The sequence below is a fragment of the Caniella muris genome (assembly GCF_943193035.1).
Classification (GTDB): Bacteria; Actinomycetota; Coriobacteriia; order Coriobacteriales; family Atopobiaceae; genus Granulimonas; species Granulimonas faecalis.
The window spans coordinates 1,088,528-1,201,950 of sequence record NZ_CALPCK010000001.1 but is presented as its reverse complement, the minus strand read 5'-3'; the positions used below and the strand labels follow the sequence as shown (position 1 = coordinate 1,201,950).

104 protein-coding genes (2 of these 104 running past the window's edge) are annotated in these 113,423 nt (G+C 68.8%); 75 read left to right on the top strand and 29 right to left on the bottom strand.

Annotated features, from left to right (window positions below; all coding sequences use genetic code 11):
* The 4 genes from NFR49_RS05270 to NFR49_RS05255 all read left to right on the top strand — a co-directional run.
* Positions 1 to 1,183, top strand: the 3' portion of a protein-coding gene (locus tag NFR49_RS05270) for a cation diffusion facilitator family transporter (protein WP_251158594.1). It extends 50 nt beyond the left edge of the window; the window shows 1,183 of its 1,233 coding nt (coding positions 51-1,233); the start codon falls outside the window, past its left edge; the stop codon is at positions 1,181 to 1,183.
* A 22-nt stretch (positions 1,184 to 1,205) separates the two neighbouring features.
* Entirely contained in the window at positions 1,206 to 1,634 is a 429-nt protein-coding gene (gene pth2 / locus NFR49_RS05265; protein WP_251158593.1) for an aminoacyl-tRNA hydrolase, read from the top strand.
* A 10-nt stretch (positions 1,635 to 1,644) separates the two neighbouring features.
* Positions 1,645 to 2,415 carry a YaaA family protein gene (locus NFR49_RS05260; RefSeq protein WP_251158592.1) on the top strand — a complete coding sequence of 257 codons (771 nt, stop codon included), beginning with the start codon at positions 1,645 to 1,647 and terminating at the stop codon, positions 2,413 to 2,415.
* A gap of 428 nt (positions 2,416 to 2,843) precedes the next feature.
* Positions 2,844 to 3,137, top strand: coding sequence for a DUF2087 domain-containing protein (locus tag NFR49_RS05255; protein WP_251158591.1), 294 nt, complete (start codon positions 2,844 to 2,846; stop codon positions 3,135 to 3,137).
* Between the two features lie 3 nt (positions 3,138 to 3,140).
* Here NFR49_RS05255 and NFR49_RS05250 read toward each other — a convergent pair whose 3' ends face one another.
* Positions 3,141 to 4,433 (bottom strand): MFS transporter, encoded by a 1,293-nt coding sequence (locus NFR49_RS05250; protein ID WP_251158590.1) that lies wholly within the window; start codon positions 4,431 to 4,433, stop codon positions 3,141 to 3,143.
* A 108-nt stretch (positions 4,434 to 4,541) separates the two neighbouring features.
* On the opposite strand from NFR49_RS05250, the gene NFR49_RS05245 reads away from it, so the two are divergent.
* A complete protein-coding gene (locus NFR49_RS05245; RefSeq protein ID WP_251158589.1) occupies positions 4,542 to 5,402 on the top strand; it encodes a LysR family transcriptional regulator in 861 nt (286 codons plus the stop codon).
* A 256-nt stretch (positions 5,403 to 5,658) separates the two neighbouring features.
* On the opposite strand, the gene NFR49_RS05240 is transcribed toward NFR49_RS05245, so the two are convergent.
* On the bottom strand, positions 5,659 to 6,933 hold the full coding sequence (locus NFR49_RS05240; RefSeq protein WP_251158588.1) for an MFS transporter: 1,275 nt from the start codon (positions 6,931 to 6,933) through the stop codon (positions 5,659 to 5,661).
* A gap of 440 nt (positions 6,934 to 7,373) precedes the next feature.
* On the opposite strand from NFR49_RS05240, the gene NFR49_RS05235 reads away from it, so the two are divergent.
* From NFR49_RS05235 to NFR49_RS05140, 20 genes are all read left to right on the top strand, one after another.
* Complete coding sequence (locus tag NFR49_RS05235) at positions 7,374 to 8,357, top strand: hypothetical protein (protein ID WP_251158587.1); 984 nt, start codon at positions 7,374 to 7,376, stop codon at positions 8,355 to 8,357.
* Positions 8,354 to 8,629: a hypothetical protein gene (locus NFR49_RS05230; protein WP_251158586.1), complete on the top strand. Its 276-nt coding sequence runs from the start codon at positions 8,354 to 8,356 to the stop codon at positions 8,627 to 8,629. Before NFR49_RS05235 ends, NFR49_RS05230 begins: the two co-directional genes overlap by 4 nt.
* Positions 8,630 to 8,641: 12 nt before the next feature.
* Positions 8,642 to 8,938: a BMC domain-containing protein gene (locus NFR49_RS05225; protein ID WP_251158585.1), complete on the top strand. Its 297-nt coding sequence runs from the start codon at positions 8,642 to 8,644 to the stop codon at positions 8,936 to 8,938.
* A gap of 8 nt (positions 8,939 to 8,946) precedes the next feature.
* A complete protein-coding gene (locus tag NFR49_RS05220) occupies positions 8,947 to 9,258 on the top strand; it encodes a BMC domain-containing protein (RefSeq protein ID WP_251158584.1) in 312 nt (103 codons plus the stop codon).
* 40 nt (positions 9,259 to 9,298) lie between these two features.
* Positions 9,299 to 10,732: an aldehyde dehydrogenase family protein gene (locus NFR49_RS05215; RefSeq protein WP_251158583.1), complete on the top strand. Its 1,434-nt coding sequence runs from the start codon at positions 9,299 to 9,301 to the stop codon at positions 10,730 to 10,732.
* Positions 10,732 to 13,263 carry a choline trimethylamine-lyase gene (gene cutC / locus NFR49_RS05210; protein WP_251158582.1) on the top strand — a complete coding sequence of 844 codons (2,532 nt, stop codon included), beginning with the start codon at positions 10,732 to 10,734 and terminating at the stop codon, positions 13,261 to 13,263. Before NFR49_RS05215 ends, cutC begins: the two co-directional genes overlap by 1 nt.
* A 57-nt stretch (positions 13,264 to 13,320) precedes the next feature.
* Complete coding sequence (gene cutD / locus NFR49_RS05205) at positions 13,321 to 14,262, top strand: choline TMA-lyase-activating enzyme (protein ID WP_251158581.1); 942 nt, start codon at positions 13,321 to 13,323, stop codon at positions 14,260 to 14,262.
* Positions 14,263 to 14,273: 11 nt separating this feature from the next.
* On the top strand, positions 14,274 to 14,612 hold the full coding sequence (locus NFR49_RS05200; protein ID WP_251158580.1) for a BMC domain-containing protein: 339 nt from the start codon (positions 14,274 to 14,276) through the stop codon (positions 14,610 to 14,612).
* Between the two features lie 17 nt (positions 14,613 to 14,629).
* Complete coding sequence (locus NFR49_RS05195) at positions 14,630 to 15,109, top strand: EutP/PduV family microcompartment system protein (protein ID WP_251158579.1); 480 nt, start codon at positions 14,630 to 14,632, stop codon at positions 15,107 to 15,109.
* Positions 15,097 to 15,666, top strand: coding sequence for a hypothetical protein (locus tag NFR49_RS05190; RefSeq protein WP_251158578.1), 570 nt, complete (start codon positions 15,097 to 15,099; stop codon positions 15,664 to 15,666). Before NFR49_RS05195 ends, NFR49_RS05190 begins: the two co-directional genes overlap by 13 nt.
* Positions 15,659 to 16,516, top strand: a complete 858-nt coding sequence (gene eutJ / locus NFR49_RS05185) for an ethanolamine utilization protein EutJ (protein ID WP_251158577.1) — start codon at positions 15,659 to 15,661, stop codon at positions 16,514 to 16,516. Before NFR49_RS05190 ends, eutJ begins: the two co-directional genes overlap by 8 nt.
* Entirely contained in the window at positions 16,506 to 16,793 is a 288-nt protein-coding gene (locus NFR49_RS05180) for a BMC domain-containing protein (protein ID WP_251158576.1), read from the top strand. Before eutJ ends, NFR49_RS05180 begins: the two co-directional genes overlap by 11 nt.
* On the top strand, positions 16,790 to 17,071 hold the full coding sequence (locus NFR49_RS05175; RefSeq protein ID WP_251158575.1) for a EutN/CcmL family microcompartment protein: 282 nt from the start codon (positions 16,790 to 16,792) through the stop codon (positions 17,069 to 17,071). Before NFR49_RS05180 ends, NFR49_RS05175 begins: the two co-directional genes overlap by 4 nt.
* Positions 17,072 to 17,073: 2 nt before the next feature.
* Positions 17,074 to 17,418, top strand: a complete 345-nt coding sequence (locus tag NFR49_RS05170; protein WP_251158574.1) for a hypothetical protein — start codon at positions 17,074 to 17,076, stop codon at positions 17,416 to 17,418.
* Positions 17,415 to 18,080: a phosphate propanoyltransferase gene (locus NFR49_RS05165; RefSeq protein ID WP_251158573.1), complete on the top strand. Its 666-nt coding sequence runs from the start codon at positions 17,415 to 17,417 to the stop codon at positions 18,078 to 18,080. Before NFR49_RS05170 ends, NFR49_RS05165 begins: the two co-directional genes overlap by 4 nt.
* Positions 18,081 to 18,137: 57 nt before the next feature.
* The gene (locus NFR49_RS05160; RefSeq protein ID WP_251158572.1) at positions 18,138 to 18,425 is read left to right on the top strand and encodes a BMC domain-containing protein; all 288 of its coding nucleotides are present in this window, start codon (positions 18,138 to 18,140) and stop codon (positions 18,423 to 18,425) included.
* A 177-nt stretch (positions 18,426 to 18,602) separates the two neighbouring features.
* The gene (locus NFR49_RS05155) at positions 18,603 to 18,890 is read left to right on the top strand and encodes a BMC domain-containing protein (RefSeq protein ID WP_251158571.1); all 288 of its coding nucleotides are present in this window, start codon (positions 18,603 to 18,605) and stop codon (positions 18,888 to 18,890) included.
* A gap of 29 nt (positions 18,891 to 18,919) precedes the next feature.
* Positions 18,920 to 20,530 (top strand): acetaldehyde dehydrogenase (acetylating), encoded by a 1,611-nt coding sequence (locus NFR49_RS05150; protein WP_251158570.1) that lies wholly within the window; start codon positions 18,920 to 18,922, stop codon positions 20,528 to 20,530.
* Between the two features lie 49 nt (positions 20,531 to 20,579).
* Positions 20,580 to 21,479 carry a MerR family transcriptional regulator gene (locus tag NFR49_RS05145; protein ID WP_251158569.1) on the top strand — a complete coding sequence of 300 codons (900 nt, stop codon included), beginning with the start codon at positions 20,580 to 20,582 and terminating at the stop codon, positions 21,477 to 21,479.
* Positions 21,476 to 22,576 carry a 1-propanol dehydrogenase PduQ gene (locus NFR49_RS05140; protein WP_251158568.1) on the top strand — a complete coding sequence of 367 codons (1,101 nt, stop codon included), beginning with the start codon at positions 21,476 to 21,478 and terminating at the stop codon, positions 22,574 to 22,576. Before NFR49_RS05145 ends, NFR49_RS05140 begins: the two co-directional genes overlap by 4 nt.
* Positions 22,577 to 22,667: 91 nt before the next feature.
* Here the strand turns inward: NFR49_RS05140 and NFR49_RS05135 are convergent, their stop codons facing one another.
* The 3 genes from NFR49_RS05135 to NFR49_RS05125 form a co-directional block, all read right to left on the bottom strand.
* Positions 22,668 to 23,849 carry an iron-containing alcohol dehydrogenase gene (locus NFR49_RS05135; protein WP_251158567.1) on the bottom strand — a complete coding sequence of 394 codons (1,182 nt, stop codon included), beginning with the start codon at positions 23,847 to 23,849 and terminating at the stop codon, positions 22,668 to 22,670.
* A gap of 124 nt (positions 23,850 to 23,973) precedes the next feature.
* Complete coding sequence (locus tag NFR49_RS05130) at positions 23,974 to 24,627, bottom strand: GPP34 family phosphoprotein (protein ID WP_251158566.1); 654 nt, start codon at positions 24,625 to 24,627, stop codon at positions 23,974 to 23,976.
* Between the two features lie 113 nt (positions 24,628 to 24,740).
* Positions 24,741 to 25,262 (bottom strand): hypothetical protein, encoded by a 522-nt coding sequence (locus NFR49_RS05125; protein WP_251158565.1) that lies wholly within the window; start codon positions 25,260 to 25,262, stop codon positions 24,741 to 24,743.
* A 111-nt stretch (positions 25,263 to 25,373) separates the two neighbouring features.
* On the opposite strand from NFR49_RS05125, the gene NFR49_RS05120 reads away from it, so the two are divergent.
* The gene (locus NFR49_RS05120; RefSeq protein ID WP_251158564.1) at positions 25,374 to 26,732 is read left to right on the top strand and encodes a 2-hydroxyacyl-CoA dehydratase subunit D; all 1,359 of its coding nucleotides are present in this window, start codon (positions 25,374 to 25,376) and stop codon (positions 26,730 to 26,732) included.
* On the opposite strand, the gene NFR49_RS05115 is transcribed toward NFR49_RS05120, so the two are convergent.
* Positions 26,729 to 27,280 (bottom strand): NADPH-dependent FMN reductase, encoded by a 552-nt coding sequence (locus NFR49_RS05115; RefSeq protein WP_251158563.1) that lies wholly within the window; start codon positions 27,278 to 27,280, stop codon positions 26,729 to 26,731. The genes NFR49_RS05120 and NFR49_RS05115 overlap by 4 nt on opposite strands.
* A 359-nt stretch (positions 27,281 to 27,639) precedes the next feature.
* On the opposite strand from NFR49_RS05115, the gene NFR49_RS05110 reads away from it, so the two are divergent.
* Both NFR49_RS05110 and NFR49_RS05105 read left to right on the top strand, forming a co-directional pair.
* On the top strand, positions 27,640 to 28,134 hold the full coding sequence (locus NFR49_RS05110; protein ID WP_251158562.1) for a MarR family transcriptional regulator: 495 nt from the start codon (positions 27,640 to 27,642) through the stop codon (positions 28,132 to 28,134).
* A gap of 93 nt (positions 28,135 to 28,227) precedes the next feature.
* Positions 28,228 to 29,727 carry a putative ABC transporter permease gene (locus NFR49_RS05105; RefSeq protein ID WP_251158561.1) on the top strand — a complete coding sequence of 500 codons (1,500 nt, stop codon included), beginning with the start codon at positions 28,228 to 28,230 and terminating at the stop codon, positions 29,725 to 29,727.
* 91 nt (positions 29,728 to 29,818) lie between these two features.
* Here NFR49_RS05105 and NFR49_RS05100 read toward each other — a convergent pair whose 3' ends face one another.
* Positions 29,819 to 31,174: an Mbeg1-like protein gene (locus tag NFR49_RS05100; protein ID WP_251158560.1), complete on the bottom strand. Its 1,356-nt coding sequence runs from the start codon at positions 31,172 to 31,174 to the stop codon at positions 29,819 to 29,821.
* Positions 31,175 to 31,294: 120 nt separating this feature from the next.
* Between NFR49_RS05100 and NFR49_RS05095 the strand changes: the two genes are divergently transcribed.
* From NFR49_RS05095 to NFR49_RS05085, 3 genes are all read left to right on the top strand, one after another.
* Positions 31,295 to 31,864: a hypothetical protein gene (locus NFR49_RS05095; RefSeq protein WP_251158559.1), complete on the top strand. Its 570-nt coding sequence runs from the start codon at positions 31,295 to 31,297 to the stop codon at positions 31,862 to 31,864.
* Between the two features lie 644 nt (positions 31,865 to 32,508).
* Positions 32,509 to 32,907, top strand: a complete 399-nt coding sequence (locus NFR49_RS05090; RefSeq protein ID WP_251158558.1) for an ArsR/SmtB family transcription factor — start codon at positions 32,509 to 32,511, stop codon at positions 32,905 to 32,907.
* 99 nt (positions 32,908 to 33,006) lie between these two features.
* Positions 33,007 to 36,435, top strand: coding sequence for an ATP-binding cassette domain-containing protein (locus NFR49_RS05085; RefSeq protein ID WP_251158557.1), 3,429 nt, complete (start codon positions 33,007 to 33,009; stop codon positions 36,433 to 36,435).
* Between the two features lie 137 nt (positions 36,436 to 36,572).
* On the opposite strand, the gene frc is transcribed toward NFR49_RS05085, so the two are convergent.
* The gene (frc, locus tag NFR49_RS05080; RefSeq protein WP_251158556.1) at positions 36,573 to 37,904 is read right to left on the bottom strand and encodes a formyl-CoA transferase; all 1,332 of its coding nucleotides are present in this window, start codon (positions 37,902 to 37,904) and stop codon (positions 36,573 to 36,575) included.
* A 308-nt stretch (positions 37,905 to 38,212) separates the two neighbouring features.
* Between frc and oxc the strand changes: the two genes are divergently transcribed.
* Positions 38,213 to 40,000 carry an oxalyl-CoA decarboxylase gene (gene oxc / locus NFR49_RS05075; RefSeq protein ID WP_251158555.1) on the top strand — a complete coding sequence of 596 codons (1,788 nt, stop codon included), beginning with the start codon at positions 38,213 to 38,215 and terminating at the stop codon, positions 39,998 to 40,000.
* Positions 40,001 to 40,066: 66 nt separating this feature from the next.
* The gene (locus tag NFR49_RS05070) at positions 40,067 to 41,317 is read left to right on the top strand and encodes an AEC family transporter (protein ID WP_251158554.1); all 1,251 of its coding nucleotides are present in this window, start codon (positions 40,067 to 40,069) and stop codon (positions 41,315 to 41,317) included.
* Between the two features lie 322 nt (positions 41,318 to 41,639).
* On the opposite strand, the gene NFR49_RS05065 is transcribed toward NFR49_RS05070, so the two are convergent.
* Together NFR49_RS05065 and NFR49_RS05060 are read right to left on the bottom strand one after the other, a co-directional pair.
* A complete protein-coding gene (locus tag NFR49_RS05065; RefSeq protein WP_251158553.1) occupies positions 41,640 to 42,659 on the bottom strand; it encodes a hypothetical protein in 1,020 nt (339 codons plus the stop codon).
* A gap of 405 nt (positions 42,660 to 43,064) precedes the next feature.
* Positions 43,065 to 44,324 carry a chloride channel protein gene (locus NFR49_RS05060; RefSeq protein ID WP_251158552.1) on the bottom strand — a complete coding sequence of 420 codons (1,260 nt, stop codon included), beginning with the start codon at positions 44,322 to 44,324 and terminating at the stop codon, positions 43,065 to 43,067.
* Between the two features lie 124 nt (positions 44,325 to 44,448).
* Between NFR49_RS05060 and nifJ the strand changes: the two genes are divergently transcribed.
* The 7 genes from nifJ to NFR49_RS05025 all read left to right on the top strand — a co-directional run bounded on the left by nifJ (position 44,449) and on the right by NFR49_RS05025 (position 55,651).
* On the top strand, positions 44,449 to 48,048 hold the full coding sequence (nifJ, locus tag NFR49_RS05055) for a pyruvate:ferredoxin (flavodoxin) oxidoreductase (RefSeq protein WP_251158551.1): 3,600 nt from the start codon (positions 44,449 to 44,451) through the stop codon (positions 48,046 to 48,048).
* Positions 48,049 to 48,380: 332 nt separating this feature from the next.
* Entirely contained in the window at positions 48,381 to 48,767 is a 387-nt protein-coding gene (locus NFR49_RS05050) for a hypothetical protein (protein ID WP_251158550.1), read from the top strand.
* An 829-nt stretch (positions 48,768 to 49,596) separates the two neighbouring features.
* Positions 49,597 to 49,812, top strand: a complete 216-nt coding sequence (locus NFR49_RS05045; protein ID WP_251158549.1) for a helix-turn-helix domain-containing protein — start codon at positions 49,597 to 49,599, stop codon at positions 49,810 to 49,812.
* A gap of 434 nt (positions 49,813 to 50,246) precedes the next feature.
* On the top strand, positions 50,247 to 50,969 hold the full coding sequence (locus NFR49_RS05040) for a hypothetical protein (RefSeq protein WP_251158548.1): 723 nt from the start codon (positions 50,247 to 50,249) through the stop codon (positions 50,967 to 50,969).
* 737 nt (positions 50,970 to 51,706) lie between these two features.
* Entirely contained in the window at positions 51,707 to 52,432 is a 726-nt protein-coding gene (locus NFR49_RS05035; RefSeq protein WP_251158547.1) for a hypothetical protein, read from the top strand.
* 468 nt (positions 52,433 to 52,900) lie between these two features.
* A complete protein-coding gene (locus tag NFR49_RS05030) occupies positions 52,901 to 53,119 on the top strand; it encodes a hypothetical protein (RefSeq protein ID WP_251158546.1) in 219 nt (72 codons plus the stop codon).
* A 132-nt stretch (positions 53,120 to 53,251) separates the two neighbouring features.
* A complete protein-coding gene (locus NFR49_RS05025; RefSeq protein WP_251158545.1) occupies positions 53,252 to 55,651 on the top strand; it encodes a glycoside hydrolase domain-containing protein in 2,400 nt (799 codons plus the stop codon).
* 103 nt (positions 55,652 to 55,754) lie between these two features.
* Here NFR49_RS05025 and NFR49_RS05020 read toward each other — a convergent pair whose 3' ends face one another.
* Positions 55,755 to 56,411 (bottom strand): hypothetical protein, encoded by a 657-nt coding sequence (locus tag NFR49_RS05020; protein ID WP_251158544.1) that lies wholly within the window; start codon positions 56,409 to 56,411, stop codon positions 55,755 to 55,757.
* A gap of 75 nt (positions 56,412 to 56,486) precedes the next feature.
* Here NFR49_RS05020 and NFR49_RS05015 point away from each other — a divergent pair, with 75 nt between their 5' ends.
* On the top strand, positions 56,487 to 56,705 hold the full coding sequence (locus tag NFR49_RS05015) for a hypothetical protein (RefSeq protein WP_251158543.1): 219 nt from the start codon (positions 56,487 to 56,489) through the stop codon (positions 56,703 to 56,705).
* Positions 56,702 to 56,920: a hypothetical protein gene (locus NFR49_RS05010; RefSeq protein WP_251158542.1), complete on the top strand. Its 219-nt coding sequence runs from the start codon at positions 56,702 to 56,704 to the stop codon at positions 56,918 to 56,920. The genes NFR49_RS05015 and NFR49_RS05010 overlap by 4 nt, the downstream gene beginning before the upstream one ends.
* Before the next feature lie 172 nt (positions 56,921 to 57,092).
* On the opposite strand, the gene mscL is transcribed toward NFR49_RS05010, so the two are convergent.
* From mscL to NFR49_RS04995, 3 genes are all read right to left on the bottom strand, one after another.
* Positions 57,093 to 57,557, bottom strand: a complete 465-nt coding sequence (gene mscL, locus NFR49_RS05005) for a large-conductance mechanosensitive channel protein MscL (protein WP_251158541.1) — start codon at positions 57,555 to 57,557, stop codon at positions 57,093 to 57,095.
* Positions 57,558 to 57,677: 120 nt separating this feature from the next.
* On the bottom strand, positions 57,678 to 60,173 hold the full coding sequence (locus tag NFR49_RS05000; protein ID WP_251158540.1) for a tetratricopeptide repeat protein: 2,496 nt from the start codon (positions 60,171 to 60,173) through the stop codon (positions 57,678 to 57,680).
* Positions 60,174 to 60,320: 147 nt separating this feature from the next.
* On the bottom strand, positions 60,321 to 61,976 hold the full coding sequence (locus tag NFR49_RS04995) for a putative manganese-dependent inorganic diphosphatase (protein WP_251158539.1): 1,656 nt from the start codon (positions 61,974 to 61,976) through the stop codon (positions 60,321 to 60,323).
* Between the two features lie 201 nt (positions 61,977 to 62,177).
* Between NFR49_RS04995 and NFR49_RS04990 the strand changes: the two genes are divergently transcribed.
* The 3 genes from NFR49_RS04990 to NFR49_RS04980 all read left to right on the top strand — a co-directional run bounded on the left by NFR49_RS04990 (position 62,178) and on the right by NFR49_RS04980 (position 67,691).
* Positions 62,178 to 63,332, top strand: a complete 1,155-nt coding sequence (locus NFR49_RS04990) for an exonuclease SbcCD subunit D (RefSeq protein WP_251158538.1) — start codon at positions 62,178 to 62,180, stop codon at positions 63,330 to 63,332.
* Entirely contained in the window at positions 63,333 to 66,128 is a 2,796-nt protein-coding gene (locus NFR49_RS04985; protein WP_251158537.1) for an AAA family ATPase, read from the top strand.
* Positions 66,129 to 66,455: 327 nt separating this feature from the next.
* On the top strand, positions 66,456 to 67,691 hold the full coding sequence (locus tag NFR49_RS04980; RefSeq protein ID WP_251158536.1) for a MalY/PatB family protein: 1,236 nt from the start codon (positions 66,456 to 66,458) through the stop codon (positions 67,689 to 67,691).
* 115 nt (positions 67,692 to 67,806) lie between these two features.
* Here NFR49_RS04980 and NFR49_RS04975 read toward each other — a convergent pair whose 3' ends face one another.
* On the bottom strand, positions 67,807 to 68,700 hold the full coding sequence (locus NFR49_RS04975) for an SGNH/GDSL hydrolase family protein (protein WP_251158535.1): 894 nt from the start codon (positions 68,698 to 68,700) through the stop codon (positions 67,807 to 67,809).
* Positions 68,701 to 68,949: 249 nt separating this feature from the next.
* Between NFR49_RS04975 and NFR49_RS04970 the strand changes: the two genes are divergently transcribed.
* From NFR49_RS04970 to NFR49_RS04955, 4 genes are all read left to right on the top strand, one after another.
* Positions 68,950 to 70,116, top strand: a complete 1,167-nt coding sequence (locus NFR49_RS04970) for a pyridoxal phosphate-dependent aminotransferase (RefSeq protein ID WP_251158534.1) — start codon at positions 68,950 to 68,952, stop codon at positions 70,114 to 70,116.
* Between the two features lie 84 nt (positions 70,117 to 70,200).
* A complete protein-coding gene (locus NFR49_RS04965; protein WP_251158533.1) occupies positions 70,201 to 71,055 on the top strand; it encodes a Cof-type HAD-IIB family hydrolase in 855 nt (284 codons plus the stop codon).
* Between the two features lie 21 nt (positions 71,056 to 71,076).
* Entirely contained in the window at positions 71,077 to 71,697 is a 621-nt protein-coding gene (locus NFR49_RS04960) for a nitroreductase family protein (protein WP_251158532.1), read from the top strand.
* 92 nt (positions 71,698 to 71,789) lie between these two features.
* Complete coding sequence (locus NFR49_RS04955; RefSeq protein ID WP_135979016.1) at positions 71,790 to 72,764, top strand: 3-hydroxyacyl-CoA dehydrogenase; 975 nt, start codon at positions 71,790 to 71,792, stop codon at positions 72,762 to 72,764.
* Between the two features lie 174 nt (positions 72,765 to 72,938).
* Here NFR49_RS04955 and NFR49_RS04950 read toward each other — a convergent pair whose 3' ends face one another.
* Both NFR49_RS04950 and NFR49_RS04945 read right to left on the bottom strand, forming a co-directional pair.
* Positions 72,939 to 73,967, bottom strand: coding sequence for a sensor histidine kinase (locus NFR49_RS04950; protein ID WP_251158531.1), 1,029 nt, complete (start codon positions 73,965 to 73,967; stop codon positions 72,939 to 72,941).
* 79 nt (positions 73,968 to 74,046) lie between these two features.
* Positions 74,047 to 74,745 (bottom strand): response regulator transcription factor, encoded by a 699-nt coding sequence (locus tag NFR49_RS04945; RefSeq protein WP_251158530.1) that lies wholly within the window; start codon positions 74,743 to 74,745, stop codon positions 74,047 to 74,049.
* 52 nt (positions 74,746 to 74,797) lie between these two features.
* Between NFR49_RS04945 and NFR49_RS04940 the strand changes: the two genes are divergently transcribed.
* The gene (locus NFR49_RS04940; protein WP_251158529.1) at positions 74,798 to 75,064 is read left to right on the top strand and encodes a hypothetical protein; all 267 of its coding nucleotides are present in this window, start codon (positions 74,798 to 74,800) and stop codon (positions 75,062 to 75,064) included.
* 193 nt (positions 75,065 to 75,257) lie between these two features.
* Positions 75,258 to 75,554 (top strand): hypothetical protein, encoded by a 297-nt coding sequence (locus NFR49_RS04935; protein ID WP_251158528.1) that lies wholly within the window; start codon positions 75,258 to 75,260, stop codon positions 75,552 to 75,554.
* Between the two features lie 313 nt (positions 75,555 to 75,867).
* Here the strand turns inward: NFR49_RS04935 and dtd are convergent, their stop codons facing one another.
* The gene (gene dtd / locus NFR49_RS04930) at positions 75,868 to 76,314 is read right to left on the bottom strand and encodes a D-aminoacyl-tRNA deacylase (RefSeq protein WP_251158527.1); all 447 of its coding nucleotides are present in this window, start codon (positions 76,312 to 76,314) and stop codon (positions 75,868 to 75,870) included.
* 34 nt (positions 76,315 to 76,348) lie between these two features.
* On the bottom strand, positions 76,349 to 77,872 hold the full coding sequence (locus NFR49_RS04925; RefSeq protein ID WP_251158526.1) for a carboxypeptidase M32: 1,524 nt from the start codon (positions 77,870 to 77,872) through the stop codon (positions 76,349 to 76,351).
* 106 nt (positions 77,873 to 77,978) lie between these two features.
* Here NFR49_RS04925 and NFR49_RS04920 point away from each other — a divergent pair, with 106 nt between their 5' ends.
* The 3 genes from NFR49_RS04920 (at position 77,979) to NFR49_RS04910 (ending at position 81,287) form a co-directional block, all read left to right on the top strand.
* Entirely contained in the window at positions 77,979 to 79,250 is a 1,272-nt protein-coding gene (locus NFR49_RS04920; protein ID WP_251158525.1) for an aminotransferase-like domain-containing protein, read from the top strand.
* A 3-nt stretch (positions 79,251 to 79,253) separates the two neighbouring features.
* The gene (locus NFR49_RS04915) at positions 79,254 to 80,246 is read left to right on the top strand and encodes a D-alanine--D-alanine ligase family protein (RefSeq protein ID WP_251158524.1); all 993 of its coding nucleotides are present in this window, start codon (positions 79,254 to 79,256) and stop codon (positions 80,244 to 80,246) included.
* A gap of 87 nt (positions 80,247 to 80,333) precedes the next feature.
* The gene (locus NFR49_RS04910; protein ID WP_251158523.1) at positions 80,334 to 81,287 is read left to right on the top strand and encodes an ROK family protein; all 954 of its coding nucleotides are present in this window, start codon (positions 80,334 to 80,336) and stop codon (positions 81,285 to 81,287) included.
* A gap of 262 nt (positions 81,288 to 81,549) precedes the next feature.
* Here the strand turns inward: NFR49_RS04910 and NFR49_RS04905 are convergent, their stop codons facing one another.
* Positions 81,550 to 82,566 (bottom strand): hypothetical protein, encoded by a 1,017-nt coding sequence (locus NFR49_RS04905; RefSeq protein ID WP_251158522.1) that lies wholly within the window; start codon positions 82,564 to 82,566, stop codon positions 81,550 to 81,552.
* A gap of 357 nt (positions 82,567 to 82,923) precedes the next feature.
* Between NFR49_RS04905 and mihF the strand changes: the two genes are divergently transcribed.
* The 5 genes from mihF to NFR49_RS04880 all read left to right on the top strand — a co-directional run bounded on the left by mihF (position 82,924) and on the right by NFR49_RS04880 (position 88,062).
* Positions 82,924 to 85,296, top strand: coding sequence for an integration host factor, actinobacterial type (gene mihF, locus NFR49_RS04900; RefSeq protein WP_251158521.1), 2,373 nt, complete (start codon positions 82,924 to 82,926; stop codon positions 85,294 to 85,296).
* Between the two features lie 65 nt (positions 85,297 to 85,361).
* Positions 85,362 to 85,553 carry a hypothetical protein gene (locus NFR49_RS04895; RefSeq protein WP_251158520.1) on the top strand — a complete coding sequence of 64 codons (192 nt, stop codon included), beginning with the start codon at positions 85,362 to 85,364 and terminating at the stop codon, positions 85,551 to 85,553.
* A 126-nt stretch (positions 85,554 to 85,679) separates the two neighbouring features.
* Positions 85,680 to 86,000, top strand: a complete 321-nt coding sequence (locus NFR49_RS04890; protein ID WP_251158519.1) for a DMT family transporter — start codon at positions 85,680 to 85,682, stop codon at positions 85,998 to 86,000.
* A gap of 423 nt (positions 86,001 to 86,423) precedes the next feature.
* On the top strand, positions 86,424 to 86,930 hold the full coding sequence (locus tag NFR49_RS04885; protein WP_251158935.1) for a methylated-DNA--[protein]-cysteine S-methyltransferase: 507 nt from the start codon (positions 86,424 to 86,426) through the stop codon (positions 86,928 to 86,930).
* 73 nt (positions 86,931 to 87,003) lie between these two features.
* A complete protein-coding gene (locus NFR49_RS04880; RefSeq protein ID WP_251158518.1) occupies positions 87,004 to 88,062 on the top strand; it encodes an HNH endonuclease in 1,059 nt (352 codons plus the stop codon).
* Between the two features lie 3 nt (positions 88,063 to 88,065).
* Here NFR49_RS04880 and NFR49_RS10150 read toward each other — a convergent pair whose 3' ends face one another.
* Positions 88,066 to 88,197, bottom strand: a complete 132-nt coding sequence (locus NFR49_RS10150; protein ID WP_275557136.1) for a hypothetical protein — start codon at positions 88,195 to 88,197, stop codon at positions 88,066 to 88,068.
* Positions 88,198 to 88,508: 311 nt separating this feature from the next.
* Here NFR49_RS10150 and glsA point away from each other — a divergent pair, with 311 nt between their 5' ends.
* The 5 genes from glsA to NFR49_RS04855 all read left to right on the top strand — a co-directional run bounded on the left by glsA (position 88,509) and on the right by NFR49_RS04855 (position 93,353).
* Complete coding sequence (glsA, locus tag NFR49_RS04875; RefSeq protein WP_251158517.1) at positions 88,509 to 89,456, top strand: glutaminase A; 948 nt, start codon at positions 88,509 to 88,511, stop codon at positions 89,454 to 89,456.
* An 89-nt stretch (positions 89,457 to 89,545) separates the two neighbouring features.
* On the top strand, positions 89,546 to 90,703 hold the full coding sequence (locus tag NFR49_RS04870; RefSeq protein WP_251158516.1) for a hypothetical protein: 1,158 nt from the start codon (positions 89,546 to 89,548) through the stop codon (positions 90,701 to 90,703).
* 61 nt (positions 90,704 to 90,764) lie between these two features.
* Positions 90,765 to 91,913: an N-acetylglucosamine-6-phosphate deacetylase gene (gene nagA / locus NFR49_RS04865; protein WP_251158515.1), complete on the top strand. Its 1,149-nt coding sequence runs from the start codon at positions 90,765 to 90,767 to the stop codon at positions 91,911 to 91,913.
* A gap of 182 nt (positions 91,914 to 92,095) precedes the next feature.
* Entirely contained in the window at positions 92,096 to 92,320 is a 225-nt protein-coding gene (locus NFR49_RS04860; protein WP_420840259.1) for a hypothetical protein, read from the top strand.
* A gap of 166 nt (positions 92,321 to 92,486) precedes the next feature.
* Positions 92,487 to 93,353 carry a lipase family alpha/beta hydrolase gene (locus NFR49_RS04855; RefSeq protein WP_251158514.1) on the top strand — a complete coding sequence of 289 codons (867 nt, stop codon included), beginning with the start codon at positions 92,487 to 92,489 and terminating at the stop codon, positions 93,351 to 93,353.
* Positions 93,354 to 93,423: 70 nt separating this feature from the next.
* Here NFR49_RS04855 and NFR49_RS04850 read toward each other — a convergent pair whose 3' ends face one another.
* Positions 93,424 to 95,238: an elongator complex protein 3 gene (locus NFR49_RS04850; RefSeq protein WP_251158513.1), complete on the bottom strand. Its 1,815-nt coding sequence runs from the start codon at positions 95,236 to 95,238 to the stop codon at positions 93,424 to 93,426.
* A gap of 154 nt (positions 95,239 to 95,392) precedes the next feature.
* Here NFR49_RS04850 and NFR49_RS04845 point away from each other — a divergent pair, with 154 nt between their 5' ends.
* On the top strand, positions 95,393 to 96,223 hold the full coding sequence (locus tag NFR49_RS04845; RefSeq protein ID WP_251158512.1) for a class I SAM-dependent methyltransferase: 831 nt from the start codon (positions 95,393 to 95,395) through the stop codon (positions 96,221 to 96,223).
* 336 nt (positions 96,224 to 96,559) lie between these two features.
* Here the strand turns inward: NFR49_RS04845 and NFR49_RS04840 are convergent, their stop codons facing one another.
* From NFR49_RS04840 to NFR49_RS04825, 4 genes are all read right to left on the bottom strand, one after another.
* On the bottom strand, positions 96,560 to 97,228 hold the full coding sequence (locus NFR49_RS04840; RefSeq protein ID WP_251158511.1) for a flavodoxin: 669 nt from the start codon (positions 97,226 to 97,228) through the stop codon (positions 96,560 to 96,562).
* A gap of 81 nt (positions 97,229 to 97,309) precedes the next feature.
* Positions 97,310 to 98,473, bottom strand: coding sequence for an iron-containing alcohol dehydrogenase (locus tag NFR49_RS04835; RefSeq protein WP_251158510.1), 1,164 nt, complete (start codon positions 98,471 to 98,473; stop codon positions 97,310 to 97,312).
* Positions 98,474 to 98,492: 19 nt separating this feature from the next.
* Positions 98,493 to 99,344, bottom strand: coding sequence for an aldo/keto reductase (locus tag NFR49_RS04830; RefSeq protein WP_251158509.1), 852 nt, complete (start codon positions 99,342 to 99,344; stop codon positions 98,493 to 98,495).
* A gap of 182 nt (positions 99,345 to 99,526) precedes the next feature.
* A complete protein-coding gene (locus tag NFR49_RS04825; protein ID WP_251158508.1) occupies positions 99,527 to 100,387 on the bottom strand; it encodes a LysR family transcriptional regulator in 861 nt (286 codons plus the stop codon).
* 264 nt (positions 100,388 to 100,651) lie between these two features.
* Here NFR49_RS04825 and NFR49_RS04820 point away from each other — a divergent pair, with 264 nt between their 5' ends.
* The 5 genes from NFR49_RS04820 (at position 100,652) to NFR49_RS04800 (ending at position 105,841) form a co-directional block, all read left to right on the top strand.
* Positions 100,652 to 102,520, top strand: a complete 1,869-nt coding sequence (locus NFR49_RS04820) for a beta-glucoside-specific PTS transporter subunit IIABC (protein ID WP_251158507.1) — start codon at positions 100,652 to 100,654, stop codon at positions 102,518 to 102,520.
* A 1-nt stretch (position 102,521) separates the two neighbouring features.
* The gene (locus NFR49_RS04815) at positions 102,522 to 103,970 is read left to right on the top strand and encodes a glycoside hydrolase family 1 protein (protein WP_251158506.1); all 1,449 of its coding nucleotides are present in this window, start codon (positions 102,522 to 102,524) and stop codon (positions 103,968 to 103,970) included.
* 177 nt (positions 103,971 to 104,147) lie between these two features.
* Positions 104,148 to 104,297, top strand: coding sequence for a hypothetical protein (locus tag NFR49_RS04810; RefSeq protein ID WP_251158505.1), 150 nt, complete (start codon positions 104,148 to 104,150; stop codon positions 104,295 to 104,297).
* Positions 104,290 to 104,874: a TMEM175 family protein gene (locus NFR49_RS04805; RefSeq protein ID WP_251158504.1), complete on the top strand. Its 585-nt coding sequence runs from the start codon at positions 104,290 to 104,292 to the stop codon at positions 104,872 to 104,874. Before NFR49_RS04810 ends, NFR49_RS04805 begins: the two co-directional genes overlap by 8 nt.
* A gap of 85 nt (positions 104,875 to 104,959) precedes the next feature.
* Positions 104,960 to 105,841, top strand: coding sequence for a LysR family transcriptional regulator (locus NFR49_RS04800; protein WP_251158503.1), 882 nt, complete (start codon positions 104,960 to 104,962; stop codon positions 105,839 to 105,841).
* 16 nt (positions 105,842 to 105,857) lie between these two features.
* On the opposite strand, the gene NFR49_RS04795 is transcribed toward NFR49_RS04800, so the two are convergent.
* Together NFR49_RS04795 and NFR49_RS04790 are read right to left on the bottom strand one after the other, a co-directional pair.
* The gene (locus NFR49_RS04795; protein WP_251158502.1) at positions 105,858 to 107,258 is read right to left on the bottom strand and encodes an ATP-dependent DNA helicase; all 1,401 of its coding nucleotides are present in this window, start codon (positions 107,256 to 107,258) and stop codon (positions 105,858 to 105,860) included.
* Between the two features lie 583 nt (positions 107,259 to 107,841).
* Positions 107,842 to 108,246 carry a MerR family transcriptional regulator gene (locus NFR49_RS04790; protein WP_251158501.1) on the bottom strand — a complete coding sequence of 135 codons (405 nt, stop codon included), beginning with the start codon at positions 108,244 to 108,246 and terminating at the stop codon, positions 107,842 to 107,844.
* A 178-nt stretch (positions 108,247 to 108,424) separates the two neighbouring features.
* Between NFR49_RS04790 and NFR49_RS04785 the strand changes: the two genes are divergently transcribed.
* The 5 genes from NFR49_RS04785 (at position 108,425) to NFR49_RS04765 (ending at position 113,105) form a co-directional block, all read left to right on the top strand.
* Positions 108,425 to 109,444: an alpha/beta hydrolase gene (locus NFR49_RS04785; protein ID WP_251158500.1), complete on the top strand. Its 1,020-nt coding sequence runs from the start codon at positions 108,425 to 108,427 to the stop codon at positions 109,442 to 109,444.
* A gap of 9 nt (positions 109,445 to 109,453) precedes the next feature.
* Entirely contained in the window at positions 109,454 to 109,903 is a 450-nt protein-coding gene (locus NFR49_RS04780; protein WP_251158499.1) for a flavodoxin family protein, read from the top strand.
* Positions 109,904 to 109,972: 69 nt separating this feature from the next.
* Positions 109,973 to 110,920 (top strand): alpha/beta hydrolase, encoded by a 948-nt coding sequence (locus NFR49_RS04775; protein ID WP_251158498.1) that lies wholly within the window; start codon positions 109,973 to 109,975, stop codon positions 110,918 to 110,920.
* 705 nt (positions 110,921 to 111,625) lie between these two features.
* The gene (locus NFR49_RS04770) at positions 111,626 to 112,267 is read left to right on the top strand and encodes a helix-turn-helix domain-containing protein (protein ID WP_251158497.1); all 642 of its coding nucleotides are present in this window, start codon (positions 111,626 to 111,628) and stop codon (positions 112,265 to 112,267) included.
* On the top strand, positions 112,251 to 113,105 hold the full coding sequence (locus tag NFR49_RS04765) for a hypothetical protein (RefSeq protein ID WP_251158496.1): 855 nt from the start codon (positions 112,251 to 112,253) through the stop codon (positions 113,103 to 113,105). The genes NFR49_RS04770 and NFR49_RS04765 overlap by 17 nt, the downstream gene beginning before the upstream one ends.
* Before the next feature lie 78 nt (positions 113,106 to 113,183).
* Here NFR49_RS04765 and NFR49_RS04760 read toward each other — a convergent pair whose 3' ends face one another.
* Positions 113,184 to 113,423, bottom strand: the end of a protein-coding gene (locus tag NFR49_RS04760; RefSeq protein WP_251158495.1) for a class II fructose-bisphosphate aldolase. The gene runs 612 nt beyond the window's last position; only the last 240 of its 852 coding nucleotides appear in the window; its start codon lies beyond the right edge, outside the window — the gene reads right to left on this strand; the stop codon is at positions 113,184 to 113,186.

Genomic DNA, 113,423 nt, shown 5'->3' with positions numbered 1-113,423 from the left:
CAAGACCGGCCGCGTCCCGGTGTCCGGTGCCTCCCGGGGCCCCTCCGGCGAGAATATCCCCTACGCGCCCTCCGACGAGCGCGATCGCAACGCCGTCGTCGTGCGCTGCGGCGCCGTGGGCATCGTGGCCAACGTGGCGCTCGCCGCGGCCAAGGCGGCCATCGGCTTCGCGTCCAACTCCCTCGCCATCGTGCTCGACGCCGTGAACAGCCTCACCGACGCCGTCTCCTCGGTGGTCACCATCGTCGGCGTGAAGCTCGCCGCCCGCCCGGCCGACAGGGAGCACCCCATGGGCTACGGCCGCGTGGAGTACCTCTCGGCGCTCCTCGTGGCGGCGGCCGTGTTCGCCACGGGCGTCATTACCCTGCGCGACTCCATCCTCAAGATCCTGCACCCCACCCTGTCCACCTACGACTGGGTGGCCGTCGTGGTCATCGTCCTGTCCATCGCCGTCAAGGTGTGGCTGGGCCTCTACACACGCGGCAAGGCCCGGGAGACCCGCTCCGACGCCCTGGACGCCTCGGGCGTGGACGCCCTGTTCGACGCCCTCGTCACCGGGGCCACCCTCGTCGGCATCGCCGTGACCATGCTCTGGCACGTCACCATCGACGGCTGGATCTCTGCGCTCATCTCCGTCGTGGTGGCCAAGAGCGGCTGGGACATGCTGCGGGACATCGTGAGCGAGATCCTCGGCGAGCGCATCGACCCCAAGCTCGCCAAGGGCCTGCGCGCCGAGATCGCGTCGTTCCCGCCGGTCATCGGCGCCCACGACCTGTTCCTGGACTCCTTCGGCCCCAACGAGATGATCGGCTCCGTGCACCTGGAGGTGCCGGCCAACATGACGGCCATGGAGATCGACACGCTCTCGCGCAAGATCTCGGACCGCGTGTACCGCGAGCACAACATCATCCTCACCTGCGGCGTCTACGGCGCCGACCCCGAGGACCCGGAGTGGAAGAAGTTCAACGACTCCATCCGTGCCGAGGTCATGGCCCACGAGGGGGTGCTGTCCATGCACGGGCTCTATGTGGACCACGACCACAACCGCGTGGTCTTCGACGTGGTGCGCGACTTCTCGGTCACCGACGTCGCGGCGTTCAAGGGGCGCATCATCGACGACCTCGAGAAGCGCCACCCCGACTACACCTTCACGGTCCATGTGGACGTAGACTACGCGGAGTGACCGTTTCGTCCCGGGAGGTGCCATGGCCGCCTACAAGGCCAAGCAGATGATCGTGATGCGCCGCGACCTCAAGATGCGCAAGGGAAAGATCGCGGCCCAGGCGGGCCACGCCTGCGTGGACGCCGTGCTCAAGGCCCTTGCGGCCCACAGGTCCCAGGGTCTGGCGGCAGCGCTGGCAGACGACGGCGAGCCGGTCTTCGCCGCCGGTGACGACTCCGCCCTGGCGGCGTGGTTCTCGGCCGGCGTGGCCAAGGTGTGCGTCTACGTGGACGGCGAGGAGGCCCTGCTCGACGTGGCCGAGCAGGGCATGGACCGGGGCTTCGTCGTCTCCCTCGTGAGGGACGCCGGCATCACCGAGTTCCACGGCGAGCCCACCTACACCTGCCTCGCCTTTGAGCCGCTCTTCCCCGAGCAGGTGGACCCCATCACCGGCGACCTGCCGCTCTACTAGGAGGGGCGCCGTGCTGCGGCTGATCGTCTCGCCGGCCAAGGGGATGGCCGTGTGCGAGGGACCGCTGCCATTGGCAGAGCCGGCGTTCCTGCCCGAGGCCGAGCGGCTCACGGGGGACCTGCGGGCCATGGGCCGCGGGGAGCTCCAGCGGCTCTGGAAGACCTCGGACGCCCTCACCGGGAAGGCCCTGGACACCCTCGAAGCGTGGGGGCCGGACGGTCGTGCCCCGGCGGTCCTGGCCTATCGCGGCATCCAGTACACGCGCATGGCCCCGTCGGTCATGACCGACGGGGAGCTCGCGTACCTCCAGGGGCACCTGCGCATACTCTCCGGCCTGTACGGGGTGCTGCGTCCCTTTGACGCCGTGGCGCCCTATCGGCTGGAGATGGGGGCGCGCCTTGCCGCGGGGGCCGGCTGGGGCGGTTCCGGCTGCCGGGACCTCTACGGCTTCTGGGGCCCGCGGCTGGCCCGGTCCCTCTTTCCGGAGGGGGAGGGGCTGCTCGTGAACGTGGCCTCCAAGGAGTACGCCCGGGCCGTGCTGCCGTGGCTGGCGGCAGGCGTACGCTGTGTGACCTGCCTCTTTGGCACCGTGGCCGATGACGGCCGGTGGGTGCAGCGGGCCACGGCCGCCAAGGAGGCCCGGGGTACCTTCGTGCGGTGGTGCGCCGAGCAGGGCGTGGGGTCGGAGGAGGGCCTTGCGGCCTTCGACCGCGGCGGGTACGCGCTGGACGCCGACCGGAGCGCAGACGACGGCACGACGCTGGTGTTCACGCGGCGGTAGGCGGGGGGCCGGTCGGCGGGTAGGCGCGAGCGGCGAGGCATGGCGCCTCTCGGCACCCGTAAAACCTTCTGTGGGCGGCCCCGGCGCCTCTCGGCACCCGTAGAACGTTCTGCGGGTACTTTTCCACCCGTAGAAGCTTCTGCGGGTGGTCCCGGCGCCCCTCGGCACCCGTAAAACCTTCTGTGGGTACTTTCGGCGCCTCTCGGCACCCGTAGAACGTTCTGCGGGCATTTCTTCGCCCGGTCCGGACGGGACGGCAATGGGCCCGACCGGCGGCCTGCTCCGCGGCCCTGGGGCGACGGCCCGTCCCCACCCCAGGGCCCCTCCTTTCCTCGGGTCTTACGCGAGGGCCGCTCAGGATCGCGACCCATCGGCAAATGGATGGTATTATTAGACAAGAAATGTTTCCCCGGCAGGAAGGCATGCCCATGGGCGAGGACAGGGTCTCTGACTTTGCTAGGCGCTACCTTGATTCTCAAGGACGGGTGACGTCCATTCCCGCAAAGCGGGCGATGAAGGAGGCCCTTGTCGCTTGGGCGGCGAGGAGGTTCGAGCCGGGCCGCCCTTATTCCGAATCCCAGGTCAACGAGGTGCTCGCCCCAGTGATGGAAGACTACGTGTGGCTTCGCCGCATGCTGGTCGACGGGGGCTATCTGATTCGCGACGACCGCGGGACGGCATACCGCCTCGCCGGGCCCCGGAGCGAGGCGGCGAATCGCTAGGGCCTACACCAGCTGCTTGCGGTGCAGCCCCTCAAAGAGCGCCACGCCCGCCGCCGCAACGAGCACCAACCCGCAGAACAGGCCGCGGTAGCCCACCATGGGCACGATGAGGCCGAAGATGACCGGCGCCACGCCGCAGGCGAGGTCGCCCATCATGTAGAAGGTGGCGTTGGCCACGGTGTAGCGGCTGCGGTCCAGGTGCTGGGTGGCCATGGCGAGCCCCGTGGGCTGGATGGCGCCCATGCCGTAGCCGATGAGGGCCGCGGCCACCAGCAGGGCCGCGCCGTTGGCCGCCATGCCCATGACGACGATGCCGGCGCCCATGGCCACGAAGCCGGGCACGAGCAGCGGGGCCGGGCCGCGGGTGTCGAGGAGCTTGGCCGTCATGGGCCTGGTGGCAAGCATGGTGAGGGCGTAGACCACGAAGAAGACGCTGGCCGCCCCCATGAGGCCTGCCTGGCTCGCAAAGGGGTCGAGGTAGGTGGAGACGGCCCCGTAGATCAGGTAGCCCACAAAGGCCACGGCGCCCACGGGCAGGGCCGAGCACTCCAGGAACCGGGCCAGGGGCCGGGGCGTGGCCAGGAGACGGACCCCTGCGGGATCGAAGTCCACGGAGGGCGCCCCCGGCTCGAGGGAGTCCACATCCTCCAGGGCCGTGGCCTCCCGGGCCTTGTCGGCGGGGAGGGGGCCGGTCAGGGCCGTGGCGGCCATGGCCACGGCGGCCAGCCCCGCGGCCACCATGAACAGCAGGTCGCTGGCGGGGCCGGCGGAGAGCACCATGCCCAGGAGCGGTCCCACGGCCGAGGCCAGGGTTACCGACAGCATGAAGTAGCCCATGCCCTCCCCGTGGCGCCTCTCGGGCAGGTCGGCCGACGCGATGGAGGTCACCGTGGTGGAGGCCACGCCGTAGCACAGGCCGTGGACCAGCCGGATCGCCAGGATCGCGTCGAGGGTGCCGGCGGCTAGGTAGAGCAGGCTCGAGGCGCAGGTGAGGCCCAGGCCCACCAGGGTCGTCGCCCGGAGGCCCAGGCGGTCGGTGACGGGGCCGCCGAGGAACCGCGCGGCCAGGCAGCCGATGGTGAAGATGCCGCAGGCGGCCGAGGCGGACGCCACGTCGGCTCCGTACCGGTCCATGCAGTAGGCGCACATGACCACCGAGAGCACGAAGAGGTTCGCGCGCAGGGCGAACGACGCCACGAACCCGAGGGCGAAGGAGCGGGTGAGGATGGGCTCCTGCTGGGTGGCGGCGTTCTGGAGGCGGGGGAGGGCAAGGACGTGGGAAACGCTGGGCAACACGGACGAACTCCTTCTGGGTCGATGGGAGCCCCATGGTGAACGGTCCTTGCATATGATGGAATAGATGGTATATAGAAGTAGTATTTACAAAACGTAAAAGGAGGCGGGATGGACGAGACCCGGGTCGAGGCGTTCTTGCAGGCGGTGTCCACGGGGAGCTTCTCGGCGGCCGCCCGGGCCATGGGCTACACCCCCGCCGGGGTCCTACGCCTGGTCGACGCCCTGGAGTCGGAGCTGGGGGTCACCCTCCTGGAGCGCACGAGCCGCGGCGTGGTACCCACCAGGGCCGGCGAGGCCCTGGTGCCCGACCTGCGGGAGCTCACGGTGCTCTCCGGCCGCGTGAAGGGCCTCGCGGCAGAGATAGCCTCCCCCGACCGCGGCACCGTGCGCCTGGGCAGCGCCCGCTCCCTGGCGGCCCACTGGCTCGCCCCCGCCATCGCGCGGTTCGGCGACCGCCATCCCGGCGTCACCGTGCAGCTCAGGGAGGGCGCCACGCCGGAGCTCGCCCGATGGCTCACGGCCCGCGAGGTCGACGTGTGCGTGGGTGGCCCCCAGCAGGGCAGGAGCTGGACCTACCTGGGGGAGAGCCGCTATGTGGCCCTCGTGCCCCGCGAGCACCCCTTCGCCCGCCGGCCGTTCCTGCACCTCTCGGACTTCGACCGCGAGCCCCTGGTGCAGATTCGCCCCGGCCGCGGCACCGACACGGCCCGCCTCATGGCCGAGGAGGGGGTGGAGCCGGACGTCCGCTTCTCCACCGCCGACATCGAGACGGCCAAGGCCATGGTGGGGGCGGGCATAGGCATCTGCCTCACCATCGACCTCGCCGGTCCCGTGGAGGCCTTCGGGGCCGTGATGGTGCCCATGGCGGCCATCGACCCGTTCCGGTTCGGGGTGGTGCACCGCGGGGAGGGGAGCCTCTCCGCCGCCACCACGGCCTTTGTGGAGGAGCTCGTCTCCCTCGGTGCCTGACCCCGGGGCCTTTTGGGTCGCCGCCGGGTGCTGTCGGGCCCCTTTCCGCACCTGAACGCGGTTGGGGGCGACCCCCGGCACGCCCGTGTGCCAGAAGTCGCCCCCAACCGCGTTCAGGGATGCCGAATCCGCCCTCGATCGCATTCAGGTGCGGAGAGGGTCGCCCTCAGATGCGTTCAGGTGCCGAGGATGTGCCGGGGATGTGCCGGGAGGGTGCCAGGAAGGTGCCGTGGCCCCCGACCCCCGGCACCCGCCGTCAGATCCGCCTCGCCCGGTGGAGCGCCTCGAAGGCGCCCAGCCCCGCGGCGGCCACGGCCACGAGGCCCAGGAAGAGGCCTCGGTAGCCCACGGCGGGCACGATGAGGCCGAAGACGATGGGTGCCACCCCCACCGCGAGGTCGCTCATCATGTAGAACGTCGCGTTTGCCACGGTGTAGCGGCTTCGTTCCAGGTGCTGCGTGGCCAGGGCCAGGCCCGTGGGCTGGATGGCGCCCAGGCCGTAGCCGATGAGCGCGGCCGCCACCAGGAGCTCGACGCCGTTGGTCGAGAGGCCCATGAGACCGATGCCCGCGCCCAGGGCCACGAAGCCGGGCACCATCAGGGGCACGGGGCCGTGGCGGTCGAGGATCTTGGCCGTGAAGGGCCGCGAGGCGAGCATCGACGCCGCGTAGGCGAGGAAGAAGAAGCCGGCGGCGCCCATGAGGTGGGTCTGCTGGGCGAAGGGGTCGAGATAGGCGGACACCGCGCCGTACACTAGGTAGCTGATGAAGATGACGGCGCCCACGGGCAGCACGGAGAGCTCGAGGAACCGTGCGAGGCCCGGGGGCGTTGGCAGCAGGCGCACGCCGTCGGGGGAGAAGTCCACCTCGGGGGTGTCGGGCTCCAGCGACGCGAGGTCCTCAAGCTCGCGGCCCAGCTCCTCCTGACCGGCGGTGGGGTCGCAGAGCAGCGTGGCCACGAACCCGGCCACGGCGAGACCGGCGGCGAGCAGGAGCAGCGCCGTGTAGTTGGCGCTGCCCATGAGGGCGATGCCCACGAGCGGGCCCACGGCCGACGCCAGGGTCACGGAGAGCATGAAATAGCCCATACCCTCGCCGTGGCGCTCCTCGGGCACCTGCGCCGACGCCATGGACGTCACCGTGGTGGAGGCCACGCCGTAGAAGAGCCCGTGGCAGAGGCGGATGGCGATGACGGTGTAGATGTCGCCCGCCACGAGGTAGAGGAGGGACGAGCCCGCCGTGAGGGCGAAGCCCAGGAGGGTGGTGGGGACAAGGCCGAGGCGGTCCGTGACGGGGCCGCCGAGGAACCGCGCCCCCAGGCAGCCGATGGTGAAGATGCCGGTGGCGAGCGACGCCGTGGCGATGTCGGCGCCGTAGCGCTCCATGCAGTAGGCCGTCATGATGACCGACAGCACGTAGAGGTTGCAGCGCAGCGCGAACGATGCCGCGAACCCCCATCCGAAGCTGCGGGTGAGGATGGGGCGGCGGGCGTCCTGCTCGGCGGGCAGGGCGATGGATGTGTGGTGTGCCAAGGGGACCAGACCTAACGACGCGGCGATGACGGCGAGGTAGGTACCCCATTTTTTGGTATGAGCGTTCGTACGGAATATTGGAGGGGCTTTCACGGACCGTGAAAGCCCCTCCATGCGCCTGAAAGCCGTCAAGGACTTTCAGGCGCAGTCCCTTTCCTCCCTCTGCGCCTCTCCGTTCGCCCCTTGAAACCGACCGTTCGCGAGCGGCCGCCCTGGCGGGTGTCGACTCTTACGTAAGGGCAATTTTTAACGTTTTCCTTACTTCATAAAGTGAGCGCCGCCGCCCTTTGCGCCGTTGGGCCCAGCGCCCGGTCCCGCTGTAGGGAGGAGCATCGATGGAGCAGGCGACTGCTGAGGTCCCCAGCGTCATTCGAGCGAAAAAGAAAGCCCTAGACCGGCAATTCTTTAAGAAGGGCCTGGTTCTGGGCCTGGCCTCCGGCATGACCTACGGCTTGTACAGCGCGTTTATCACCGTGGCCCAGAACCAGCCCCAGTGGCCGGCCATGGGCGCCGGCATCGTGGCCACCAGCTTCTTGGCTATGTTCATTCTTCCCACCATAGCATCGGCCGTCAACGACACAGCGAGTGCCCTCTGGGCCCTGGCCGTCACCGCCAGGCAGGGCAAGCTCTCCGACTTTGCCAAGACGGTGCGTTCCAGGCCCGGCCTCATCATGGTCGCCGCGGCCCTCGTGGGCGGTCCCTTGGCCACCACGGCCTACATCATCGCGCTCTCCCAGGCCGGTCCCATGGCCACTCCCGTGGCGGCTCTGAACGTTGCGGCCGGCGCCGTTCTCGGGCGAGTCTTGCTCAAACAGAAGATGGGTCCGCGGGTGGTGCTCGGCGTCCTGGTCTGCCTGGCCGCGTCCGTCATGATCGGAAGCACGGCCCTCACCGGCGACGTGGCGCCTGGTCTGGTCACAGGTCTCGTCTTTGCCCTCGTCGCTGCGGTGGGCTGGGGTCTCGAGGGCTGCATCGCGGGGTTTGGCACCGCCATGATCGACTCCCAGATCGGCATCACCATTCGCCAGTGCACCTCGGGTCTTGCGAACCTGATGGTGCTCCTCCCCGTCCTCTCGCTGGTGGGCGGCAAGAGCCTGGGGGCCACCTTCGGGTACGTGGGCCAGGTCGTCGCCTCTCCGCCCATTCTGGTCCTCTTCTTGGTCTCCGGTTTCTTTGCCTATGTCTCCTTTGCCAGCTGGTACATCTCGAACTCCATGTGCGGCGCCGCGCTCGGTATGGCTCTCAACGGCACCTACACCTTCTTCGGCCCGCTGTTCACCTGGGTCATCCTCGGCGTCGTCATGGGCTTGGCCGGCTACGAGATGTCCCCCGTCGCCTGGGTGGCGGCCCTCGTCATGATGGCCGGCATCTTCATCATCGCCGTGAACCCCCTGGACTTTTTCAAGAAAGGCAAGGAGCAATGAGCAGCCCCCGGCGTCCCTTGAACTACGCCCTCCTCAAGTACTTCACCACGGTCGAGAGTGCCGACGTCGACGCCGTCATGGCCGCCCTGGGCGACGAGTACGGCGAGTTGGCCGCCTTTCGCCGCGACCGCCTCATCGAGAGCCTTATGACGGCCGAGAAGAACGGCCTCATCCAGGAGGCCGGGGCCCGCCTGGACGCCAACGGCGACGTGTGCGTGAGCTACCGTGCCGACGAGGGTCAGCGCAAAACTATCAACTTCTATATCAATTAGGGGGAGGGTGCCATGCGCTATCACGGCGAACAGGCCCTTGGTCTCATCGAGACCCTGGGCATGGTTCCGGCTCTGCTCGCCGCCGACGCCATGCTCAAGTCGGGCGACACCGAGCTGGTCTCTTACGAGAACATCGGCTCAACCTTGGTGACGGTCGTCGTTACCGGCGACGTTGCCGCCTGCGAGGCCGCCGTGGCGGCGGGGGCGGAGGCGGCGGCATCCATCGGCAAGCTCACGGCGCGGAACGTGATGAAGCGACCCGTCCGCGAGCTGGGCGATGTGGTATCGGTCCACGACGTCGATTACTAGGGGGCCCCATGGCAGAGAAGACCCGCGCCGCCCTCGGTGCCATCGAGACCTTTGGCCTCGTGTTCGTCCTGGAGGCCGCCGACGCCATGTGCAAGGCCGGGGACGTAGAGCTTGTCGGCTATGAGAACACGGCCTCGGGCTACATCTCCATCCTTGTGGAGGGCGACGTTGCCGCCTGCGAGGCAGCCGTGGCCGCAGGGGTTGCCGCAGTGGGCGACCTGGGTGCCGAGGTGTACAGCTCCGTCGTCATTCCGCGGCCACACTCCGACCTCGCCAAGATAGTCGACCGCTACCAGGTCGAGAAGCTGCTGCCGTACTGAACGGTCCCACTCGAGGAGCCGCCGTAAGGGGGTGAGTGCCATGGGTCTTGTGGATGCCGACCTGCTCTCCGTGCAAGAGGCGCGCGTGCTGATGGAGCGGGCCGCCCAGGCGCGGGGCCTGCTGGAATGGATGGGGGCGGCCGTCGAGGACCGGGCGCTCCGTGGGTTCCGGGACTGCCTGGACGCCCAGGGTGCCCTGTGGGCCTCCAGGGCGGTGGCGGAGTCGGACTACGGCGACTCCGCCGACGGGGCCGAGCTCTTGGCCTGGGTGGCCCGCGATCTCGTGGGCCAGGCCCTCGAAGCGGACCCCATCCACACCCTCCGCAGCGAGCTCGACGGCACGACGACCGCGCTCATGCCCAGGGGCGTGTGCGTCTCGCTGCTGCCGCCCCTCCAAACGTTGCCGGTGCTGGCCTCCCACATCGTGTGGGCCGTCAAAAGCCGCTGTCCCCTCGTCGTGAGCTGCCCCGCCCGTGTCGCCTCCAGCGCCAAGGAGCTCTTTGATGCCTTTGCCGGCGTGCTTGCGGGTCTCGGTTTTCCCGACGGCGCCGTGGCCTGGCTGGAACGGGTCACTCCCGAGGGGGAGGCGTGCCTCGTCTCCTCGTCGCAGGCCGACTTCGTCATCGACGGTCGCGGGGCCGCACCCCCCGGCATCGGTGCCGTGGTGGAGACCGGCCGGGGCAACAACCCGGTGTTCGTGGAGCGCACGGCCAACGTGGTCAACGCGGCCCGCCAGATCGTGGCCAGCGCCTCGTTCGACTGCGGTGCCCTGCCCGGCGCCGACGGGTCGCTCGTGGTCGACCGCGCCGTGGACGCCGCATTTCGCTCTGCGCTTCAGGCGGAGGGCTGCCGCTTCCTCGACGGGGACGAGGCCCGGCGTGTGGCTGCCGTGCTCTTTGACAGCGCCGGCAATCCACGCCCCGAGGCCCTGGCCAAGCCGGCCGCCGAGCTGGCCCGCCGGGCCGGTGTGGCCTGCGCCGGCGGGTGCCGCCTCCTTGTGGCGGAGCACCCCTACGTGTCGTCGGCGGGCGCGCACGTAGGGGCCTGCGCCGCCCCCTTTGTCACCTATTACGTGGAGGACGACTGGCGCGAGGCCTGCCAGAAGTGCATCGAGCTCATTTTGGCCCATGGCCGTGGAAGCTGCCTGGCCGTCTTCACCGGGGACGAGGCGGTGGCCCGGGAGTTCGTCCTGCGCAAGCCCGTCTCCCGCGTGTTGGTGAACAGCGCCTGCGGCCTCGGATCCTGCGGGCGCACCGCACGGCTCCCCGCCTCCCTCACGCTCGGCCGCTGGCGTTCGGGCGCCTCGACGCGGCCGGCCGTGACCCGCGAGGACTTCCTGAGCCCGCGCTCGGTGGGCTTTGCCTGTCCGGTGGCCCCACGGCCTCTTGGCAACCCTCGGAATCAGGCGACGGGCGACCCCTTTGGCCAGCTGCTTTGTGACCTACAACCCCTGCGGGGAGAAGAGGAGCGTTGATGGATATCAAAGAGTTTTCCCAGGAGCTCTCGGACGCCACCAAGACCATGGACCCCGAGCAGCGCGCCCAGGTACGCCGGCTCTTCCAGGGTGTCATGGACCAGCTCGACCGGCCGGAGCCCGCGCCGTCTGCGTCCCAAGGCGACGGCGTCCCCGACGGCCCCACCCGCCGTCACGTGCTGCTCAAGGAGAACTTCCTCAAGCAGGTGCCCAGCATCACCACTTACCGCGCCCGTGCCGTCACGGAGCTCACCAAGAAACACCCTGGCATGCCCAAGATCGAGCTGCGTGCCAAGTGCTTCAGGCGTTGCTGCGAGACGGCGCCCCTGGTGATTCAGGACCATGAGCTCGTGGTGGGCAACCCCTGCGGCGCCCCTCGCGCCGGCGCCTTCTCGCCCGACATCGCGTGGCGCTGGCTCCGCGACGAGATCGACACCATCGGCGACCGCCCCCAAGACCCCTTCTACATCTCGGAGGAGGACAAGCGCTACATGCGCGAGGAGCTCTTCCCCTACTGGGAGGGCAGGTCGTTGGACGAGGTGTGCGAGGACCAGTACCGCGAGGCCGGCGTCTGGGAGCTTTCCGGCGAGTCCTTTGTCTCCGACTGCTCCTATCACCAGGTCAACGGCGGAGGGGACTCCAACCCGGGCTACGACGTCATCCTTATGAGGAAGGGGATGCAGGACATCCAGGACGAGGCCCTGGCGCGTTTGGAGGAGCTCGACTACGCCAACCCCGACGATATCGAGAAGATCTACTTCTACAAGTCGGTGGTGGACACCACCGAGGGAGTCATGATCTATGCGAGGCGCCTGTCGGAGTGCGCCCTGCAAAAGGCCGGGGCGGAGCACGACCCCGTCCGCAAGGCCGAGCTGGAGCAGATCGCCCGTAACCTGCAGAACGTCCCGGCCCACAGGCCCCGCACGTTCTGGGAGGCCGTACAGTCGGTCTGGGTCATCGAGAGCCTGCTGCCGGTGGAGGAGAACCAGACCGGCATGTCCATCGGCCGCGTCGACCAGTACCTCTACCCCTTCTACAAGGCCGACCTCGCGGCGGGCCGCCTCACGCCCTACCAGGCGTTTGACATCGCCGGCTGCATGCTCATCAAGATGAGCGAGATGATGTGGGTCACCAGCGAGGCCTCGTCCAAGTTCTTTGCCGGCTACCAACCCTTTGTCAACATGACGGTGGGCGGGGTGGACCGTGCCGGCGCCGACGCCACCAACGAGCTCACCTACCTGCTCATGGACGCCGTGCGTCACGTCCGTGTCTACCAGCCCTCCCTGGCCTGTCGCATCCACAACAAGTCGCCCGAGCCGTACCTGCGCAAGATCGTGGACGTCGTGCGCTCGGGCATGGGCTTCCCCGCGTGCCACTTTGACGACGCCCACATCAAGATGATGCTCGCCAAGGGGGTCTCGCTCGAGGACGCCCGCGACTACTGCATGATGGGCTGCGTGGAGCCTCAGAAGTCGGGGCGCCTGTACCAGTGGACGAGCACGTCCTACACCCAGTGGCCCATCTGCATCGAGCTCACCCTCAACCACGGCGTGCCCCTGTGGTACGGCCATCAGGTGACGCCCGACCTGGGCGACCCCGACCAGTACGAGACGTTCGAGGACTTCGACCGCGCCGTGAAGAAGACCATCTACTTCGTCACCAAGTGGACCGACGTCGCCACGGTCATCTCCCAGCGCGTGCACCGGGAGCTCGCGCCCAAGCCGCTCATGTCCATCATGTTCGAGGGGTGCATGGAGAGCGGCCGCGACGTCTCGGCGGGAGGTGCCCTGTACAACTACGGTCCCGGCGTGGTCTGGTCGGGCCTGGCGACGTACGCCGACTCCATGGCCGCCATCAAGAGGCTGGTCTTCGACGAGCGCAAATACACGCTGACCGAGCTCAACAACGGTCTCAAGGCCGACTTCGAGGGCTATGAGCAGATGCGCCGCGACTGTCTGGACGCCCCCAAGTACGGCAACGACGACGACTACGCCGACACCATCTGCGCCGACATCATCTACTACACCGAGCACATCCACGTGCAGTTCGAGACGCTCTTCTCGCACATGTCCCACGGCACGCTGTCCATCTCCAACAACACTCCCTTTGGCCAGCTCACAGGGGCCACGGCCAACGGCCGCAAGGCATGGACGCCCCTCTCCGACGGCATCAGCCCCACCCAGGGCGCCGACCACAAGGGGCCCACGGCCATCATCAAGTCGGTTTCCAAGATGGCCAACGACAACATGAACATCGGTCTGGTCCACAACTTCAAGCTCATGAGCGGCCTGCTGGAGACGCCCGAGGGCCAGCAGGGCCTCGTCACGCTCCTGCGTACCGCCTGCCTCTACGGCAACGGCGAGATGCAGTTCAACTACTTGGACAACCAGACCCTGCTGGACGCCCAGAGGCATCCGGAGGAGCACCGCGACCTCGTGGTGCGCGTGGCCGGCTACAGCGCCTTCTTCGTCGAGCTGTGCAAGGACGTTCAGGACGAGATCATCAGCCGCACCATGCTCACCAGTTTCTAGGCGCTTTGCGGGCGGCCCGTCGAAGCGCGCCGAGCCGATAGGGGAGAGGAGGGACCCATGGGGGCCAGCGAGGGGGCCAGGCGCCACGTTCGCATCTTCAACCTGCAGAAATACAACATGTACGACGGTCCGGGCGTGCGGTCCATGGCCTTCTTCAAAGGTTGTCCCCTGCGGTGTCGCTGGTGCTCCAACCCCGAGAGCCAGAGCCATGGCTTTGAGGTCATGTTCAAGCGCTCCGCTTGCACCCGGTGCGGGCGCTGCGCGGAGGTGTGCCCCGTGGGGATCCATGTCCTGGAGGGCGGCTCCCACCGGGTGGACCGGTCTTTGGCCTGCACCGGGTGCCGCCGGTGCGAGGGGGTCTGCCCCCAGCGGGCCCTCGAGGTCATGGGCCGCGACCTGGCCGTGGAGGAGGTCGTCGAGTTCTTTGACCAAGACGCCGACTTCTACCGCATGAGCGGCGGGGGTGTCACGCTCTCCGGCGGGGAGGTGCTCGCCCAGCCCGAGGCCGCCTGCGCGTTGCTGGCGGCGGCCAAAGGGCGGGGCTATCACACCGCTGTAGAAACCTGCGGCTATGGGCCCACCGAGACCCTGTTGGCCTTGGCCGCCCACGTGGACCTGTTCCTGTTCGACATCAAGCACATGGACCCGGTGAGGCACCGGCACTGGGTGGGGGCCGACAACGAGCTCATCCTCACCAACGTGCGTGCCCTTTTGGACGGGGGCCACAACGTGCGGGTGCGCATGCCACTGCTCAAGGGCGTCAACGAATCGGAGGACGAGATCCGCTCCATCGTCGAGTTCTTTGAGCCCTACCGGTTTCAGCGCAACTTCGACGGCGTCGACCTGCTCCCCTACCACCGGCTCGGGGTAGGCAAGTACGCCCAGCTGGGTCGCGAGTACGCCATGGAGGGCGACTTCGCCCTGGGCGACGACGACCTCGACCGCATCGGCCGGTGGATCCAGGGGGCCGGCTTCGCCGTGTCCATCGTGAAGCACTGAGGGGAGGGGTCGTGGAGGCTTTGGAACGTATCGTCCAGGAATCGGTGCCGGGCAAACAGGTGACCATCGCCCATGTCATCGCCCGGCCCGGCCCCGACATCCATGAGCGCATCGGTGTGCCGGTCGGCTCCGCCTTGGGCATCCTGACCCTCTCTCCCTGCGAGACCGCCATCATCGCCGCCGACGTCTGCGCCAAGGCCGGCGATGTGGAGATCGGGTTCTTGGATCGATTTACCGGGTCGGTGGTGGTGTTGGGGGATGTGGGCGCCGTGGAGACGGCCATAGCGGAGGCGTGCCGGATGCTCCGGGACGTCATGGGGTTCTGCGTGACCCCGGTGACCCGCTCATGAGCGGCGCGAGGATCCTGGTGGCCGGTGCCGACCCGCGCTCGGCCGCTTGGGTGGCCGACCTCGTGGAGGGCTCCCCCACCCTGCGCCCGGAACGCCAGGATTGCCTGTTCAGGGACCGGACCATCCTCGTGCCCGGCCGCTATGTGGAGAGCCATTGGATGCACGGCACCCTGCTCATGCTCGCCCAAAACCAGGCGGGTGCGATGGTGCTCGTGGAGAACGCCCGGAACCCTTGGGGGCGGTGGTCGGCGGGGTTGGCTCGGGCCACCACCGTCCCCTCTCTGGGGGTGGTGGCCGCGGCCGGCTCCGACGTGGCGGGGACGGCCCGGGCGGAGCGGTCCCTTTGGGAGGCGGGCTGCGACGCCGTCGTGCAGCTCCCGGTCGATGACGCCGACGCCGCGGGGCTGCTCGGGGATTGGGCCGCGTCCCAGGGCCTTCGGCCCCGACACCCGTGGGACGGCATGCGAGAGGAGGGAGGTGTGCCGTGCACTATGTGACCGAGGAGGAGCTCCGCCGCGCTTGGGGCGCTGCGCCCTTTGAGTGCTATGCCCTCAAGCCCCAGGACAGGCTCACGCCGAGCGCCCGGCAGTTCCTCGCCGACTTCCGCGTGGAGCTTCAGGACGCCGCCCACGGTCCCTCGGGCGGCGGCCCTTCTCCGGACCGTGGGGTCGGGGAGGGGGCATGCGGCACAGGCCTTGACGACCCGGAGGCCGCGGTCCCCGTGGCCGGCGCCCGCTGCCGCGTGCTGGCCCGACGGGCCTTGGGGGTGGACAACGGCTGCGCTCGTCTCTTGGACGAGGTGGGGTCCGCGTGGCTTGCGGACGCGGTCCCCGCCGTGCCCCCGTGCGACGGGACCGCGGCGGCACCGTTGCCCCTCGACGGGGCGGTGCACCCCCTGTTCTTCGAGCTCGACCTGCTCTGTCGCCAGCTGGAGGTCTGGGGCCGCCTTTGGGAGCGGGCCGGGCTCGTCAGCCGTGCACGCGAGGCCCGGGCCCTGGCGGCCCGGCTCGGCCAGGCGTGCGCCCGGGTGGGGGAGGAGGCGGCCCATGTCTGACCTCTCCCGTGCCAACGAGCTCCTGGACGCCGCGGCACGCGTCGTCGAGAGCCCCCGGCCCATGGCCGAGGGCGAGCCGGTCTATTGCGGCTTGGACGTGGGCACCGCATTCATGGTCCTTGCGGCCGTGGACGGCGCCGGCGAGCCGGTCGGCTGCGCGTTCGAGTTTGCCGACGTCGTGCGCGACGGCATGGTGGTGGACTACGTGGGGGCCTGCGACATCGCCCGGCGCCTCCACGACCGGCTCTCGTCTCAGCTGGGGGTCGAGCTGGGGCCCTGTGCCGTGGCCCTTCCGCCGGGCACCGGGGCCCTGGACGGCGGCGCCGTCAAGAACGTCGCCCAGTCCTGCGGCCTCGATGTGGTGGCCGTCCTCGACGAGCCCACAGCCGCCAACCTGGTGGTGGGCGCCACGGACGCCGCCGTGGTGGACATCGGCGGCGGCACCACGGGGGTCTCGGTCTTCTCCGGAGGCGCGGTGGTCGCCGTGGCCGACGAGTCTACCGGCGGCACCCACTTCTCCCTGGTGCTCGCGGGGGCCCGGCACATCTCCTTCGAGGAGGCCGAGCGCTACAAGCGCGACCCCCGGCATCACGGCGAGCTCCTCCCTGTGGTCCGTCCCGTCATCGACAAGGTGGCATCCATTGTGTCCCGGGCCATCGCGGGCCATCCGGTGGAGGAGGTGGTGCTCGTGGGCGGCACGTCGGAGCTTGCAGGCATCGAGGGCGTGCTGGAGAAGGACCTGGGGCTGCCCTGCGCGAAGCCGGTGCACCCCATGTTCGCGACTCCCCTGGGCCTGGCCTTGGGGTGCCTCGAGACGGCAGGGCAGGAGGTGCCGGGTCATGGACGTTAGGCTCGTCAAAGCCCCTTCGGCCGGGACCATGGCCATCGTGAGCGGCCGGAGCGGGGCTCGGTGGAGCAGGGACTTCAGGCCGGCGGCCCTCGGCCTGGTTCAGGGCAAGCTCATCGACATGGTCGTGGCTTCGGACATCGCCGAGAAGAGCGCCGGCGTGACGGTCACCGACGTGCGGGGCAGCTGCCCCCAGAACATGGTCATGCTCGCCATCGCCGGCGGCATGGCCGAAGTGGAGGAGTGTCTGAGGCGCATACGGGGGGAGGCGGGCCTGTGATCGTCTGCAAACCCTTGGGGAGCCTATGGGCCACCAAGAAGTACGGGGAGCTTGAAGGACTCAAGCTCATGCGCTGCGAGGTCGTGGGCGGCATGGACGCAGGCCGCGAGATCGTATGCGCCGACACGGTGGGGGCAGGCATCGGCGAGCTTGTCGTTGTGGCCCAGGGGAGCACGGCAGCCCGTTTCCTAGGCTCCCAGCTGGGGCGGAACGTGCCGGTGGACGCCCTCATCGTGGGCATCGTCGACGCCGACTGCGACGTGGAACAGGGAGGGTGATCATGAAGACTCTTATTAGCGAGCGGCGGGTGATGGAGGCCGCCGAGACGGGCGAGGCCATTGCGGTGGGCCCGTGCGCCATCGTCACGGCCCAGGCCCGGGACACCGCCAAGCGTCTGGGCGTGGCCTTGGTGCCCCAGGGGGAGTGCGGCGGGGACAGGCGCGGCGGTGCGCCGATTCCCGCTCCGGCTGCCGTGGCCCCTTCGGCGCCGTGTGCGGCCTCCCCGGCCGAGCCTGCCCTGACGGCGGGCGAAGTGGAGAGGGTGTGCCGCCTGGCCCTGGAAAACGGCGTCTGGAGCGTCCAAGACATCGAGGCCATGGCCGAGAGCCTGCAGGTGGCCCCATGAGTGGCGAGGCGTTGCGGGACCTCGCGGGCCTTCTCGCCGCGCTGGCCCGCGGCCCGGCCCAGGCTTCACCCCCGACCGCGACCCTGCCGCCTGCGGCCTCTGTGCCGGTGGGGGTCTCCGGCCGCCACGTGCACCTGAGCCAAGCCGACCTCGAGGCCCTGTTTGGCCCCGGTGCCCGCCTCACCCCGCTCAGGGAGCTCTCCCAGCCGGGCCAGTTCGCGGCCGAGGAGCGTGTGACCTTGGTGGGCCCCAAGGGCGTCATCCAGCACGTTCGCGTTTTGGGGCCGGTGCGTGCCAGGACCCAGGTGGAAGTGCTTCGCGGCGACACGTACCGGCTTGGCATCAAGCCCTGCGTGCGCCTCTCGGGGCACATCGACGGCACGCCGGGTGTCACGCTGGTCGGACCCGCCGGCGCCGTGACGCTTACCGAGGGTGTCATCGTGGCGGCCCGGCACCTGCACCTCTCTCCCGAGGAAGCCGTCGGCCTGGGTCTTCGCGACGGCCAGGTCGTCTCGCTTCTCTGCGAGGGGGAGCGGCCCGGGCGCTTGGACGGCGTGGTGGTGCGGGCGAGCGGCCGGGGCGCCCTCGACTGCCACATAGACACAGAGGAGGCCAACGCCTTCGGCCTGGTCAACGGCTCCCGGCTCCGCCTGGTCGTCTAATTCCATAGTTCATCGGAAAGCTGGCCGTTCAGGCCCTGTCACAAGGAGGAACATCCCATGGCAAACGCAACTGAGGCCCTCGGCATGATCGAGACCCGCGGCCTGGTGGGCTCGGTGGAGGCCGCCGACTCCATGGTCAAGGCCGCCAACGTCGCCCTCGTGGGCAAGGAGCAGGTGGGCGGCGGCCTGGTGACCGTCTTCGTGCGCGGGGACGTGGGGGCCGTCAAGGCCGCCACCGACGCCGGCGCCGCCGCGGCCGAGCGCGTGGGCGAGCTCGTGAGCGTCCACGTGATCCCGCGCCCGGACGCCTCGGTGGAGGCCATCCTGCCGCACGGAGGGGAGTAGCCCATGGCTGCCCGCCGCACTGCTCGGCGCCCCGCAGACGGAGAGGGGCCTCGCGAGGCCCCAGCGGCCCCCTCCCCGGAGGCGGGGGTCGAACCCTGACCCGAGGCCGCCGTCATGTCCTTGGAGGCGCCCCCTACCAAGGGGCGCCCCGCCCAACCGGTCAAGGAGGAACATCCCATGGCAAACGCAACTGAGGCCCTCGGCATGATCGAGACCCGCGGCCTGGTGGGCTCGGTGGAGGCCGCCGACTCCATGGTCAAGGCCGCCAACGTCGCCCTCGTGGGCAAGGAGCAGGTGGGCGGCGGCCTGGTGACCGTCTTCGTGCGCGGGGACGTGGGGGCCGTCAAGGCCGCCACCGACGCCGGCGCCGCCGCGGCCGAGCGCGTGGGCGAGCTCGTGAGCGTCCACGTGATCCCGCGCCCGGACGCCTCGGTGGAGGCCATCCTGCCCGGCGGTGCCAAGTAGCGGCCCAAGTCCACGGAGGGTTCCGAGAGATGGCAGACATGGATTTCGACCTCAAGAGCATTCAGGCCGCCAGGGAGCTGGCACGGCGGGGCAAGGAGGCCGCCGAGGCCATCGCCGGCTACGACGGGCGGCAGATAGACCGCATCCTCAGGGCCATGGTCGAGGCCGCCGAGGCCCACGGCGAGGAGCTGGGCGCCATGGCGGTCGAGGAGACCGGCTTCGGCGTCGCCGAGGACAAGGCCTACAAGAACCATATGGCCTCGGGGTTGCTGTACGAACAGATCAAAGACAAGAGGACCATCGGCGTCGTGGACGTCGACGAGGACGAGCAGGTCATCACCATCGCCGAGCCGGTGGGCCTCGTCCTAGGCATCGTCCCGTCCACCAACCCCACGTCCACGGTCATGTACAAGGCCTTGATCGCCCTCAAGGCGCGCAACGCCATCGTCTTCAGCCCCCATCCCGCCGCCGCCAAGTGCACGGGTCTCGCCATCAAGATCCTCAACGACGCGGCCGTGGCCGCCGGCGCCCCTCCCAACGTCATCCAGGGTGCCGAGCTCCTTTCCATGGCCGCGACCAACGAGCTCATGCACGCCCCGGAGGTCTCCCTCATCATCGCCACGGGCGGCCCCGGCATGGTCAAGGCCGCCTACAGCTCCGGGAAGCCGGCCTTGGGAGTGGGGGCCGGCAACTCCCCGGCCTACATCGAGCGCACCGCCTCCGTGCCCGATGCGGTGCGACGCATCATCGCCTCCAAGACCTTCGACAACGGCATCATCTGCGCCTCGGAGCAGTCGGTGATCTGCGAGGACTGCAACCGTGACGCCGTCGTGGCCGAGTTTGGGCGTCAGGGCGGCTACTTCATGACGCCCGAGGAGTGCGCCGCGGTGTGCTCCCTGCTCTTCCGAGACGGCCATGCCATGAACCCGCGCTTTGTGGGCCGTTCGGCCCATTTCATCGCCCAAGCCGCCGGCGTCTCTGTGCCGCCGGGGACCAAGGTGCTTATCGGGGAACAGAAGGGGGTGGGGGAGGGGTGGCCCCTGTCCTACGAGAAGCTCACCTGCGTCTTGGGCTTCTACACCGTCTCCGACTGGAAGGAGGCCTGCGATCTCTCGATCGGCCTGCTCCAAAACGGCATCGGCCACACCATGAGCCTCCACACCCGGGACAAGGACGTCGTGAGGCGCTTCTCCGTGAAGCCCGCCTCCCGCATCCTGGTGAACACCGGCGGCTCCCAAGGGGGCACGGGCCTTGTGACCGGTCTGGACCTCTCGTTCACCTTGGGCTGCGGCACCCGGGGAGGCAGCTCCGTCTCCGAGAACGTGGGGCCCCAGCACCTGGTGAACCTCAAGCGAGTGGTCAACGGCCTTGTGGAGCCCGACGAGGCCGTGGCAGCCGACGAGCTCTTTGCCCGCTATCACCCCGAGCTTGCGGCGAGGGCTGCGGCTGTCGGTGCCGGGGGGCGGCCCGCAGGGGAACCTGCGGTGAGCGGCGCTGCTGTGACCCCCGGCACCCCTCGCTCCGCCTGCGGTGCGGGGTCCCGCGGGGCGGCCGTCTACGCCACGGACGACGGGGGCCTCAGTGCCGCCGACCTTCAGGGGATGGCGGCGGGCCTCTCCAATGCGTTCAAGGGCCTGTGAGCCCGGCATGCACCGCAAGAAGCCGGTCCCGTTGGAAGGGGGTACTGCCATGCAAGACGCAGCCGGACGCGGGGAGGACCTGGCCCACGGGGGCCTCCATGCCATAGGCGACGCAAGTCGCCTCGGGGGCGTCTCCCAGCGGACGCTGCGCCACTACGACAAGCTCGGCCTCATCAAACCAGATCGTATCGCCCGGAGTGGCTACCGCTACTACTCCGAGGAGACGCTGCTCAAGGTGCCTGTCATCAGCTATCTCAAGTCCATGGGTTTTTCCCTGGAGGAGGTGGCCACGGTCCTCTCCTCCAGGGACTTCCAGGTCATCGAGGACCTTTTTCACCGGCAGCTCGACGTCGTGGGGGAGCACCAGGCCGAGCTGGAGGCCCAGCGGCGGATCATCGCCGACTGGACCGAGCTCATAGACGAGGCCACCTGCGTTCTGTCCATGCGCCCCCAAGAGGTGGGCGTGGCCTACCTGCCCGCGCGGTCGCTCCTGTCCATGGAGTACGAATTCTCGGGCAATTACGCGGAGGCCCTTATCAACCTGGACTTCACGGCCTTTGTGCGCGACAGGGGCAACGTCGTCACCGGCCCGGTCATGCTGTGGCACGAGTCCTTTGAGCGCTGCCGAGAGCCACGGCGCTTTCCCGAGGCGGTCCGGGTGCTCCAGGCCTCGCTGCGCCCGCCCGGCCGGGCCGACGCCTTCATGGTGCCGGGCGGCGTCTATCTGCGGGCCTACCACACCGGCCCCTTCGAGGCGCTGCCCGCCACCTACGAGCGCATGGTCGCTCACGGCGACGCCCATGGTTATCGGCTGGAGGGCCCCAGCATAGAGCGCTTCGTCACCGATTTCTGGACCACCGCCAACCCCGAGTCCTTTGTCTGCGAGGTGCTCATGCCGCTTGTGGTGGACGGGTCGGACGTCGAGGGGGTAGAGAGGAGAACGCTATGAGTCGATTTGCAATCAAGACGGAGCTGCATTTTGGGCCGCGGGCCGTGGATTCGCTGCAGGGTCTGCCCTTTCGCCGGGTCCTGGTGGTGACCGACGGGTTCCTGGCCGACTCGGGGGCCGTTTCTCAGCTGACCTGTCACCTGCCGTCCCAGGCCACCTGCGAGGTCTACTCCGACGTGCGGCCCGACCCCACCCAGGAGCTCGTGGAAGCGGGGGTGGGCGTCTTGGAGCGGGTGCGGCCCGACCTTGTCATTGCCTTCGGGGGCGGCTCCAGCATCGACGCCACCAAGGCCATGCTGTACTTCGCTCGCGAGCGGGCCATGGACCGGCCGTGTTTTCTGGCCGTGCCCACAACGGCCGGCACGGGTTCCGAGGTGACCAACTTCGCGATCGTCACCCGCGGTGAGGACAAGGTCGCCCTCATCGACGACTTCCTGGCGCCGGACGGCGCCTTGCTGAATGCCCGTTTCACCCGCACCGTCCCGCCCCGGGTGACGGCCGACACGGGTCTGGACGTGCTGACCCACGCCCTCGAGGCCTTTGTGGCCCGGGGCGCCGGGTCCTTCACCGACGCGCTTTGCGTCAAGGCGGTGTCGACCGTGTTCGCGGAGCTGCCCAGGGTCTTCAAAGACGGCGGGGCCATGAAGGGGCGCGAGGCCATGCTCGAGGCCTCCTGTGCCGCCGGCATCGCCTTCACGAACGCCGGGTTGGGTATCAACCACTCCATCGCCCACGCCCTCGGCGGGCGCTTCCATGTGGCCCACGGCCGTCTCAACGCCGTGCTGCTTCCCTACGTGCTGGCCTTTCACGAGCAGGACGGCGCAGTACGGACACGGTTTGACGGCTTGGCCCGCCAAGTGGGCCTCGTCGATTGCGATGGGCTTGTCGGGCGCGTGAAGGGGCTGCTGGATGAGCTGGGGGTCGAGCGCCGTCTGGGGGAGCTCGAGGGCATCGAGGAGACCCCGTTCATGGAGGCGCTCGACGGCATCGTCGATGCGGCGCGCAACGACCGTTGCACCCCTATGGACCCCTGCGTCCTCTCGCGTCAGGACTTTGTGAACCTGTGCCGGGACGCGTTCTGGGGAACCGGCCGCTAGGCGCTTTGCGCCCGCTGTCGGCCGCCCGCCGCACCCGCCTGCGCCCGAAGGCCCTCAACGGCTTTCAGGCGCAGGCGGGAGGCGGTGCCCCCTACAGGCAGGCCCGGTAGATCTCCACCACGTCGGCGGGGGTGAGCTCAACGAAGCCCTTGATGGCGGGGCCGTGGCAGGCCTTCTCGGCCATGGCCTCGAAGTGCTCCTCGTCGATGCCGATGGCCGAGAGGCTCCCGGCCAGCTCCAGCTCGTCGCAGAAGAAGTCCTGGAGCGCCTGGATACCGGCCTCGGCCCGCTCCATGTCGCCGAGGGAGGGGTCGCAGATGCCGAAGACGTTCTCGGCGAACTGGCAGAACTTGGGCAGGGTGCCCTCGGGGTCCTTGGCCAGCACGTGGCGCATCCACGCCGGGGTGAGGATGGCGAGCCCCAGGCCGTGGGTGATGTCGTAGAACGCGGAGAGCTCGTGCTCCATGGGGTGCACGCTCCAGGCCTGGGTCTTGCCGCCGTCGGCGAACCCGTTGATGGCCCAGCTGCTGGCCCACATGAGGTTGGCCCTGGCCTCGTAGTCGTCGCCGTGCTCCATGGCCCTGGGGGCGAAGCGGATGACCGTGCGCAGCAGGCCCTCCATGAAGGTGTCGAGGAAGTAGAGGTCGTCGTCCTGGGAGAAGTAGACCTCGCAGGTGTGGCTGATGATGTCGGCGGAGCCGGCGGCCGTCTGGAACGGCGGCACCGTGAAGGTGTTCACCGGGTCGAGGAAGCTCGCCTTGGGGAGCAGGCACGGCGCGCTCCTGCCCTCCTTCTGGTTGGTGTCGGGGTTGGAGATGACGCCGCCGTCGTCCATCTCGGAGCCGGTGGCGGCCAGGGTGAGCACGGTTACCAGCGGCAGCGCGTCGTCGATGGGCGTGGTCTTGTCGGCGAACCAGTCCCAGGGTTCGCGGTCGCTCACGGCCGCGGCGCAGATGAACTTGGAGCAGTCGATGGTGGAGCCGCCGCCCACGGCGAGCACCACGTCCACGCCGGCCTCGCGGCAGAGCTCGGCGCCGCGGCGCACGGAGGCGATGCGCGGGTTGGGGTCGATGCCGCCCAGCTCCACCACGGTCATCCCCTGCCCGCGCAGCTGGGAAAGCACGCGGTCGTACAGCCCGGTGCGCTTGACGGACCCGCCGCCGTAGGTGAGCAGCACGGTGCTGCCGTGGGAGGCCACCTCCTCGCCCAGGTGGCCGAACTCGTCGTCGCCGAAGTAGATCTTGGTGGGGATGTGAAAGGTGAAACCGTTCATGGGACTCCTCTCGAGGGCGGGTTGTCTTCAGTGTAGCGCGGTCCGCTCCCGCCATGAGAAGGCCCCGCGCGGCCGACAGGGTCGCACGGGGCCTTAAGGGCAAGGGGCCTTGACGGGGCGCCGGCTAGTGCTCTGCCACGTACTCGCGGACGATGGGGGCGTAGACCTTCTCGACGTCGTTCCAGGCGGAGACGAAGGTGTCCTTGCCCTCGGGGGTCGTGGCGAACTTGAAGGAGTCCCACTTCTGGTCCTTGAGGAGCTCCTTGACGTTGCGGCGCTCCTCGCGGCCGAACACGTCGTCGGCCAGGCCGGCGCCGTCGATGAAGGCGAGCAGGGCGGCGTCGTCGCGCTTCATGGGCTCGTCGCCGTCGAGGGCGCGCACGATGTGGTCCACGATCTCCTTGCGGGCGTCGGGGGAGGGCACGAAGGTGGTCTCGCTCTTGTCGGTCACGAGCAGGCCGGCCTCGCGCAGGGGGTCGCAGAGGGAGGCCATGAAGGGGGAGAACTCCTCGCCGAGCATGTGCTCGAGGAGCTTGTCGGCGTCCACCACGCGGTGCTGCTCGACGTAGTCGTAAAGGGGGAGCAGGTCGCGCTGGCTCACGGGGAGCTGGGCCTCGCAGCGGACCTTGTCGTCGTCGCGGGCGACCTTGACGAAGCCGTCGCTGGCCAGCTCGTACAGGGCGCAGGCCACGGAGCAGGCCTTGGCCTCCTTGGTGGCGAAGTTGCCGTCGCCGTCGAGGGCGCAGACGATGAAGCGCTGGGTGAGGGAGGTGTTCATGGGGTTCTCCTTGCTTTGGCAGGCCTTCGGTTTATATCAGGGTTCCTACCCACGGCCCCTGTGTCCCTTATCAGCGCGCGACGCCTGCGGGCCCCCGACGGCCCTCCCGCGGCCTAGCGGTCGGCGCGGTCCTTGGCCATGAGGCGCGGGCCGAAGGTGCCCATGAGGCCGAGGCCCATGGCCACCAGGACGCCGAAGAACCCGACCTTGAGGATGAAGGCGATCTGGGTCATGGCCGCGAAGGCCTCGGTGTAGAAGTCGGCGCCGAAGCGGATGGCCTCGGGGGTGCCCATGGCCAGCATGGTGATGCCGAGGGCCACGGCGAAGACGCCGCCGATGAACCCGAGCCAGTCGTAGACCTTGGCGGCGCGGCGGTAGCCCGCCTCCCCGGTCCTCTTGCCGTCGTCGGCGTCCAGGTGGGGCAGGGCGGTGGCCGCGGTGGCTGCGGGGGCCGCGGACTCGGCGGGCCCGGGGGCCGCCTTCTCGGGCTGGGGGCCGCCGTCTCCGGCGAACGCGGGCTCCTCGTCCAGTACGCCCTCGGTCTCGGCGGCCACGGCGGCCGGCTGGGCGTCGAATCTCTCCTCGGCCTCCTCGTAGGCGGTCCGGTCGGTCTTGGCCTCGTCGGTGTCGCTCATGGTTCCTCCGGTTTCTTCTCTTTGTGCGGTTTCGGACCTCTCCTACCCTCGAAGGGTCCCTCTCACAATGGGCTACCATGGCCCTGGACCATTCTCCCTGAAAGGAGCGCCATGGACCCCGTCACGTTGCTCGGATCTTGGGTGGACAGGGCCGCGGTGGACGACCCGGCCCGGGCGCGGGGGCTGCTCTGCCTCGCCTACTCGGCCGTGGCCCTCAAGGGGCGCCTCACCGGCGGCCGCGGGGTCGTCGCGGCGCAGGACCGCTGCAACGGGGCCATCGCCTCCGGGGTGGTGGGCTCTCTCAGGCATCCCGAGACGTCGTGCGTCGTCAACATCTTCCTGCCCTGCGAGCTGCTCCACGCGGCCGGGGTGGCGCCGATGATCCCCGAGGTCGTCTCGGTCTACGTGGCCTGCACCCGCTGCGCCGAGGGTTTCTGCGAGCATGCCGAGGCCGCCGGCGTCCCCGAGAGCTTCTGCAGCTACCACAAGCTCATGCTCGGCATGGAGGACGCGGGCGTCCTGGGCCCGCCGGCGCTCGTGGCCAACACCACGCTGGCCTGCGACGCCAACCAGGTGAGCTTCCGCGCCATGGCCGAGGCCGCCGGCGCCCCGCACTTCGTGGTGGACGTCCCCCAGGGCACCTCCGAGGAGGACGTGGCCTATGTGGCCGACCAGCTCCGCGACCTCGCCGCGACCCTCGGCGACGTCCTCGGCGCCGAGGTCGACGAGGACCGCCTGCGCGAGGTGTGCCGCCGGTCGCGCCGCACGCTGGAGGGGGTGCGGCGCTACTGCGCCCTGAGGTCGCGGTGCAGCCTGCCCACCACGCTCACCTCCGAGCTCTGCCTGCTCGTGTGCACCCACGTGCTCCTGGGCGCCGAGGCCGCGGAGGACTTCGTGGCCGAGATGGTGGCCGCCGCCGAGGCCGCTGGGGCCGCCGAGGGCGCGGGCGGCCGGGGCGTGCCCCGCGTGTTCTGGTTGCACACCCTGCCCAACTGGCAGGGGGCCATGGGCCGCATCTTCGACGGTGCCGCCGAGGCCGAGCTCGTGGGCAACGACATGGCCTGCGACTCCCTCGACGTGCTCGACGCCCTGGACCCGGAGCGGCCCTTCGACTTCATGGCGCGCCGCCTGGTCTTCTCGACGTCCAACGGCCCGGCCGGGCGCCGGGTGGACGCCGCGCTCGCCCGGGCGCGCGAGGCCGGGGCGGACGGCGCCGTGCTCTTCGGCCACTGGGGGTGCAAGCAGACCCTCGGCCTCGCCGGCGTGGCCGAGAAGGCCTTCGCCGATGCCGGCATACCGCTGCTCGTGCTGTCCGGGGACGGCTGCGACCCGAGGAACGCCCCCTCGGGTCAGATGGTCACCCGGGTGGGGGCGTTCCTCGAGTCGCTCTCGCGCACCCCCGCCCCCGCGGGGGCCGCGGGCCCCGCGGCGGACGGCCCTGCGGCCGGCGGTCCTGCGGCAGGGGTCTAGTCCCCGGCACCCTCCATGGCGGCGAGCAGGGCGTCGGCCTGGGCGGCCAGGCGGGCGCGGTCGTCGTCCGACACCTCGAGGACGCCGGTGCCGTAGCCCTTGCCGATGGCCACGCCCACGGGGTCGGCCGCGACGTCCATCTTGATGAACTCGCAGAGCCGCCTGCACTCCGCCAGGGAGCCGGCCGCCGCCTGACGGCCGCCGGCACCGCTCATGACCACGGGCTTTTCGGCCACGGCCGTGGCGGCGGAGCCCTCCAGCATGGGCCGGCTCATCCAGTCGAGCAGGTTCTTCACCAGGGCCGGCATGAGGCCGTTGTACTCGGGGGTCACGATCCAGATGCCGTCGCTGGCGGCCAGCTCGCCGCGCACGCGGGCCACGGCGTCGGGGGTGGGCCACTCGATGTCCTGGTTCATGAAGGGCACGTCCGTGTAGTCGAGCTGGGCCACGGCGGCGCGGTTGCCCACCGTCTCGCGGACGACGTCCGCCAGCTGCTGGTTGAACGAGCCCGTGCGCGTGGAGCCCACGACGAGGGTGATCTTGTCCATGTCTCTCCTCCTTCGGCGGGGTTTTCACCGGTTTGTGCCCACTCGCTTGAGGAGGTATCGTCCGTGGCCCATCTGTGGCCCGGGTCGGTTCCATTGGCGCTCTTATCTGAAACGGTCCTGTAATAATGGGAGAACGGGGAAGAAAATGCATATTTTCGACACTCTGACCGTACCTGAATAATATATCTATCACGAAACCCTAGGTTTTCCGATATCCCCTCTTTTCCCGCTTAAAAGAACCCTTTCAGCTGGGCGACACCGCGGGTACTATGGTGCATAAGATAACCGGTTGCATATTCCCCGCACCGCCTGCGGCGCGGGGGCCGGTATCGAGGCCAGCGTGCGAACCGGGAGCATCCATGGACAAGGACAGGCAGGACAAAGAGCGTATGCTCGCAGCGTGGCTGCGGGTCACCACGAGCGTCTCCCAGGTGCACCAGCTGCGGGACCTCCGCTACAACGAGGCCCTCATCTGCAACATCCTGATGAAGAACGAGATCGAGCACCCCGGGCGGCGCCTGACCGCCACCGACCTCTGCCGCGAGTCCCACATCCTCAAGAGCCAGATGAACCGCACCCTCCAGTGCATGGAGGAGAAGGGCATCATCGAGCGCCAGCGTTCCACCGAGGACCGCCGCCGCGTCTACACGCGCCTGCGCCCCGACTCCGTGATCTACGAGCGCCAGCACGACCAGGTGCTCGACACCGTGGGCGCCATCGCCGCCCGCGTGGGCACCGACAACGTCGACCAGATCGTGGACATGCTCAACGCCATCAGCGAGGCGGCCGAGGAGGTCTCCCGTCAGGCCGCCGGAGCCGACGGCGCGGGACGGGCCGCCGCGGTCAACGCCTGACACGTCGCCGCAGGGCATCGCTTGGTTGCCGAGGGGACCGATGGGGAATAGAACCCCATCGGTCCCTTTCATTTACCGCGAGATTGGCTTTCCATGATCCTCAGGCAGGCGAAGGCGAAAGACCCGGCCAAGGGGGCCGGCGACGAGTCCGGCGTGGACGCCCTCACGAGCCGCTCCCAGCTCCTCGCCCGCCGCGGGCAGGTGGAACGCCGCATCAAGGACCTCGGCCGCGAGCAGGCGTCCCTGGTGAGGGAGCGCCGGGCGCTCGACCGCCGCATCGCCCTGTGCGAGCGCGACCGTCTCGCCGACGCCGTCTACGGGCCCGTGGCCCCGGAGCCCCCCGACGAGGTCACCCCCACGCCCGCCGAGGTCGACGCCGCCGGCGAGGGCATCCTCAAGCGCGACGGCACCCGCAGGGCGCCCCGCTTCGTGACGCTGCTCGGCCACACCATGTCGGTCACGGCCGCCAGCTACGCCGTGCTGCTCCTCGTGGCCGGCATCTTCCTCATCCCGCTGTTCGGCACCCTCGCCTCGGAGGCCATCTTCGACGTGGCCCGCGGCGGCGTGCGCGGCAACCTCGACGTCACCGTCGTGGTGTTCGTCGTGGAGTCGGTGCTCATGCTCGCCCTCGCGGCGGGGCTCTTCGTCATGGCGCTGCGCATCCTCCAGGGCGACAGCGCCCACCGCCTGGCCCTCTGCGAGGGCTGCATCCTCCTGCTCACGGGTGTCATCCTCTGCCACGTGATGGTGTTCGGCATGACGAGCGTGCTCATCGTCTACGGCCTTCTCGCCGCCCTGCTCGTGGCCCTGCACTCCTACTGGGACCCGGAGCTCGCCCTCGAGCGCGCCAACCGCCGCACCGACACCGAGTCGCTCAAGGCCATGGTCTTCTCCAAGGACGAGCGCACCACCATCCCCGGCAAGCGTTCGGGCACCGGCTACATCACGCTGAACTTCTTCAACCTGTTCTGGATCTTCACCATCGCGTCGGTCCTCGGCCTCATCGTCGAGACGGTCTACTTCTTCATCGGGAACCACTGGTGGATGGACCGCGCCGGCATGCTGTGGGGCCCGTTCTCGCCCATCTACGGCTTCGGCGCGTGCCTCATGACCATCGCCCTCAACCACTTCCACAACAAGCCCGTGCCGGTGATCTTCCTCGTGAGCGCCGTCATCGGCGGCGCCTTCGAGTTCTTCACCAGCTGGTTCATGCAGTACGCCTTCGGCGTGACGGCGTGGGACTACAGCGGCACCTTCCTCAACATCGACGGCCGCACCAACTTCTTCTACATGTGCTGCTGGGGCCTGCTCGGCCTCGTGTGGGTGAAGCTGCTGCTGCCCGTCATGCTGTACTTCATCAAGCGCATCCCCTGGGGCTGGCGCTACACCCTCACCACCATCTGCGCCATCTTCATCATCTTCGACGGCGTGGCCACCCTCACCACGCTCGACTGCTGGTACCTCCGGGAGGCCGGCGTGCCGCAGACCAACCCCATCGAGCGGTTCTGCGCCGTGCACTACGACGACGAGTACATGGCCGACCGCTTCCAGACCATGACGATGAAGGTGTCGTCGAGCGCGAGGACCCAGTAGGGGAGGCGTTCCGGCCGGGGCTCCCGCGACGTGGGGCCCGGCCTTTGGGGCCCCGGCTTTGTGCGGGCGGCTCCTCGGCGGCGGGCGCCCCTCAGCGCCTCCGCAGGGCCTTGAACAGCAGCACCCCCGCCGCCGTCCCCGCAGCCGCCCCCAGGGCCGCCCGCACCGCGGGGCGGTCCAGCCCCAGCCAGCGCCGCGCATTGTCGATGGTGCGCTTGCGCCCGATGTAGCGCTGGTACCGCCTCATCTCTGCGGGGTCCAGCGGTCCGGTCTCGTCGAAGACGGGCCCGCCGCCCAGCGTGGCGCCCCCGTCCAGCAGCTGATGGACGGTCTCCGTCGTGGCCTGGGCCGCCTGGGAGACACGCGTCTGCATGTAGCCGCTGGCCAGGACGCCGAGCAGGTCCATGATGTAGTCGCGCACCTCGGGCTCGGCCCCGGCGATTCGGGCCGTGACGCCGGCCACGATCTCCGGGTCGCCGCTCATGAGGTCCGAGAGGCCCCTCACGCCCACATCCTGCAGCGAGTCGAAGAACGCCGTGAACACGTGGCGGCGCTTCTCGCGGTCGGCGGAGTCGAGCCACGAGTCGAAGGCACGGTTCACCGCCCTGGCCTCCGGCAGGATGCCCGGCGCCTCCACGAACGACGGCCCCAGTACCTGCCAGCTCAACGCGGAGTGCTGCATCACGCCGCGCTCGTCCGAGGCCACCACCTTGGTGGGCTCGCCCACCGAGAGGAGCTGGCCCACCACGTCGAACTCCGGCACGTAGGTGCGGATGCGGTCACGCACCGGGGCGAGGCTCTCCTCGGGCAGGACCTCGGGGTCGAAGCCCGGGCCGTCGTTGTTCCAGATGACCGAGACCTTCCCGCGCACGGCCTCGCCGCACATGGCGGCGCCGTAGACTGCCAGGTTGCCTCCCTTGGAGTGGCCGCCCACCATGATGGGGGCCGGCACGTCCGCGCAGGTGACGTCGAGGTAGGTGGCCGCGTCGGTCTGCGACGGCACCACGTCGTAGGTCATCTCGAAGTCCTCGCGCCATCCCACGACCGTGTCGTCGGTGCCCCGGAAGGTCACGTAGGTGGACCCGTCCGACAGCCCCACGTGGAAGACGCAGAGCTGCTCGCCGCTGCGCGCGTCGAGCCGGGCGTGGAGGCGCCCCAGACGGGCGTCACGGAACCGCCGGCCGGCCGCCAGCTTCTGCGGGAGCAGGACCGTGTAGGGCGAGACCACGCCCGCCCAGCCGTAGATCTGCTCCTTGCCGTTGACCTCGAGGAAGCGCTCGGCCGCCTCGGCCATGGTCACGGTCCCGCCCTCGGCGACGGTGGGCACCGCGCCCTCCAGGGCGCAGTAGGACAACTGTGCCAGCACGACGTTGTCCACCTCGTTGAAGGGCACGGCCTCCAGGGGCACGTCCCCGTACCAGTCGAGATAGTCGAGAATGTCTGCCACGCGGCCTCCTTGGCTCTCCTTGTGGTTCTGATGATGTGTACCCCTGCCCACACCCTGAAACCCCCTGCGGTAACTACCATGGCATGAACCACAAAACGAATGTTCGCAGGGAGGGACACTTTGAATCGATCCGTGGGCACCCGCGCCCTCTGCGCCGTCCTGGCGGGGACCCTGACCGTGGGCGCCGGGGCCGCTCTCGTGGGGTGCGACGCCTCGGCGCCTGCGGCGGCGACCCAGGGCCAGGGGGTCCAGGGGCGCCGCTTCACCGTACCCCAGGCGTACTTCGGCTCCAAGGACGAGGGTGCCAGCAAGCGGGCCCTCGAGGAGGCCGGCGGCACCGACGTCGTGCGCGACTCCGACGGCAACTACACCGTCACCATGGGCGACGCCTCCTTCGACGCCTTCTGCAAGGCGGACCTCGACCGCACGCGCCAGCTGCTGGACGCCATCCCCAACTCGCCGGACTTCCCGCAGGTGAGCGCCATCACCTACAACGACGGCCTCACCGAGGTCGCCCTCACCTGCACCAAGGCCGACATGGGCAGCCAGGGGGAGAACGCCGCCAGCACGGTCATCTACGCCGCCTGCCTGCACCAGGTCATCGCCGGCGACGACCTCGCCTGCACCGTCCAGCTGGTGGACGGCCAGGGGCAGGTCCTGGACACCTACAGCGCCCCCGCCGACGCCTAGGGGCGCCCCCGGCCGCCATCTTCCGCCATCAAGGCCCGTCCTTTGCGACGGGCCTTTCTTTATGCACAAATCACTCAGAAATATGCATATATAATTGCGGGATGCATCGATACCTTAAAACATGTTGAAGTCTAGCTGACAGCTCAACGGGCCGGGAGAACCTACGCATATCTATCAATATAAGAATCTGTCCCTCTGGGGAATCTCTCCGCCCCATGGAAGCGCCTTGTATCGAAATAAACGAAAACATAGGAAGACAACTGGACCGTTTTTATCACTCATCGAATCTAATGGCCTGGGGCGGCTCGGCGTTTAGCTCCTCGCGGTCTTTCTCGAATCCTGTCATCGCCAACGGTCGAAGCGTCATGGTCGGTGGGAGGGGGACCGAGATGCTTGCAGATTATTCAGTCGATTAGACAATGCGTGCAGCGCCGTTCAGGGATGCGGGATAAGGGGTGCATCGACAGACGTCGTACTCTCATCGGAGGCACCGGATCGAGTGCTGTTGATACGACCATAACGCGGGGTCATGGAAAAGTTTGGCGCATATCAGACTAATTAGGTTTTGTTTCTAGACAAGAACGCCGAGAAGTAACAGAATATGCATGACCATTCTCACCTTGAGTGCCGGGAGGAGTTTCCCAATGAAGAGCATGGACGGCGCCGCTGTGTTCAAGGCGCTGGCAGATGAGAACCGCGTCGACATCGTCCGGTTCATCGCAAGGCATCCCGGCGTGACCGCCAGTGCTCTGCTCGACCGCCTCGACATCGCCCAGTCCACCCTCTCCCATCACATGAAGGTGCTGCTGAGTGCCGGCATCGTCGTGTGCAAGCGCAAGGGCAAGTGGACCCACTACTCCATCAACATCGAGACGGTGGACCGCATCGAGCGCTTCGTCGGTGCCCTGAGGCCCGCCCGCCCGGCCAAGTCCCACCGCGCGCGCCCCATGGGCGAGGTCGCCGAGACCGAGACCACGGTCATCCGCATGAACGAGCAGGACATCGAGGCGGAGGACCTCGAGGGGGTCGCGGCCGAGGAGTAGGCGCTCCCGCATCGGTTATACTTCCAGTGAAAAGTAATTTTCCCCGGTTCTGACCACGGTCGGGAACCGGGGGTTTCTTTTTGCGGCGGGAGGACCCCCATGCTGGAGCTCAAGGACGTCGTCAAGACCTACCCCGTGGGAGACGGCGAGGTGGCGGCCCTGCGCGGGGTGTCCCTGGCGTTTCGCACGAGCGAGTTCGTGGCCGTTCTCGGCCAGTCGGGCTGCGGCAAGACCACGCTCCTCAACATCGTGGGCGGCCTCGACCAGTACACGTCGGGCGACCTGCTCGTGAACGGCCGGTCCACCAAGGGCTACTCCGACGCCGACTGGGACGCCTACCGCAACCACTCCGTGGGCTTCGTGTTCCAGAGCTACAACCTGATCCCGCACCAGACGGTGCTGGCCAACGTGGAGCTCGCGCTCACCCTCGACGGCGTCTCGGCGGCCGAGCGCACGCGCCGCGCCACTGAGGCCTTGGAGCGGGTGGGGCTGGGCGACCAGCTCGCCAAGAAGCCGGCCATGATGAGCGGCGGCCAGATGCAGCGTGTGGCCATCGCCCGCGCCATCGTCAACGACCCCGACATCATCCTGGCCGACGAGCCCACGGGCGCCCTCGACTCCAAGACGTCGGTGCAGATCATGGACCTGCTCAAGGAGATCTCCAAGGACCGCCTCGTGGTCATGGTCACCCACAACCCCGAGCTCGCCGAGGACTACGCCACCCGCATCGTGCGCCTCTCCGACGGCCAGGTGCTGTCCGACTCCAACCCGCCCACGGCCGCCGAGCTCGCCGCCGAGCCCGCGGACCCCAAGCCCCGCCACACGCACCTGCCGTTCCTCACGGCCCTGGCCCTCTCGGCCAACAACCTGCGCACCAAGAAGGGCCGCACTGTCCTCACGGCGTTCGCCGGCGCCATCGGCATCATCGGCATCGCGCTCATCCTGTCGCTCTCCAACGGCATGAACGACTACATCGCCGGCATCGAGTCGGACACCATGGGCGCCTACCCCATCACGATCAGCCGGCAGACGGTGGACATGATGGGGGCCATGAGCGAGGACTCCATCAACGAGCGCATGGAGATCACGGGTCACGGCACGGGCGGCGACGGCGACGGCCAGGAGGACGCCATCGTCTCCAACAACGTCGTGGCAAAGACCGTCGAGCAGATCGACACGCTGGTGAAGACCAACAACCTCGGCGCCTTCCGCACCTATATAGAGGGGCACCGCGCGGACATCGACCCCTACGTCACCGCGGTCTCCTACGACTACGAGGTGTCGCCCCAGGTATGGCGTGAGGACGGGGGCGGCGCCGTGAGCCGGGTGTCTCCCCGCACGCTGATCGACGGGGCCGGCACCATGGCGCAGTCCATGATGGCGTCCAACGCCACGACCTCCTCCCAGTGGAGCCAGCTCGTCGACGACGAGGCGCTCCGCGAGGGGCAGTACGACCTGAGGTCCGGTCGCTGGCCTGAAGGGGAGGGCGAGGTGGCCCTCGTGGTGGACGAGAGCGGCCGCGTGAGCGACTTCGTGCTCTACACCCTCGGCCTTCTCGACGAGGGTTCCATGGACGAGCTCGTCTCCTCGGTCGAGAAGGGCGAGGAGGTCGACGACCCGGTGCACACCGTGGCCTTCGACGACGCCATCGGCAGGACCTACACGGTGTTCTCGCCCTCGCAGCTCTACCAGGAGCGGGACGGCGTGTATGTGGACAAGGGCGATGACGCCCAGTACGTGGCGTCCCGGATGGGCGACGGCGTGCCCGTGGAGGTCGTGGGCGTGCTCCAGGCCAAGGACGGCGCCCCGATGACCGGCGGTGTGGTCTACACAGGGGCGCTCACCCGCAGGCTCATGGCCGTGGCGGCCGAGCAGCCGGTGGTGAGGGCGCAGCTTGCCGACCCCGACAGGAACGTGCTCACGGGCGAGGCCTTCGAGGACGACGGCGACTCCGCGGCGGCCGGCGTCGATGCGGCCATGAGCACCATGACCTCGATGTTCTCCCGCACGGGCTTTGGCGGCGGGGCCCGTGCCTCCGGTGGCCCGTGGCGCGGCGGGGCCGTGGTGACGGCCGGTGTCTGGCGTGCGCCCGAGACCGTGACGCTGCACCTCGTGGACGCCGAGGCGCCCGCGCCCGGGGACGGCGCGGGCGGCGATGCGGCTGGGGGCGGCGGCGCCGAGGCACCCGGGGGCGCCGGTGGCGACGCGCCGGTGCCGGGAGGCGACACCGTCACGGTGGACCTCTCCAAGCTGAGCCCGGAGCAGCGCGCCCTCGTGGAGGCGCTCCTCTCGGGCGACGTCTCGGCCGACGAGCTGCAGGAGCGCATCCGCGAGATGGTGCTCGGCAGCATCACGCCGGAGGAGATCCTCTCGCGGCTCACCCCCGAGCAGAAGCATCAGGTCGTGCAGGCGATTCTCGCCGACGTCACGCCCGAGCAGATGATGGCCATGCTCACCGACGACCAGCGCGCCCAGCTCATGGCCGACGTCGTGAAGGGCCTCTCCGACGAGGAGCGGCAGCAGCTGGCCCAGCAGCTCGGCGTGCAGGTGGACCCGGCCCAGATCCTGGCCGCCATGACGCCCGAGCAGCGCGACGCCATGGCGCGCGAGTTCATGGCCTCCGACGCCGGCAAGGCCCTCATGGAGCAGTACCTGGGCTCCATCGACAAGGACGCGCTGCTCGCCGAGTACATGGGGACCGTGGACACCGACGCCCTCATGCGGCAGTACATGGAGGGCATGGACACGTCGGCGCTCATGGCGCAGTACCTGCAGGGTATGGACACCAAGGCCCTCATGGAGCAGTACCTGTCGTCGCTCACGCCCGAGCAGCTGGCCGAGATGGCGGGCATGACGGCGCCCACCCAGGAGCAGATCGACGCCCTCATGGCCCGCTACTCCGGCGACACGCCGCGCACCTACGACGACGTGCTGGTGAAGCTGGGGTACGCCACCGAGGACCGGCCTGAGCAGATCGTCATCTACCCCCGCGACTTCGAGGCCAAGAAGGGTGTGGAGGACTTCATCGCCGGCTACAACGCCCAGGCCAAGACCGACGCCGACAAGGTCACCTACAACGACCTCGTGGGCATGATGACGAGCTCCATCACCGACATCATCAACATGATCACCATGGCCCTGCTGGCGTTCGTGGCCATCTCGCTGGTGGTGAGCTCCATCATGATCGCCATCATCACCTACATATCGGTGCTCGAGCGCACCAAGGAGATCGGCGTGCTGCGGGCCATCGGCTCCTCCAAGGGCGACGTCACGCGCATCTTCACGGCCGAGACCTTCATCGAGGGGCTGCTGGCCGGCCTCATCGGCGTGGCCGTGGCCGTGCTCGTCGACATCCCCATCTGCATCGCGGTGGAGCAGGGCTACGGCGTCGCGGGTATCGCGGTGCTGCCCCCGGTGGACGGCCTGGTGCTCGTGGCCATCTCGGTGGCGCTCACGCTGGTGGCGGGCTTCATCCCGTCGCGCATGGCTGCGAGGAAGGACCCGGTGGAGGCGCTGCGCAGCGAGTAGGGCGGGACAAAAGTGCCCGACCATTGGGACAAAAGTGTCCGGGTGTTGGGACATCGGGACAAGAAGGGCCCCCTGCGTCCTCAGATGCAGGGGGCCCTTTGGGTCGCTTCCCGTCGGGTCGTTCCCGGTGGTGCGGGTTACTTTGCGGCGGGGGCCACGAGGTCGGCCTTCACGCCGTTGTTGGAGCCGATGACGCCGGCCTGCTCCATCTGGGCGATCTGGTCGTCGGTGTAGCCCAGGCCCTTGAGGATCTCGACGTTGTTCTCGCCGAGGTTGGGGGCGCGCTTGTAGTCGGGCTTGTAGTTGGCCAGGCTGAAGGGCAGGCCGATGGTCTTGAAGGAGCCGCGGGCCTCGTCCTGGTCGATGGTGACGATGGTGCCGTCGCTGTTGAGGTCGGGGTCGTTCTCCAGCTCGTTCCAGTCGAGGACCGGGCCCACGGGCACGCCCTTCTCACCGAGCATGGTGGTGAGGGTGTCCTTGTCGTACTGCATGGTGAACTGCTCCACGCGGGCGTAGACCTCGGCCTTGTGCTCGTCGCGGGCGTTGGCGGTGGAGAACTTGGGGTCGGTCAGCCAGTCCTGGAAGCCCATGGCGTTGCAGAAGTTCTCAAAGCCCTTGGGCGACTGCTGGATGACGATGTAGACGTAGGCGTTGGGGTCGGTCTCCCAGCCCTTGGCGCGGTAGCACCAGCCGAGCACGAGGCCGCCCTCGGCGTTCTCGGCGCGCGGCACGGCCTTGCCCCACTTGTAGCCGGGGTAGCAGGCGTAGTAGCTGAGCTCGTGCAGGTGGTCGAGGATCAGCTGGTCGCGGAGCTTGATGCGGCAGAGGTTGAGCACGGCGTTCTGCATGGACTGGTACACGTAGGTGCCCTCGCCGGTGCGCTCGCGCTGCATGAGGGCGGCGAGGATGCCGATGCACAGGTGCATGCCGGTGTTGGAGTCGCCCAGGGCGGCGCCGGACTGGGTGGGCACGTTGAAGTCGCCGGTGTTCCAGCCGGTGGTGGAGGCGGCGCCGCCGGCGCACTGGGCCACGGGCTCGAAGGCCTTCACATGGGCGTAGCGGCTGCCCTGGTTGAAGCCCTTGAGGGAGGCCATGATGCACTTGGGGTTGATGGCGTGCACCTGCTCCCAGCCAAAGCCCAGCTTCTCCACGTCGCCCGGGCCGATGTTCTCCACGAAGACGTCGGCGTCCTTGAGGAGGTCGGTGAGGACCTTCTTGGCGGCGTCGTCCTTCATGTCGAGGGTGAGGGACTTCTTGTTGGCGTTGAGCTGCAGGTAGTACAGGGAGTACGACCCGTCCACGTCGTTCATCTCGTTGCGGGTGGGGTCGCCGCCGTGGACCTTCTCGAGCTTGATGACCTCGGCGCCGAGCCAGGCGAGGAGCTGGGTGCAGGAGGGGCCGGACTGGACCTGGGTCCAGTCGATGACCTTGATGCCGGCGAGGGGTGCCGTGCTGGTGGTGTCTGCCATGGGATTCCTTCCTTCGAACCGTGGAGGTCGCCTTCGGGCGGCCTGGGCGATGATGGCTCTCGTGGTCGTGGGTACCCGCGGCCCCCGAGGTCCCCACGGGGTGTCCCCAAGTCCACAATCACTCTACACAAATATAATTTAATAAACCTGATAGAAAAAAACAGTGGACACGACCTCATGTAATAAAGGGACTTGAGATGTATTACGTCCGCTTTTTTCGGGTTCGGGCGCCAGGGCGACGCGGTTCGGGGGAAGAGACCCCGTGCGATGAAGCGGCTCTGCCACCGCATATGACATTGGAGGTACACGTGAGCAACCAAACCGCCGCCCCGAACCAGGGACTCACCGACGGCATGCATTTCCTCGCCGACACCTTGATCGCCAACGGCGTCAAGAACATGTACGGCGTGGTGGGCATCCCCGTCACCGACTTCGCCCGTATCGCCCAGGCCAAGGGCATCAAGTACGTGGGCATGCGCCACGAGGCCGACGCCGGCAACGCCGCCGCGGCCGAGGGTTTCCTCACCGGCCGTCCCGGCGTCTTCCTCACGGTCTCTGCCCCCGGCTTCCTCAACGGCCTCGCCTCCCTCAAGGAGGCCACCGAGAACGGCTGGCCCTGCATCCAGCTGGCCGGCTCCTCGGTCCGCCACACCGTCGACCTCCACGAGGGCGAGTACGAGGGCCTCGACCAGCGCGCCTACGCCGTGCCCTTTGCCAAGGACTCGTTCCGCATCGACCGCATCGAGGACATCCCCCTGGGCATCGAGCGCGCCATCCGCACCGCCACCACCGGCCGCCCCGGCGGCGTGTACGTGGACATGCCGGACGACCTCATGGGCCAGACCATGGACGAGGACGCCGCCCAGAAGATCCTGTTCACGGCCGAGAACCTGAACCCGGCGCAGCCCGCCGACCAGGCCATGGTCGAGAAGGCCCTGACGCTGCTCGAGAACGCCAAGAACCCCATGATCGTCGTGGGCAAGGGCGCCGCCTACGCCCGCGCCGAGAAGGAGGTCGCCGAGTTCGTCGACAAGACGAACATCCCCTTCCAGCCCATGTCCATGGCCAAGGGCCTCATCCCCGACGACGACCCCCACTCCACCGCCTCCTGCCGCGGCCTCGCCCTGCGCACGGCCGACGTCATCCTGCTCATCGGCGCCCGCCTCAACTGGATGCTCGGCTACGGTGAGGGCAAGAAGTACAACCCCGACGTCAAGTTCATCCAGATCGACATCGACGGCGCCGAGTTCGGCAACGCCCGCCACATCGACTGCCCGCTCCTCGGCGACATCAAGACCGTCATGGGCCAGCTCGTGGACGGCCTGTCCTCCCACAAGATCCAGGCCAGCCAGGAGTGGATCGACCTCCTCGCCGCGGACACCAAGAAGAACGACGAGCGCTTCGGCGGCGCCGAGACGGCCGACACCGTGCCGATGACCCACCAGAACGCCCTGGGTGCCATCAAGCGCGTGCTCGACAAGAACCACGACGTCTACGTGACCAACGACGGCGCCAACACCCTGGACGACTGCCGCGACATCGTCGACATGTACCTGCCCCGCCACCGCCTCGACTGCGGCACTTGGGGCGTCATGGGCGTGGCCATGCCCTACGCCATCGCCGCCGCCGTCACCACCGGCAAGCCCGTGGTCTCCATCTCCGGCGACTCCGCCTACGGCTTCGCGCCCCTCGAGGTCGAGACGGCCTGCCGCTTCGACCTGCCCATCGTCACCATCGTCCTTAACAACGGCGGCATCTACCGCGGCGACTTCGAGGACCTCGGCGACTCCGGCGACCCGAGCCCGCTGACGCTGGACGCCTGCGCCCACTACGAGAAGGTGGGCGAGGCCTTCGGCGCCACCGGCTACTTCGCCACCACGCCCGCCGAGCTCGAGGCCGACCTCACCGAGGCCCTGGCCTCCGGCAAGCCCGCCTTCATCAACGTGCAGCTCTCCGTCCACGCCGGCGTCGAGTCGGGCCACATCGGCGACCTCAACCCCAAGCCCGTCGTCGGCCCCCTCGCCACGAGCGAGTGCGAGGACCTGAACGAGGAGGTCGTGGACGGCAAGCTCGTCCAGGAGAAGCCGGCCCGGTAAGCCGCGAGGCCATCGTGCGGGGCCGTCTTGGCGGGCGGCCCCGCACTCGAGGAGAAAAGCGCATTCATGATCAAGATCATCGTCAACGACATCGTGCCGATCCTTGTGATCATGGCCCTTGGCTACATCTGCGGTCGCGTCCATTACTTCGACGACGACCAGCGCCAGGGCCTCAACAAGGTCGTGCTCGACATCGCCCTGCCCGCCGCCCTGTTCGTCTCCATCGTCAAGGCCACCCGCGAGATGCTCGCGAGCGACCTGGTGCTCACGATCCTGTCCCTCGTGGGTGTGACGGGCATGTTCATGCTCAGCTACCTGCTGTGCAAGAAGCTGTTCCACCACACCACCCAGGAGGCCGCCGTCTGCGCCCTCATCGCTGGCTCGCCCACCATCGGGTTCCTCGGCTTCGCCGTCCTCGACCCGATCTACGGCAACGACGTGACCACCAACCTGGTCATCGGCATCGTGTCCATCGTGGTCAACGCCGTGACCATCCCGCTCGGCTTCTACCTCATCAACAAGGGCCAGAGCGAGATGCGCGCCAAGGCTGCCAAGGGCACCAAGGCCGTGCCCGCCGCCTCTACCGCCGCCTCCGCCGCCGTCCCGGCCGCCGGCTCGGCTGCCGCCGCCTCCGCCGCTGCCTCCGCCGCCGTCCCGGCCGCCGGCTCGGCTGCCGTCGACGACGCCAAGGCCCCCAGCGCCCCCGCCACCCCGGCCCGCGCCCCCGTCACCGACCAGGAGGCCCGCGCCGCCGAGAAGGAGCACGGCATCCGCAAGGAGATCGACGTCATCCGCGCCGAGGAGCGCGGCCACGCCAAGAAGCACGCCATCAAGAACCCCAATGTGGCCGCCATCGTCAACGCGGTGAAGAAGCCCGTTGCGGCCGCCCCGCTCATCGCCGTGTTGCTCGTGCTCATCGGCGTCCGGTTCCCCTCCGAGCTCGACCCCTGCTTCGAGCTCATCGCCAAGGCCAACTCCGGCGTGGCCGTGCTGGCTGCCGGCCTCGCCCTGTCCACGGTCTCCCTGGGCGTGAACAAGGAGGTCATCTGGAACACGTTCTACCGCCTGATCCTCATGCCCGCCGTGATCGTGGCCGCCGGCTTTGCCCTGGGCATGGGCAGCGACCCGTCCAAGATCTCGATGCTGGCCATGGCCGTGGCCCTGCCCCCGGCGTTCTCCGGCATCATCATCTCGAGCCGCTACAACATCTATGTGAAGGAAGGCGCCAACTCCGTGGCCGTCTCCACGGTGTGCTTTGCCGCCACCTGCATCCTGTGGGTGTGGGTCATGCCGATCCTCTGCTCCATGTTCCACTAGGGCACGTCCAAGGATTCAAGGCCTCGCCTTCGAGGGCCCGCCACGGCGGCGGGCCCTCTTTTTTTGTGCCCGGGGGCGGGGCTGTCGGATGGGCTGCCGGACGGGCCTGTCGGGCGTGCTGTCGGGCGGGCTGTCGGAAACCGCGATTGCCGACGGTCAATCCGGGGGAGGTCTGTCGGAAACCGCGGTTTCCGGCCGACAGGCGAGGGTTCCGGCCGTTGCGGTGCGCCTTCGGGCGGCATGGCATCGCGATCTCCGACGGCTCCGGCCCGGGGAGGTCGTCGGAAACCCCGATCTCCAACAGCCGCGGGCTCGTCTCGGCCTACCAGAAGCGGTGGGGACCCAGCAGCCGCGCCCGCAGTGCCCGGCGCCTCTCCACGTGGGAGAGGTCCCAGGAGAAGGGCGCGCCCAGGCGCAGGGCCAGGCGCTCTGCCGCCAGGGAGAACGCAGTCTCGTCCATCACCGTGGAGGCGGTCCATGGGACGAGCTCCACGCCGGCGATGTCGGCCGCGAGCTGGCGGCGCTCGTCCGCGAGGTGCCGCTGGCGGCTCGAGTGGTGCTCGTTGCTGTCGTACTCCACGCCCACGGACGCCTCGGGCCAGAGGAGGTCGACGAAGATGCGCCGCTGGCCGCCGAGGATCCGCTGGGCGTCCGGCCCGAGGTCGATGGGCGGGTTGAGCTCCGGGAGCGGCAGGCCGAAGCCCCCGTGGCGCAGGGGGAGGGAGAGCAGGAGGGCGAGGGCGGTCTCCATGGGCGAGCGTGACAGGGACGGGGTGAGCCGCGCGGCGCGGCGGAGCAGGTCCCCCTTGGTGGTGTTGGCGGGCAGTCCCTGGGCGAAGGCGCGCAGGGACGGGACCGAGAGCAGCGGCGGCCGCTCGACCAGGGGCCTTTCGAGGTCGAGGTGCAGCTCGTACGTGGAGCACAGGGTTGCGGCCGTTGCCACAAGGCCCGGCAGGTCGAGGAGGCGGGCCCGGAGGAGCAGGTAGAGGGTGGGGGCCACGACGTAGGCGGCCTCGTCCAGGCCGAAGGGCTCCTCGATGCGCCAGACGGAGTCGGCGGCGTCGATGGGCGGGATGTGGTGGGCGCGCACGCCCTTGCGGGTGCGACGGTGCGTCTCGTCGGCAATGGCCAGGGAGACGTCCGGCTCCCGGGAGTCGGGGAGCCCGGTGAGGGCCCGGGCGAGCCCCTGGGTCCGCCGCCACCAGGGGGCGTCGCGGACGGCCCTGGCCTGCCGCGCCGTGCACGTAGCCTCCCGCAGGACGCGGTCCGCCTCTTCCTTAGGGATCGGGGTGAGCGGGGCCCGTGAGGCGTATGTGATCCAGGCACCCAGGTCGCACAGCACCGTACTCATGGAATGGAGTATAGGAAAACGGCAGGTCCAATTGGGCGTCTTTTCAAAAAACGGTTGACAATGTTTTGACCAGGAACTGACCGGGACCTGACCGCGGCCCCGGGGTTTGCAGGATGGGGCCGGCGCGGCGGCGTGCGGCGGGTGCGGAGAGGCACGGCGGCGTGCGAAGATGTGCGGCTGCGAGCGGCGGCGAGTGTCGGAGATCGCGGTTCCCGACGGCTGCCGCCGCAGCGACCGGCCTGAAACCGCGATCCCATGCCGGTCACGTCGGTAATAGGGGCGGGAGACCGCGATCTCCGACGCCTTGGCGCCGGGGTGCCGGCCTGAAACCTCGATTTCCGACGGTGGGCCTGCCGGCCGCGGGGTGGGACCGGGTCTCCGTCCCGGCCGCGGGGGCTACCCCCGGTGCCGCCGCACCCGGTCGACGGCGCCCCTCAGGGCGGTCCGTCCCAGCCACGCGGCCCCGATGCAGGGGAGCAGCCAGGGGACGAAGCCCCAGCCAAAGAACTCGCAGCCCACGAGCACGCCGGAGATGGGGCAGCCGAGGGCCACACCGTAGAGGGCCGCCATCGCCAAGGCGCCCGTGAGCAGCGGGTCGGCCCCGCAGAGAGACGCCACCGCCGACCCCATGAGGGCCCCTGTCACAAACATCACGGTGACCTCGCCGCCCCGCAGCCCAAAGCCCAGGCACACCACGGTGAGGGCCAGCTTGAGGGCGAAGCCCCACCCGCCGTGGGGCTCTGCCAGGGCCGGGACCACCAGGTCGGTGCCGAGACCGGCCCATCCCATGAGGCCCGGCACGGCGAGGAGCGCCACGGCCACCACGGCCCCTCCCGTGACCAGGCACCGCATGGGGTCGTGGCCCATGCGGCTGCGGAGCCCCTCGAAAAGGCGGACCCCCGCCTCAAAGCCCACGCCCGCCACGGCGGCGCCCACTGCCACCAGGAGCGCCCCTGCGAGGTCGGGTGCCGCGGCGGCCCGGGAGCCCACGAAGGGGGTCTGGATCTGCAGGCCCATGGGCCTGGCAAAGGCCGCGGCCACCAGGCACGAGAGCAGCACCGTGGGAAGGTGACGCACGTGGCAGCGCCGGGCCGCCAGGTGCTCCACCAGGTAGGCGAAGACCCCCAGGGGGGCGCAGAGCAGGGCCGAGAAGCAGGCCGCCAGGCCGCAGGCCACGGCCCAGTCGTAGGCCGGCTCCCCGTTGTCGTCGTCCACGGAGAACCAGGGCACCATGGCGGCCCCCACCGAAGCCCCCAGGTACTTGGCGGCGGAGTCCGGTCCCACCGACGCCCCTCCCAGAAGCGACATCAGGGTCCCGGCCAGCATGGTGGGGCCCACCCTGGTGGGGAGGCGCCGGTTGGTCCCCATGTCCTTCATGAGGCCGTTGAACCCGGGCCGCAGGTCCATGACCACCCCGAGGCGCCGGTACATGAGCACCTCGAGGGCCGCCAGGGCCGGCAGGAGGGCGCTCAGCCACGGCAGCGCCCGCCAGGCGTCCCCTGCCCAGGAGACCCCGAGGCAGAGCACCACGTTGGCAAGGCCGCACAGGATGCCGCAGACCACGGCGAAGGCCACGCGCCTTCCGCCCATGGCCCAGTCGTAGGCATCGAGGCGTCGTCTTGTCCAGGTGGCGGCCGCCGTCATCCTTTGGCCCACAGGCATCCCCTCCACAGAGCTTCCGTCGTCTCCGTAGATACCCGACCTGCCCGCTTGTCTGAGGGTATAGACCGCCTGTTCATCTCTCGGGCCCCGGGCCCGACCGTTCCCGTGGGAGGACCCCATGCCCCAAACCCAGCATCCCCGTCGCGAGGCCATGGACGGCATGACCGCCGCTGCCTACGCGGCCTACGCCCTGTCCGACGCCGCCCTCATCTACCCCATCACGCCGGCCTCCAAGATGGCCGAGACCGTGGAGCGCTGGGCCTGCGAGGGCCGCGAGAACCTCTTCGGCGCCCCGGTGGACGTCAAGGAGATGCAGTCCGAGAAGGGCGTGGCCGGCGCGTTCCACGGCGCGCTGTCGGGAGGCGCCCTCGCCAGCACCTTCACGGCCAGCCAGGGCCTCATGCTCATGATCCCCAACCTCTACAAGGTGTCGGGCGAGCTGCTCCCCGGCGTGCTCCACGTGACGTGCCGCTCGCTCTCGGCCCACGCGCTCTCGATCTTCGGCGACCACCAGGACATCATGGCCATCCGCGCCACCGGCGTGGCCATGCTCGCCAGCGCCACGGTGCAGGAGTGCATGGACCTCTCCCTCGTGGCGCACCTCTCCGCCATCGACGGCTCCGTGCCGTTCTGCCACTTCTTCGACGGCTTCCGCACGTCGGACGCCATCGAGACCGTGGACGTCATCGAGCCCGAGGCCATGGCGCCCCTCGTGGATTGGGACGCCGTGCGGTCGTTCCGCGCCCGCGCCATGGAGCCGGAGCGCCCCGTCATCCGCGGCACGGCCCAGAACCCCGACATCTACTTCCAGAACCGCGAGGCCGCCAACCCCTCCTACGACGCGCTGCCCGCCGTCGTGCAGGCCAACATGGACAAGGTCGCGGGGCTCACGGGTCGGCGGTACCACCTCTTCGACTACGACGGCGCCCCTGACGCGGAGCGCGTCGTCGTGACCATGGCCTCCTCGGCCCAGGTGGCCAAGGAGTGCGTGGCGCACCTCGTGGCGGCCGGCGAGAAGGTGGGCGTGGTGACGGTGCGCCTCTACCGGCCCTTCTCCGCCGAGCACCTCCTCGACGCCATCCCCGCCACGGCCAGGCGCGTCTCGGTGCTCGACCGCACCAAGGAGCCCGGCAGCCTGGGCGAGCCGCTCTATGAGGACGTGGCCCTGGCCGTGCTGTCCTCCGGGCGCCCCGTCGAGGTCCTCGGCGGCCGCTACGGCCTCTCGTCCAAGGACTTCACGCCGGCCCAGGTCAAGGCGGTCTTTGACAACATGGCCCTCGAGGAGCCCAGGCGCCGCTTCACCGTGGGCATCGACGACGACGTCACGCACCTGTCCCTGCCCGTGGGCGGCCCCGTCCGCTGCCTGCCGGAGCCGTGCTCCCAGGCGGTGTTCTACGGCTTTGGCTCCGACGGCACCGTGGGCGCCTCCAAGCAGGTGGCGCGCATCCTGTCGCGGGAGCAGGGCACCTGCGTGCAGGAGTACAGCTGGTACGACTCCAAGAAGAGCGGCGGCCTCACCATCTGCTACCTGCGGCTCTCCGACAAGCCCGTGCAGAGCCCCTACCTCGTGGACGACGCCGGCTACGTGGCCTGCCACAAGTCCACCTACGTGCGCCGCGGCTACCCCATGGCCGACCGCCTGGCCGAGGGCGGCACGTTCGTGCTCAACGCGCCCTGGGCCGACGCCGCCTCGTGGGAGGAGCACGTCCCCGCGCAGCTGCGCCAGGCGCTCGCAAGGAAGAAGGCCAAGGTCTACGCCGTTGACGCGAGCGGCCTCGCCGAGCGCTGCGGGCTCGGCGGGCGCGTCAACATGATCATGGAGTGCGTGTTCCTCAAGCTCACCGGCCTCATGGACTACGATGCGTTCGTGGCCGCCCTCAAGGCCGACATCCAGGAGGTCTACGCCGCCAAGGGCGCCGACGTCGTGAAGGCCGACCTCGAGGCCGTGGACGGGGCGCTGGCCTCGCTCGCCGCCATCGACTACCCCGACTCCTGGGCCACGGACGCGGAGGGCCCCGAGACCGTGGCCCAGAGGATGGCGCCGGCCGACAGGAGCGGCTACGTGCGCGACGTCTTCTGGCCCATGGAGGAGCTCCGCGGCGACGACCTGCCCGTGAGCGCCATGACGCCGGACGGCTTCGTGCCCCTCGGCACCACGGCCCTGGAGAAGCGGGCCGTGGCCTACTCGGTGCCGCGGTGGGATGCCGACGCCTGCGTGGAGTGCTACGAGTGCTCCTACGTGTGCCCCCACGCCGCCATCCGGCCCTACCTCGCCACGGGGGACGAGCTCGCCTTTGCCCCGGAGGGCTTCGACACCAGGCCGGTCACGCTGCCGGCCCTCAAGGACGAGGGCCTGGCCTTCAGGATCCAGGTCTTTCCCGAGGACTGCGTGGGCTGCGGCAGCTGTGCCTACAACTGCCCGGGCCACGCCCTGTCCATGGAGCCGCTGCCCACGCAGCTCGAGACCCAGAGGGAGGCCCTGGACTTCTGCCAGTCGTCCGTCTCCCTCAAGGACCACCTGCTGCCCGCCGCCACGGTGCCGGGCACGCAGCTCCAGCAGCCGCTCTTCCAGTTCTCCAGTTGCTGCGGCGGCTGCGGCGAGGCCCCCTACATCAAGCTGCTGACCCAGCTCTTCGGCGACCGCCTCATCATCGCCAATGCCACGGGCTGCTCGTCCATCTACGGCGCCTACATGCCGGCCATGCCCTACGCCGTCAATGCCGCCGGGCACGGCCCCGCCTGGGGCAACTCGCTCTTTGAGGACAACGGCGAGTACGGCTACGGCATCGCCAAGGGCGTCAGGATCCGCCGGGGCCACCTGGAGCGCCTGGTGTCCCGGGCCGTGGCCGACAAGGGCGCCGGGCTGCCCGCCGGGGCCACCTCCCTCATGGCCAGCTGGCTCGAGGGCAAGGACGACCCCGAGGCCGCCTACGACCTGGGGAGCGCCATCCGCACCGAGCTCGAGGGCACGGCCGCGGGCACGGGGGAGGGCGCGGGCCTCGCGCGGCAGATCCTGGACTACGGCGAGATGTTTGGCAAGAAGAGCGTGTGGGCCGTGGGCGGCGACGGCTGGGCCTACGACATCGGCTACGGCGGCCTCGACGAGGTGGTGGCGAGCGGCGAGAACATCAACATCCTGGTGCTGGACACCGAGGGCTACTCCAACACCGGCGGCGAGATGAGCAAGGCCACCCAGATGGGTGCCGTCACCGGGTTCACCTACAACGGCAAGGGCACGCCCAAGAAGGACCTGGGCACCATGCTCATGCAGTACGGTTACGTCTATGTGGCCCACGTGAGCCTGGCCGGCGACATGCAGCAGGTGATCGACGTCATGCGGGAGGCCGACGCCTACGACGGCCCCAGCGTGGTCATAGCGTTCTGCCCCTGCATCAGCTGGGGCATCGAGGGCGGCATGGGCGGCGTCACGGGCATCATGCGCGAGGCCGTGGAGACCGGCTACTGGCCGCTCTGGCACTTTGACCCGCGCCTGGCCGAGCAGGGCGGCGACGCCTTTGTGCTGGACTCCGCGGCGCCGAGCAAACCCATGGGGCCGTTCCTGGCCAAGATGCGCCGCTACGCGAGCCTGGCCGACCGCGAGCCCAAGGTGAGCGCTCGTCTCCAGAGCGAGCTGGCCAAGGACAGCGACGCCGTGTACCGGCGCCTGAACGCGCTCGTGGAGGTGTACGGGCCCGAGAAGGGCGGCGCCGGAGAGTAGGCCGGTGGGCCGGCGGCGGCTGGACCGGCGGGCCGGTGGCGGCTGGGTCCCGCGCCGCGGCAGACCATGCCGATGGGCCTTCCGGCATGGAGGCGGCGCCGAAGGGCCGCCCTGGACCGTCCGAACCCCATGCCGGAGACCGCTCCGGCATGGGGTTTGTCGTCTGCGGCCGAGAGAACCCATGCCAGAAGGGGCTCCGGAATGGCCGACGCGGCAGTTCGGGTCTGGGGCTCGGTCCCGGCGCCCAGCTATCAGCTAACTAATTAGTGTATTGTCTTTCTAGTAGCCGAACTTATACTGGGGACACGGAGGCCCCGACGGAACGAGGAGCCATGAGGACGATCCTGACCGTACTGTTCGGCGCCGTGCTCGCCTGCTCGCTGGTGGCGTGCTCGGGAGGGGAGCTCCAGGAGGCGGACGCCGGTGCGGTGCGGGAACCGGCGGAGGTGCAGCCCGGCTCCGCCCCCCCCCAGCCGCTGGAGATCGTGGAGTCGTGGTGGTCCGTGAGCGACGGGGGCCGACTCTCCTATGTGGTGATGGTAAAGAACCCAAACCAAGGAATGGAGTGCAGAGAACCGCAGTTCAGCGTGGTGCCAAAAGACGGGCGGGGAAAAGCGATCTGCCACTACCTCGATGTTCCCTTCGTTGTGGGAGCGGGCACTACCATCGCTTTGGCGGACTCTTGGGAAGTTTGGCGACAACTCGGTCGCATCGATTGATTTTGCTCTTGAAAAGCCTGGCACATGGGGCGAGGCGAAGCCTTTGCCCGAAGATCTCTATGAGGTGTCGGGCCTTCGGAAGACCCAGATGCCGTACGGCTACTGGTGTGAGGAAGCGATAACCGGGGAACTGCTGCGTAACCGCGCCATCCCTGTTGAAGGTGTTGGCTCTGCACGCATCTCGATCGTATGCCGAGATGGGCGAGGGGCAATTTTCGGTGTAGCCCTCGGCATCGTGGACAATCCTCCACTGGGGGAGAGGGTACCGTTTGATGCCGCGTGCTTCTTTGCGGGGGAGCCAGACTCGTATGAGGCGTACGTCATACCTGGTCCCACAAGGAATGCGTAGGCGGGGTTGCCGACGATCAGCGCGGTTTTTCGGGCCTCGGGACAAACCCGAGGCCTTTTTGTGCGACCTGACGGGGCGGCGCGGGCTTGGAGAAGTCAGTGCGTTGTCCCTGCGCAAAAAGTCAATTAAGTAAATAACGTTATATTAGATCCATTAGAAGTTGAGTGTGCTGCACCAGCTTTGAATTGCATTGGAGGATGTGCAATATACTGCACATTTAATGCGATACAACAGAATGTAACGATATGAGTCAATCTGCGAATAGTCTCAGGAAGAATGAGAAAAATAGACATAATAATCGTTTACGTATTTCCTAAGTGCTAAAGTCAGTGATGATAGAAGGACAAGAAATCTGACAACAACAGGAAATCATAATTAATCTCTGAATAAGCATACTTCTTTGAAATAAGTGTTGATATGAAGATGCGATGTCGGCTACTCCTGATTAGACCATTGGAACTTGGCTGAAAGGAATCAGATATGACGTTTGAAGAGATTCCCTACTTGATGACTGTCAAAGAGCTTGCAGAGATCACTGGTGAGCATGAGGGGACGATTCGTCGTGGAATTCTCCAGGGGCGTATCCCGGCTGACAAGATTAATGGTCGTTGGGTTATCTGCCGTGATGCTGTTTTTCCCAATGCCATGAAGGCATTGGGGCTTGAAGCCAGGTCCGGTACACGTGGCGTCGTGTAGTCGGTGCCTGTCCCTCGTCCGGATAAGTAGAATCATTGAAGATTGGAAAAGTATGGGTGTTTGGACAACCCGTCAAGAGATGCTGCTGCGCGAATTCGCTAGCTCTGGAGTCGTGGCAGTGAGAGAAGAAATCCTTCGAAAGACAGGGGTTGACCATACGATTCGTGCAATCGAGGTCTATGCGAGTCAATTGGGTGTGAGCTTGCGGAAAAGATCATCGTGCACTCGTTGTGGGGCAACAGACGCTTATATATGTCGAAATGGAATCTGTCTGCGTTGTGTTGGAGATTTGCTGACGTCAGAGGACGGACAATCTTTCTAAAGATGCTCACGTCTCTTAATTGCCCGCTATTCAATCTATTACACTATTGCATATATTCATAATAACAATATAATGAGAGGAGATGTTTGGTTGACATGAAGGGGTGAGATGCATGAAGGTCATTTTGGCTGCGCTGACAGGAGTTGTGCTCACCCTTTCCCTGGCTGGATGCTCGGTCGCGGAACCAGATTCTTCCGCCGCATCCTCCGCTGAGGGCGTAGTTCAGGTAGAAACCGCGCCGCAGCCATTGGAGATTGTCGAGTCTGGCTGGTCAGTCAACGATGATGGGTATGTGACCTATGCTGCCGTTGTTCGGAATCCCAATGACAGCTGGCGCTGTGAGACGCCTTCCCTTGATGTCGTTCTTAAAGATAGTGACGGGAAGGTGCTGGGGCGTTATGGTGACGACCCCTTGGTAATCGAGGCGGATTCTGAGGTGGCTTTGGCGGGGATGGTGGGTAATGATCGTCCAGACGTTTCTAATGTCGAGTTTTCTATGGGTGCAGGGGGCAGCTGGAGTGCGTCTGGGCCAGTAGAGACCGACTTCTACTCGGTAACCGGGTTAACGCGCGGAGCTGCCACCAATTGGCCGGCGGAGTCTTTCCGCGGTGCTGTGACTCGAAATCACTATGTGTCAACGGAGGGTGCGGGCGCTGTTCTTATTTCCGTTATAGCCAGAGATGAAAGTGGTGCCATTGTCGGGGGCGCTTCTGCTGTGATGGACGGCATCCCCTCAAGGGAGGCGACTCCATTTGAGGTTCCCTGTTTCATCCCACAAGAGGGTGTGGCCACTTACGAAGCCTTTGCTAGGCCTTCACCGAAGGTGATGGCATAGGTCGTACCCATACACAAGAAGGCGACCTCCCGGCTTCGTGCTGAGAGGTCGCCTTTTGGGGCGCAGTTCAGGATTTTAGTGATATCCCTCTCGCTTTGACTCCCAAGAAGCTTGCAAAGATAACCGGTGAGCATGAGGGGGCGATTCGCCGGGGGATTGCCGAGGGGCGCATTCCGGCCGACAAGGTGAACGGGCGGTGGATCATCTGTCGAGACGTGATTTTCCCCAAGACTAAAGAGGTTCTGGGGAATGGCTTTAAGTAGGTTTCCGTCTAGGACCCCATGGTCGAGAACGCGCGAATGGAAGGGAATGAGTGACCTGTGAGCGTGTGGACGGTTCGCCAAGCCAAGAAAACTTGCTGAGCATATTTGGCAGCCAAGGGGTTGAGGCGGTGCAAGACGCCATGTGTCGGGAGACTGGCATCTGTCATAGCATGCGAGCAATCGAGGCTCGTGCAAACCAGCTTGGCGTGAGCCTTCGCAAGAAGGCGACATGCTCCCGATGCGGGGCAGCGGGCGTTTGCGTTTGCAAAAACGGCCTTTGTCTTAGGTGCGTGGGGGTCCTTTTGGAAAACGAAGACGATTGTTCTAGAGCCACTGGTGGTGCGCAATCCGGCCATACCATCGAAGTTAGTTAGACGCTATCAGCTCTCATCTAAGCAATTATACTGTTGCGTATTGCACATGCAGCGACTAAAGTAAGAGATGCAAGGCGGACACACGATGAAGCGTGGTGCCATGAAGAGGACCCTGACGCTGTTGCTCGGGGCTGTGCTTGCAGCCTTTCTTTGTAGCTGCTCTCTTTTTTCTGCAGGACTAGCCGGCGATGACTCGAATGAGACGGCATCTCCGCTTGGTGTGCCAGTAAAACCTTTGGAGGTCGCTGAGCATGACTGGTGGGTAAGCGAGGGTGGCAAGTTTTCATACGTAGCTGTTTTGAAGAACCCCAACGACTCGCTGGCCTGTCTGTCACCGTGCCTGCATGTCCGCATACAGCATTATGACTGGAGTAAAGCGGAGGACTATATTGATGTGCCCTTGGTGGTTGAACCGGGGTCCACTGTTGTCTCCGCAGGATCTTGGGGCATCGATGGACGCGGGGTCGCATCAGTTGACTTTGTTCTGGATGATAGGGGTAGTTGGGAAGAAGTCGCGCCGTTTTCCGATGAGATGTATACGGTACAAAATATCTTATTAAATAAGATGCTTTTTGATAATTCACTGACTGGCGAGTTGGTCTGTAGTGGCAACATCCCTATCGAAGGCGTCGGTGCTGTAGAGCTGGCTGTTGTTGTCCGAGACAGTCGCGGAAAGATTGTTGGAGAGGCTACGGCTTTTGTGGATGATCCTCCGATAGGAAGGCCGGTGCCCTTTGAGGCGCCTTTGCACGTCAAGGATTCCTTTGATGACGAGTCTTGTACTTATGAAATCCATGCAAGGCCCAGTCCCCCAAACAATGCGTAGCCAAGCGTGATTCACCGGTTTCAGGGGCTCTGATAAATCAGGGCCCCTGTTTGTGCAGCGAACCAGCTTTCGGTTTCCTTGCAAGGCTGGTTCGTATCGCTTTAATTAAAATAGGAAATATATTACATAATGACAAAATGTATTGAAACGTAATGATTCAGTTATTACTTCACACAGGAAATAGTAAATAACAGATTGTTGGATGCCTTACAGCTCTGCGGGCTTAGTTTGTTCTCGTGCAGCCCAAAAGGGGCCTGCGGAAAAGAAAGCGTCGAGGGGGCTTTCGTCACGTAGAAAGGTAACGATATGGCCAGTGCAGGACAGGTTGTCAATCCAAACGGCGTTTCGATGACGGGGAGCACCACGGTGGATAGCTTCTATACCGCTCATGCACCGTATTTCGTAGAGCTCCGAAAGGCCCAGTACAACGGAGGTACGTGGGTGTGGGTCCGAGTGACTACGAATCTTGTGAACAACTACAACCCGGCGGATACCACGGTGAAGGTCACCACGCCCTATGGCACCTGCACCGGCCTCGCCCCGGGCGGCAACATCAGTAGCGGTGTCGTCGGATCCCGCGCGTGGTCCAGGGCCATTTGCGTCGGGACGACAGGTTCTGGTGTGAGCGTGACCTACAGTGGTGCGTGCATCGGCAGCACTGCCACCAAGACCGTTACGCTGCGCTAGGTTCGCCTGCGCGTTGTCGAGTCTTTTGAGCTGATGGCACGCCTCGATTCCGGCCCTCGACGGGGCTGGGGCGTGCCGCATCTTCCTCATATAAATCAATACTACATCCAAATCTAAGAACGGAGCCGTTCCATGGCTGACGAAATGGTCCTCGAGACCCAACAATGGCTCAACGCAACCTATGGTTCAGATTCCCGCTTCAAACGCGTGGCCGAAGACGGCCTCACGGGCTGGGGCACCATCAACGGCCTGATTCGCGCCCTGCAGATCGAGCTTGGAATCCAGGCCACGGCCGACAACTTCGGCGCGGGCACCGAGGCCCGCTTCAAGGAGGCGTGGCCCAACGGGGTGGCCCAGCAGGCGGACACTGACACCACCGAGAACAATGTCTACGCGATAATCCAGGGAGCCCTCTGGTGCAAGGGGTACTCCACCGGAAGCCATATCACGCGACACTTCTATGGCGGCACCGGGTCCGCCGTCCGGCAGCTCAAGGCTGACATGGGAGTCAGCGGCGACTCGACGGTGGACGTCGACGTCATGAAGTCCCTTCTGTCCATGAAGCAGTTCGTCCTTCTGTCGAACATGGGCGGCAAGGGCCAGATTCGTCTCGCGCAGCAGCGTATCAACAGGGGCTACCGCGCTTATACGGGGATCGTCCCCACCGACGGCCTCTATGGCCGTGAGATGAACACGGCCCTCATCCAGGTGCTTCAGGCTCTCGAGGGATTTACGCCTGCCCAGGCCACGGGCAACTTTGGAGATGGAACGCGGAGCCGGCTCAAGACCGTGAGCGCTTCCAACGCCGCAGAGAACCCTCAGTGGGTGTGGCTGGGGAGTGTGGCACTGGTGTGCAACGGAGAGGACAATGCTGTGAGCACCGCTTGGACGACGGAGCTCCAAGCGGCCATCCTCCTCTTTCAGGGGGAGTACGCGCTCCCGTCCACGGGAGTGTTCGACCCCACCACATGGATGAGTCTGCTCACCTCCAAGGGCAACCCGGACCGTCCCGCTACAGCCTGCGACACCCGCTTTGAGATGACGCAGGCACGAATCGACACGCTCAAGGCCAGCGGCTATCGCACTGTGGGACGCTATCTTACGGAGCCGGGGCAGGCCTCCCTGGACCCGTCGGAGTACTTCAAGGCCATCCATCCCGGCGAGCTCGAGCGCATCGTTGCCAACGGCATGGGCTATTTCCCGATTTTCCAGGAGAATGCTCGCCAACTCTCGGACTTCACTGCGGAGAAGGGCGCGATTCACGCCCAAGAGGCCGTGGCGGCGGCAGAGCGTCTGGGTATCCCGCCCACGGTGATTTATTTTGCTGTTGACATGGACCTGCTGGGAGACCAAATTGATCCGTATCTTGTACCGTACTTCCGGGCCATCAACCAGAACATTGGGTGCTATGCCGTGGGCATCTACGGCTCCCGGAACGTCTGCACCCGCATCATCGGCAAGGACCTCGCGACGACGGCTTTTGTGTCAGATATGTCGACGGGGTTCTCTGGGAACCTTGGCTTTCCGATTCCGGCTCTTTGGAATTACGACCAGTTTGCCGAGGTCAGCAACTTCCGGGGCCAGGGTTGGGACCTTGACCGTGTGGCGTGGTCCGGTCGATGGGCGGCGTGCGACACGGTGGTGGATATGCACCCGATCGTTCAGATTCCTAACCCGAGTCTTACGTTTTTCGAGGAGTGGGTCGGCGACGTGGAGGAAGCTTCTGTTCGCTCGCTTGGGTCCCCCGATCTGCTTTCTTGGAGGTCTGATATCGGAATATTCATCCTTCAGTGGATACGCAAGCCAAAATACTGGCCCGGGAATGGTGCGAGTGAAGGGGCTGGAATCCTGTGGTCCGTGTACACGCCCGAGCCTGCGGCAGATCATGCAGGAGAGGCACGCCAGATGGTCGCCTTCGCCTGCGACTCTGTAAGTGAGCAAAAGGGTGGCATAAAAGCATCGCAGGGCGCTGATCTCGGCTATGACGTAGAGCACATGGCTGCCACTGCGTTGGGCTATCTCAAGTGGGGTATCGGAGCGGCTCATAACGATTATGGGCTGGGCGACCTAGGTGGCTGGGCCCTCGATTTGCTTCAGGTGTGGGGGAATTATCAGAAAAATGCCGGAGGCAAGGCCCTCTCCCAATGGCTGGCGAACAACCTGGGAGTCACCGATGCATCGGGATTTGGCCCCAAGGATATGGTCGCTGATGCGGACGCTTGGCTAATCGCTAGGGCGATGGTTGATGATGAGAGCCCAGCCGCCCTCTCGGAGGCCATGGGGAGCGTGTACCAGCAGACCGCATCACAGCGGCTCGAGACGTTTTATCGGGAGCGGTTCGGGGGTAGCGCGGGCAATGTGGCGCAGGCATTTCGGGAGCTGGTCAACGGCATCGATCTGGGGGAATTTAAGGATGTTCCACTTACGGAGGACGTCTTGAAGCTGGCTGCCGGGGCCGAGGAACTGCCCACCCAAGAGGAAGCAGGAATAATAGGTCTGGCGTATGGAGCGTTCCTGTCTGCACAATCCTAATTGTCGCGGGTCGAGGGGAGGCGCCCTCGACCCGCGTTTCGTGAAGGCTTGCTCACAGAGAGTCAATGTCAGCTGCGGGATAAGCCGGTTATGTCGATCGGACCTAAAGCCTCAGGCCGCCCCCATCCACGATGAACGAGAGGTCAAGGAGGGAGATGACGACAAGGACGCACACCGCAAACGCGGCGATGCACCCCTTCAGACAAGAGCCTGAGGCGGTTGAGCCACCTGTCTCGTTGGATGAGATGGGTTCCTCTTCTTTGTGGGTCCACGCGACAAAGAGGAGGAAGAATTCGATGGCGCAGAAGACCATAAGAACGAGGGCAAGCACGACATACGCGCTGCGTATCGGGTCAGATGAGTTGGTGGGCGCGATTTTGATGCCGAACAGCGGGATGTCCACGGGGACCCATCTGCTTCCGATAATAAAAGGAAGAAAGAATAAAATGATAGATAATGAAAATAATGCAATGAAAACAACGGTCAAGAAAAACCCTGAACGCAAAAGTCTGGGCGGGTGACACCGTGAAGCTTGCTGGGCGATGAGGGCGGCTATGCCAGCCATGATGCCGACGGCCCCTGTGGCATTGCATACGTAGACACCCAACTGCTTCGACAGGTCGTTGAAGTAAAGACCCGGCATTTGGCATCCGATGAGGACACAGAGGGCCCAGGTCACGGCAAGTGCCTTTGCCGTCCCTCGACATCGTCTTGCGTATTCGGCCCAGTCTGTCTTGCCTGGCGAGTCTGGCGCGGTCATGGCAGCTCCCTTCAACAGGAATGCTTTGTCTGCATCTTATCATTAAATTCAAAATTATTGTTATCGGGAGACGATATGGAATCTGTGGTGGTGGCTGTCGTGTCGGGCGTTCTCACGCTCGCGGGCGTATTGGTTTCGAACTCTCGAAGTCGGGGACTGCTTGAGGCAAAGGTGGACGCCTTGGACAGAAAGGTCGAAAAGCACAACCGCCTCATTGAGCGGACCTATGTCCTCGAACGCGACGTTGCGGTGATTCAGGCGGAGCTGTCCAGTCGGACCGGAGGCTCCCGATGACGGCCGTGGAGCGTCTGCTCAGGGACAACGGCTGGCAGTGGCGCCTGCTCCGCACGGTGGTGCAGGGCGTACTGGGCGTTGTGGCGGCGAACCTCGACTTCTTGATGGGCCACTGGGTGTGGGACCCGCAGTGGCGCTGCGTGGTCGTGGCGCTGGTCATGGCTATCCTGTCCCCCGTGATGGCCGAGCTGGGTCGCTACGGGGAGAGGGCATGAGCTAGACCTGCGATGACGTTCCGCAAGGACGTTTTGACGGAAATCCGGGCGTGGGATGTCCCATAAGGCCTAAGCGCCCCCAGCCGCCCCTAGACGTCGACACAAAAGACGGCGCGCCGGCTCTGTTCGGGCCGGTGCGCCGTCTTCGCGTGCGATGGGTCGTGTGTGCGCGTTACTCGCGGTCGATGAGGGCGTCGCGGATCTCCTCGAGGAGCTTCACCTGGACGGTGGCGGGGTCCTCGGGGGCCACCTCCTCCTCGAGCTCCTCGGCGTTCTTCTTGACCATGGCGTTGTGGGCGGTGTTGATGAGCTTCACGGCCATGAACACCACCAGGGCGATGAGCAGGAAGTTGATGACGGCGCTGATGAAGTTGCCCCACATGATGGCCACCTCGGCCACGTTGCCGGAGGCGGGCACGATCACGGTCTTGATGTCGGAGAAGTTGATGCCCCCGATGATGATGCCGATGACCGGCATCACGATGTCGTCGACGAGGGACTTCACGATGGCCGTGAAGGCGGAGCCGATGATCATACCCACTGCCAGGTCGATCACCGACCCGCGGGAGATGAACTCCTTGAACTCGGCGATGAACCCCTTGCTCTTTTCCTTGACCTTGTCGGTGTTGACGGCCATGACGACCCTTTCTCCTCGGCACCGGCTCACGGACGCGCCCCGGGGCTCCGGGACGGTAATAAGGTGCCTATATTCCCCTCCAAGCCCTTGGATAACGGTCAGGGAGAAGGGCGCCATGGGTCAGAGGTAGGCGCTGGGGGTGCCGTCCCTCAGGCTGTGGGCGATGGAGTGGAGGTCGTCGTTGTTGTCCCGGTCGGCCAGGAGCTTCAGGGGGCGCCACGCCGCGATGGGGAACCCCTCGTCCACCAGACGGCCGCCCGCCTCGCCCAGGGTGTCGAGGAGCGTCCCGTCGAGGGGCAGCTCCGCGCCGTCGGCATCCAGGGCCGCGGCGGCCTGCTTCACGGAGGGCTCCTCCACGGACTCCTCGCGGAGCAGGTCGGAGAGCTCCAGGCGGGCCTGGTCGGCAAAGCGCGGGCACCGCGCGGCCAGCACGTAGGCCGCCGCGGCCAGGGCGGGCTTTCCCTGCTGCCAGTAGGCGAAGGCCAGGCGGTAGAGGCAGAAGCCGGTGTCGTCGGTGTCTACGAGCATGGTGAGCAGCACCTTGAGCTCCGCCTCGGCCTGGGCGAAGTCCCCGTGGTCGCCGAGGAGCACGGCGCGGCGCACCCGGGGAGGGACCGAGGTGGGGGCCAGGGCCACGCACTGGTCGGCCACGGCCATGGCCTGGGCGAAGTCGCCGAGGTCCGAGTAACGGCGCGATATGGCGTCCTTGGCCTCGAAGAAGGCGTCGGGCAGCTGGTAGAAGCGGGAGGGCCTGCCGGGCTGGGGGTCGTGGTCGCCGGTGATGCCCAGGGGGTCGCGAGCCCCCTCCGCCCCGGTCTGGCGGGTGCCGCCAGCGGGGGCGTGGGCCATGAGCATGCGCACCGGGGAGCTGTTGGACCACAGGGGCGACCTGCCCTCCAGGCCTCCCCGGTCCTCGAGGGCGCCCAGGATGCGGTCGCAGAGCTCCTCGAGGCGCATGATGGCCATGACGGGGGTCTCGGCCTCCTCGGAGCAGATGGAGCGCACCTCCTCGAGCTCGGCGGGGAAGTCGTCGTGGTAGACGTCCAGGTCGGCGCCGGTCTCGGCCATGACGAGGGAGGAGAGGGGCTCCGAGAGGGGGCGCCGGTCGCGCCAGAGGTCGCCCCGGTTGCGTCCGAGGCCGGGGACCCTCAGGGGCTCCACGGGCCGGAGGGTGCCGTCGGAGAGCTCCATCGCGGCCTTCGCGCCCAGGCTGCGGGCGAGGGCCGCGGGGTCTTCCACGGGCCGGGATGCGTCGTCTTCCAGGGCCTCGATGCCCGTGCGGGAGAACCCGAGCCGGTCGAAGTCGCATCCCATGACCGCCTCGCCGCCCAGGCCGCCGTCGAAGGCGGACACCACGCACCGGGTGACGGCCACCGAGGAGCCGAAGGCGCAGGCGGCCAGCACCGCGGAGAGCCTGAGGCCGTAGAGGGCCACGAAGGTGCCCTGGAGGGCCCGGCAGTCCTCCAGGCCCCCGTCGCCCATGCGCTCCGCGGGGAACCACTGGGCCTTGGGCAGGGCGAACTCCACCGAGACGCAGCCCGACGGCAGGTCCACGTCGTAGCGGTACTCCAGGCGGAACGGGAGCCGGAGGCGCTCGCAGGCCCGGGCCATGCGGCTGCGGACGTCCCACTCGCCGCCGCGGGCGAACTCGACGCCGTGGAAGGTGGCCATGGGGTTGGGGCGCGTGTGGCCGTCGAGGACGTCGGCGGCCTGGAGCGTCCAGGCCCTGAGGGCGCCGAAGCCCGCCTCGTCGCAGGCGCGGTCGTGGGCGGGCGCATCGCCGTCGAGGACGAGCTGGATGCGGTTGAGGGCCGCCTCCACCGAGAGGAGGGTGTCGCGGTGGGCGGGGTCGGCGCCGGGGGGAAAGCGCATCCACCAGAGGTGGGTGCTGGCGAGGCGCACCACGTCGGCCCCGGTGGCCGCCACCGCGGCCCTGAGGTCCGAGGCCCCGGCGGCCTCGAGGGACCGGGCGGCGTAGCGGGCCGCGACCCCGCCCTCGCCCCCTGCCGCGACGATCTCGTCCACGGCGTCGGGCAGGGGCTTCTCCAGCAGGACGTCGAGGACCTTCTTGTCTGCGGGCGCGGCCTCCGGCTCCGCCGGGTTCCGGGTCTCGGCCTCTGCCTCGTTCTCGGCCTGGAGGCGCCAGGCGAGGAGGGCGCCGGCCACGGTCACGGCGCGGAAGTCCAGATGGGCGTCGGGCGCGCCGTAGGGGCCGAGGTCGATGCCGTGCGCGGCGTCGTGGAGGCGCTGGCCGCCGCCGGGGCACGGGCCCCAGAGCGCCATCTTCTCCATGGCGCCGCCCACCCGAGCCTCCACCTCGCCGTCGTCCCGGCCGGTGTACATGAGGCCGCGGGCCAGGGGCTCGCCGGAGGGCCTGGCGTCGAGGGGCGCCGAGCAGGGCCAGAAGGCGCCGCCGGCCTCGAGGCAGCCGAGGATGCGCACGGTGACGGCGTCCTCCAGGAGCACGAGGTAGCCCCAGGTCCTCATGGCGGCCGGGCGCCACGCCGCGACGTCCACCACGGCCATGGGGAGGCCGGCGGTGTCCCCGGGCAGGGGAGGCAGGACGAGAGCCTCGGTGAACGGGGGCAGCGGGTGGGTTCGGGGTGTCTGGGCCAAGGGTGTCTCCTCACGCGGGTGGCAACCGAGTATAGCGCAGCCCAAGGACGGCTGAAAAATCGGGCGACAGCTATGGAAAACGGCCCCGTGGCGCCTACGAGGGCGCCCCGGGGCCGTTGGGGGATCCGTCCGTGGTGCGGCGGGCGCCTAGTCGTCCGACAGGCGCTCGAAGGCGGCCATGAGGGGCGGGATCATCTGCTTCTTGCGGCTCACCACACCGGGGAGCACGGCCATGCCGTCGGCGGGCTCCACGCCGAAGGCGGAGCGGATGACGGCCTCGGCGCCGTCGCCGAAGTAGAGCAGCTCGGTGGTCTGCGACTTAACGTCGGTGAACATGTACATGACGATGGGCAGGTCCTCGTTCTTCGCCGCCTCGGCCAGGTAGGGGCCCACGAGCTCCTCGGCGGCCTTGCGGCTGCCCTCGGTCATGTAGCTGCCCTGGCCCACGCCGAAGCGCGCGTTGCCGCGGGAGAAGACCTTGAAGTCGCCGTGGAAGACCTCCTCGGCGCTGCGGCCCGTGAGGTCGGCGCCGGCCTCGAACATCTCGTCGGCGTAGGAGTCGATGTCCACGCCGACGATGCCGGCCAGCTCCTGGGCGGCCAGGCGGTCCTGCTCGGTGCAGGTGGGGGAGCGGAACGTGAGGGTGTCGGACAGGATGGCCGAGAGCATGAGGCCGGCGATGTGCGGCGGCGGGGTGATGCCGTTCTCGTCGTACATCTGCTTCACGATGGTGCAGGTGCAGCCCACGGGCTGGTTGCGGAAGAGTGCCGGCGTGGTGGTCTCAATGGGGCCGATGCGGTGGTGGTCGATGATCTCGAGGATGACGGCGTGGGTGAGGCCGTCCACCGCCTGGGCCATCTCGTTGTGGTCCACGAGGATGACGTGCTTGCGGTTGATGTCGAAGAGGTTGGCGCTCGTGATGACGCCGTCGAACTTGCCGTCCTCGCCGATGACCGGGAAGAAGCGGTGGCGCGTGGAGCTCATGACCTTGCGGACGTCCTCCACGGTGGTGTTGACGGAGAACTCCACGATGTCGGAGTCGAGCATGACGGCGCGCACGGGCATGGACATGCAGATGAGGCGCGTGGCCGCGTAGGTGTCGTACGGGGTGGTGATGATGCGGCAGCCATGGCTCTCGGCCGAGCTCTTGAGGGCGCGGGTGACCGGGGCGTCGCAGCAGATGATGAGGCAGGCGGCGCCGGAGCCCACGGCGTAGTGCTGGGTCTCGTAGCGGTTGGTCACGAGCACGATGTCGCCGGGCTCGATGGTGTCCTCCATCATCTCGGGGCTGGTGCCCACGTAGACGCGGCCGCCCTCGATGACGTCCGACGGGTCGCCCAGGACCATGGTGCCGTTGAGGGTGTCGATGACGTTCTGGTAGCAGGTGTGGGAGGTGGCCAGGACGTCGGTGTCGAAGATCGCCATGTTGGCGTTGGCGATGTCCTTCACCGTGACGAGGCCCTTGAGGTCGCCGTCCTCGGTGATGCACAGGGTGTCCTGCCGCTCGTCGCGCATCTTGTTCCACGCGGCGTAGAGGCTCATCTCGCCGTCGATGCCCTCCTGGTGCTGGTACTCGAGGTCTTTGACCTGCGGGCGCACCGAGGTGATGAGGGCGGGCTCCTCCACGCCCCAGCGCTTGAGGACGAAGGCCGTCTCGCGGTTGATGTTGCCGCAGCGGCGCGCCTCGTAGATCTGGGGGCCGATGGCGTTCTTGAGCCATGCGTAGGAGAGCGCCGAGCAGATGCTGTCGGTGTCGGGGTTGCGATGGCCGATGATGTTTACCTTGCGGATGGACTCTGGCATGTGCGTACTCCTTGGTGGCGCACGGGCCGGGACGCCCCCGGCCCGTGGTTGCGGTCGGTTTCCATTAGAACAGTTGAAGGGCGTGAAACCGGCCGCGATGGTGGAGCTTCGATGATTTCCCATCGTTGGCTTTCAGAATAGAACGGATGTTCTATTCTGTCCAGTGAGAATAGGGCATCGGTCCCGTCGAGAAGGGGTGCCATGAGACTGCTCCACATATCGGACGTCCACGCCGGCAAGCGGCTCCACGGATACTCGCAGGAGGAGGACCTCGCCCACGCGCTCGCCCAGGTGGTGGACGTCTGCCGCGGGCGCTCGGTGGACTGCGTGCTGGTGGCCGGGGACCTCTACGACACCACGCAGCCGCCCGACTACGCGGTGACGCTTGTGGACGGCTTCCTGCGCGACCTCGCGGAGGCCGGGGTGCGGGTCGTGGCGGTGCCCGGCAACCACGACTCCGCGGCGCGCGTGGGGTTCGCCTCCCCGCTGCTCGCGGCGTCGGGCGTCCATGTGGTGGGGCCGCTCGAGGGGCCGGTGGAGCCCGTGGTGCTGGAGGACGCCCACGGCGAGGTCCGCGTCTGGCCGGTGCCGTTCGTGCGGCCGGCCACGGTGCGCGCGGCCCTGGGCTGCGACGCCCCGTCCCCCACGGAGGCCCTGGCGGCGGTCGTGGACGCCATGGGGGTGGACGGGTCCGTGCGCAACGTCTGCGTGGCCCACCAGTTCGTGACCTCGGGCGGCGTGGGGCCCGAGCGCTCGGAGAGCGAGCTCACGCTCGGTGACGCGGAGAACGTGGAGGTCTCGGTGTTCGAGCCGTTCGACTACGTGGCCCTCGGCCACCTGCACCGGGCGCAGAAGGTGGGGCGCGAGACCGTGCGCTACTCCGGGACGCCGCTCAAGTACTCCCGGGGCGAGGCCGGGAACGGCAAGTCCATGGTCCTCGTGGACCTCGGCGAGAAGCGCGGTCCCGGCGACTGCGACCTCTCGTTCGAGCTTGTGCCCTTCGAGCCCCTCCACGACGTCCGCCAGGCGTGCGGGCCCTTGGAGAAGCTCGTGTCGCCGGAGGTCCTGGCCCTCGCACCGGCGGACGACTACGTGGCCGTCACCCTCACGGACGACACCCTGCCGCTTGACGCCCTGGGGCGCCTCCGGGAGGCCTACCCCAACCTACTTTCGCTGGAGCACGCCCCTGCCTCCGCGGCCGGGGTGCAGGAGGCGGAGGTCAGGGCGCCGGACCCGGGGCTGGACCTCGAGGGACTCTTCGCCGGGTTCTTCGAGGCCCAGCGCGGCCACGCCATGGACGATCGCCAGCGCGCCGTGCTCGCCGAGTGCGTCGCCCTGGTCGGGGAGGGGGAGTAGATGAGGCCGCTCAGGCTCACCATGCAGGCGTTCGGCCCTTACGCCGGGCGCACGGAGGTAGACTTCGACGCCTTGGGCACCCGCGGGCTCTACCTCATCTGCGGCGACACCGGGGCCGGCAAGACCACCGTCTTCGACGCCGTCACGTTCGCGCTGTTCGGCAAGACGGCGGCGGGGTCGGACAACGCCACGTCGCTGTACTCGGACTTCGCGGCGTTCGGCACCGAGGGCTTCGTGGAGCTGGACTTCATGGCCGGGTCGCGGCACTGTCGCGTGCGCAGGGGCCTCGAGTACCTGCGCCCCAAGCTGAAGGGCAAGGGGGACGCCACGTGGACGAAGCCGACGGCCTCCCTGTGGGTGGGCGACGAGGGCGGCATCCCCGACGACTGCGTGCCGGTGACCAAGGTGCAGACGGTCACGCGCGACGTCGAGGGGCTGCTCGGGCTCAACGTGGACCAGTTCATGCAGATCGCCATGATCGCCCAGGGGGACTTCGCCCGGCTCCTCTCGGCCGGCACCAAGGACCGCAAGCCCATCTTCTCCAAGCTCTTCTCCACCGGGCGCGCGGCCCGGCTGCAGGACCTCCTCAAGGAGCGGGGCAGCGCCGTGGACAAGGAGCTCGCGGAGCTGCGCAACGCCGCGCGACAGGCCGCCCGGCGGGCCCGGGGGCCCGAGGGCGACGTGCCCGAGCTGGTCGAATGGGCCGAGGGGCCAGCCGCGGACCTCTCCCGGCCCCGGACCGTCGTCCAGGGGCTCTGCGAGGCGGACGAGGCCTCGGTGGCCGGGTTCGACGAGCGTCGGGCGTCGCTGGGCGAGCGGGGCCGTGCCCTCGACGACGCCGAGGACCGCCTGCGCCGCATCCGCGGCCTCGAGGCCCAGGTGGCCGAGAAGGGCCGCGACGTGGAGCGCCTCGCCGGCGAGGAGGGGCGGGCCCGGGCGCTCCTGGCAGAGGCCGAGGGCACCCGCGAGGAGGAGCGCGCCCTCACGGGGCGGGCGCAGGCCGTCGCGGCCACGCTGCCCCTGTACGACGAGCTGGACCGCCTTGCCGCCGCCGCCGAGGAAGCCGCGTCCAAGGCAGCCGCGGCCGAGCGCGACCGCGACGCCGCAACGGCGGCCGAGGCCCGCGCCCGCACCGCGCTGGAGGGGGCCGAGCGCGAGGTCGCGGCCCTGGGCGACGTGCAGGCGCGGCTCGATGCGGGCCGCACGGCCCTGGCGGCCGAGGAGGACGCGCTGCGCGGGCTCGAGCGCCTGGAGGGCCTGTGGAAGGCGGTGCGGCGGACGGCCGGCGCCCTGGTCGACGGGCGGAGGAGCGCGGCCCGGCTGTTCGCCGAGGCCGAGGGGGCCAAGGCGGCCTGGGCCGAGGCCGACCGACTGCGCCACGGGGCCCTGGCGGGCCTCCTCGCCGCGGATCTTGCTGGCGGCGTGCCGTGCCCCGTGTGCGGGTCTCTCGACCACCCCCGCCCCGCATCGGTGCCCGGCGACGTCCCCTCGGAGGAGGAGCTGGAACGTCTCGAGGCCGACCGCGACCGTGCCCAGGCCAGGCGCGACCGGCAGGACGGTGCGGTGGCGGAGGCCCTCAAGGCATTTTGCGAGGCACGGGAGGCCCTGGCGGGGGAGGGGCCGGTGCCCGAGGACCCCGGCGAGGCCGGGGAGGCCGCGGAGAAGGAGGTGCGGGCGGTCGTCCAGGAGTCCCGCGGCCACGCCGCTCGTCGCGACGGGCTCGCCAATGAGGTCGAGGCCCTCGAGAAGGACCGCGCCCGCAAGGAGCGGCTCGAGAAGTCGCTGGCCGCCGGGCGCGAGGCCCTGGCGGAGGCCACCCGCTCCGCATCGACGGCCAAGGAGGCGGCGACGACCGCCTGCGCGCTGCGCGACCAGGCGGAGACCGCCCGCGCGGCGCGCGCCGAGGACCTGGAGTTCGGTGGCCGGGTCGCGGCCCAGGCCGCCGTGGACGCCGCCAAGGAGCGGGCGGACGCGCTCGCCGGGGAGCGGGAGAAGGCCCGCGAGAAGGTGCTTGCGGCCGAGAAGGCCCTGGCGGAGGCCCGGGCGTCCCATGCCACCCTCTCGGAGCAGCTGGCGTCCGAGGAGCCCGTGGACGCCGAGGCCCTTGCCCGGGACCGCGCGGAGTGGAAGGCGGAGCACGACGCCGTGGAGGCCGGGCGCGACGCTGCGGTCTCCCGTCAGGCGGTCAACGCCGCCGTGGCCCGGGAGCTCTCGTCGCTCGCCAAGCGCCGGGAGGCGCTCGAGGAGACCTCCGGCGCCGTGTCCGAGCTGGCCGAGGCCGCGGCGGGCTCCGGCGCGCTGCGCAAGGTGGACTTCGAGACCTACCTCCAGATGGCGTGGTTCGACGCCGTGCTGACCGCTGCCAACCGGCGCCTCTCCGTCATGACCGGCGGCAGGTACAGCCTCGTGCGCCGGTCCGAGGCCCACGGCAACTCCCAGGCCGGTCTGGACATCGACGTCGAGGACGCCTTCACCGGGAAGTCCCGCGCCGCCGACACGCTCTCGGGCGGCGAGTCGTTCCAGGCGTCGCTCTCCCTGGCCTTGGGCCTCTCGGACGTCGTCCAGGCCCAGGCCGGCGGCGTGCGCCTGGACACCATGTTCGTGGACGAGGGCTTTGGCTCCCTCGACAGCGAGGCTCTCGAGAAGGCCGTCGCCGCCCTCACGGAGCTCACCGGCACCGACAAGCTCGTGGGCATCATCAGCCACGTGGACGAGCTGCGGGACTCCGTGCCGCGCCAGATCCGGGTGAGGCGCGGCCGTGCGGGCTCCACCCTGGAGATGCGCCTGGACGGCTGACCACCGTCCCACCACCCGGGCACTTTTGTCCCAATGGTCGGGCACTTCTGTCCCACCACCCGGGCACTTTTGTCCCAGTGGTCGGGCGCCTTGGGTCTCACGCCGTCGATGGGCGCCCGGCCCGTGCCGGATCCCCTCCGGCGCGGGCCTCTCGGCGCCGGGCCGTCCGGAACCCGTGCCACGGGCCACCACGGCACGGCCAGAAGTCATCAATTGAGAAATAGGCGAAGTGACAGATGGGCCAGGCGCCGCTGTCGCACCGCTCATCGCACCGCCTGGCGCGCAGGCGTTACCATCGGGCCAGGCACCCATCCCGGAAGGAGCCCCATGGCACCCACGACCCACAACTTTGACGAGCCCGTGGACCGCCGCGGAACGAGCAGCGTCAAGCACGACCAGGACCACCCCGACCACCCCGGCGAGGACCTCCTCCGCCTCTGGGTGGCCGACATGGACTTCCGCGCGCCCGAGGCCGTGACGGATGCCATCCACGGCCGCGCCGACCACGGGGTCTTCGGCTACACCGAGGCGTCGGGCCGCCTCGCCTCCGCCGCTTCCGGCTGGATCGCCGCCCACAACGGCTGGACGCCCGGCCCGTCCACGCTCGTCACGGGCCCGGGCGTGGTCTTCCTCATCGCCCAGGCCGTGCGGGCCCTCACCGCCCCCGGCGACCCCGTGCTCATCCAGCCGCCGGTCTACTACCCCTTCTCCGAGACCGTCCGCTCCAACGGCCGCGCCCTCGTGTGCGCGCCGCTCACCTACGACCCCGGACGGGCTCGCGCCGGCTTTGCCGCGGCCGTGGCGGGGGAGGAACCCGGCCCCAGCCCCTACACGTTCGACGTCGCGGCGTTCGAGGAGGCCGTCGTCTCCTCCGGCGCCCGCATGTTCATCCTCTGCAACCCGCACAACCCCGTGGGCCGCGTCTGGACGCCCGCGGAGCTCGACGCCATGGCCCGGGTCTGCGCCGGCCACGACGTCTTCGTGGTGGCCGACGAGATCCACGCGGACTTCGGGCGCCCGGGCCACCCCCACGCGCCCTTCGCCGCGGCCGCCGAGAAGGCCGGCTGCCGGTACCTCGTGTGCACGTCGCCGAGCAAGACCTTCAACATGGCCGGCCTGCAGCTCGCCTGCGGCTGGGTGCCCGATGCCGACGTGCGCTCGCGCATCGAGGCCGAGATGGACGCCTGCGGCTACTTTGGCGTGAACCCGCTCTCCCAGGAGGCGGCCGTGGCGTGCTTCGAGCACGGTGGCCCGTGGCTCGCCGACCTCAAGGCCTACCTCGAGGGCACCGTCCACTGGGTGAACCGCTTCGTGGCCGGGGAGCTGCCGGAGCTCTGCGTGGTGCAGCCCGAGGGCACCTACCTGCTCTGGGTCGACTGCCGCGGCCTCGGCCTCTCGGACGGGGCCCTCGCGCGGCTCGTGGAGGTGGACGCCGGCCTCTGGGTGGACACCGGCACGATGTTCGGCCCCGAGGGATCCGGCTTCATCCGCGTCAACCTGGCCACCCAGCGCTCCGTGGTCCAGGACGCCTTCCGGCGCCTGCGCGACGCCGTTCGCGCGTAGCCCCGCCGCCGTCCGCGCGTAGCCCCGCCGCCGGCGCCGTCCCACCCCCATGAAAAAGGCGGCCGGGCCCCTGCCGGGTCCGGCCGCCCCACCGTTATCGGTCCCTGCCGCCGTCCTAGGCCTGGACGCCGCGCTCGCAGGTGTAGGTGCGCTCGGGGAACAGCAGCTCACACACCGTGTTCCAGCCAAAGGCCGTGCCGCGGGCGTAGGGGCAGCCGATGCAGTCGTCGCGGAAGCACACCTGCTCGCTGCGGTCGCAGTCCTCGGGGGCCTCGCCCTTGCCCATGGAGGCGAGCACCATCCGGGCGATCTGGTCCATGCCGCGCTTGGTGGGGTGGGTGCCGTCCACGGCCTCGTAGTCGAGCATGAGGGCGCGGGCGTCGGCAACGTGGCAGCCGGGCCACTGGCCCGCGGCGATGCGGATGGCGTTGTTGTAGCGGTCGAAGTGGTTGCCGCGCAGGGGGTAGGTGAAGCACGTGCCCGGGGCGCCGGCGAGCCTGCCCACGGGCACGGTGATGCACCAGACCTCGACGCCGGGGTTGTCGGTGACGATGTTGGCCAGCATGCGGCTGTAGGCCTCGCCGAACTTCTCGGCGGCGTCGGCCGGCGCCAGCGCGGGCGCCACGTGGGGGTACTTGGAGAGGTCGATGTTGTACGGCGTGGCGGTGCCGCGGCCCAGCATCTGGTTCATGGTGCCGCCCCAGCCGAAGTCGTTGATGCCCATGAAGACCAGGACCGCGTCGGGGCTCTCGCCGTCCTTCTTGAGGGCGTCGGTGCGGGTGCGGGACTCGCCGGCGGGGTAGCCCACGCCCTCCACGCAGGACCCCGACCAGCTGGCGTTGGCGAGGAACTCGCCGCCCATGCCCTCGATGACCTTCATCCACCAGGTGTCGCCCACCTTCTCGACGCCAGTGGCGGCCAGGTTCTCGCCGGTGTAGAACACGTTCCAGCCCTCGGGGATGTAGCCCTCGAAGGTCGAGATGGAGTCGCCGATGACAGAGACGCGCATGGGGCCAGCTTTCTCTCGGGTGCAGCCATACCCACCCATTCTGTTCCAGGCCCCGCCGCCGCGGGGCGCCCGGTCGACCGGCGGGTGGGGCGGGGCCACGGGCGCGCATTGGGCATGACAGGTGGGCCGCGGCCGGGCGGCTCTGTTTCGCCCCGGCCAAAGGGCGCGGGGTCGGCGCCGCCGTGCGCTATCGTAAGGTGCCGTCAAGGAACGCACACGCCACGCGCCACCTCCGAGAAGGGACCGCCCATGGAGTTCTCCCGCCGCCTCGACGCCTTCGGCGACGAGGTCTTCGCATCGCTCAACGCCCGCCGCCGCGAGCTCGAGGCCGAGGGCCGCACCATCGTGGACCTCTCCGTGGGGACGCCGGACTTCGAGCCGCCCGCCCACGTGGTGGACGCCCTCGTGGAGGCCGCGGCCGACCCCGCCAACTGGAAGTACTCCCTCCACGACACCGACGAGCTCCTCGAGGCCGTGTGCTCCTACTACCGGCGGCGGTTCGGCGTGGAGATCTCCCCTGACATGGTGATGATGGTCTCGGGCACCCAGGAGGGCATGGGCCACCTCGCCCTGGCTCTGCTCGACCCCGGCGACTCCATCCTCGTCCCCGACCCCTGCTACCCGATCTTCGCCGGCGCGGCCCACATCGCCGGCGCGACCCCGGTGTACTACCCGCTCACCCGCGAGAACGGCTTCCGCCCGGACGTCGCCTTCATCGACCCGGCCACGGCCGACGAGGCCACCTACATGGTGGTGTCGCTGCCGGCCAACCCCGTGGGGTCCGTGAGCGCCGAGGGGCTCTACGAGGGCATCATCGAGTTCGCCCGCGAGCACGACCTGCTCGTCGTCCACGACAACGCCTACTCCGACATCGTGTTCGACGGCCCGGCCGGTGGCTCGTTCCTCTCGTTCCCCGGGGCCGTGGACGTGGGCGTGGAGTTCTTCTCGCTCTCCAAGTCGTTCAACGTCACCGGCGCGCGCCTCTCGTTCCTCGTGGGCCGGCCCGACGTCGTGGCGGCGCTGCGCAAGCTCCGCGGCCAGATCGACTTCGGCACGTTCATGCCGCTGCAGAAGGCCGCCGTCGCGGCGCTCGAGGGCCCGCTGGAGCCTGTGGAGGAGCAGCGCCTCGCCTACCAGGCCCGCCGCGACGCCCTGGCCGACGGCCTCGAGGCCATCGGCTGGGACCGCCCCAACGCCAAGGGCACCATGTTCATGTGGGCGCGCCTGCCCGAGCGCTACGCCTCCGACTCCATGGCCTTCGCCGAGGAGCTCATGGAGAGGGCCGGCATCATCGTGACGCCGGGCTCCTCCTTCGGCCCCGAGGGCGAGGGCTACGTGCGGTTCGCCCTCGTGCGCCCCGCCGAGGAGCTCGCCGCCGCTGCCGCCGCCATCGGCGAGGCCGGCTTCGGGGCGTGAGCGCGCCCGCCCGCCCCTCCCGCAGGGCGCGGGCGCATCTCGGGTAGAGAGCAGCCGATCGGAAAAACCGACAGAGGAGCAACCGTGGCAGACAGGATCGCCTTTTTCGACGTGGACGGCACGCTGCTGTCCTTCCGCACCCATTCCATGCCCGAAACCACCCGCGTGGCCCTGCGCGAGCTGAGAAAGAACGACGTGCTGATCTACGTGGCGTCCGGGCGCGCCCTGTTCCAGCTCCCGCGCTCCCTGCGCGAGGGCGAGGGCGACTTCCCGGGCTTCGACGGGTTCCTTTGCAACTCCGGCCAGGTGTGCCTGGACGACCGCGGCATCTTCCGCATGACGGCGCTCGACCCGGCCGACGTCCGCGCCATCACCGAGCAGTCCATGGACGGCTCCTACGACATCGTCTACATGACGGCCGACCGCGCCTTCACCCCGCGCCACGGCGACCTCGTGCGTCGCGCCGAGGAGAACGCCAACGTGCGCTTCGACGAGGACTCCCCGGAGGAGGCCTACAAGCGCCCGGTGTTCCAGATGAACGCTTTCATCGCCCCCGAGGACGAGCACCGCATCCTCGAGGTGACCCACAACGTCAAGCTCGTGCGCTGGACCGAGGACTTCGCCGACATCATCCCGGCCGACGGCGGCAAGGACCAGGGCGTGCTGGCGGTGCTCGAGCACCACGGCATCGACCGCTCCGGCGCCTACGCGTTCGGCGACGGCGGCAACGACGTCTCCATGCTCAACGCCGTGGGCTGCGGCGTGGCCATGGGCAACGCCGACCACCGGGCCAAGGCCGTGGCCGACGTCATCACCACCTCGGTGGACGACGCGGGCATCTACCGCGCCTGCGTGCACCTGGGCCTCATCGACGACGTCCTGGGCATCTGCGGCGGCGACCGCACCTACACCGTCATCGAGGACAAGGGCGGGCGGTAGGCGCCCGGGGAAGGTGGTCCCATGGACAGGGAGAAGGTCATCTCGCGCGTGGAGCTCGACTACGGGCTCGACGCCCTCGCCGCCACGGTGAGGCGCAACCGCAGCTACCGGCGCTTCGACGAGGGCGACCCCATCGGCCGCGACCTCATGGTCTGCCTCGTGGACCTGGCCCGGCAGACGGCCTCGGCCGCCAACCTGCAGCCGCTGCGCTACCGCGTGGTGGCCGACGCCACCGTGCGCGACGACGTCTTCGGCTGCCTGGGGTGGGCCGGCTACCTCGCCGACTGGGACGGCCCCGAGGCGGGGGAGCGCCCCACCGGCTACATCGTGGTGTGCTGCGCCGGCAAGGTGGCGCCGCTCACGTGGGTGGACGCCGGCATCGCGGCCCAGACGATCCTGCTGGGCGCAAACGAGGCGGGCTTCGGCGGCTGCATCGTGCGCAACTTCTCTGACCGTCTGCCCGAGGTGCTGGGCATCGACCCGGCGGCCGACGAGCCGCTTCTCGTGATCGCCCTGGGCGCCCCGCGGGAGACCTGCGTGCTCGAGCCTTTGGAGGACGCCCCCGACGGCATCCGCTACTGGCGCGACGCCGACGGTGTGCACCACGTGCCCAAGCGCTCCCTGGAGGACGTCCTCATCTAGGGCCCTGCGTTTCAGCGCAGTTGGAACCGACCTGTTTTGGGAATCTCTGCAACAGTGGTCGTATCGACAAGTCCAAGACGGAGGGACACACCATGGCGTTTGAGAAGGTCGTCGTCGCCGGAGGCGGCGTGCTCGGTTCCCAGATCGCGTTCCAGAGCGCCTACTGCGGGCTGGACACCTGCATCTGGCTGCGCAGCGAGGGGAGCATCGGCCGCACGCAGCCCAAGCTCGACCAGCTGGTGAAGGACTACCACGCGCAGATCGACGCCATGGAGGCGGCCCTGGCCAAGAGCCGCGCCGACGGCGAGCCCATGGCGCCCGGTGTCTGGGCCATGGGCATCGCGGACCCCGACGACTTCGACCCGGCCCGCTGCCACGGGGCGGTGGACGCGGCCGCCGAGAATCTGCGCCTGGAGCTGGACCTCTCCGCCGCCGTGGCCGACGCCGACGTGGTCGTGGAGTCCATGGCCGAGCAGGAGGAGGCCAAGATCGAGTTCTACAAGAGGCTCGCGCCCCTCATGGCCGAGAAGACCGTGCTGGTCACCAACTCCTCGAGCCTGCTGCCCTCCAAGTTCACCCGCTACACCGGTCGTCCCGACCGCTACCTGGCCATGCACTTCGCCAACCACATCTGGCGCAACAACATCGCCGAGGTCATGGCCCAGCCCAAGACGTCGCAGGAGTCCTTCGACGCCATCATGGAGTTCGCTGGCCAGATCCGCATGCAGCCCCTGCCGGTGCGCAAGGAGAAGGCGGGCTACCTGCTCAACTCCATGCTCATCCCGTTCCTCTTCTCGGCCATGGACCTCTACGTTAACGGCATCTCCGAGCCGGAGTCCATCGACACCGCGTGGGTCCGCGGCACCGGCGCGCCCAACGGCCCGTTCCAGATCCTGGACGTGGTGGGCCTCGTGACCGCCTACAACATCGTGCAGCCGTACACCAAGGTCCCGGGCTTCATGGCGCCGTACAACTTCAAGGGCATCTCCCGCATGCTCAAGGAGAAGATCGACGCCGGCGAGACGGGCGTGGCGGCCGGCAAGGGCTTCTACACCTATGGCGGCTAGGCCCCGCCCGCGGCACGGCTGGCGTGGCAGCGGTGCCTGGCCCATCTGTCACTGTGCCTATTAATCGGTTGATGTGACCGCCCGCCCGGGGCCGGCCCCGGGCGGGCGCAGTCCGGCTGGGACAAAAGTGCCCGACCATTGGGACAAAAGTGTCCGACGAGTGGGACAGCCCCGTCAGAGCGGGATCTCGAGCAGGGCGAGCGTCCCTCTGGGGACGGGCCGCACGGAGAGGGAGAACCCCTGGGCCGTCGCGTACCGGAGCGCCAGCGCCATCCCGATGCCGGTGCTGCCCCGCCCCCCCTTGCCAAAGCGCTCGAACACCACGGCGAGGTCCTCCTCGGAGATGGGCGCCCCGTCGTTCACGGCCCAGATGAGGGCCTTCCCGCCGGCTGCCGAGCGGCCCAGCCGCACTGTGCCCTCGCCGTGGCGGATGGCGTTGGTCAGCATGTTGAGAACGGCGGCGTAGGTGAGGTCGAGGTCGAAGCTGCACACGACGGGCTGCGGTCCATGGAGGAGGAGGTCCACGCCCTTGTCGGTCGCCGTGGGGGCCAGGCTCCGCTCAGCGTCGTAGACGAGCTCCCGTAGGTCGGCCCGGTGGGGGTGGGGCTCGAGCCTCCCGGCGTCGGCTCTGGCCAGCCCCATGATCTGGTCGACGAGCGTGGCCATCCGTCCCGCCTCCCTGCCGATCGACGCGTAGGCATCGTCGGTCGTCACGAGGCCGCGCCGTGCCGCCTCGTTCCAGCCGCCGATGGCCATGAGTGGGGCTTTGAGCTCATGGGCGGCATCGCCAAAATATCTCTCCGCTCGCAGCCCCCTGGCCTCGAGGGCGTCCACTGCGGCGACCTTCCGGTTGAACCTCCCCAGTGCCGTGACGGTCAGAGCGATGAAGGTTCCGCCACAGACAAGGGCCAGGGCGGCGCAAGGTCCCGTTACGAGGACGTAGCGCACCCCGCCGGCGGGGGAGGTCCGGTAGATGAGCAGTTCGCCGCCTGTCCGGATCAGCTGCGGGCGTGGGTCGGCCGCGAACCCCTCGTCCGTCAGGCGATGGCGGAGCCCGTCTTCCCAGGGCCGGGCGGCGCTTCCCGCCTGTGGGGAGGAGGCCGGCAGCTCCCGAATCTGCCACCAGCCGTTTTCCGGCGACGAGAGGCCCTGCGCCCCGGTCGCGCAGAGGATGGAGAGGCCGATGAGGAACGCCGCCGCCACGGCTAGGAGTTCTCCCACGATCGTGACGGCGAGCTGATGGCGCAGCCGCTCGATCGCATCGCGTCCAGCCTCCGCCATCTCACTCGAGCTCTGTCAGCTGGTAGCCGAAGCCACGGACGGTCTGGATGCAGACGTCGGAGCCGGCCCTCGCGAGCTTGACCCGCACGCGACGGCAGGTCTCGTCCAGCGTCCGGCTCTCGACACCGTCGGGGAGCCGCCATACGGCCTCGAGGATCTGTTGGCGCGAAAGCGCCTCCCCGTGGTTCTCCATAAAGAAAATGATAAGACGGAGCTCCGTGGGCGTTGCCGGGAGTAGTTGCTCCCCTACGTAGATGGCGTGGCGCCTCCGGTCCAACCTGGTGTTGCCGCAGGTGAGGTCGCCCTGGACGGGCGGGCGCCCAGGATGGGCGGCGTCGTAGTCCACGCGGCGCATGAGAGCCCGCACCCGGCTTACGAGCACCATCGGGTTGAACGGTTTCGCCAGGTAGTCGTCGCCGCCCAACGCGAGGCCGGAGCACACGTCGATGTCGTCGCTTTTGGCCGTAAGCAGCATGACGGGCACGGTGGAGGAGCGTCGGATGCGGGCGAGGGCCTCGAGGCCGTCCGTACCGCTCAGCATGACGTCGAGCAATACGAGGTCGGGTTCGTGGCGCCCGAACGCCTCCAACAGCTCGTCGGCGGTGGGAAAGGCCTCGACGGCATAGCCGCCTGCCGTCAGAAACGACGTGACGAGCGTGCGCGTCGAGTCGTCGTCCTCTGCGTACAAGATAGACTTCATATTGAATCCCCGAACCGTCGCCCTTGCTGGCATCTTATCAGAGAGGTTCCTGTTGAAGAACAGATACATCGACAGGCCGTTTGCGGAGAAGCTCACGGACATCTGCTGGTTCGCAGGCATCGGGTTGAGCGCAGTGTGGACGACCCTCGAGGTCCTCGACGTGCTTCCGTACGGCTCCTCGGACCTTGCCGCCCGGGTGGGCTCACTGGTCTTCTTCGTGCTGGCAGCCGTGCTCGCGCTCCTGTGCGGGAGCAGGGGCAGGCTCATCTGGTGCGTCGTGTGTGCCGTGGCGTCGCTCGCTTGGTGCCTCGCGTTCTAGCCGTGCCGGCTCGGCCCCGGCTTTGACAGAACCGTGACCCGTTTGTGACCCGGCGGCGGTGGTCCCTCGTCCTCTTCCCCCTCATCGTTAAGGCAGATGAAGAAGGGGCGAGCATGGTCTCTGCGAAAAAAATCGTTCCGGCCGCTCTGGCGCTGTGCTCACTTTTGGCGTTGTTTGAGGTGGGGCCGTCGATATGAAGCCGATGATGCTTCTGCGCCGTGCTGGAATGTATGTCAAGCGGGATCCGATGACACTCTGGAATGCGGCGCTTGTGGTCTCGATGATCCTGAGCCTTTTTGGGTTTTGGGGTTTTCGGGAGGGAGAGATCTTCACCAACGCAGTGCTGTTGATGGCTGCATCCATTGTGGGTGTGCGCTTTTATCGAGAGCGACGCCCCTTCCTTGTCGGAACCTGCGTTTCCCTTGTCCTCTACTCCGCTCTGATGTTGGCCGCCGGGCTTGGCGCTGCCCCCCTGCCGTGGAGTTTGTGACAGCGGTGCCTGGCCCATCTGTCACTTCGCCCATTAATCGGTTGATATGACTGCCCACCCGGGGCCGGCTCCGGGCGGGCGCAGCTGGAGTGGCGGGTGTGGCGGGGATAGCCCCTCGGCACCCGCAGAGGCTTCTGCGGGTACGCAAACACCCGCAGGACGTTCTGCGGGTGCCTCCCGGCCGCCAAACCACCCGCAGAACGTTCCGCGGGTGGTGCACCCCCGCGCCCGCCCGACCCCCGGCTGGGACAAAAGTGCCCGACCATTGGGACAAAAGTGTCCGACGAGTGGGACAGCCGGGCGGCACCGGCGGCTAGAACAGTTCGTCCGTGTCCAGCCAGAGGGTCACGGGGCCGTCGTTCACCAGCGCCACCTGCATGTCCGCGGCGAAGATGCCTGTGCCCACCGGCACGTCCTCGGCCGCGACCTCGCAGAACCGCTCGTACAGCTCTCGGGCCTTCCCGGGGTCGGCGGCCCCGGTGAAGCTCGGCCGGCGCCCCCGCCGCGCGTCGGCGTAGAGCGTGAACTGGCTCACGATGAGGACGCCGCCGCCCACGTCCAGCAGCGAGCGGTTCATGTGCCCCTGCTCGTCGTCGAAGATCCGCAGGTGGCGGATCTTCTCCCAGAGCCTTGTAGTCACGGGCCCGTCGTCGTCTGGGCCCACGCCCAGAAGGATGCACAGCCCCGGCCCGCAGGCCCCGGTGACCTCGCCGTCCACCGTGACCGACGCCTCGGTCACCCGTTGCAGCAACGCCCTCATGGCGTCTCCCTTCACGCGCCCGCGACCCGGCCGCCTACAGCCCGTACAGCTCGCCGAACTTGCGCTCCAGGTAGTCGCAGTAATAGCCCGGGTCGAACTCCTCGCCGCAGGCCTCCTCCACGATCCGCCTCGGCTCCTTGGAGCGGCCCCAGCGCCACACGCGGTCGCCCAGCCAGGCCCGCACCGGCGCCAGGTCGCCCGACGCCAGCACCTCGTCAAAGGGCGTGCCCGCGGCCGCCAGGTCCGCCGTCATGGCGTGCAGCAGCTGCGCGCCGTAGGCGCCGCCCAGCGCGTAGGTGGGGAAGTACCCGATGGACGCCTGGGACCAGTGGATGTCCTGCAGGGCGCCGCGACGGTCGTCGGGCACCTCCACGCCCAGGTACTCCCTGTAGAGCCGGCCCCAGGCCTCGGGCACGTCGGCGGCGGCGAGCTCGCCGGAGAGGAGCCCCTTCTCCACCTCGTAGCGCACCATCACGTGGAGCGGGTAGGTGAGCTCGTCGGCCTCGGTGCGCACGAGGCTCGGCTCCACGCGGTTCTCGGCGCGGTAGAGGTCCTCGGCGGTGACGCCCTCCAGCTTCTCGGGGAAGTGCGACGCCATGGCGGCCAGCAGCGGCCCTGCGAAGGCGCGGGAGCGGCCCACGTAGTTCTCGAAGAAGCGGCTCTGGGCCTCGTGCATGCCCATGGAGGTGCCGCCGGCCAGGCACGTGCGGTCGAACTCCGGGTCCACGCCGGCCTCGTACATGGCGTGGCCGCCCTCGTGGAGCACGGAGAACACGTTGGAGAGCACGTCGTCCTCGTAGATGTGGGTGGCGATGAACACGTGGCCGGAGTCGATGCCGTCGGAGAAGGGGTGCTCGGTGCGCCCCATCACGAGCTTCTCCGGGTCCACACCCTCAAAGAGGGCGAGGTCGCGGGCCAGCGCCCACTGCCGCTCGGGGTCGAACGCCCCGGCCACGCAGGAGCGCGACGGCTGCGGCGCCGCGGCCACCCGCTCAGCGAGCGGCACCACGCAGGCGCGCACGCGCTCGAAGAACCGGTCGTAGAAGGCCTGGTCGCAGCCGGGCTCGTAGAGGTCGAGCAGCACGTCGTAGGGGTCGCGGCCCGGGTCCAGGCAGGCGGCCTGGCGGCGGCACAGCGCCACAACGGCGTCCAGGTGCGGCGCGAACACGGCCCAGTCGTTGTCCCGCTTGGCGCGGCGCCAGGCCATGGTGGCGTCGTTGACGGCGCGGCTCATGGCGCCGGCCAGCTCGTTGGGGATGCGCGTCTGCTCGCCGCGGTCGCGGCCCAGCACGCGCAGGCGCGCGGCGTCCTTGAAGCCCAGCCCCTCGCGGTGGGCCTCCAGCACGTCCAGGGCCGCGCCCATCTCGGCGCCGCAGAGCACCTCGCGGTCCATCTCCTCCAGGCCCGCCACCGCCTCGCCGCGGCCGGGGGCGGCCTTCTCGGGGTCGGCGGTCTCGGCCAGCCACTCGGCGCTCACGAGCGCGTAGCGCAGGGCGTAGCGGCGCGCCTCCATGGCGTCGAGGGAGGAGAGGGACTGTTCGAGGTCGCGGCTTGCCATGGGGGCTCCTGTTCGTCGGTGTGTCTTTGGCCATTGTGCCCCTTGGGCGACGGTCGGTTCGCGCCACGGGCGCCGTGCTAGGCTAAAACAATCGGAAAGGAGCCCTATGCCTAGCTCTCACCTTGTCTTCGACGAATGGGAGGACCTCTACGCCGACCGCGTGGAGCATCTCCGCCGCAGCGCCGTGCGAGACCTGTTCGCAGCCATATCCCGCCCCAACGTCATCGGCCTGTCCGGCGGCAGCCCCGACATCTCGAGCCTGCCCCTCGACGAGGTGGCCGAGTGCGCCAAGCGCGTGGTGACCGAGAACGGCCTCAAGTCGCTGCAGTACGGCGGGTCCGACGGCCGCATCGAGACCCGCACCATGGTGGCCGGCATGCTGGCCGAGGACGGCATCCACGTGGACCCCGACGAGATCATCATCACCGGCGGCTCCCAGCAGGCCCTGGACTTCATGGGCCGCGTCTTCATCAACCCGGGCGACAAGATCATCGTGGAGGGCCCCAGCTACCTCGGCGCCCTCCAGGCCTTCTCGGCGTACCAGCCCGACGTCGAGGTCGTGCCCATGGACGACGAGGGCATGCGCATGGACGCCCTCGAGGAGACCCTGAAGCGCCTCGGGCCCCGCGGCGCCAAGTTCATCTACACCATCCCCAACTTCCAGAACCCGGCCGGCGTGACTATGACACTCGAGCGCCGAAAGCGCCTCCTGGAGCTTGCCCACGAGTACGACATTCAGGTCATCGAGGACGACCCCTACGGGCGCCTGCGCTTCGAGGGGGAGCACATCGCCCCCCTCAAGTCCATGGACCCCAACGTCATCTACCTCGGCACCACGTCCAAGATCTTCGCCCCGGGACTCCGTCTGGCCTGGTGCGTGGCACCCAAGCCGGTGCTGGCCAAGATCAACCTCTGCGAGCAGGGCGCGAGCCTCTGCTGCAGCGCCTTCAACCAGATCCTCGCCGAGCAGTACTTCACCAACACGGACTGGAAGGGCACCCTGGTCAAGTCGCGCGCCATCTACCGGAGCCGCCGCGACGCAATGATCTCTGCCTTGGAGGAGTTCTTCCCGCCCGAGGCCACCTGGACCCACCCCGAGGGCGGCCTGTTCGTCTACGTCACGCTGCCCCCGTACTTCGACACCGAGCAGATGATGTCGGCGGCCCTGGAGAACGGCGTGGCCTACGTGCCCGGCACCAACTGCTTCCCCGACGGCCAGGGCCGCTCCTCCATGCGCCTGGCCTTCTCCTACGAGCCGGAGGACAAGATCCGCGAGGGCATCCGGCGCCTCTCGGAGGTCATCGCCGACCGCATGGAGCTGTACCGCGCCTTCCTCAAGGCGGGCGCGCTGCCCGAGACCCCCAGGAAAGGGATGTGAGCCATGGACAAGCCAACCGTTGCCGTCATCATGGGCGGCTCCTCCTTCGAGCGCCGCTTCTCGCTGGCCAGCGGCAAGCACGTGGTCGAGGCCCTCGAGGCCCGCGGTCACAAGGTGCTGGCCCTGGACGCCGACGAGAACCTCGTGGACACCCTGCGCGCCGAGCGCCCCGACGTGGCCTTCGTGGCGCTCCACGGCGCCGGCGGCGAGGACGGCGCCGTGCCGTCGCTGCTCACCTTCCTGGACATCCCCTTCGTGGGCTCGCTGCCCCCGGTGTGCCGCAACACCTGGAACAAGGCCGAGCTGCCCTTCGTCATGGCCCGCGCCTACGCCCCGGAGGACTCCGTGGTGCGCTGGCCCGCCCAGGTGGCGCTGCCCGAGGGGGCGTTCCGCAACCTCGGCGCCGCGGAGGCCCTCGACCTCATGCCCGAGCGCGTGGGCGGGTTCCCGCTGGCCGTGAAGCCGGCCTGCGGCGGCTCGGCCATGGGCCTCTCCAAGGTGGAGTCCGCCGACGGCCTGGGCGAGGCCCTCATGGGCGCCCTGGCCTTCGATGACACGGCGCTCGTGCAGGAGTGGGTGGACGGCGTGGAGCTGTCCGTCACGGTGATCGGCGACCCCGGTGACGAGGAGGTGCTGCCGCCCGTGGAGATCGTGACCGAGGGCGTGTACGACACCGACGCCCGCCTGGACCCGCAGGCCGTGAGCTACTTCTGCCCGGTGCGCCCGGAGTCGCTGTCGCCCGACGGGCAGGAGGCCGCGTCCATCCGCAGCACCTGCGAGCGCGCCGCCATCGAGGTCTACCGCGCCTTCGGCTGCCGCGACATGGCCCGCGTGGACATGGTGTGGGACGGCGCCGCGCCCCGGGTTCTCGACCTCAAGGTCTTCCCCGGCCTCACCGAGACCTCGCTCGTGCCAACGGCCCTGGAGGCTGCCGGGATCGCCCTGCCCGAGCTGCTCGACTCCATGGTCGAGCAGGCCTACGCGCGGGGCTGCTAGCTGTATGTGGACGGGGTCGCCGGCGGAGGGTCGGCGGCCCCATTCGTTTCTCGGCCCGGCCGGGCGCGAGGGGAGAGAGGGAGAGCCATGGTTTCTGAGAAGGTCCCGTACCTGGTCGGCATCGACGTGGGCGGCACCACGGTCAAGGTGGCGCTGGTCACCATGGACGGCGACGTGGTGGACTTCTCCGCCGTGCGCACCGAGTCCATGCAGACGGCCGAGGAGCTGGCGTCGGCCGCCGGGAAGGTGCGTGCCATGGCCGAGGGCTTCGCCGGCGACGGCGCCTACATCGCCGCCGTGGGCCTGGCCCTGCCCGGCGTGGTCACCCCGGAGGACGAGCTGCTCCTGGCCCCCAACGTGCAGGTGAACCTCGAGGGGCTCGTGGACGCCCTGGCCGAGGCCTTCGGCGTGCCGGCGTACCCGATGAACGACGCCAACGCCGCCGCGCTGGGCGAGCTCTGGCGCGGCAGCGGCCAGGGGGCGCGCAACCTCGTGTTCGTGACCCTGGGCACCGGCGTGGGCGGCGGCATCGTGGTCGACGGCAAGGTCGTCGTGGGCCGCGGCGGCACCGGCGAGATCGGCCACCTGCCCGTGGTGCCCGGCGGTCGTCTGTGCGGCTGCGGCAACCGCGGCTGCCTGGAGATGTACACGAGCGCCCGCGGCCTGGTGCACCTCTACCGCGACGCCTGCGCCCGCCACGGCCAGGTGCCGGTGGAGCTGGAGCACGACGCCCACTCGCTGCCGGTGTTCGAGGCCGCCCGCCACGGCGACGACGTGGCCGTGGAGGCCCTGGACGAGTATGGCCGCTACCTCGGGCGCGCGCTGGCCATGGTCGCGTGCACCCTCGACCCCGACGCCTTCGTGGTGGGCGGCGGCATGAGCGCGGCGTTCGACCTCTTTGGGCCGCTCGTGGAGGACGCCTACCGCGACACGGTCATCCGCACGTGCCGGGACATTCCAATCCGCCCGGCGTCCCTGGGCAACCTTGCCGGCATGGTGGGGGCGGCCTACCACGGCGCGCAGAGGTCCGGTCTGCTGTAGGGGCCGGTGGGCCCGGGGCTGCGGCACCGTTTTGGCATGGGGCTTGGGGCATGGGGCGCCTGGTTTGGGGCATGCGGCTTGGGCCGTTTGGTACTTTTCGGTATATAAGTTGATCTAAACCACCAAATGGGGCGCCGTTTGGTGGTTTTTTCCTCCGTCGACGGCCGAAAAGTACCAAACGGCCGGGGCGGCCCGGCAGGTGGCTGCGGGCAGGCCAGCCGTGGGCCGCGGGCGGCGGCCGGGCCGGACAGGCTGCGGGCGCCTACCAGACCGGGTGGGTCCCGAGGAGCCTCTGGCGGAGCCGTGCCTGGGCCAGGGGGTCGGGGGTCTCGGCCGTCACGGTGAGGCGCCGGGCCACGAGGCGGGCCACCTCGTCGAAGGCGGCGGCGTCCCCCACGATCTGCGGGGTCAGTGAGAGGGGCTCGATGCCCGCGGTCTGGAGGGCGCTCCGCCGGGCCCGGTCGCGGTCGGCGTCGTGCTGGGTGTGGAAGGAGCGGCTGTCGTACTCCAGGTCGAGCCCGGCGTCGGGCCACAGGATGTCGGGACGCACGGTCCGGGTGCCGCCCAGCAGCCGAGAGGACGCCGACGATATCGGGACCTCCCCGTTGAGCCGGGGTAGCGGGAGCCCGTGGCCCCCGAGCGACGGTGGCAGCACGAGCAGGAGGACGACGGCGGTCTCCATGGGCGAGGCGCTTCCGTCGCAGGTGTGGGTCAGGGCCTCGAGGGCCCGGCGCGCCCCCGGCATCCCCCGGTTGCGCCCCGTCTGGCGCGCGAGGTCCACCACCGAGACGAGGGGCTCCGGGAGTGTGGCGAACCCCGCCGGGAGGTCCGGGCGCAGCAGGTAGGTGCCGCACAGCTCCATGGCGAGCAGGCAACAGCCCACCGGGTCGAGGTCGCGTGCGCGCACCACGAAGTGCTGGGCGGGCGTGAGGGAGCACACGGCCTCGCAGCCGCCCACCTCGGCAAGGCTCCCCGCGGGAGGGTCCAGGGTCGAGCAGATGCAGCGGACCCCCTTCACGCGATGGATCTTGGCGGGGGTGTCCACCACCACGTCCACGGCCGGCCCGGGGCCTTCCGTGGGGTCGTGGGTCTCCGCGGCGGCGCGCAGGAACCCCTCGACGGTGCTGTGGACGGGGGTCTCTCTGAACAGCTTGATCTCTCGTGCGGAACAGCGGCTCCGGGCCATGGCGAGGCTGGTCTGGGAAGGGGAGAGGGGGTGGAGCGGGATTCCAAGGGTCCAAAACGCCCTCGCCATCAGGCCGCCAAACACGGTGCCCATAGGCAGCTCCCTGAGGCGGTCGAACTGGTGGCTCCCATACTAAGGGACTTTGCGGCGTCCGGGGAGGTCGCGGTTCCTCTCGGAACCGTTTGGTGGTTTTTCCTCGGTACTGGGGCGGAAAACCACCAAACGGCACTCCATTTGGTGGTTTAGATGAGTTCTCATACCGAAAAGTACCAAACGGCTGTGAGGGGGTGGCCCGGCAGCGGGCAGAGGGCGGGGCGGCTCGGCGGCCCCTTGGACCCTTGGGGAGTCCCGAGAAACAATCCCACCACACGGGCGATATACACTTGACAGGCCCATGGCTCCACGCCGCCGGGCTCCCATCGCACGTTCCTGCGGCTTGGAGGTCGCTCCTTGAAACCCACCGACACGTTCAAGTACCAGCTGCTCGAGAGGCTCTGTGCCGCCTTCGACGGGGCCGCCCCCGCCGACGAGCCGCCCACCCTGGTCCCGTCCGACATCCTGCCGTCCTACCTCGAGCACGACGACGAGGCCTCCCGCAAGCAGGCCCAGTGGATCTTCTCGGCCGTGCAGTCGCTGGAGAGCCAGCGCATCGTGCGCATGACCAAGTCCAAGCACGACGGGGGCACCTACGTGGACACCGTCACCCTGGAGGACGCCGACAAGGCCGCCCACGAGCTCGAGAAGCTCGCCGCCCGTGTGGCCCAGGAGGAGGCCGAGCAGGCCCGCGCCGAGGAGGCCGTCGCCCGCAAGCGGCAGGCCCAGTCCCAGGGCGGCCAGACCCACGCGCAGCGACACGGCCGCCGCCGCACGTCGGGCCCCGTGGACCCGCGCATCACCGAGGAGGCCGCCGAGTACCTCGACGAGGTGGACTCGCCCCTCACCCCGCGCGAGCTCTCGCTGCTGGTCACCGGCGACACCAAGAAGCTCGACCGCGTGGGCCTCAAGCGCGTGGCCCAGACGCTGCGCCGCCGCGGCTCCAGCGCCAGCCGCTCCAACGTTGGCGCGCTGGAGGAGGCCGGCGTCGTGGCCGACCTCAAGACCATCTGCGTCAAGGGTCCCGTGGTGCTCATCACCCAGAAGGGCGCCGTGGACGCCTCGATCCTGCCCAACGGCATCTCGATGTTCGACGCCGACCTCGCCAACATCGACCGCGCCTACGTGCGCGCCCGCCGCATCGTCACGGTGGAGAACCTCGACGCCTACCGCCGCTGCAACGACGACGACGTCTACATCTACACCCAGGGCTCCGTGTCGCCGCGCCACCGGGCGCTCCTGCGCATGATCCACGAGCAGAACCCGGACGTGGAGTTCGCGCACTTCGGCGACATCGACTACGCCGGCCTCAAGGCCCACAAGGTTATCGAGGACACCCTCGGCTGCGAGGTGGGTCTCTTCCACATGGGCATCGCCGAGCTGGCGAACCCGGCCTACCGCAAGGCCATCCACCCGCTCACCTCCAAGGACCGCGACCTTCTGGCCCAGCTCCTGGAGTACGAGCGCTACCGCGGCCTCGTCTCCTACATGCTCGAGCGCAACGTGAAGCTCGAGCAGGAGATCGTGGCTCTGGACCTCTTCAGCGACTACGACGTGGACTCCGCCATGGCGGCCCTCCCCGCCGGCCGCGACGACCAGGGCGAGGGGCAGCAGCAGGACGGTGGCAAGCGCCGCGAGGGCACCTACCGCAAGCAGAGCCAGCGCTCGCGCGGGCAGCGCAGGCAGCAGGCCGCCGACGGCCAGGGTGCCCAGCAGCCCGCGCAGCAGGCCCCCAAGGACGAGACCGCACCCAAGGTGGAGCCCGCCGAGCCCGAGGCTGCCGTCGGGGCGGAGGCGCCTGCGGACGCCGCGCCCGCCGAGAAGGCCGACGCCCCCAAGCCGCGCCGTCGCCGCCGCTCCCGCAGGCCCAAGGCCGAGCAGGGCGCCGAGGGCCAGGTCGCGGAGGAGCAGGGCGCGGAGGTGGCGGGCACCGAGCAGCCCGCGGCCGACGCCGACGCTCCCGAAGGGCAGGTCGCCGCTTCCGAGGCCGCGCCCGAGGAGGTCCCTGCCCCCGAGGTGGAGACCGAGGGCGGCGACGCCCGGTCCGCCGAGCAGGATGCGGAGCCGGAGCAGAAGGATGTGCGTCCCGGCCGAGCTGGGCGCCGTCGCCGTAGCGCCCGGCCCAAGGCCGCTGCCGAGAAGGCCGCCGAGCAGCCTGAAGCTGTAGCCGATGCCGCAGCCGAGGTCGGCCAGGTGCCCGAGCCCGAGGACGCCCCCGAGCCCGCGGCCGACCAGCCCGACGCCGAGGCGCCGGCCCCCGAGACCGACGCCCCCAAGCCGCGCCGCCGCCGTCGCTCCCGCAAGCCCAAGGCGGCCCAGCCCGAGGCCGCCGATGCCGCCAGCGACGCCCCGGTGTCCAACGCCGCGTCCGTCGCTGCTGCCTCCGAGGCCGATGCGCCCGCCGACGCCGCCCCCGAGGCGCCCGCGACCCCGGAGCCCGCGCCCGCCGAGGCCAAGCCCGTCTCCAAGGCGGCCCAGACCCGCAAGCTCCGCAGCGACCTGCTCGCCAACATCAAGTCCGGCGCCGTCTCGCCCGCGGACGTGCTCGACGCCGTGGACGACGCCGCCCGTTCCCTCACCGTGGTGCGGTTCCTCTCGGCGCTGCCCGGTTGGGACCGCGCCCGTGCCACGGCCTTCATGGAGGAGGTCGGCATCAGCGCCGGCCGCACCCTGCGCGGGCTGGGCAAGAAGCAGCGGGCGCGCGTTGTCGAGGCCGTGAACGAGGGCTGAGGTCGAGGGGCGACCTGCTGGTAGAATCAGGGTCTTGAGCGACCCCCCCATCCCAAGGAGGCTCCATGCCACCTCGTTTTTCCGGAGACAACGCCGCGGGCTGCGGCTTCGGCTGCCTGCTGGTCATCATCGTCCTCGCCTTGGTGAACCTGTTCTTCAGGGGCGTGTTCATCATCGTGCGGTGGCTCCTGCCCGTGGCGGTGGTGCTGGGCGTCTGCTACGCCGCCTGGTACTACTTCTTCCGAAACCGCTCGTGAACCGCGGGGCGGGGCGCCCGACGCGTCCCGCCCCGCTTTTTTGCCCCCATGGGCCCTGACGAGGGCTGCCGCACCAGGTTGGAAAAGACGGCGCACTTTCGTTCCTCCGAGGAGAAAGGCGCCGTCATGCATTGGCTCGTCCTGGTTCTGTCCGGTTGCCTCGAGGCGGTGTGGGCCGTGGTCCTCGACCGTTCTTGCGGGTTCACGCAGGTGGTCCCCACTGTGTTTTTTGCCATGGGGCTTGCCGGCTCCATGCTCGGCCTGTCCTTCGCGCTCCGCGAGCTGCCCGTGGGGGTGGTCTACGGCGTGTGGGTGGGCGTGGGGGCCACGCTCACGGTGGTGTGGGGCGCCGTGACGGGGGAGGCGCCGATCAACGGGGGCCAGGGCGTCTGCCTCGTGCTTCTCGTGGGGTCGATCGTGGGCCTCAAGGCCTTGGGCGGCCACTGAGGGGCCCGGTCGCGCCGCACCGTGTGCCCGCGGCCCTCGGTGACGCCCCGGAGGCTTTCTCCCGCCATGAAAAAGGAGGGCGACCGTGGCCGCCCTCCTCGTTGAGGATGCGCTTGAGCTCCGCCTTCTCCCGGCGCCGGTTGTAGGCCGTGTCCCCGTGGGGACCGCCCCGGCACACCCAGCCGTCGTGCTTGGGCATCCGGGTCCGCGTGACGTCGATGGCACTGATGGTGGCGACGGGTATCGGCTTCCTGTGCTTCCTCGTCATGGTGACCACCCCCTCTCCATGCTGGAACTATTAGGGACTCCACTGTAGCATATACAGAACATATGTTCTATACTGGCTCCAACAGAGAGGCGGCGGGGCTGCTGTGTCGACCAGTGCTGGAAGGCGGACGGGGAGAGGGGAGTGCTGTGGCAGGTATGTACCGGTATGAGACGCCGCTGGGCTTCGTGCGCATGCTGATCTGCGGTGATGCGGTTTGCGGCTTGTGGTTTGAGGGTGAGGGGGAACGGCAGGAGTACGAGGCCCGTATGGCCGAGCACCCCTCGGCGCCGGTGTTCTCGGGCAGGGAGGCCGCGGTGTTGACCAAGGCCCTGGCGTGGCTCAATGCCTACTTCGCGGGGGAGGACCCCGGTCCAGTGCCGCCCCTCAGGCTCGAGGGCACGGCGTTCCGCCGTCGCGTGTGGGAGGTGCTGCAGACCATCCCGTACGGGCAGACCATGACCTACGGGCAGATCGCGCGGGTGCTGGCCGAGGAGCGTGGCATCGAGCGCATGAGCGCCCAGGCGGTGGGCGGCGCGGTGGGCCACAACCCCGTGTCGCTCATGGTGCCGTGCCACCGCGTGGTGGGGTCCAAGGGCGGGCTCACGGGCTACGCGGGCGGCGTCGAGCGCAAAGCGGCCCTGCTGGAGCTGGAGCGGGGGTAGGGGTCATACTGACCCCTGTCGATGGGTGTCGGTTATGCTCTAAGCGACATCGACGTCTGGGAGGGCCGGATTCATGGCTGATGACGAGCGGGGCCCGCGCGACAGGTCCATCGAGCGGGCCGATGACACATTGCGAGATGTGGACCTCACCGTGGAGAGGGCCCTCTCGTTCATCGACGTGCACCGGAGGAGCGACTTTGCGGCGGCCTACCAGTGGTTCATGGACCACAGCGGGACGGTGGGCAGCCGGCTCTACGGAAGAGGCCAGCGCCTGCCCGGTGTGAGAGACGACTTCGCCCATGCGGCCCAGCGGGGTATCCACAAGCCCTCGGGCTCGCCATACGCGCTGAGCGTCACTATCAAGAGCGGTGAGATGTACGACGCAGACGGCTCGATGATCGAACTCCCCGACGGCGACTGGGGTCTCATCTACGCAGCCCATCGCAACAACAAGGGCGGCGAGACGGACTCCCAGTGGAACGAGTCGCTTAAGAACTGCATGAGGGATGGCCTCCCCGTCGGCGTCTTTGCCGACACCGGGAAGGGATACCTTCGGTCCCTCGCCTTTGTGGAGGAGTACCGTCCATCGGATGAGACCTTCGTGCTCCATGGCCCTGTGACTCCGGAGACGGAGCATCTGTTCCGGTCAGGGGTGCACGACTACCTTGTGGGTGAGGAGCTCGTGGAGCTCGACCACAGGCCGGCCCAGGAGCTGATGCGTGACGAGCGCACGGCGAAGGTCGTATCCATGAAGGTGCGAGAGGGGCAGGGTCGCTTCAGAAGGAAGCTGATGGAGGCCTACGGCGGGGCCTGTGCCGTCACGGGCGTCGAGACGGGGTGCACGCTCCAGGCAGCGCACATCCTCGACTACCGTGGCGCCCCGACGAACGTCGTGGAAAACGGCCTGTTGCTGAGGTCGGACATTCATGCGCTTTTCGACGACTCGCTTCTTGCTGTTGACCCGCGGACCGCGTGTATCGTGGTCGCCGATTCCGTTCCGGACGATGTGTACCGTAGGCTCGGCGGCCATCCGCTCAGGCTTCCCAAGGACAGGTCGCTCTGGCCCAGCGACGAGTACCTCGGCATCAAGTTCGAGAAGTTCGAGCACCTTCAGAGGATGGGCGGGGCCTGACCGTCACTCGTCGAGGGGCCTGGACAGCAGGTCGAAGATCGTGATCTCGGCTTCGTCCACGTACACGCCGTAGACCACGAAGGCACCGACTTCCGGGTGGTGGAGGGTCGCCACGTGGTCCTTCTTCTGCCCCATGGAGGCCAGTGCCTGGTCAAAGTGGGGGGGGGTGAGGGCGCGCCTCTCTCACGTGGACAGGCGCCTGCACCCATGTAGTTCAGCGTTGCGGCGAGGGAAGATTCTGCTTTGGGTTGTTCACTCATCTGCGCTTCTCTCGATCGCCTTTGATGGACCCTGCCGATCCATGGATGGATGCGGGACTGGGAAGGAGATGCTTCACTATCTTGTGCGACCTCGGTTCCGGGTCGACGACGAAGGCCCACCCATCAACGTCCGTCATTCCTTGGGACGGGTACCTACCGCCCAAACCCCGTCCCGAGGAGCTGCCCATGCCCGTAGACAAGCTCACCCACAACCAGGTCGAGGCCGCCATGGAACGCGCCTTCGCCCAGGCCAAGGCCGCCACCGGCGGCGAGAACGCCCATTACATCCCGTACCTCGCCAACGTCGACCCGTCGCTGCTCGGCCTCTCCGTGTGTCTGGTGGACGGCACGTGCCTCTCCCTCGGCGACGCCACCCACCCCTTTGGCGTCGAGTCCATCTCCAAGGTCTTCACGGCCGCCCTCATCCTCAAGCAGCTGGGGCCCGAGGCCGTGCGCGAGAAGATCGGCGCCGACGCCACCGGCCTGCCCTTCAACTCCATCATGGCCATCATCCTGGAGAACCACAGCCCGTCGACGCCACTGGTGAACGCCGGTGCCATCTCGGCCTGCTCGCTGGTGGGCCCCGCGGGCGACGCGGATGCCAAGTGGGCGGCCGTCACCGGCATGTTCGAGGACCTCTGCGGCAGCCCCGTCCCGCTCATCGACGAGCTCTATCGCTCGGAGAGCGCCACGAACTTCGACAACCGCTCCATCGCCTGGTTGCTCAAGGACTACGGCCGCATCTACGACGACGTGGACCTCTCCCTTGACCTCTACACACGTCAGTGCTCCCTCGCCGTGACGGCCGAGCAGCTGGCCCGCGCCGCTGCCACGATCGCCAACGGCGGCGTGTCGCCCACGGACGGCTGCGAGGTCCTCTCGGCGGACCTCGCCCGCAAGCTCACGTCGCTCATCTGCACCGTGGGCTTCTACCAGTCCGCGGGCGACTGGCTCTACCGCACCGGCATCCCGGCCAAGTCCGGCGTGGGCGGCGGCATCCTCGCCGTGGTGCCCGGCGTCATGGGCATCGGAGCCTTCGCCCCGCCCCTGGACGCGGCGGGCAACTCCGTGCGCGGCCAGGAGGCCGTGGCGGCGCTGGGGGAGGGGCTGGGCCTCAACGTGTTCCAGGGGTAGGGGCCTCTGTCGTGTCCGTGGGCTGTGACAAGGGTCCGCGCGGTCCGGGTATCTGCCCTGCAGCCAACCGTGCCTAGAGGAGGAACCCCATGCTCGAGAACGACATCGCCCAGCTCATGCGCGAGAACGCGCCCACCGTCGCTTCCCAGATCCGCCGCCAGCCCAAGCTCTGGGAGAAGGTGCTCGACCTCTACCGCGAGGTGGAGCCCGACGTCAACGCCCTCGTGGGCCGCGCCCGCGCCGCCGCGGGCGTCCTCGGGGGAGACACCCCCGAGGACGGCGTCGAAGGCACCCTGACCGTCGTACTCACGGGCAGCGGCTCGGCCCTGGACGCCGCCGTGTCGGCCGCCGAGAGCCTGTCCGCGAGCGGCGTGGGTGGCTGCGACTACCTCTGCGCCGCCGCCGAGGACCTCGCCCGCGCCCCCAAGGACATCCTGCGCGACGCCGAGCACGTGCTGCTCGTGGCCCTCTCCTGCGGCGACGACGCCGCGCTCGGGCAGGCCGTGGCAGCGGTGCGCGCCAACGTTAAGGGCCTCTTCGTGCTGGGCCTCACCTGCGACCCGGCCGACGGCATCGCCAGCGCCGTGGTGCCCGACGAGGACGGCCTCGTGATCGCCCTCCCCGACGTCGCCTCCGCCGCCGACGAGAGGGCCACCGCCGAGGCCTCCCTGGAGCCCGCGGACCTCGCCGGCTTCACCTGCCTCACCCTCATGGCCAACCTCTGCCTGGGCGCCGACGACCTGCGTGCCAAGGACAACTGGACCCGGATCGCCGTGCGCATGGGCGAGATGGTGGTCATGCGCGAGACCGCCCTCTCCTCCCTCGTGCTGGAGCCCTTCGACTCCCTGGTCTTCCTCGCCAGCGGCACCCACTTCCAGGGCGTCGCCCGCGAGGCCGTGGTGCAGGCCGCCAACTTCGCCGGCCTCGGCCGCGGCGGCGTCTCGCCCCAGGTGTCCCGCGGCGACCTCGTGAGCGCCGCCGGTGACGGCGACGTCACCCACGACGCCCTGGCCGTGGCCTTCATCGGCGGCTCCGACGACGAGAAGGCGTCCCAGGTGGCCTCCCTCAAGTCGCTCGACGGCGCCGAGAACGGCTGCACCCCCGTGGCCGTACAGCAGGACGTGGCTCCCGTCTACCCCGGCCGCGCCTTCTCCTTCGACGGCTTCGCGGCCATCCCCGCCGCCTACCTTGCGCTGCCGTACCTCATGGCGGCCCAGGTGCTGCTCCTCATGGCCTCGGTGAAGTAACGTGGGGTGCGGGGCCCAAGGCCCCGCCCAGCGTCCGGCATCCCAGACCCAAGGAGACCCCATGGCAACCTACGCCATCCACGCCAACTCGTTCTTCCTGCCCGGCGGCCCCACCGGCCCCGGCTACCTCACCGTCACCGACGGCGTCTTCGGCGCCTTCTCCACCGACGCCCCCTCGGGCGTGGAGCGCATCGACGAGCGCGACCTCGTGGCCCCCGGCCTCGTGGACACGCACATCCACGGCTTCGACGGCCACGACGTCATGGACCTCTCCGCCGACGGCCTCGACGCCATGGCGGCCGGCCTCGTGCGCAACGGCTGCACGAGCTTCTTCCCCACCACCCTCACGGCGCCCACGGAGCGCATCGCCGAGGCCTGCTCCATCGCCGCGGCCCACGTGAACAAGCCCGGGTGTGCCAAGGTCCAGGGCATCTACCTCGAGGGCCCGTGGTTCTCCGAGAGGTACAAGGGAGCCCAGAACCCCGCCTACATGGGCAACCCCGACCTCCACGTGCTCGAGCACTGGATGGACTGCGCCGACGGCCTGGCCTTCAAGATCGCCCTCGCCCCCGAGAACGACGGCGCCGCCGAGTTCGTGGCCAAGGCCACGGCCATGGGCGCCGTGGTCGCCCTGGGCCACTCCAACGCCACCTACGAGGAGGCCCGCCGCGCCGTGGACGCCGGTGCCACGGTGTTCGTGCACACCTACAACGCCATGAGCCCGCTGCACCACCGCGAGCCCGGCATGGTGGGGGCCGCCCTCACCTGCCCCGGCGTCTACGACGAGATCATCTGCGACGGCAACCACGTGAACCCGGTGTCGGTGAACGTGGTCATGCGCGCCCGCGGCAAGGACCAGGTGTGCCTCATCACCGACTGCCTGGCCGCCGGCGGCATGCCCGAGGGCGACTACGTGATGGAGGGCCTGCCCATCACCGTCAAGGACGGCCAGGCGCGCCTCAAGGACGGCGGCAACCTCGCCGGCTCCATCGTGGGCCTCTGCCAGTGTGTTAAGAACGTGGTGGACTGGGGGCTCGCCACCCCGGCCGAGGCCGTGGCCATGGCCACCGTCAACCCGGCCAGGAGCACGGGCGTGGACGACGTCTGCGGCTCCATCAAGCCGGGCCGCGCGGCCGACATGGCGTGCTTCACCTCCTCCATGGATCTGGAGGCCACCTACGTGGACGGCGAGGTGGCCTGGGAGGCCTAGGCGCCGTCCGGCTCACCGTCCCGTCGCGGCGCCCCGGTCTTCCCGGCCGGGGCGCTTTTCTTCTTTGATGGATGGGCCCTCGGGGCGAAAGACGCCCTTTCCGGCGGGTACCAAAGGCAGAACCGGGACCGCCGCGGGCGGACCACCACGAGCCCCGAGGGCTCCGACCGAAAGGACCTGTCATGGACTTCAAGGAGATGGCCGACAAGGTGGCCGACGGCGCCAAGGACCTGGCCGAGAAGGCTGCCGACGCCGCCAAGGACCTGGGCGAGGGCGCCAAGGACGTGGCCGGCAAGGCCGCCGACGGTGCCAAGGAGGGTGCCGACAAGGCCGCCGACGCCGCCAAGGACCTCGCCGACAAGGCCGGCGACGTGGCCAAGGGCCTGGGCGATAAGCTCAAGCACTAACCTCGCACCCCGACCCCATCATGGGCATGCGGCGCCGGACCCCCAGGGCCCGGCGCCTTTTTCATGGGCGGCGATGGTGCCACTTGGCGGTTCTGTGCGCCGTGCAACGCCGCCCCCGACAGGGCTACGAACCCCGTGGGCCATGGTTGCGAGGGAGATGACCGCGATGGAACGGGAGCACGGACGGACGGCGGGGGAGCGGCCCCCGGTGGGGCAGGGGCGGCACGACTGCCCGGTGGTCCTCGTCCACGGCATCGCCGCCCACGACCGCGGCATCCACCGCTCGCCCCTGTGGGGCCGCGTGCCCGAGGCCCTCGAGGAGCATGGGTTCGAGGTCTTCTTCGGAAACACCGACGCCTGGGGCTCGGTGGAGGGCAACGGGCGCGAGCTCGCCCGCACCATCGACGAGGTGCTGGCCGAGACCGGCGCCGACCAGGTGGTCGTCGTGGCCCACTCCAAGGGCGGCCTCGACGTGCGCTCGGCCCTGCTCGACCCCCGGGTGGCCGCCAAGGTGCGCGGGGTGGCCACCCTGTCGAGCCCCCACCGGGGCATGCGCTTCTGCAGCCTTCTCAACCGGTCGCGCTTCCTGCTGCCCCACGTGGTGTCGCATCTCGTCAACGGCTGGAGCCGCCTGCGGGGCGACCGCGCCCCCGATTCCATCCAGGCTCTGCGCGACCTCACCGTGGAGGGTGCCCGGGCCCTGGCCGACCTCGAGCTCGACGAGGGGCGCCGCACCCTTCTCGAGGCCGTCCCCTTCCACTCCTTCGGGTTCCGCAGCCGCCAGCGCCGCTACCCCAGGAACCACGTGGCGGCCGTGGTGCGCCACCTCGACGGCGAGAACGACGGCCTCGTGCCCCTCGGGGCCACGGCCCACGGGCGCCACGGGGTGATGGTGGCCCAGGGGCGCATCGACCATGACGACTGCACCGACCGGGCCGGCCGGGACTTCGAGCTGGTGGACGAGGAGGGGTCGACCTTCCGGTCGCCGGCGGAGTTCGTGGTGGCCGTGGTGGACGATCTCGAGGCGTCGTAGGGGCGGCCGCGCCGCCGGGCGCCGGGTGCCGGGGCGCCGGGCGCCGGGGCGCGCGTCACCGCGGCGGGGCCTACCCCTTTAGCTGTCTCCGCTGGTAGAGGCCGTGGTCAAAGAAGCCGAGCCTCCGGTAGTAGGGGCGTGTCCCCACGGCGCTGATGACGTCCACGGCTCCGTACCCCTCCCGCGCCGCCTGGGCGCAGGCCTCCTCGACGAGGGCGCGCCCCAGGCCGCGGTGCTGGGCGCCCGGCTGCACCTGGCCCAGCTCCGAGACCCGGCCGTACACGTGGAGCTCACGGATCATGGCCACCCCGCCGCCATGGGGCAGCGACAGCCGGCAGAACCCGGCGATGCGCCCGTCCGGCGCCTGCCACGAGAGGAAGCGCTCCTCGGTGTCGGCCGTGGCGTAGGGGAAGGTGGCCAGCGAGAGCGAGCCCGGGTCCTGCTCGGCGCCTGCGATCTCGCGCTGGCGGATCTCGGCCACGGGGCGCCCCTCGGCGGCGAGGCGGTCCTCCACGGCCTGGCGGAGGTTGGCCTCGCGGCTTCCGGCCACGATGTCCTTAGCCGAGAAGTCGCGGATCATGCGGGAGATGCGCAGGTAGGGAGGGCAGGCAGCGACGTCGGCGGCCATGACGTCGATGAGCTCGTCGCGGGTGTAGGGGCGCCAGAGCCCGGCCCGCCAGTCGCGCTCCAGGGCGGTGCCGGCGATGAGGGCGCAGGGGTAGAGTTTCACCTCGTCGGGACGGAAGCGCCGGTCGCCCACCAGGCGGGCGAAGTCGGCCTTGTCCGCCTCGGGCGTGGCGCCGGGCAGGTTGGCCATCATGTGGGCGTGGACCTTGAACCCGTGGCGCCGGGCCAGGGAGAAGGCGCGGGCCACGCAGTCGGCGTCGGCGGAGCGGTCGCTGGCAAAGAGCCGGTCGCCGTCCAGGCTCTGCACGCCCAGCTGCACCTTCGTGGCGCCGAGGCGCCGCATGGCCGCGAGGCTCCCCTCGGTGACGGCGTCGGGGCGCGTCTCCAGCGAGAGGCCCACGCACCGGCAGGCCGCCCCCTCGTTGGCCCGCTGGGCCGCCTCCACGCGGTCCCAGCCGGCGCGCTGCACCGCGGCCAGGGCCTGCCAGCGGGGGTCGCCGCCGTAGAGGCGGGCCCAGGCGGCGTTGTAGGCCAGGGCGCCCCGGGAGACCTCCCGCTGCAGCCCGGCGCACTCCCCGGCCCGGGTGCCGGCGTCCGCCGAGAGGCCCCGGGCCAGGTAGTCGGCCCTCACGGAGCGGCGCTCGGCGCGGGCCTCGGCACCGCAGCCGTCGTTCAGGGCCTCGAGCAGCCTGGACACGAACCAGCGGCGCCACGGGGCGGGGTAGTCGTCCCAGGTGCCGCCCAGGACGATGAGCTCCACCTTGTCGGTGGGGTGGCCCATGGCGTGGAGCGTGGAGAGGCGGCTGGACACCTGCAGGTAGGGGTCGAAGAAGTTCTGCTCGGCCCGCTGGCACGCCGGCTCGTCGGGCAGGTAGCTCTTGGGCATGCGCAGGTCGCAAGGGCAGTAGCGGCACGTGCCGGCGCAGGGCCACGGCTTGGAGATGACGGTGATGGTGGCCACGCCCGAGGCCGTGCGGCGGGGCTTGGCGCGGAGCAGGGTCACCAGGCGCTCTCGGCAGGCGTCGTCCACGCCCAGACGCTCCCAGTGACCGGGGTCGGCCTCCTCCCGGGCCAGGAGGTAGGGGAGGAGCCGACGTTTGCGCAGGTGGCGCGAGGTGTCGGTCACGCCGGCGTTGCGGGAGCGGATGAAGCGCAGGAGCCAGCGCTCGTCGGGCAGGTCGTCGCGGCCCCGGAGCTCGGCGGCGAGGTCGAGGATGGCGGCCTCGGGGGAGGGGGCGTCCGGGTGTCTTCGGTCCAAGGCGGACGGCTCCTCTCGGGTGGGGGGTGGGGTGGCGCCGGACCGGGCGCCGCGGCGGCGTGCCGGGTCCCGGTGCTGGTACGGTGGTGCGCAGAGCAGTGTATAGCAACGGGGCCCGGGAGCGGGCCATGGGGCGGCGACGGCGGGAGGCGCGGTGGACGAGAGGGCGGCACGGCTGGCGGACCAGCTCACGGCCGGGTTCTACGCCCGGTGCGGCGAGAGCTTCTCGGCGACGCGCGCGGGCGGCTGGCCGGGGTGGTCGCGGCTGGAGGGGCCGCTGCGTGCCGCGGCGCGGCGGGCGGCCGACGAGGGCCGGGCGCTCCGGGTGCTCGACCTCGGCTGCGGCAACCTGCGCTTCGAGCGCTGGCTTGAGGGCCTGCTGCCCGGCGCGGCCGTGGAGGCCGTGGGCCTGGACCGCGAGCCGGGGCTGGCGGCGGGCGCTTTGGGCGCGGCGGCGGGTGCTGCCGGCGGCGGGGCGGGTGCCGGGTCGGATGGGCCGGCCGCGGGTCTCTCGGCGGAGGTCGTGGCGGCCGAGTTCGGCGACGGATGGGGGCTGCCGACGGCGCTCGAGGGGGCCTTCGACGTGGCGGTGGCCTTCGGGTTGCTGCATCATCTCACCGGTTTCCGCGGACGTCGTGCCGTGATGGAGGGCCTGGCCCGGGCGCTGGCGCCGGGCGGCGTCGCCGCGGCGTCGTTCTGGAGGTTCCTCGACGACCGGCGCCTGGTGGCGAAGGCCCGGGAGGCCATGGCCGACGCGCTGGCCCGGTGGCCGGGGCTCGCGGGGCAGCTGGGCCCGGGCGATGCGTTCCTCGGATGGCAGGGCGAGGAGGGTGTGTTCCGGTTCTGCCACGCCGTGGACGAGGCCGAGCTGGACCGCCTGGTCGCCGCTGCCACGGCCGCGGCCCCCGGCGTGCGCGAGGCCGGGCGCTTCTCGGCAGACGGCCGGTCGGGCGAGCTCAACCGCTACGCGCTGCTGGCCCGCTGACAAACCACCCTGACAAACCACCCGGACACTTTTGTCCCAATGGTCGGGCACTTTTGTCCCACCACCCGCGTCTCGGAGGGGTTTCGGGCGGTGCCGCGGGGTGCTGCTGCCAAACGCGCGTCAACCGTTTGGTGAACCGTTTGGTGGTTTCTCTCCTCCACAGACGGCAAAAACCACCAAACACCGCGATGTTTGGTGGTTTAAATCAACTACTGCATCAAAAAGTACCAAACGCCCGAGGGCCCCGAGGCCAGAAAACCTTCCCCGGGAACCCTCGGTGAGCCAATCGACGAGCGGGCGAGGCGACGGACGCCACCGCCCCTTCTGCCGCGCCGGCTACAGGCCCAGGCCGTCCACCCAGGTGCGGACGTCCTGCTCGGAGGCACCTCCCGAGAAGCGCATGCCTTCCTTCCAGTCGCCGGTGCCTGCGAGCTGGGCCAGTTGGGCGGCGCTGTCGCCCACGGGCGACGACGTGGACGTGCAGAACGGGTAGACCGTCTTGCCCGAGAAGTCGTTGCCGGCCACGAAGCCGTCGATGGGCCATGCGGCGATGCCCCACCAGATGGGGTAGCCCACGAAGACGGTGTCGTAGGAATCCCAGTTGTCGGGGGTGACCTGCTCGAGGGGGATGTCGCGGGCGCTCTCGTTGTCGTGCTCGTGGTTCACGCGGCTGTCCGGATCGGTCCACGTGAGGTCCTCGGTGGTGTACGGCTCGGTGGGGAGCACCTGGAACGTGGTGCAGCCGAGGTCGTCGGCGATGTTCTCGGCCACGCGCGCGGTGTTGCCCGAGCCCGAGAAGTAGGCCACGAGGACGGTGCCGTCGCCGGCGGTGGAGGCCTGTCCTCCTGGGGCGCCTTGGCCGGAGGTGTTCTGACCGGAGGCACCTTGGTCGGACGAGGGCTGGTCGGCCGGCGCCTGGGAGCAGCCGGCGAGCGCGAGGGTGGCGGCCGAGAAGAGGGTCCCGGCCACGAAGTCGCGGCGGGTGAGGGTAGGGGTCGCGTCCATGACGGCTCCTTTCAAGGTGGGACAAAAGTGCCCGACCATTGGGACAAAAGTGTCCGGGTGTTGGGACGGCGACGGGACGGGCTAGCGGCTCTCCGCCAGGATCTGGAAGACCTCGTCGTCGTCCAGGGCCTTGGCGCAGGCCGGGGTGCGCACGGCCGTGCGGGCCACGGCGTGCAGCGTCTCGTCGGAGGTATCGCCGCCCAGCTCGTTGAGCGTGGTGGGCAGGCCCATCTCGCGGGTGAAGGCCACGAGGGCGTCGATACCGTCCATGGCCACGGCCAGCGGGTCGCGTCCGGCGGCGTCTATGCCCCAGACCTCCTCGGCCCAGAGGGCGAACTGCTCGGGGGCCTCGGGGGCCAGGTGCCGGTAGAGGGCCGGATGGATCGCCGCGAGGCCGAGGCCGTGGTTGGTGTGGGTGTAAGCCCCGTACTGGTGCTGGATCATGTGGCACTGGAAGTCGCCCACCTTGCCCAGCTTGAGCACGCTGTTCTCGCCCATGGCCGAGTCGTAGACGAGCTCGCTGCGGGCCTGGAGGTCGCTTTCGTCGGCGGCGACGGCGCGCATGTTACGCACGATGTTGCGCTGGACGGCGAAGTTGATGTCGTCGGAGACGCAGCGGGTGCGCGGGGTGCCGAAATAGGTCTCCATGCAGTGGGAGAGCGAGTCGTAGGCCCCGCTCATGAACTGCGTCCGCGGCACGGTGAGTGTGAATGCCGGGTCGAGGGCGGCCCATGCGGGCATGGCTCCCACGAACGGGCCCTTCACATGGGTCTCCTCGTTGGTGATGACGCCGCCGTTGTTCTGCTCGGCGCCGGTGCCCGAGAGCGTGACCACGCAGCCCATGGGGATGAACTCGTCCGGCAGCCTACCCTCCACGTGCTCGAACTGGTCGATGTCGCGGTCGAGCAGGGCCTGGGCGCTCACCACCTTGCAGCAGTCGAAGACCGACCCGCCGCCGGCGGCGAGGATGAAGTCCACCGACTCGGCCCGGGCCAGCTCGGCACCCTCCTGGACCTTCTCATAGGTGGGGTTGCTCATGATGCCGCCGAAGTCCACCACGCGCTTGCCGGCCTTCTCGAGCCGGGAGCGCAGGTGGTCGTAGAGCCCGCTGGCCTTGAGGGAACGGCCCCCGAAGGCGAGCATCACGGTGCCGCCCATGGCGGGCAGCTCGGCGTCGAGGGCGCGGTCGACGGCGCCCTCGCCGAAGTAGTTGAGAACCTGGTACTGGTAGACGAAGCCGTCCATGGATGATCCTCCCGCTGGGCTAGACGTTGCGCACGAGGCCGGCAAGGCGCTCCACCGTGGCTGGGTCGCGGTGGTCGAAGAAGCAGCTCTTGTGGGTATCGAGGCCGCGGATGGCCTGCATCTCGGCGTCGGAGAGCTCGAAGTCGAACACGTCGAGGTTCTGCTCCATGCGCTCGCGGCGCACGCTCTTGGGGATGCATACGATGCCGCGCTGGATCTGCCAGCGGAGCACCACCTGGGCCACGGTCTTGCCGTGGGCCTGGGCGACGGCCTCGAGGGTGGGGTTGGTGAAGAGATCGTTCTTGCCCTCGGCGAACGGCGCCCACCCCTCCATCTGGATGTCGGCCGACTCCATGTAGGCCTGGGCCTTCCACTGCTGGAAGAACACGTTGCACTCCACCTGGTTCACGGCGGGGGTCACGCGGTTGAAGGTCTTGAGGTCGGCCAGGCGGTCCGGATAGAAGTTCGCGGTGCCGATGGCACGGACCACACCCTGCTCGTAGAGCTCCTCCATGGCTCGCCAGGCGCCGTAGACGTCGCCCAGGGGCTGGTGGATGAGGTAGAGGTCCAGGTAGTCCAGGCCCAGGCGTCTCATGGAGGCGTCGAAGCCGCGCTTGGCCCCCTCGTAGGAGGCGTCGGAGATCCAGAGCTTGGTGGTGACGAAGAGTTCGTTGCGGTCCACGCCGGACGCGGCGATGGCGGCACCCACGGCCTCCTCGTTGCCGTAGCTGGCCGCGGTGTCGATGGAGCGGTAACCCACCGAGAGGGCGTCCTCCACGGCCTGCTGGCACTGGGCCGCGTCGGGGATCTGGAAGACGCCGAAGCCCAGCTGGGGCATCTCGACGCCGTTGTTGAGGGTGACGGTCTGCATTGGGGTCCTTTCTCACGGGTTTCCCCCCCCCCCCCCCACTGTGGCGCCGGGCGTCCCTGCGGGGAAGTCTCCGCTGGTGGGGTGCCTATAACCGTCGGGTTGCAACCCTGGGGCCGACCGGGCGGCGGCCCGCCATGCGGCGGGCGCCCGGACGCGGCGGGACCGCGAGCCATCCCCGGCCCCTACCCCCGCTGCTCCGCGAGTGCCCGCACCCAGGTCATGACCTGCCGCACCGGCTCGGGGGCGTCCAGGCGCGACGAGAGGTGGTAGGTGACCCGCGCGCCGTCGTCGGTCACGGGCACGGCCACCCGCCCGCTCTGGGAGTAGCCCGGGAAACGTGGCGCGTCGGTCACGAAGCTCAGGAGGTCGGTGGTGCGCACCAGCTCGAGGAAGACGAGACGGTCCTCCTGCACCACCACCTGGGAGTGGGGGAGCATGTCGCGCAGCAGGTCGATCCAGCATCCCGAGCCGGCGTACACGAGGCAGCGCATGCCGTCGAGGTCGGAGAACGACACCCCGTCGCGGCCCGTGAGCGGGCTTTCCCCCGGCAGGTTCGCGAAGAGCCGCTCCTCGCAGAACTCCAGGGTGTCCACCGTGGGCATGGAGACCGGCACGCCGGTCACGGTGAAGTCGCAGGTGCCGTCCATCAGGCGGTGCCGCGCGTCGGCGTCGTCGGTCAGGGAGGGCTCCAGGATCGTCCCCGGGCAGCGCTCCACCACCAGGGAGGTGAGGCGCCACACCGGCGACGGTGCGACGGACGCGATGCGCAGGGTGCGCCGCTTCCGGGCGAGGCCGTCGAAGGCGTCGAGCATGGCCTGCTCGTCGGCCAGGAGGGTGCGGGCGTGGAGGAGGGCGCAGCGGCCGGCGTCGTTGAACTCGGCGGCGTTGCGGCCCCGCTCGAACAGGCGCTGACCGAGCTCGGCCTCCAGCGCCGCCATGGACCGGCTGAGCGACGACTGCGAGATGCGCAGGGCCCGGGCGGCTGCCGATATGGTGCCGTAGCGGTCCACCGCCACCAGTTGCCGCATCTGCTCGAGTTCCATGCTTGCCTCCCATGGGTCGAGGGGCGTCTCCACATCAATCATCGGCATGAGTATGCAGGAACAATGGGGGGAGTGAAGGGTAATCCCGCCCTTCGGGGCCCGATCGGGTCGAGGGGCGCGTTACCGCAGGACCGGGCTGCTATGCGCGACCGGCATGGGACGTTGGCAAACGAGCATGGTTCCAATAGTTTGGTTCGTTTTTAGGTTCTGTAACGTTTCCTGCGTAATTCAAGTCAGTTTCAACCCAAAGGAAAGGGGACCCACGTGGCCACCGACTACGCGAGGACCGCACGCGAGCTGGTAGACCGGCTCGGCGGCGCGGGCAACGTGAAGAGCGTCACGCACTGCATGACGCGCCTCCGCTTCGTGCTCAACGACGAGTCCGGGGTGGACGACAAGGCCGTGGAGGCCGTGCCCGGCGTCATGGGCACGATCCGCCAGGGCGGTCAGTACCAGGTCATCATCGGCAACGAGGTGCAGGCGGCCTACCGTGCCGTGCTGGGCCTCGGCGGCATCTCCGGCGACGAAGCCCCCGCCGCCCCCAAGCAGCGGCTCACCGTCAAGAGGGCCTTCAACAACGTCCTCGACGCCATCGCCGGCTCCATGGCGCCCATCCTGCCCGCCATCATCGGCTGCGGCATGATCCAGCTGCTCCTCATCATCGTGCGCATGCTGGGCGTCCCTGAGACCGACTCCACCTACATGTTCCTGGCCACCCTGGGCGACGCCGGCTTCTACTTCATCCCGCTCATGCTCGCCTACACGGCCTCCAAGAAGTTCGAATGCTCCACCGTGCTCTCCATGGTGGTCGTGGCCGTGCTGCTGCACCCCAACTTCGCCGCCCAGCTGGGCGCCGAGGAGCCCCAGTCGTTCCTGGGCCTTCCCGTCATCTCGGCAACCTACTCCTCGTCCGTGATCCCGGCCCTGCTCGTCACGTGGGTGCTCTCCTATGTGGAGCGCGGCGTCGACCGCATCACCCCCGGTTGGACCAAGACCGTCTTCAAGCCCATGCTCGTGCTGCTCATCATGATGCCCCTCGCCATCGTGGCCCTGGCCCCGCTCGGCGCCATCGTGGGCGACGGCCTGTCCGTGGCCATCGGCTGGCTCAACGAGCGCGCCAGCTGGCTCACCATGCTGCTTGTGGCCGGCCTCATGCCCTTCATCGTCATGACCGGCATGCACTACGCCTTCCTGCCCTCCACCCTGGGCAATCTCGCCACCCTGGGCTTCGACAACCTGTTCCTGCCCGCCATGCTCTGCTCCAACCTGGCCCAGGGCACCGCGTCGCTGGCTGTGGCCATCCGTTCCAAGAACAGGCAGCTCAAGTCTGTGGCCGGCGCCTCCGCCGCCACCGCCATGGTGGCAGGCATCACCGAGCCCGCCCTTTACGGCGTCACCCTGCGCCTGCGCCGCCCGCTCATCGCCGCCTGCGTGAGCTCCGCCGTCGCCGGCCTCTTCATCGGCCTCATGCATGTGGTGTCCTACAGCTTCGCCGTGCCCGGCCTGGTCTCCATCGTCCAGTTCGTGGACCCCGCCGGCTCCATGAACTTCGTGTGGGCCCTTGTGGGCGGTGCCATCTCCATCGTGTGCACCTTCGTGCTCACCCTGGTCCTGGGTTGGGACGACCCCACCGAGGGCGAGTACGACGAGACCTCCGAGGACGTCGACGCCCACGGCCTGAACGCCGCCGCGCCCACCGGCGACCGCATCGTGGTGACCTCGCCTGTCGCTGGCGCTGTCGTGGACCTCTCCGAGGTGCCCGACAAGACCTTCTCCTCCGGCATGCTGGGCCACGGCTTTGCCGTCGAGCCTTCCGAGGGCCGCGTCGTGGCGCCCTTCGACGGCGTGGTGGAGACCGTGTTCCCCACGCTGCACGCCCTGGGGCTCCGCTCCGATTCCGGCGTGAGCCTGCTCGTCCACGTGGGCCTCGAGACCGTGTCCCTCGAGGGCCGGCCCTTCACCGCCCACGTGCAGAGCGGCGAGGCCGTCAAGGCCGGCCAGCTCCTGCTCGAGTTCGACATCGACGCCATCCGCGCCGCCGGCTGCAAGACCGTGACCCCGGTCATCGTGTGCAACGAGGACGAGGTGGGTCCCGTGGCCGTGGTCGACGGCCAGATCGTGATCGGGGGCTAGCATGGCGTTTCCCGAGGGGTTCCTCTGGGGCGGCGCCGTGGCCGCCAACCAGTGCGAGGGGGCGTGGGACGAGGACGGCAAGGGCGTCTCCGTGGCCGACATCTGCACCGGCGGCTCCTTCGGCGCCAGCAAGATGATCACGCCTGTCCTGCGCGACGACGCGTTCTACCCCAGCCATGAGGCCATCGACCACTACCACCGCTTCCGTGAGGACATCGCCCTGCTCGCCGAGATGGGCTTCCGGTGCTTCCGGTTCTCCATGGCGTGGTCGCGGGTGTTTCCCAACGGCGACGAGGCCGAGCCCAACGAGGCCGCCCTCGCCCACTACGACGAGGTGGTGGACTGCTGCCTCGAGCACGGCATCGAGCCCCTCGTGACCATCTCGCACTACGAGGTGCCCTTCGGGCTCACCAGGAAGTGCCAGGCGTGGCGGTCGCGCGAGACGATCGGCTACTACCTGAACTTCTGCCGTGCCCTGTTCGAGCGCTACCGCGGGCGTGTGCGCCGCTGGCTCACCTTCAACGAGATCAACAGCGCCACGGAGCCCATGGGTGCCCTGCTCAACCAGGGCATGCTCGCCGACCTGGAGAACCCCACGCCGTTCATGGGCCAGCCGGACGACCCGCAGGCCCGGTTCCAGGGGCTGCACCACATGTTTGTGGCGAGTGCCAGGGCCGTGGCCATGGCCCACGAGGTGGACCCGGCCAACCAGGTGGGCTGCATGGTGCTGTTCGCGGCGTCCTACCCGCTCACCTGCGACCCGTCCGACGTGCTGGCGGCCCAGCGCTACAACCGTGTGTTCAACTGGTTCTGCGGCGATGTGCAGTGCCGCGGCAGCTACCCCACCTACATGGACGCCTACTTCGCCGAGCGGGGAATCGAGATCGTCAAGGAGCCCGGCGACGACGAGGTTCTGGCGGCCGGGACCGTGGACTTCTACTCGCTGTCCTACTACATGTCGTCCTGCCAGAGCGCCGACCCCACGCTGGAGAGCGGCCCGGGCAACATCCTGGGCGGCGTGAGCAACCCGCACCTGGCCGCGTCCGACTGGGGCTGGCAGATCGACCCCGAGGGCCTGCGCTACTCCCTCAACGAGATCTGGGACCGCTACGGCCTGCCCGTCATGGTGGTGGAGAACGGCCTGGGCGCCCGCGACGAGGTGCTGCCCGACGGTACCGTCGACGACGGTTACCGCATCGACTACCTGCGCCGTCACATCCAGGCCATGGAGGGCGCCATCGAGGACGGCGTGGACCTCGTCGGCTACACGCCCTGGGGTTGCATCGACCTGGTGAGCGCCTCCACGGGCGAGATGGCCAAGCGCTACGGCTTCATCTACGTCGACAAGCACGACGACGGCACGGGCGACCTCTCGAGGAGGCCCAAGCGCTCGTTCTGGTGGTACAAGAACGTGATCGCGAGCAACGGCGCGATGCTCGACGAGGCATAAGGGCCGTTGGGAATTCCGGGCCGCCGCGCCGATCGGTGCGGCGGCCCTCCTTCCATGCGGTCGGTTGCAACCCGGCCGTTATGGTCCCCTCACCAAGCGAGACTTCCGGGGTCCTGGCCCCGCCCATAGGATTGCCACTGGCAACGAGCGGGGACGCCCCCGGAAAGGAAGTCATCCATGGACATGCGAACCCTCGGCAACGGCCTTGCCTCCTCCGCGGGCGACATCCGCCTGAGTGCCGAGGAGGTGGCCGCCGTCGACGCCGCCCTCGACGCCATGGAGATGGGCCCGGTGTTCGGCGGGTCTGCGGCGGCATCCCATGAGTAAGGAGCGCCTCGCCGCCTTCGTCGACGCGGTGCTCGCCATCGTCATGACCATCGTGGTCCTTGAGTTTGCAGAACCCGCCGAGCTTTCCTGGGAGGCCCTCTGGGCCATGCGCTCGCGCCTGGCGGCCTATGCGGTGTCGTTCTTCTGGCTCGGCGCCATGTGGGTGAACATGCACAACTACTGGCACTTCGTCGACAGGGTGGGCAAGCGGACGGTGTGGCATGCTCTCGTGGTGCTGTTTTTCAGCTCGTTGATTCCGTGGGTCACCGTGATGGTGTCGGACAACTTCGACAACGTCGTGGCCCAGGTGTGCTATGGGGCCGTGGTCTTGGCCGTTACCTTTGCCAACATGGCGTTCTACCGCTCCACTGAACGGGTGAACCATGTGGTTTCCCGGCTCAGTCACCGTCAATGGTTCCACGGACCCATGATGGCCGCCGACCTCGCGATCAAGGCCGCGGGGCTCGTGGTGTGCGTCACGGTGTGGCCACCGGCCATGTTCTGGTCGGTGCTGGTGTCGCTTCTGGCCATCATCGTCCCGCCCCAGCTGAGGGAGTGCGTGGACGACGAGGGCTGAACCGGGCCCACGCCATCGTCCCTTGATGACCCCGTTGCGATACTTGTTATAACCTTGGGGTTCATAGCGGCGACGGGAGGCCTCGGTGTACAACCCTCAACTTGATACGTTTATTCAGGTGGCGGAGTCTGGCAGCTTCTCGGCCGCGGCCCAGGAGCTTTTCATCACCCCCACGGCGGTGATCAAGCAGATGAACCTGCTGGAGGGCCGCATGGGTGTGGTGCTGTTCAACCGCTCTCACCGGGGCCTCACCCTCACCAAGGCCGGGGAGTCGCTCCTCGTGGACGCGCGCCACATCGTGCAATACTCACAGGAGGCCAAGGCCCGGGCCCGCGCAGCCGAGCGCGGTGAGAAGCGCGTGGTGCGCGTGGGGGTCTCGCTGCTCACGCCGGCCACGCGTCTCGCGGACGCCCTGGCGGCCGTGCGTCTCGCGTGCCCGGGGATGTCGGTGCAGCTGGTGACCTACGAGAACTCGCCGCAGTCGGCCCGGAACATCCTGGGCAACCTGGGGCGCGACATCGACGTGGTGGCCGGCATCTTCGACGACGGGCTGCTCCGTGAGCACGGTTGTGCGGGGCTGCCCCTGGAGTCCATGCCCATCCGCTGCGCCGTTCCCGTGGACGACCCCCTGGCCGGGTGCGACGTCGTCTCGCCGGCAGACCTCGCCGGTCGCCGGCTCATGCTCATCCGCCGCGGCTGGAACGTGTCCATGGACGCCCTGCGCGACGAGCTTTGGAACAACCACCCCGACATCACCGTGGAGGACTTTCCCCGCTGGATGCCGGAGGTCTTCAATGAGGCGGTGACCGAGGGGTGCGCCCTTGCCTCCCTCGACCTGTGGGAGGACGTCCACCCCATGCTCCGGACCCTGCCGGCCACGTGGGACCATTCCGTGACCTTCGGCATCATGCATGCCGGCGAGCCCGCGCCCCATGTGCGCGAGTTCCTGGAGGCGCTGGACGCGTGATGCCGCGGGGCGCCGCTCAGCCTGGGAACGGCCCGCGCCGCGGCTTGGGCTTGGGGCGCACCCGGGCGCACACCCGGCGCCGGCCCTTGGGGCGCCACTCGGTCTTGACCGTGTGCTCCGCGGGGTCCCATGCCCGGGAGGTCTCCCAGACCTGCCGGTGGAAGGCGCGCACCTCGGGGTCGACCTTGAGCCAGAGGGGGTCCACCGGCTGCGTGAGCGCGAGGTCGCCCACGGACCGCACCCGTGAGAGGGCCACGTAGAGCTGGCCGTTCTCAAAGCACACCGGGTCCAGGTTCATGGCGTCCAGCGTGAGGCCCTGGGTCTTGTGGATGGTCATGGCCCAGGCCAGCCGCAGGGGCATCTGGGTGAAGGTGCCGCGCTCCACCTCGCGGAGCTCGCCCTCGTCCTCGTCGTACTCGTAGTCCACGGCGCTCCAGGTAACGGGCTCCACGGCCACGGTGGGTCCGGAGTCCAGGCGCACCCGCACCGTCTTGGATCCCGAGAAACCCACCACCTCGCCGCACGACCCGTTGACGAAGCGGTCCTGCGGGTCGTTCTTGCAGCACACCACGCGGGCGCCGCGCTTGAGGACCACGGTCTCGTCCACTGGGTTGCCGCACCCGAACTCGCCGCTGCGCTCGGAGCGGTACACGTGCTCCTTGCCGGTGAGGGCGGCCAGGCGCTCCTGGTTCACGCGGTCCACCACGCGGTTGGTGGCGGCCACGAAGGGTGCGCCGGGGATGGGGTCGTGGCGCGCCTGCTCCCAGATCCAGCGGCACGTGGCGCGGTCGCCCTTGCGCAGGTTGGTGAGGGCGGCGAGGAAGGCGGCGTCCTGCTGGCGGTGGCACTGGGTGAGCACGAAGGGGTGGAAGTCCCAGGAGGCCCAGGTGCGCCCCTGGAAGGCGAAGGGCCCGCGCCAGAGGAGGCCGTACTCGTCGCGCAGGGCGTCGAGGTCGTTGCCGGCGGTGACGGGCGGGAGCTGCGAGAAGTCGCCCACCACCACGAGCTGGGGCCGGGGCCGCACCTTGCGGAGGATCGCCGTGACGGCGTCGAAGACATCGCACCGCAGCATGGAGACCTCGTCGATGATGACGACGTCCGCCTCCGAGACGGGCTCGCGCACCCTGAGGCGGCTGTCCCTGCCGAGGACCCCGATGCCCAGGTGGAAGGCCCGGTGCACGGTGGTGCCGCCGACGTTGACGGCGGCGATGCCGGTGGGGGCGCACACCACGACGTTGCGGCGGAGCTCCTTGAGGCGGCGTCGGGCCTCCTGGATCACGAACGACTTGCCGCAGCCGGCGCCGCCGGTGAGAAAGACGTTTTCGCCGGCCACGATGGCCTCGATGGCGGCCCGCTGGCACGGGTCGGCCGCGTCCGTCTCCGGTTCGTCGCGGGTGTTCTCGGGCTCTGGCGCCATGGTTCCTCCGTCTTCCTGGGCACAGCCGTTCCATCATAGCGCCAAAACGGAACAGGTGTTCTAACGGTCGTGAGGTGGGCGTCCCTGCGGCGAGGCCTTGGCGCCCCGGCCGGTCTTGCGCCGAAGCGGGCTCGATGCGCGACGGCTCGGCGCCGAGAAGGGCCCGATGCGCGACGGTGGGCGTCCTTTCGGCGAAGCGGCTCCGATGCGCGACGGCCCTGCGTCTAAGCGGCTCCAATGCGCAACGCCCTGCGGTGAAAGGGGCTCGATGCGCGACGGCTCGGCGAAACGGCTCCGATGCGCGACGGTTCCTCGTCGAAAGGTCCCCGATGCGCGAAAAGCGCCGAAAATCGCGCACCGGGGCCTTTTCGGGGCGTCCGGACCGCGCATCCAACGCGTTTCACCGAGCCGTCGCGCATCGGAGGCCCTTCGCCGCCTCCGCCCGGCGGGCCCCGGGGCCGGCAGCGGACAAGGGTCGCGCACCGGAGGCATCGGAGCCTTGCCCGTCGCGCTTCCGCGCGCTGGAAAGCGGCCGTCGGCCGGCCCCATGGCGAGGCCCTGCCCTCTTGATCGCCCCTCTCGTTCAGCCTTTCGGATGCTCTCCCACCCGTGTCCGCAGGTTGCTGTAGTAAGGGGTCCTGCCGGCGAGGACGTCGTCGTAGTAGGCCTGCTTCTGGTCGATGAAATCGATGGCACCCTGGATGGCGGCGAGCTCCTCGCGCAGGTGGTGCTGCTTCTCAGCAAGGATGGCCTTGCGCTCCCGCAGGGAGGCCTCGCCGGCCGCGCAGAGGTCCACGTAGTCCCGCATCTCGGAGATGGACATGCCGCAGTGCTTGAGGCACTGGAGGCTCTCGACCCAGCGTACGGTGGCCTCGTCGAACACGCGGCGGTTGCGGCCGTCGCGCCGCACGCCGGGCACGAGGCCCTTGTTGCAGTAGAACTTGAGCGTCTCGTAGGGCAGACCGGTGCGTCCGCAGGTCTCTGCCATGGAGAAGAGCCTGCCCTCCTCGTCGGGCGTTGGCGCGACCGGTGGCATGAATTCATATTTTGTATCGTCACACATTCTGGACGGTCCTTCTTTCAGCCGTTTGACCGGTAGTTGCTACCGGAGAGTAGCGTAGCGCTTGAACCGATGTGCTAAAAGCAATCGAACGAAAGGAGCCAGTATGGCAAGCCAGTATGCCGAAAGAGCGTTCACGCCCTTCGCGGGCAACCCGTTCGGCTTCGTGTACGAGGGGGCCATCGCCGAGAACGTAGACGGCGCGGTCAACGTGCACGGCATCAGCTATCCCTTGGGCAATCTCACCATCGCCGCCAACGTCTACACCCCCGCGGGCTACGACCCCGCCAAGAGCTACCCTGCCGTGGTGGTGGCCCACCCCAACGGCGGTGTGAAGGAGCAGGTCGCCGGTCTCTACGCCCAGAACCTCGCCGCGGCCGGCTACATCACGCTGGCGTTCGACGCCGCCTACCAGGGCGAGAGCTCCGGCGAGCCGCGCAACACGGACTGGCCTCACAACCGCGTGCAGGACATCCACCGCGCGGCCGACATCCTCTCCGAGTACCCCGGCGTCGACCGCGGCCGCCTCGGCGTGTTGGGTATCTGCGGCGGTGGTGGCTACACGGCCAAGGCGGCCCAGACCGACAAGCGCTTCCGCGCCGTGGCCACGCTCTCCCTGTTCAACTCCGGCGAGGTGCGCACCTACGGCTTCCGCGGAAGCCAGGCGAGCACCGTGCAGGAGCGCCTGGAGGCGGCTTCCAAGGCGCGCCAGGACGAGGCCGATGGCGGCGAGGTGGCCTACACCCCCAACATGTGCGACACCATGACCCCCGAGCAGGCCGACGCCATGCCCTACGACCTCTACCGCGAGGGCTATTACTACTACGGCAAGACCCACGCGCACCCCGGCTCGAGCTTCGCCTACACGGTGTCCAGCCTCATGGAGCTCGCGTCCTTCGATGCCCGCGACGGCGCCCAGCTCATCTCCGTGCCGCTGCTCATGATGGCGGGGTCGGCGGCCGACACCTTCTACATGACCGTGGACGTCTACGAGCGTGCCGTCTGCGCGCCTAAGAAGGAGCTCTTTGAGATTCCCGGGGCCCACCACATCGAGACCTACTGGAAGCCCGAGTACACCTCGCTGGCAACCGACAAGCTCGTCGAGTTCTTCGGCGAGAACCTTTAGGGAGGATCCATGGACATCGTCTTCGTCAACGGCAGCGGCGAAACAGACGGCAACACCGCGCGTCTGGCCCGCGAGCTTATCGGCAACCGCCCCTTCACCCAGGTGAATCTCGTGGACCTCAAGGTTTACGACTATGGGCAGCACTTTGACGACGACCAGTTCGACGAGGTGCTCGGCAAGATCGAGGCGGCCGACGTCGTTGTCATGGGCTCGCCGGTGTACTGGCACGATATCTCGGGCATGATGCGCAACCTCCTGGACCGCTTCTACGGCCCCGTGGCCGAGGGCAGCCTCGCCCCGCGCCGCCTGTTCTTCGTGTTCCAGGGTGCCGCCCCCACGGCCGAGATGCTTCACCGCGGCGAGTACACCATGGGCCGGTTCGCCGGCTTGTACGGCATGACCTGGGAGGGCATGGCCACGAACGCCGAGGAGGCCCGCCGCCTGGGCGAGCGGCTGTAGGGCCGTGTCGGGCAAGGATACGACGGGGCGCCCTGTGGCGGGGCGCCCCTTTTTTTGGAGGAGGAGCCCATGGAAATGACCGTGACCGCCGACACCCCGGTGGCGGACGTCGTGGCGGACCCCGCGGCGGGGGACTGGGGCCGCCTCATGTTTCCTGTGACCTTTGCGACGCCGCGCCCGGACGCGCGCCTGCGCGACCTCGACCTGCCCTGGTACACCCATGTGGACCCCCGGGCCACCGTGGACGTGGTGACCGACCTCCTCGGCCGCGCCCGGGCGGGGGAGCGCGTGTTCATCCCGCTCTACTCGCCCGAGGAGCGTGCGGCCACCGAGCATCTGCCCGAGGGCTACCGCCTGGAGGACGTGGGCCTGTTCGTCTTCCCGGCCCAGGGCCTGCCGGCAGGGGAGCGCGGCCCCGTGGCCGTGGTGTGCGCCGGAGGCGGTTTCGCCTACGTGGCGGCAATGCATGACTCGTTCCCCCACTGCCTCTGGCTGTCGCGCCACGGCGTGAGCGCCTTCGCCCTCGTCTACCGGCCCGACGCTCAGAGCGCCTGCGAGGATCTCGCCCGTGCGATCTCCTATATCTTCCATCACGCCGACGAGCTGGGTGTGGATCCGCGCGGTTACTCCCTGTGGGGTGGGTCCGCCGGCGGCCGCATGGCGGCCTACCTTGGCAGCTACGGCCCAGCGGCCTTCGGAGGGGGACGGTTGCCCAAACCGGCCTGCGTGGTCATGGAGTACACGGGGCACAGCGACCTCTCGGCCGACGAGCCGGCCAACTTCGTGGTGGTGGGTGACCGCGACCCCATTGCCAGCTGGCGCACCATGGAGAACCGTTCAAAGCGGCTCCGGCGTGCCGGGGTGCCGACCGAGTTCCATGTGTACGAGGGACTCTCCCATGGGTTTGGCCTGGGCACCGGCACCGTGGCCGAGGGGTGGATCGGCCGGGCCTTGGCCTTTTGGCTGGCCCACCGTTTCGACCGACTCGATCTGGCCTCGGCCGGGATGGGGGAGTGAGCGCGCCCTCAACGAGGAGATTCATAGCTTCTGGGCGGACCGTCTTGTCGGCGGTCCGCCCTTTTTTGTGGCACGGCCGTGGTTGTCCTTCTCGCGTGGGGCCCGGCGAAAGGCCGTCGGTGCGGGGCGCCCGCGCGGCGAGGCGGCCCCGATGCGCGACGGCCCGGTGAGGCGGCTCCAATGCGCGACGGCCCTGCGCCCTTCCGGCGAAGCGGCGTCGATGTGCGATGGCTCTGCGTCCAAGCGCCTCCGATGCGCGACGGCCTACGTCGAGACGGCCCCAGTGCGCGATGGCTCGGCGAAACGGCTCCGATGCGCGACGGCTCCTCGTCGAAAGGTCCCCGATGCGCGAAAAACGCCGGAAATCGCACATCGGGGCCTTTTCGGGGCGTCCGGACCGCGCATTCAACGCGTTTCGCCGGGCAGTCGCGCATCGGAGGCCCTTCGCCGCGCCCCCAACGTCCCAACGCGCCCCCCAACGCCCCCAATCCCCCCGCGCCCCCAACACCCCTGCTCATAGCCGCATCTACCTGCGAAAACGGTCCGCAGTTTTTACACAGCCCCTAATGAAGGGGGCACCGGGCCCCCGCCGAGAAGGAAGGGGCCGACATGGCTTCCAGCGGAAGGAGGGGGCGCCCCGCCCCCACGGACCCGGCTTGCTGTTCACGGATTGAACAGCTTGGCTGGGACCTGGGAGGCGTGGGCATGGACCAGGGCACGGTGCGGGGAGGATGGAGGATCTCGGAGGTCGAGCGGCTGCTCGGCCTCGGTCGCCGCGACATCCAGCGGGCCTGCTACGGGGGCCGCGGCGGCGTGGCCATCCTCGACCCCACCGACACCGCCTGGGGCAGGCGCACCTACGACGGGCACGACCTCGCCCAGCTCTTTCTCGTGGGGCAGTTGCGCCGTCGGGGGCTCAGCCTTCCGGAGGTCAAGGCGGAGTTCGAGGGCAGTCGCGCCGCCGGCCGCACGGTGGAGGACATGCTCGCCGTGCAGGTGGCGCGTCTGCGCGAGCAGGCCGAGGAGGTCGCGGGGCGGTTGCTCCAGGCCGAGGCCCTCCTCGCCGCGGTGGGCGGGGATGCCGGGGCGGTGGAGGGCATCGTGGCCCGCCACGTGCGCGTGCAGGAGGCCTTGGACCCGGACCTACCCTCCGGCGACGACGGTGGCCGTGTGCCGTCGCCGTTGGCGGTCCTCCTCGCCGCGCCGGGGCTCGTGGACGGGCCGGGCATGGCGTTGGCTGTGGACCTCTGGCTTGGGCCGGGTTCGTCGGAGGCGGTGCGAAAGGCGGCGGAGGCCGCCGTGGCGAGAGAAGAGACGATTGGAGAGAGCGATGAGAAGAAACGTTGAGACACCGGTGGGGCGCCGGGCCTTCCTGGGGGCCTTGTGCCTCTCGGCCCTGGGCATCGCGGGGTGCGGGCGCGGCGGCTCCTCGGCAGGCGGCGACGCCTCCGGTGGCGGGCAGCCCGCGGCCCCGGCCCCTGCCGAGGAGGAGCCCAAGACCTCCTCGGACCCCCACGTGCAGTACATCAAGAACTACAAGGGCAAGAATGCGGCGTCCGTGGGCTACACGGACGGCTCGGGCCTGCGCAAGGAGTCTCTGGGCGATGCCACGATCCGCCTGGTCTACGTCGACCCGAGCGGCGTCTACGTGGATCCGAAAGACGAGGAGGGCCTCAAGGACTACGTGGTGTTCGACCAGAACCTGCCCATGAACACCCAGGTGGACATCGAGTTCAGGACCATCGACGACGAGGAGGTCGCGGGCATCGTCGCCTGGCAGAGCCACTGCGAGGTGGTGCTCGCCGTCAAGAAGGTGGGGGAGCCCGACCCCCAGCCGGTGGACATGACGCCCATCGACGCCTTCCCCGACCATTACACGGCCTGCGTGCGCGACTACGTGGGCCGCAACCTGGCCGAATGCGGTTACGTCCCATCGGAGGGGCAGTTGTGGGACAGCTACGGCCTGACGATGCTCAGGCTCCAGGCGGACTGCGAGGACGGGAGCTACGTGGGCGGCCCCGACCTCGCGGCCCTATCGGGCTACGTGGTGGTCTCCCAGGACGTGGCGCCCAACACGCAGTTCACCATGGAGCCCACCACGGCCACCAACGGCGAGGTCTACGACCTCATCAGCTCCCAGTCCCTCGAGACCGTGAGCCTGTCGGTGCGCCGCCTGGAGCAGTGAGCGCCTGAAGACGCCGGTGGCCCGGCCGCGAACCGTCGCGACCGGGCCACCTTTCCGGGGACTCTTTGCCTGCCCGCCTTAGGCGCGGCCGGTGGAGCCGAGGTTGTCCATGTGGGACTTCACGATGGCGCAGATGTTGGCCATGCCGTCCACGGCCGGCTTCTTGGGGTCGAAGACGTCGGGGTTCTTGCCCATGTAGTCCATGAACCCCTTCATGTACACCTGGCGCAGCTCGGTGGCGTAGTTCACCTTGCACACGCCGTTGCGGATGGCCTCGGCGACCTGGTCGTCGGGCACGCCGGAGGTGCCGTGGAGCAC

Coding starts and splice junctions, on each gene's coding strand:
- pth2 (WP_251158593.1), top strand. CDS start 1,206: ATGGCCGCCTACAAGGCCAAGCAGATGATCGTGATGCGCCGCGACCTC.
- NFR49_RS05255 (WP_251158591.1), top strand. CDS start 2,844: ATGGGCGAGGACAGGGTCTCTGACTTTGCTAGGCGCTACCTTGATTCT.
- NFR49_RS05245 (WP_251158589.1), top strand. CDS start 4,542: ATGGACGAGACCCGGGTCGAGGCGTTCTTGCAGGCGGTGTCCACGGGG.
- NFR49_RS05235 (WP_251158587.1), top strand. CDS start 7,374: ATGACCTACGGCTTGTACAGCGCGTTTATCACCGTGGCCCAGAACCAG.
- NFR49_RS05230 (WP_251158586.1), top strand. CDS start 8,354: ATGAGCAGCCCCCGGCGTCCCTTGAACTACGCCCTCCTCAAGTACTTC.
- NFR49_RS05225 (WP_251158585.1), top strand. CDS start 8,642: ATGCGCTATCACGGCGAACAGGCCCTTGGTCTCATCGAGACCCTGGGC.
- NFR49_RS05220 (WP_251158584.1), top strand. CDS start 8,947: ATGGCAGAGAAGACCCGCGCCGCCCTCGGTGCCATCGAGACCTTTGGC.
- NFR49_RS05215 (WP_251158583.1), top strand. CDS start 9,299: ATGGGTCTTGTGGATGCCGACCTGCTCTCCGTGCAAGAGGCGCGCGTG.
- cutC (WP_251158582.1), top strand. CDS start 10,732: ATGGATATCAAAGAGTTTTCCCAGGAGCTCTCGGACGCCACCAAGACC.
- cutD (WP_251158581.1), top strand. CDS start 13,321: ATGGGGGCCAGCGAGGGGGCCAGGCGCCACGTTCGCATCTTCAACCTG.
- eutJ (WP_251158577.1), top strand. CDS start 15,659: ATGTCTGACCTCTCCCGTGCCAACGAGCTCCTGGACGCCGCGGCACGC.
- NFR49_RS05180 (WP_251158576.1), top strand. CDS start 16,506: ATGGACGTTAGGCTCGTCAAAGCCCCTTCGGCCGGGACCATGGCCATC.
- NFR49_RS05170 (WP_251158574.1), top strand. CDS start 17,074: ATGAAGACTCTTATTAGCGAGCGGCGGGTGATGGAGGCCGCCGAGACG.
- NFR49_RS05165 (WP_251158573.1), top strand. CDS start 17,415: ATGAGTGGCGAGGCGTTGCGGGACCTCGCGGGCCTTCTCGCCGCGCTG.
- NFR49_RS05160 (WP_251158572.1), top strand. CDS start 18,138: ATGGCAAACGCAACTGAGGCCCTCGGCATGATCGAGACCCGCGGCCTG.
- NFR49_RS05155 (WP_251158571.1), top strand. CDS start 18,603: ATGGCAAACGCAACTGAGGCCCTCGGCATGATCGAGACCCGCGGCCTG.
- NFR49_RS05150 (WP_251158570.1), top strand. CDS start 18,920: ATGGCAGACATGGATTTCGACCTCAAGAGCATTCAGGCCGCCAGGGAG.
- NFR49_RS05145 (WP_251158569.1), top strand. CDS start 20,580: ATGCAAGACGCAGCCGGACGCGGGGAGGACCTGGCCCACGGGGGCCTC.
- NFR49_RS05140 (WP_251158568.1), top strand. CDS start 21,476: ATGAGTCGATTTGCAATCAAGACGGAGCTGCATTTTGGGCCGCGGGCC.
- NFR49_RS05135 (WP_251158567.1), bottom strand. CDS start 23,849: ATGAACGGTTTCACCTTTCACATCCCCACCAAGATCTACTTCGGCGAC.
- NFR49_RS05130 (WP_251158566.1), bottom strand. CDS start 24,627: ATGAACACCTCCCTCACCCAGCGCTTCATCGTCTGCGCCCTCGACGGC.
- NFR49_RS05125 (WP_251158565.1), bottom strand. CDS start 25,262: ATGAGCGACACCGACGAGGCCAAGACCGACCGGACCGCCTACGAGGAG.
- NFR49_RS05120 (WP_251158564.1), top strand. CDS start 25,374: ATGGACCCCGTCACGTTGCTCGGATCTTGGGTGGACAGGGCCGCGGTG.
- NFR49_RS05115 (WP_251158563.1), bottom strand. CDS start 27,280: ATGGACAAGATCACCCTCGTCGTGGGCTCCACGCGCACGGGCTCGTTC.
- NFR49_RS05110 (WP_251158562.1), top strand. CDS start 27,640: ATGGACAAGGACAGGCAGGACAAAGAGCGTATGCTCGCAGCGTGGCTG.
- NFR49_RS05105 (WP_251158561.1), top strand. CDS start 28,228: ATGATCCTCAGGCAGGCGAAGGCGAAAGACCCGGCCAAGGGGGCCGGC.
- NFR49_RS05090 (WP_251158558.1), top strand. CDS start 32,509: ATGAAGAGCATGGACGGCGCCGCTGTGTTCAAGGCGCTGGCAGATGAG.
- NFR49_RS05085 (WP_251158557.1), top strand. CDS start 33,007: ATGCTGGAGCTCAAGGACGTCGTCAAGACCTACCCCGTGGGAGACGGC.
- frc (WP_251158556.1), bottom strand. CDS start 37,904: ATGGCAGACACCACCAGCACGGCACCCCTCGCCGGCATCAAGGTCATC.
- NFR49_RS05070 (WP_251158554.1), top strand. CDS start 40,067: ATGATCAAGATCATCGTCAACGACATCGTGCCGATCCTTGTGATCATG.
- nifJ (WP_251158551.1), top strand. CDS start 44,449: ATGCCCCAAACCCAGCATCCCCGTCGCGAGGCCATGGACGGCATGACC.
- NFR49_RS05050 (WP_251158550.1), top strand. CDS start 48,381: ATGAGGACGATCCTGACCGTACTGTTCGGCGCCGTGCTCGCCTGCTCG.
- NFR49_RS05045 (WP_251158549.1), top strand. CDS start 49,597: ATGACGTTTGAAGAGATTCCCTACTTGATGACTGTCAAAGAGCTTGCA.
- NFR49_RS05040 (WP_251158548.1), top strand. CDS start 50,247: ATGAAGGTCATTTTGGCTGCGCTGACAGGAGTTGTGCTCACCCTTTCC.
- NFR49_RS05035 (WP_251158547.1), top strand. CDS start 51,707: ATGAAGAGGACCCTGACGCTGTTGCTCGGGGCTGTGCTTGCAGCCTTT.
- NFR49_RS05025 (WP_251158545.1), top strand. CDS start 53,252: ATGGCTGACGAAATGGTCCTCGAGACCCAACAATGGCTCAACGCAACC.
- NFR49_RS05020 (WP_251158544.1), bottom strand. CDS start 56,411: ATGACCGCGCCAGACTCGCCAGGCAAGACAGACTGGGCCGAATACGCA.
- NFR49_RS05015 (WP_251158543.1), top strand. CDS start 56,487: ATGGAATCTGTGGTGGTGGCTGTCGTGTCGGGCGTTCTCACGCTCGCG.
- NFR49_RS05010 (WP_251158542.1), top strand. CDS start 56,702: ATGACGGCCGTGGAGCGTCTGCTCAGGGACAACGGCTGGCAGTGGCGC.
- mscL (WP_251158541.1), bottom strand. CDS start 57,557: ATGGCCGTCAACACCGACAAGGTCAAGGAAAAGAGCAAGGGGTTCATC.
- NFR49_RS04995 (WP_251158539.1), bottom strand. CDS start 61,976: ATGCCAGAGTCCATCCGCAAGGTAAACATCATCGGCCATCGCAACCCC.
- NFR49_RS04990 (WP_251158538.1), top strand. CDS start 62,178: ATGAGACTGCTCCACATATCGGACGTCCACGCCGGCAAGCGGCTCCAC.
- NFR49_RS04985 (WP_251158537.1), top strand. CDS start 63,333: ATGAGGCCGCTCAGGCTCACCATGCAGGCGTTCGGCCCTTACGCCGGG.
- NFR49_RS04980 (WP_251158536.1), top strand. CDS start 66,456: ATGGCACCCACGACCCACAACTTTGACGAGCCCGTGGACCGCCGCGGA.
- NFR49_RS04975 (WP_251158535.1), bottom strand. CDS start 68,700: ATGCGCGTCTCTGTCATCGGCGACTCCATCTCGACCTTCGAGGGCTAC.
- NFR49_RS04970 (WP_251158534.1), top strand. CDS start 68,950: ATGGAGTTCTCCCGCCGCCTCGACGCCTTCGGCGACGAGGTCTTCGCA.
- NFR49_RS04960 (WP_251158532.1), top strand. CDS start 71,077: ATGGACAGGGAGAAGGTCATCTCGCGCGTGGAGCTCGACTACGGGCTC.
- NFR49_RS04955 (WP_135979016.1), top strand. CDS start 71,790: ATGGCGTTTGAGAAGGTCGTCGTCGCCGGAGGCGGCGTGCTCGGTTCC.
- NFR49_RS04945 (WP_251158530.1), bottom strand. CDS start 74,745: ATGAAGTCTATCTTGTACGCAGAGGACGACGACTCGACGCGCACGCTC.
- NFR49_RS04935 (WP_251158528.1), top strand. CDS start 75,258: ATGAAGCCGATGATGCTTCTGCGCCGTGCTGGAATGTATGTCAAGCGG.
- dtd (WP_251158527.1), bottom strand. CDS start 76,314: ATGAGGGCGTTGCTGCAACGGGTGACCGAGGCGTCGGTCACGGTGGAC.
- NFR49_RS04925 (WP_251158526.1), bottom strand. CDS start 77,872: ATGGCAAGCCGCGACCTCGAACAGTCCCTCTCCTCCCTCGACGCCATG.
- NFR49_RS04920 (WP_251158525.1), top strand. CDS start 77,979: ATGCCTAGCTCTCACCTTGTCTTCGACGAATGGGAGGACCTCTACGCC.
- NFR49_RS04915 (WP_251158524.1), top strand. CDS start 79,254: ATGGACAAGCCAACCGTTGCCGTCATCATGGGCGGCTCCTCCTTCGAG.
- NFR49_RS04910 (WP_251158523.1), top strand. CDS start 80,334: ATGGTTTCTGAGAAGGTCCCGTACCTGGTCGGCATCGACGTGGGCGGC.
- NFR49_RS04905 (WP_251158522.1), bottom strand. CDS start 82,566: ATGGGCACCGTGTTTGGCGGCCTGATGGCGAGGGCGTTTTGGACCCTT.
- NFR49_RS04895 (WP_251158520.1), top strand. CDS start 85,362: ATGCCACCTCGTTTTTCCGGAGACAACGCCGCGGGCTGCGGCTTCGGC.
- NFR49_RS04890 (WP_251158519.1), top strand. CDS start 85,680: ATGCATTGGCTCGTCCTGGTTCTGTCCGGTTGCCTCGAGGCGGTGTGG.
- NFR49_RS04885 (WP_251158935.1), top strand. CDS start 86,424: ATGTACCGGTATGAGACGCCGCTGGGCTTCGTGCGCATGCTGATCTGC.
- NFR49_RS04880 (WP_251158518.1), top strand. CDS start 87,004: ATGGCTGATGACGAGCGGGGCCCGCGCGACAGGTCCATCGAGCGGGCC.
- NFR49_RS10150 (WP_275557136.1), bottom strand. CDS start 88,197: ATGGGGCAGAAGAAGGACCACGTGGCGACCCTCCACCACCCGGAAGTC.
- glsA (WP_251158517.1), top strand. CDS start 88,509: ATGCCCGTAGACAAGCTCACCCACAACCAGGTCGAGGCCGCCATGGAA.
- NFR49_RS04870 (WP_251158516.1), top strand. CDS start 89,546: ATGCTCGAGAACGACATCGCCCAGCTCATGCGCGAGAACGCGCCCACC.
- nagA (WP_251158515.1), top strand. CDS start 90,765: ATGGCAACCTACGCCATCCACGCCAACTCGTTCTTCCTGCCCGGCGGC.
- NFR49_RS04860 (WP_420840259.1), top strand. CDS start 92,096: ATGGACTTCAAGGAGATGGCCGACAAGGTGGCCGACGGCGCCAAGGAC.
- NFR49_RS04855 (WP_251158514.1), top strand. CDS start 92,487: ATGGAACGGGAGCACGGACGGACGGCGGGGGAGCGGCCCCCGGTGGGG.
- NFR49_RS04840 (WP_251158511.1), bottom strand. CDS start 97,228: ATGGACGCGACCCCTACCCTCACCCGCCGCGACTTCGTGGCCGGGACC.
- NFR49_RS04835 (WP_251158510.1), bottom strand. CDS start 98,473: ATGGACGGCTTCGTCTACCAGTACCAGGTTCTCAACTACTTCGGCGAG.
- NFR49_RS04830 (WP_251158509.1), bottom strand. CDS start 99,344: ATGCAGACCGTCACCCTCAACAACGGCGTCGAGATGCCCCAGCTGGGC.
- NFR49_RS04825 (WP_251158508.1), bottom strand. CDS start 100,387: ATGGAACTCGAGCAGATGCGGCAACTGGTGGCGGTGGACCGCTACGGC.
- NFR49_RS04815 (WP_251158506.1), top strand. CDS start 102,522: ATGGCGTTTCCCGAGGGGTTCCTCTGGGGCGGCGCCGTGGCCGCCAAC.
- NFR49_RS04810 (WP_251158505.1), top strand. CDS start 104,148: ATGGACATGCGAACCCTCGGCAACGGCCTTGCCTCCTCCGCGGGCGAC.
- NFR49_RS04805 (WP_251158504.1), top strand. CDS start 104,290: ATGAGTAAGGAGCGCCTCGCCGCCTTCGTCGACGCGGTGCTCGCCATC.
- NFR49_RS04795 (WP_251158502.1), bottom strand. CDS start 107,258: ATGGCGCCAGAGCCCGAGAACACCCGCGACGAACCGGAGACGGACGCG.
- NFR49_RS04790 (WP_251158501.1), bottom strand. CDS start 108,246: ATGGCAGAGACCTGCGGACGCACCGGTCTGCCCTACGAGACGCTCAAG.
- NFR49_RS04785 (WP_251158500.1), top strand. CDS start 108,425: ATGGCAAGCCAGTATGCCGAAAGAGCGTTCACGCCCTTCGCGGGCAAC.
- NFR49_RS04780 (WP_251158499.1), top strand. CDS start 109,454: ATGGACATCGTCTTCGTCAACGGCAGCGGCGAAACAGACGGCAACACC.
- NFR49_RS04775 (WP_251158498.1), top strand. CDS start 109,973: ATGGAAATGACCGTGACCGCCGACACCCCGGTGGCGGACGTCGTGGCG.
- NFR49_RS04770 (WP_251158497.1), top strand. CDS start 111,626: ATGGACCAGGGCACGGTGCGGGGAGGATGGAGGATCTCGGAGGTCGAG.
- NFR49_RS04765 (WP_251158496.1), top strand. CDS start 112,251: ATGAGAAGAAACGTTGAGACACCGGTGGGGCGCCGGGCCTTCCTGGGG.